Annotated in this window: 105 protein-coding genes, 1 other RNA gene and 3 pseudogenes (1 of these 109 running past the window's edge); 23 read left to right on the forward strand and 86 right to left on the reverse strand. The window is 44.1% G+C overall.

Annotation, left to right across the window (positions count from 1 at the left end; all coding sequences use genetic code 11):
- The first annotated feature begins 308 nt into the window (after positions 1-308).
- Both DSOL_RS00005 and DSOL_RS00010 read left to right on the forward strand, forming a co-directional pair.
- A complete protein-coding gene (locus DSOL_RS00005) occupies positions 309-1,094 on the forward strand; it encodes a ParA family protein (protein ID WP_075362854.1) in 786 nt (261 codons plus the stop codon).
- Complete coding sequence (locus tag DSOL_RS00010; protein ID WP_075362855.1) at positions 1,069-1,416, forward strand: hypothetical protein; 348 nt, start codon at positions 1,069-1,071, stop codon at positions 1,414-1,416. Before DSOL_RS00005 ends, DSOL_RS00010 begins: the two co-directional genes overlap by 26 nt.
- Before the next feature lie 265 nt (positions 1,417-1,681).
- Here DSOL_RS00010 and DSOL_RS00015 read toward each other — a convergent pair whose 3' ends face one another.
- The 4 genes from DSOL_RS00015 to DSOL_RS00030 all read right to left on the reverse strand — a co-directional run bounded on the left by DSOL_RS00015 (position 1,682) and on the right by DSOL_RS00030 (position 6,241).
- Positions 1,682-1,861: a hypothetical protein gene (locus tag DSOL_RS00015; RefSeq protein WP_075362856.1), complete on the reverse strand. Its 180-nt coding sequence runs from the start codon at positions 1,859-1,861 to the stop codon at positions 1,682-1,684.
- Between the two features lie 93 nt (positions 1,862-1,954).
- Entirely contained in the window at positions 1,955-4,564 is a 2,610-nt protein-coding gene (locus DSOL_RS00020; protein WP_139314346.1) for a TrbL/VirB6 family protein, read from the reverse strand.
- 149 nt (positions 4,565-4,713) lie between these two features.
- Entirely contained in the window at positions 4,714-5,613 is a 900-nt protein-coding gene (locus DSOL_RS00025) for a hypothetical protein (RefSeq protein ID WP_075362858.1), read from the reverse strand.
- A 19-nt stretch (positions 5,614-5,632) separates the two neighbouring features.
- Complete coding sequence (locus DSOL_RS00030; RefSeq protein WP_075362859.1) at positions 5,633-6,241, reverse strand: hypothetical protein; 609 nt, start codon at positions 6,239-6,241, stop codon at positions 5,633-5,635.
- Positions 6,242-6,792: 551 nt separating this feature from the next.
- Between DSOL_RS00030 and DSOL_RS00035 the strand changes: the two genes are divergently transcribed.
- The 4 genes from DSOL_RS00035 (at position 6,793) to DSOL_RS00050 (ending at position 8,285) form a co-directional block, all read left to right on the forward strand.
- Positions 6,793-7,287, forward strand: coding sequence for a hypothetical protein (locus tag DSOL_RS00035; protein WP_075362860.1), 495 nt, complete (start codon positions 6,793-6,795; stop codon positions 7,285-7,287).
- A gap of 76 nt (positions 7,288-7,363) precedes the next feature.
- On the forward strand, positions 7,364-7,744 hold the full coding sequence (locus tag DSOL_RS00040) for a DUF6075 family protein (protein WP_075362861.1): 381 nt from the start codon (positions 7,364-7,366) through the stop codon (positions 7,742-7,744).
- A complete protein-coding gene (locus DSOL_RS00045) occupies positions 7,741-7,929 on the forward strand; it encodes a hypothetical protein (protein ID WP_075362862.1) in 189 nt (62 codons plus the stop codon). The genes DSOL_RS00040 and DSOL_RS00045 overlap by 4 nt, the downstream gene beginning before the upstream one ends.
- Positions 7,930-8,057: 128 nt before the next feature.
- A complete protein-coding gene (locus tag DSOL_RS00050; RefSeq protein ID WP_075362863.1) occupies positions 8,058-8,285 on the forward strand; it encodes a hypothetical protein in 228 nt (75 codons plus the stop codon).
- 105 nt (positions 8,286-8,390) lie between these two features.
- Here DSOL_RS00050 and DSOL_RS00055 read toward each other — a convergent pair whose 3' ends face one another.
- Positions 8,391-8,975, reverse strand: coding sequence for a Uma2 family endonuclease (locus DSOL_RS00055; protein WP_075362864.1), 585 nt, complete (start codon positions 8,973-8,975; stop codon positions 8,391-8,393).
- Positions 8,976-9,266: 291 nt separating this feature from the next.
- Positions 9,267-9,512 (reverse strand): DUF2442 domain-containing protein, encoded by a 246-nt coding sequence (locus tag DSOL_RS00060; RefSeq protein ID WP_075362865.1) that lies wholly within the window; start codon positions 9,510-9,512, stop codon positions 9,267-9,269.
- 247 nt (positions 9,513-9,759) lie between these two features.
- Between DSOL_RS00060 and DSOL_RS27765 the strand changes: the two genes are divergently transcribed.
- Entirely contained in the window at positions 9,760-9,936 is a 177-nt protein-coding gene (locus tag DSOL_RS27765; RefSeq protein ID WP_170871404.1) for a hypothetical protein, read from the forward strand.
- Here the strand turns inward: DSOL_RS27765 and DSOL_RS00065 are convergent.
- The 6 genes from DSOL_RS00065 to DSOL_RS00090 all read right to left on the reverse strand — a co-directional run bounded on the left by DSOL_RS00065 (position 9,933) and on the right by DSOL_RS00090 (position 17,996).
- Positions 9,933-10,298, reverse strand: coding sequence for a type IV toxin-antitoxin system AbiEi family antitoxin domain-containing protein (locus DSOL_RS00065; protein ID WP_075362866.1), 366 nt, complete (start codon positions 10,296-10,298; stop codon positions 9,933-9,935). The two genes, DSOL_RS27765 and DSOL_RS00065, sit on opposite strands and share 4 nt — an antisense overlap.
- Before the next feature lie 218 nt (positions 10,299-10,516).
- Positions 10,517-10,858 (reverse strand): MerR family DNA-binding transcriptional regulator, encoded by a 342-nt coding sequence (locus DSOL_RS28635; RefSeq protein ID WP_075362867.1) that lies wholly within the window; start codon positions 10,856-10,858, stop codon positions 10,517-10,519.
- A 106-nt stretch (positions 10,859-10,964) separates the two neighbouring features.
- A complete protein-coding gene (locus DSOL_RS00075) occupies positions 10,965-13,823 on the reverse strand; it encodes a hypothetical protein (protein ID WP_075362868.1) in 2,859 nt (952 codons plus the stop codon).
- A gap of 123 nt (positions 13,824-13,946) precedes the next feature.
- Positions 13,947-15,452, reverse strand: a complete 1,506-nt coding sequence (locus DSOL_RS00080) for a cell wall-binding repeat-containing protein (protein WP_075362869.1) — start codon at positions 15,450-15,452, stop codon at positions 13,947-13,949.
- 38 nt (positions 15,453-15,490) lie between these two features.
- Positions 15,491-15,838: a hypothetical protein gene (locus DSOL_RS00085; protein WP_075362870.1), complete on the reverse strand. Its 348-nt coding sequence runs from the start codon at positions 15,836-15,838 to the stop codon at positions 15,491-15,493.
- Between the two features lie 397 nt (positions 15,839-16,235).
- Positions 16,236-17,996 carry a hypothetical protein gene (locus DSOL_RS00090; protein WP_075362871.1) on the reverse strand — a complete coding sequence of 587 codons (1,761 nt, stop codon included), beginning with the start codon at positions 17,994-17,996 and terminating at the stop codon, positions 16,236-16,238.
- 757 nt (positions 17,997-18,753) lie between these two features.
- Here DSOL_RS00090 and DSOL_RS00095 point away from each other — a divergent pair.
- The 5 genes and pseudogenes from DSOL_RS00095 to DSOL_RS27770 form a co-directional block, all read left to right on the forward strand.
- The gene (locus DSOL_RS00095) at positions 18,754-19,158 is read left to right on the forward strand and encodes a DUF5348 domain-containing protein (RefSeq protein WP_235838661.1); all 405 of its coding nucleotides are present in this window, start codon (positions 18,754-18,756) and stop codon (positions 19,156-19,158) included.
- A gap of 168 nt (positions 19,159-19,326) precedes the next feature.
- Entirely contained in the window at positions 19,327-19,542 is a 216-nt protein-coding gene (locus tag DSOL_RS00100; protein ID WP_075363091.1) for a helix-turn-helix domain-containing protein, read from the forward strand.
- 538 nt (positions 19,543-20,080) lie between these two features.
- Positions 20,081-20,368, forward strand: coding sequence for a hypothetical protein (locus tag DSOL_RS00105; RefSeq protein WP_075362873.1), 288 nt, complete (start codon positions 20,081-20,083; stop codon positions 20,366-20,368).
- Complete coding sequence (locus DSOL_RS00110; RefSeq protein WP_075362874.1) at positions 20,365-20,751, forward strand: recombinase family protein; 387 nt, start codon at positions 20,365-20,367, stop codon at positions 20,749-20,751. Before DSOL_RS00105 ends, DSOL_RS00110 begins: the two co-directional genes overlap by 4 nt.
- Before the next feature lie 126 nt (positions 20,752-20,877).
- Positions 20,878-21,933, forward strand: a pseudogene (locus tag DSOL_RS27770) (recombinase family protein); the annotation flags it as partial.
- Positions 21,934-22,391: 458 nt separating this feature from the next.
- Here the strand turns inward: DSOL_RS27770 and ssrA are convergent.
- The 30 genes and pseudogenes from ssrA to DSOL_RS00275 form a co-directional block, all read right to left on the reverse strand.
- Positions 22,392-22,742, reverse strand: a transfer-messenger RNA (tmRNA) gene (ssrA, locus tag DSOL_RS00130).
- Positions 22,743-22,848: 106 nt separating this feature from the next.
- The gene (gene smpB, locus DSOL_RS00135; RefSeq protein ID WP_075362875.1) at positions 22,849-23,316 is read right to left on the reverse strand and encodes an SsrA-binding protein SmpB; all 468 of its coding nucleotides are present in this window, start codon (positions 23,314-23,316) and stop codon (positions 22,849-22,851) included.
- Between the two features lie 94 nt (positions 23,317-23,410).
- Complete coding sequence (locus tag DSOL_RS00140) at positions 23,411-23,965, reverse strand: HDIG domain-containing metalloprotein (protein ID WP_083642265.1); 555 nt, start codon at positions 23,963-23,965, stop codon at positions 23,411-23,413.
- 23 nt (positions 23,966-23,988) lie between these two features.
- Positions 23,989-24,762 (reverse strand): alpha/beta hydrolase, encoded by a 774-nt coding sequence (locus DSOL_RS00145; protein WP_075362876.1) that lies wholly within the window; start codon positions 24,760-24,762, stop codon positions 23,989-23,991.
- 149 nt (positions 24,763-24,911) lie between these two features.
- Positions 24,912-25,136, reverse strand: coding sequence for a preprotein translocase subunit SecG (gene secG, locus DSOL_RS00150; protein WP_075362877.1), 225 nt, complete (start codon positions 25,134-25,136; stop codon positions 24,912-24,914).
- A 135-nt stretch (positions 25,137-25,271) separates the two neighbouring features.
- Positions 25,272-25,922, reverse strand: coding sequence for a phosphate signaling complex PhoU family protein (locus tag DSOL_RS00155; RefSeq protein WP_075362878.1), 651 nt, complete (start codon positions 25,920-25,922; stop codon positions 25,272-25,274).
- Between the two features lie 160 nt (positions 25,923-26,082).
- Positions 26,083-27,102, reverse strand: coding sequence for an ABC transporter ATP-binding protein (locus DSOL_RS00160; RefSeq protein ID WP_075362879.1), 1,020 nt, complete (start codon positions 27,100-27,102; stop codon positions 26,083-26,085).
- Between the two features lie 91 nt (positions 27,103-27,193).
- Complete coding sequence (locus DSOL_RS00165) at positions 27,194-28,018, reverse strand: ABC transporter permease (RefSeq protein ID WP_075362880.1); 825 nt, start codon at positions 28,016-28,018, stop codon at positions 27,194-27,196.
- Positions 28,015-28,893 (reverse strand): ABC transporter permease, encoded by an 879-nt coding sequence (locus tag DSOL_RS00170; RefSeq protein WP_075362881.1) that lies wholly within the window; start codon positions 28,891-28,893, stop codon positions 28,015-28,017. Before DSOL_RS00170 ends, DSOL_RS00165 begins: the two co-directional genes overlap by 4 nt.
- Positions 28,894-29,005: 112 nt before the next feature.
- Entirely contained in the window at positions 29,006-30,124 is a 1,119-nt protein-coding gene (locus DSOL_RS00175) for an extracellular solute-binding protein (protein WP_075362882.1), read from the reverse strand.
- A gap of 209 nt (positions 30,125-30,333) precedes the next feature.
- Entirely contained in the window at positions 30,334-31,029 is a 696-nt protein-coding gene (locus tag DSOL_RS00180) for a glycerophosphodiester phosphodiesterase (protein ID WP_075362883.1), read from the reverse strand.
- A gap of 150 nt (positions 31,030-31,179) precedes the next feature.
- Positions 31,180-32,814 carry a Na/Pi cotransporter family protein gene (locus DSOL_RS00185; RefSeq protein WP_075362884.1) on the reverse strand — a complete coding sequence of 545 codons (1,635 nt, stop codon included), beginning with the start codon at positions 32,812-32,814 and terminating at the stop codon, positions 31,180-31,182.
- A 383-nt stretch (positions 32,815-33,197) separates the two neighbouring features.
- Positions 33,198-34,475: a phosphopyruvate hydratase gene (gene eno / locus DSOL_RS00190; protein WP_075362885.1), complete on the reverse strand. Its 1,278-nt coding sequence runs from the start codon at positions 34,473-34,475 to the stop codon at positions 33,198-33,200.
- A gap of 42 nt (positions 34,476-34,517) precedes the next feature.
- Positions 34,518-36,065: a 2,3-bisphosphoglycerate-independent phosphoglycerate mutase gene (gene gpmI / locus DSOL_RS00195; RefSeq protein ID WP_075362886.1), complete on the reverse strand. Its 1,548-nt coding sequence runs from the start codon at positions 36,063-36,065 to the stop codon at positions 34,518-34,520.
- A 36-nt stretch (positions 36,066-36,101) separates the two neighbouring features.
- The gene (tpiA, locus tag DSOL_RS00200) at positions 36,102-36,866 is read right to left on the reverse strand and encodes a triose-phosphate isomerase (RefSeq protein ID WP_075362887.1); all 765 of its coding nucleotides are present in this window, start codon (positions 36,864-36,866) and stop codon (positions 36,102-36,104) included.
- Positions 36,867-36,956: 90 nt separating this feature from the next.
- Positions 36,957-38,144: a phosphoglycerate kinase gene (locus tag DSOL_RS00205; RefSeq protein WP_075362888.1), complete on the reverse strand. Its 1,188-nt coding sequence runs from the start codon at positions 38,142-38,144 to the stop codon at positions 36,957-36,959.
- Positions 38,145-38,361: 217 nt separating this feature from the next.
- Complete coding sequence (gene pyk, locus DSOL_RS00210) at positions 38,362-40,095, reverse strand: pyruvate kinase (RefSeq protein WP_075362889.1); 1,734 nt, start codon at positions 40,093-40,095, stop codon at positions 38,362-38,364.
- A 70-nt stretch (positions 40,096-40,165) separates the two neighbouring features.
- Positions 40,166-40,744: a glycerol-3-phosphate responsive antiterminator gene (locus DSOL_RS00215; protein WP_075362890.1), complete on the reverse strand. Its 579-nt coding sequence runs from the start codon at positions 40,742-40,744 to the stop codon at positions 40,166-40,168.
- Between the two features lie 137 nt (positions 40,745-40,881).
- Positions 40,882-41,892 (reverse strand): type I glyceraldehyde-3-phosphate dehydrogenase, encoded by a 1,011-nt coding sequence (gap, locus tag DSOL_RS00220; RefSeq protein WP_075362891.1) that lies wholly within the window; start codon positions 41,890-41,892, stop codon positions 40,882-40,884.
- A 271-nt stretch (positions 41,893-42,163) separates the two neighbouring features.
- Complete coding sequence (pgsA, locus tag DSOL_RS00225) at positions 42,164-42,721, reverse strand: CDP-diacylglycerol--glycerol-3-phosphate 3-phosphatidyltransferase (protein WP_075362892.1); 558 nt, start codon at positions 42,719-42,721, stop codon at positions 42,164-42,166.
- Positions 42,722-42,853: 132 nt separating this feature from the next.
- Positions 42,854-43,435 (reverse strand): glycerol-3-phosphate 1-O-acyltransferase PlsY, encoded by a 582-nt coding sequence (plsY, locus tag DSOL_RS00230; RefSeq protein ID WP_075362893.1) that lies wholly within the window; start codon positions 43,433-43,435, stop codon positions 42,854-42,856.
- A 231-nt stretch (positions 43,436-43,666) separates the two neighbouring features.
- Positions 43,667-44,188 carry a type 1 glutamine amidotransferase domain-containing protein gene (locus tag DSOL_RS00235; RefSeq protein WP_170871405.1) on the reverse strand — a complete coding sequence of 174 codons (522 nt, stop codon included), beginning with the start codon at positions 44,186-44,188 and terminating at the stop codon, positions 43,667-43,669.
- Between the two features lie 57 nt (positions 44,189-44,245).
- On the reverse strand, positions 44,246-45,997 hold the full coding sequence (phnD, locus tag DSOL_RS00240; RefSeq protein ID WP_083642258.1) for a phosphate/phosphite/phosphonate ABC transporter substrate-binding protein: 1,752 nt from the start codon (positions 45,995-45,997) through the stop codon (positions 44,246-44,248).
- Positions 45,998-46,030: 33 nt separating this feature from the next.
- Positions 46,031-47,278, reverse strand: coding sequence for an anaerobic glycerol-3-phosphate dehydrogenase subunit C (locus DSOL_RS00245; RefSeq protein WP_075362895.1), 1,248 nt, complete (start codon positions 47,276-47,278; stop codon positions 46,031-46,033).
- Between the two features lie 39 nt (positions 47,279-47,317).
- Positions 47,318-48,556, reverse strand: a complete 1,239-nt coding sequence (locus DSOL_RS00250; protein ID WP_075363094.1) for an FAD-binding protein — start codon at positions 48,554-48,556, stop codon at positions 47,318-47,320.
- A 5-nt stretch (positions 48,557-48,561) separates the two neighbouring features.
- Complete coding sequence (gene glpA / locus DSOL_RS00255; RefSeq protein WP_075362896.1) at positions 48,562-50,181, reverse strand: anaerobic glycerol-3-phosphate dehydrogenase subunit GlpA; 1,620 nt, start codon at positions 50,179-50,181, stop codon at positions 48,562-48,564.
- 125 nt (positions 50,182-50,306) lie between these two features.
- Complete coding sequence (locus DSOL_RS00260; RefSeq protein WP_075362897.1) at positions 50,307-50,507, reverse strand: glycerol-3-phosphate responsive antiterminator; 201 nt, start codon at positions 50,505-50,507, stop codon at positions 50,307-50,309.
- Positions 50,508-50,642: 135 nt separating this feature from the next.
- Positions 50,643-52,139 (reverse strand): annotated as a pseudogene (gene glpK / locus DSOL_RS00265) (glycerol kinase GlpK).
- 50 nt (positions 52,140-52,189) lie between these two features.
- A complete protein-coding gene (locus DSOL_RS00270; protein ID WP_075362898.1) occupies positions 52,190-52,909 on the reverse strand; it encodes an MIP/aquaporin family protein in 720 nt (239 codons plus the stop codon).
- A gap of 425 nt (positions 52,910-53,334) precedes the next feature.
- A pseudogene (locus tag DSOL_RS00275) lies at positions 53,335-53,469 on the reverse strand (RNA polymerase factor sigma-54); the annotation flags it as partial.
- A 270-nt stretch (positions 53,470-53,739) separates the two neighbouring features.
- Here DSOL_RS00275 and DSOL_RS29400 point away from each other — a divergent pair.
- From DSOL_RS29400 to DSOL_RS27775, 7 genes are all read left to right on the forward strand, one after another.
- Complete coding sequence (locus DSOL_RS29400) at positions 53,740-55,788, forward strand: sigma 54-interacting transcriptional regulator (RefSeq protein WP_075362900.1); 2,049 nt, start codon at positions 53,740-53,742, stop codon at positions 55,786-55,788.
- 366 nt (positions 55,789-56,154) lie between these two features.
- The gene (dhaK, locus tag DSOL_RS00285) at positions 56,155-57,150 is read left to right on the forward strand and encodes a dihydroxyacetone kinase subunit DhaK (protein WP_075362901.1); all 996 of its coding nucleotides are present in this window, start codon (positions 56,155-56,157) and stop codon (positions 57,148-57,150) included.
- 15 nt (positions 57,151-57,165) lie between these two features.
- A complete protein-coding gene (gene dhaL, locus DSOL_RS00290) occupies positions 57,166-57,810 on the forward strand; it encodes a dihydroxyacetone kinase subunit DhaL (protein ID WP_075362902.1) in 645 nt (214 codons plus the stop codon).
- The gene (gene dhaM / locus DSOL_RS00295) at positions 57,811-58,203 is read left to right on the forward strand and encodes a dihydroxyacetone kinase phosphoryl donor subunit DhaM (protein WP_075362903.1); all 393 of its coding nucleotides are present in this window, start codon (positions 57,811-57,813) and stop codon (positions 58,201-58,203) included.
- Between the two features lie 76 nt (positions 58,204-58,279).
- Complete coding sequence (locus DSOL_RS00300) at positions 58,280-58,546, forward strand: HPr family phosphocarrier protein (RefSeq protein ID WP_075362904.1); 267 nt, start codon at positions 58,280-58,282, stop codon at positions 58,544-58,546.
- A gap of 9 nt (positions 58,547-58,555) precedes the next feature.
- A complete protein-coding gene (gene ptsP / locus DSOL_RS00305) occupies positions 58,556-60,265 on the forward strand; it encodes a phosphoenolpyruvate--protein phosphotransferase (protein WP_075363095.1) in 1,710 nt (569 codons plus the stop codon).
- A gap of 54 nt (positions 60,266-60,319) precedes the next feature.
- On the forward strand, positions 60,320-60,664 hold the full coding sequence (locus tag DSOL_RS27775; RefSeq protein WP_170871406.1) for a hypothetical protein: 345 nt from the start codon (positions 60,320-60,322) through the stop codon (positions 60,662-60,664).
- A 117-nt stretch (positions 60,665-60,781) separates the two neighbouring features.
- Here DSOL_RS27775 and rpoN read toward each other — a convergent pair whose 3' ends face one another.
- From rpoN to DSOL_RS00345, 7 genes are all read right to left on the reverse strand, one after another.
- Positions 60,782-62,182, reverse strand: a complete 1,401-nt coding sequence (gene rpoN / locus DSOL_RS00315; protein ID WP_075362906.1) for an RNA polymerase factor sigma-54 — start codon at positions 62,180-62,182, stop codon at positions 60,782-60,784.
- Between the two features lie 41 nt (positions 62,183-62,223).
- Positions 62,224-63,174: a DNA-binding protein WhiA gene (gene whiA / locus DSOL_RS00320; RefSeq protein ID WP_075362907.1), complete on the reverse strand. Its 951-nt coding sequence runs from the start codon at positions 63,172-63,174 to the stop codon at positions 62,224-62,226.
- A gap of 114 nt (positions 63,175-63,288) precedes the next feature.
- Positions 63,289-64,659 (reverse strand): gluconeogenesis factor YvcK family protein, encoded by a 1,371-nt coding sequence (locus DSOL_RS00325; protein ID WP_075362908.1) that lies wholly within the window; start codon positions 64,657-64,659, stop codon positions 63,289-63,291.
- On the reverse strand, positions 64,656-65,549 hold the full coding sequence (gene rapZ / locus DSOL_RS00330) for an RNase adapter RapZ (protein WP_075362909.1): 894 nt from the start codon (positions 65,547-65,549) through the stop codon (positions 64,656-64,658). The genes DSOL_RS00325 and rapZ overlap by 4 nt, the downstream gene beginning before the upstream one ends.
- Before the next feature lie 26 nt (positions 65,550-65,575).
- A complete protein-coding gene (locus tag DSOL_RS00335; protein ID WP_075362910.1) occupies positions 65,576-66,778 on the reverse strand; it encodes an extracellular solute-binding protein in 1,203 nt (400 codons plus the stop codon).
- A 64-nt stretch (positions 66,779-66,842) separates the two neighbouring features.
- Complete coding sequence (locus tag DSOL_RS00340) at positions 66,843-68,585, reverse strand: B12-binding domain-containing radical SAM protein (protein ID WP_075362911.1); 1,743 nt, start codon at positions 68,583-68,585, stop codon at positions 66,843-66,845.
- 223 nt (positions 68,586-68,808) lie between these two features.
- Positions 68,809-70,074 carry an MFS transporter gene (locus tag DSOL_RS00345; RefSeq protein ID WP_075362912.1) on the reverse strand — a complete coding sequence of 422 codons (1,266 nt, stop codon included), beginning with the start codon at positions 70,072-70,074 and terminating at the stop codon, positions 68,809-68,811.
- Between the two features lie 374 nt (positions 70,075-70,448).
- Here DSOL_RS00345 and DSOL_RS00350 point away from each other — a divergent pair, with 374 nt between their 5' ends.
- Positions 70,449-70,931 carry a hypothetical protein gene (locus DSOL_RS00350; RefSeq protein WP_075362913.1) on the forward strand — a complete coding sequence of 161 codons (483 nt, stop codon included), beginning with the start codon at positions 70,449-70,451 and terminating at the stop codon, positions 70,929-70,931.
- Positions 70,932-71,059: 128 nt separating this feature from the next.
- On the opposite strand, the gene DSOL_RS00355 is transcribed toward DSOL_RS00350, so the two are convergent.
- The 6 genes from DSOL_RS00355 to DSOL_RS00380 form a co-directional block, all read right to left on the reverse strand.
- A complete protein-coding gene (locus DSOL_RS00355; protein WP_075362914.1) occupies positions 71,060-72,100 on the reverse strand; it encodes a polysaccharide deacetylase family protein in 1,041 nt (346 codons plus the stop codon).
- 207 nt (positions 72,101-72,307) lie between these two features.
- Positions 72,308-73,321, reverse strand: a complete 1,014-nt coding sequence (locus DSOL_RS00360; RefSeq protein WP_075362915.1) for an alpha-hydroxy-acid oxidizing protein — start codon at positions 73,319-73,321, stop codon at positions 72,308-72,310.
- Positions 73,322-73,393: 72 nt separating this feature from the next.
- Complete coding sequence (locus DSOL_RS00365) at positions 73,394-74,206, reverse strand: Cof-type HAD-IIB family hydrolase (RefSeq protein ID WP_075362916.1); 813 nt, start codon at positions 74,204-74,206, stop codon at positions 73,394-73,396.
- Positions 74,207-74,346: 140 nt separating this feature from the next.
- Positions 74,347-77,163, reverse strand: a complete 2,817-nt coding sequence (gene uvrA / locus DSOL_RS00370) for an excinuclease ABC subunit UvrA (RefSeq protein ID WP_075362917.1) — start codon at positions 77,161-77,163, stop codon at positions 74,347-74,349.
- Between the two features lie 104 nt (positions 77,164-77,267).
- On the reverse strand, positions 77,268-79,298 hold the full coding sequence (gene uvrB, locus DSOL_RS00375; RefSeq protein WP_075362918.1) for an excinuclease ABC subunit UvrB: 2,031 nt from the start codon (positions 79,296-79,298) through the stop codon (positions 77,268-77,270).
- Positions 79,299-79,564: 266 nt separating this feature from the next.
- Complete coding sequence (locus tag DSOL_RS00380) at positions 79,565-80,938, reverse strand: sugar ABC transporter substrate-binding protein (RefSeq protein WP_075362919.1); 1,374 nt, start codon at positions 80,936-80,938, stop codon at positions 79,565-79,567.
- Positions 80,939-81,029: 91 nt separating this feature from the next.
- Between DSOL_RS00380 and DSOL_RS00385 the strand changes: the two genes are divergently transcribed.
- Positions 81,030-81,368: a phage holin family protein gene (locus DSOL_RS00385; protein WP_075362920.1), complete on the forward strand. Its 339-nt coding sequence runs from the start codon at positions 81,030-81,032 to the stop codon at positions 81,366-81,368.
- Between the two features lie 155 nt (positions 81,369-81,523).
- Complete coding sequence (locus DSOL_RS00390; RefSeq protein WP_075362921.1) at positions 81,524-82,366, forward strand: HDOD domain-containing protein; 843 nt, start codon at positions 81,524-81,526, stop codon at positions 82,364-82,366.
- A 31-nt stretch (positions 82,367-82,397) separates the two neighbouring features.
- Here DSOL_RS00390 and DSOL_RS00395 read toward each other — a convergent pair whose 3' ends face one another.
- From DSOL_RS00395 to fabZ, 23 genes are all read right to left on the reverse strand, one after another.
- Entirely contained in the window at positions 82,398-83,432 is a 1,035-nt protein-coding gene (locus DSOL_RS00395) for a hypothetical protein (protein WP_075362922.1), read from the reverse strand.
- A 135-nt stretch (positions 83,433-83,567) separates the two neighbouring features.
- Positions 83,568-84,749, reverse strand: a complete 1,182-nt coding sequence (locus DSOL_RS00400; protein ID WP_075362923.1) for a S41 family peptidase — start codon at positions 84,747-84,749, stop codon at positions 83,568-83,570.
- A 72-nt stretch (positions 84,750-84,821) separates the two neighbouring features.
- The gene (locus DSOL_RS00405; protein WP_075362924.1) at positions 84,822-85,970 is read right to left on the reverse strand and encodes a murein hydrolase activator EnvC family protein; all 1,149 of its coding nucleotides are present in this window, start codon (positions 85,968-85,970) and stop codon (positions 84,822-84,824) included.
- 27 nt (positions 85,971-85,997) lie between these two features.
- Positions 85,998-86,906 (reverse strand): permease-like cell division protein FtsX, encoded by a 909-nt coding sequence (gene ftsX / locus DSOL_RS00410; RefSeq protein ID WP_075362925.1) that lies wholly within the window; start codon positions 86,904-86,906, stop codon positions 85,998-86,000.
- Positions 86,896-87,582, reverse strand: a complete 687-nt coding sequence (ftsE, locus tag DSOL_RS00415) for a cell division ATP-binding protein FtsE (RefSeq protein ID WP_075362926.1) — start codon at positions 87,580-87,582, stop codon at positions 86,896-86,898. The genes ftsX and ftsE overlap by 11 nt, the downstream gene beginning before the upstream one ends.
- A gap of 228 nt (positions 87,583-87,810) precedes the next feature.
- On the reverse strand, positions 87,811-88,755 hold the full coding sequence (locus tag DSOL_RS00420; RefSeq protein WP_075362927.1) for a transketolase family protein: 945 nt from the start codon (positions 88,753-88,755) through the stop codon (positions 87,811-87,813).
- A complete protein-coding gene (locus DSOL_RS00425) occupies positions 88,748-89,578 on the reverse strand; it encodes a transketolase (RefSeq protein ID WP_075362928.1) in 831 nt (276 codons plus the stop codon). Before DSOL_RS00425 ends, DSOL_RS00420 begins: the two co-directional genes overlap by 8 nt.
- Before the next feature lie 68 nt (positions 89,579-89,646).
- Positions 89,647-90,751, reverse strand: a protein-coding gene (gene prfB / locus DSOL_RS00430; RefSeq protein WP_139314348.1) for a peptide chain release factor 2 whose coding sequence is annotated in 2 segments (ribosomal slippage) — positions 89,647-90,681 and positions 90,683-90,751 — 1,104 coding nt in all. Because the reading frame shifts where the segments join, the coding sequence is not laid out codon by codon here.
- 263 nt (positions 90,752-91,014) lie between these two features.
- Positions 91,015-93,516, reverse strand: coding sequence for a preprotein translocase subunit SecA (gene secA, locus DSOL_RS00435; protein WP_075362930.1), 2,502 nt, complete (start codon positions 93,514-93,516; stop codon positions 91,015-91,017).
- 661 nt (positions 93,517-94,177) lie between these two features.
- Complete coding sequence (gene hpf, locus DSOL_RS00445) at positions 94,178-94,708, reverse strand: ribosome hibernation-promoting factor, HPF/YfiA family (protein WP_075362932.1); 531 nt, start codon at positions 94,706-94,708, stop codon at positions 94,178-94,180.
- A gap of 168 nt (positions 94,709-94,876) precedes the next feature.
- Positions 94,877-95,074, reverse strand: coding sequence for a cold-shock protein (locus DSOL_RS00450; RefSeq protein ID WP_075362933.1), 198 nt, complete (start codon positions 95,072-95,074; stop codon positions 94,877-94,879).
- A gap of 107 nt (positions 95,075-95,181) precedes the next feature.
- Positions 95,182-95,901, reverse strand: a complete 720-nt coding sequence (locus DSOL_RS00455) for an amino acid ABC transporter ATP-binding protein (protein WP_075362934.1) — start codon at positions 95,899-95,901, stop codon at positions 95,182-95,184.
- Positions 95,888-96,559, reverse strand: coding sequence for an amino acid ABC transporter permease (locus DSOL_RS00460; RefSeq protein ID WP_427854364.1), 672 nt, complete (start codon positions 96,557-96,559; stop codon positions 95,888-95,890). The genes DSOL_RS00455 and DSOL_RS00460 overlap by 14 nt, the downstream gene beginning before the upstream one ends.
- A gap of 246 nt (positions 96,560-96,805) precedes the next feature.
- Positions 96,806-97,612 carry a basic amino acid ABC transporter substrate-binding protein gene (locus tag DSOL_RS00465; protein WP_075362936.1) on the reverse strand — a complete coding sequence of 269 codons (807 nt, stop codon included), beginning with the start codon at positions 97,610-97,612 and terminating at the stop codon, positions 96,806-96,808.
- 144 nt (positions 97,613-97,756) lie between these two features.
- On the reverse strand, positions 97,757-98,647 hold the full coding sequence (locus DSOL_RS00470) for an ABC transporter permease (RefSeq protein ID WP_075362937.1): 891 nt from the start codon (positions 98,645-98,647) through the stop codon (positions 97,757-97,759).
- A 13-nt stretch (positions 98,648-98,660) separates the two neighbouring features.
- Complete coding sequence (locus DSOL_RS00475; protein WP_075362938.1) at positions 98,661-99,677, reverse strand: ABC transporter permease; 1,017 nt, start codon at positions 99,675-99,677, stop codon at positions 98,661-98,663.
- A gap of 72 nt (positions 99,678-99,749) precedes the next feature.
- A complete protein-coding gene (locus DSOL_RS00480; protein WP_075362939.1) occupies positions 99,750-101,336 on the reverse strand; it encodes an ABC transporter substrate-binding protein in 1,587 nt (528 codons plus the stop codon).
- A gap of 424 nt (positions 101,337-101,760) precedes the next feature.
- On the reverse strand, positions 101,761-102,063 hold the full coding sequence (locus DSOL_RS00485) for a zinc-ribbon domain containing protein (RefSeq protein ID WP_075362940.1): 303 nt from the start codon (positions 102,061-102,063) through the stop codon (positions 101,761-101,763).
- A gap of 64 nt (positions 102,064-102,127) precedes the next feature.
- Entirely contained in the window at positions 102,128-102,877 is a 750-nt protein-coding gene (locus DSOL_RS00490) for a ComF family protein (RefSeq protein WP_075362941.1), read from the reverse strand.
- Complete coding sequence (locus DSOL_RS00495) at positions 102,840-104,579, reverse strand: DEAD/DEAH box helicase family protein (protein WP_075362942.1); 1,740 nt, start codon at positions 104,577-104,579, stop codon at positions 102,840-102,842. Before DSOL_RS00495 ends, DSOL_RS00490 begins: the two co-directional genes overlap by 38 nt.
- A 47-nt stretch (positions 104,580-104,626) precedes the next feature.
- A complete protein-coding gene (locus tag DSOL_RS00500) occupies positions 104,627-105,016 on the reverse strand; it encodes a hypothetical protein (protein ID WP_075362943.1) in 390 nt (129 codons plus the stop codon).
- Between the two features lie 23 nt (positions 105,017-105,039).
- Positions 105,040-106,839, reverse strand: a complete 1,800-nt coding sequence (locus tag DSOL_RS00505) for an O-antigen ligase family protein (protein ID WP_075362944.1) — start codon at positions 106,837-106,839, stop codon at positions 105,040-105,042.
- The gene (gene fabZ, locus DSOL_RS00510) at positions 106,836-107,276 is read right to left on the reverse strand and encodes a 3-hydroxyacyl-ACP dehydratase FabZ (protein ID WP_075362945.1); all 441 of its coding nucleotides are present in this window, start codon (positions 107,274-107,276) and stop codon (positions 106,836-106,838) included. Before fabZ ends, DSOL_RS00505 begins: the two co-directional genes overlap by 4 nt.
- A gap of 126 nt (positions 107,277-107,402) precedes the next feature.
- Here fabZ and DSOL_RS00515 point away from each other — a divergent pair, with 126 nt between their 5' ends.
- The gene (locus DSOL_RS00515; RefSeq protein ID WP_075362946.1) at positions 107,403-108,548 is read left to right on the forward strand and encodes a glycosyltransferase; all 1,146 of its coding nucleotides are present in this window, start codon (positions 107,403-107,405) and stop codon (positions 108,546-108,548) included.
- A gap of 47 nt (positions 108,549-108,595) precedes the next feature.
- Here the strand turns inward: DSOL_RS00515 and DSOL_RS00520 are convergent, their stop codons facing one another.
- From DSOL_RS00520 to murA, 8 genes are all read right to left on the reverse strand, one after another.
- Entirely contained in the window at positions 108,596-109,783 is a 1,188-nt protein-coding gene (locus DSOL_RS00520; RefSeq protein WP_075362947.1) for an anti-sigma factor domain-containing protein, read from the reverse strand.
- The gene (locus tag DSOL_RS00525) at positions 109,776-110,498 is read right to left on the reverse strand and encodes a sigma-70 family RNA polymerase sigma factor (RefSeq protein WP_075362948.1); all 723 of its coding nucleotides are present in this window, start codon (positions 110,496-110,498) and stop codon (positions 109,776-109,778) included. Before DSOL_RS00525 ends, DSOL_RS00520 begins: the two co-directional genes overlap by 8 nt.
- Positions 110,499-110,543: 45 nt before the next feature.
- Entirely contained in the window at positions 110,544-111,269 is a 726-nt protein-coding gene (locus tag DSOL_RS00530) for a WecB/TagA/CpsF family glycosyltransferase (RefSeq protein ID WP_075362949.1), read from the reverse strand.
- Positions 111,270-111,418: 149 nt separating this feature from the next.
- Complete coding sequence (gene mreB / locus DSOL_RS00535) at positions 111,419-112,402, reverse strand: rod shape-determining protein MreB (RefSeq protein ID WP_075362950.1); 984 nt, start codon at positions 112,400-112,402, stop codon at positions 111,419-111,421.
- Between the two features lie 212 nt (positions 112,403-112,614).
- Entirely contained in the window at positions 112,615-112,863 is a 249-nt protein-coding gene (gene spoIIID / locus DSOL_RS00540) for a sporulation transcriptional regulator SpoIIID (protein ID WP_009619498.1), read from the reverse strand.
- Between the two features lie 102 nt (positions 112,864-112,965).
- Positions 112,966-113,709: a M23 family metallopeptidase gene (locus tag DSOL_RS00545; protein WP_075362951.1), complete on the reverse strand. Its 744-nt coding sequence runs from the start codon at positions 113,707-113,709 to the stop codon at positions 112,966-112,968.
- Between the two features lie 80 nt (positions 113,710-113,789).
- Entirely contained in the window at positions 113,790-114,731 is a 942-nt protein-coding gene (spoIID, locus tag DSOL_RS00550; protein WP_075362952.1) for a stage II sporulation protein D, read from the reverse strand.
- 148 nt (positions 114,732-114,879) lie between these two features.
- Positions 114,880-115,343 carry the 3' end of a UDP-N-acetylglucosamine 1-carboxyvinyltransferase gene (gene murA, locus DSOL_RS00555; RefSeq protein ID WP_075362953.1) on the reverse strand. It continues 787 nt past the right edge of the window, so the window shows 464 of its 1,251 coding nt (coding positions 788-1,251); the start codon falls outside the window, past its right edge; it ends in the stop codon at positions 114,880-114,882.

The following is a 115,343-nucleotide window of genomic DNA, read 5'->3' on the forward strand; positions in this document are numbered from 1 at the left end:
TATTTTTGTAATATTTGTGCTTCAATCACGGCTGTTCTTTTTTTGTGCTTATCCCAACGCGAAGGGGTTTGATATGTTAGTTTCGTCCCCCTTATTTAGGTCAAAATATGGCTTAAAGTTCTTACCATATCGTATTTCTAGAAATCTATAAAACTGGATTTCTAGATTTCCTATTACAAAATTCTAACTCTCTATACGAAAAAAATACAAAATTTACATTGTCCTCGATAAAGCAGGAAAACGGGAATAAATCTAGAAATACTTATGTATAAGTAAATATAGATTTATTAACGAAAGGAAGTAATTTAATGATAATCTCCATTTTCAACCAGAAAGGTGGGGTGGGCAAGAGCACGACGGTTACATCGCTCGCGGCCGCAATGACTAAGCTAGGGAAAAAAGTATTAGTAGTGGACATGGACCCCCAGGCAAACTCAACGCTAGGGTGTGGAGTTGACGATGAATCACTTGAAGAAGACAGTACCATTTTCAGGCTACTGAAAGAGCCGAGACTATATAAAGACCTCATAGAATCCCTTATCATCGAAACACAATATGGGAATTTACACTTACTTGCGTCAGACATTTCTCTTTCTGATGCAGAAATTGTGCTTGCAAATGCTATGAGCAGAGAACATCTTCTATCGAAGGTTTTACGGTTCGTAGAAGACGACTATGACTATATTCTAATCGATTGTCCTCCTGCACTCAGCTTGCTCTCTCTAAATGCCCTTGTAGCTTCTGATAAACTCATAATTCCTCTAAAGCCTGGTTATTTTTCTTCGAAAGCAATAAAACATCTACTTGAAACTGTAAATCGAATTCAGGAGAACCTAAAACCTGATTTACGCATCTTAGGAATTCTTATCACTCAATATGACGCACGAAAAAAAGACCTAAACGAAAGTCTTCCAAAAAGAATTCTTGACTATAAAGTATTTGAAACGCATATTCGCGTAGATGCCCAAGTTGAATACGCCCAGGAGAATATGATGCCTATTCCATTTTTTAACGGGAAGTCTAAGGCAAGCGAAGACTATATGAATTTTGCAGAGGAGGTAATAGTCGATGGCAAAAAAGAACGCCAATGGTAATGCTGGCTCAAAAGGAGTTTGGGCTAGTCTCTCAAATAAAAACCAAACAACGATAGAACTAGAGCCAAAACCAGAACTCAAACCAATGCAACAGCTAGAACATAATAAATCTAGAAATCTAGATTTAAATAAAGAGTGCAAAAAACCAAAACGCTACTCCCATAAGAACGGGGAAGAATTTACCGTGGGAAAGGGAATTGTGCTTACGAAAGAAATCAATAAGAAACTTAATGTATACAAAGGTACAAGCGACAACATGACTTTTAACGAAATTATTGATGAGGCACTGCATGAATACTTTGAAAAACGATTGAAGAATTAAACAAAAAAAATCCTGGCCGGCCAGGATTTTTTAGTTACATACGATGCAGAAAAGGAAAAATCACAATTGGCAAGAGTATTCAATTAATAAAGACACCAGTACAGGAAGAGTGTTCTCCCGCACTGGTGTCAAAAGTCAATGTATAATTAGCGTGATAGAAACATTGCTTAAAGTCCGTCCGTCCATCAGTCGGTCTTCTTTCCTTCCCGTACTTTGGGTCCATCGGTAACATTTATAGCAAATGCATCAAAGAAGGGACATGAAGCTACATATCCCTCGAAGCCAGGTATGTCATGACACTCAACGAGTCTTTCTGAATCCCTTTAATGGATTTATTTATTGATTTCAGTTCATTTTCGATACTTTCAAGCTTATTAAGCCTCTTTTCAATATCTACAAGCTTGTTGAGTTTTAAACTAATCTCTTTCAATAATTCATTTTCCATGTGTCCCACGCCCTTCTACGGCTGAAATAATCATAACTAATATAACATGGAAGTAAGATTTTATCTATTTATATTCTCAGATACATATGAAACTCAAACTGCTACTTTGTTATTTACATAAGGAGATACTTTTATCGAGTTCTTTGTTTCCATAGGGCTGTGATTATTTTTAAGCTCAACAACACGTCCATCGCCCATTGTTTGGACTGATTTAATGCCTCCGAGTTTTTCCTTGCCCGTTTTATTGTAGGCAACCATAAGTTGACTTTGCTCATTTCGAGATACACGCTCGATTCCTTGGCTTCGCAGATGCTCTTTTTGTTCGGCTGTCCCATTTTTAAAGGTATGAGCGTAGCCTTGGAGATTTTGAATGTCATCTCCTGACAATCGGCTATTAGACGAATCGAAACTCAATCCACCTTTGCCATTAACTGAAACACCCATATCATAGGTAAACACGGTATTGCCACTGGGGTCATCGTTTTCACCCAGAACGCCTTGATTTCTTAAAATGTTACTATCGCGATGATATTGAATATCTCCATTAGGAAGCGTCGTAACGTCCAAAATAGGACTAAGATTTCCACCGTTTTGCCTAACTTGTTGTTGAACTTTCATGTCTTGACGGTTTTGTTTCCATTTATCAAGAGGATGGTCGAGGGCAGTACCTACGCTTTTGCCAATGCTGGATAATCCGCTAGTTCCTGCACTTTTCACATCACTCATTCCCGCTCCCATCATTTTTCCACCCATTTTTGCCATTTCGGGACTACTGCCACCTAAAGCTAGTGTCATACCCGCTCCAAGTCCAACTTTTGCGAGACCTTTACCTGATTGCCATGCACCTTTAGCAAGTGTCATACCAGTCGCTTTAAACTGGTCATTTCGGGCTTCATCTTTAGAAACTTCAGGACTCAAGGAACCCTCTTTTCCTACATTGTTCAGAGGCGTTTCTTTTGTCATTTGGGTCTCTCTTGTATTAAAGGAACCAAGCTCAGAAGTGTTTGAGCTAGAACCTCCTCCATTATTGGCTTTAATTTTTTGGCTATTTCCAGCTTCACTGCTCATAGCATTGGCATTAGAACCGCCGTTACTACTACCTCCACCCGCTTTTGCTTTTGCATTGCCAATGAGTCCTCCTGCCACATTCCCAACCATTCCTGCTCCTTGAGAAACAGATTTCATTCCAACAGCATGAGCAATTCCCCCTCCAGAACCCATTGTTAGAGTTCTAAAGAATTCCGTTAAGGGTATCATTGCGTAAGCTACGACCATGCTCTCAATGCCACGGGAGCTTAAGGTTACAGAAACGAAGAAACTAAGAATGAATGCGTGGAAACTTTGCAAGAAGATGTTTGAAAGCAATTCTCTCCACCAAGTATTAAATAGTTGTTTCCACTTGGCTCCAAAAGCAAGTGTTACTACGAATAAAGGTCCCATAGCAACAAGGATTGCAAGAGTTATACCTCTCATAATGTAAACAAAATTCAAGTAAAGACTTACGATGAGATAGAAAAATTGTATAATTACCCCCGCTAAAACCCCCGAATAATTATTGACGTTTGCAATATCGCTGAAATCAGGAGCAGTTGCTCCAAAAATAGCAACGAGCTTTGTGTTTAGAAACATAAACATATTGATGACTGGGAACATATTAGCAAGGACAAACCCCGTTATGAGCAAGTCTTGAATCCCTTCAATAAGAGAAACTCTCATAGCTGGATTTACGGTGGAAAGATTTCTTTGAATAAGCATTTTAATAAGTGCCAAGGTTATCAACGACCACGCAAGTCCCTGGAAAATCCAATGATATACTAAAATATTGTCAGCCCAGTCCCTCGACATCGTACCATACCACCAAGCTGAGGAACCCCGAAAACCTTGGTTGTAAACTAACTCATCCGTACTATAAAGACCCAGAAGATTTCGAATCCCATTAAACAAATGCCCAAATAGTTCAGCGACAACCTTTTCTAAAGAACTTGGCTTTTCGAAGGATGCCTCATCTGCTAGAGATTGATGTCTGTCGAGATACGTATAGTTCGCTTGATACATTAGCATTTGCCATGAAATATATGTTGTGTCCCCTTTAACAACAAAGTTTGCATTATAGGCTAAGTCATCTGGAGACGCATACCCTTTACGAATTTTATAAACAAACTCGTATTGTGTTTTTCCGTCAGGAGCAGTAATGGTCACGTAATCGGTTCGAGCAACTTTAGTTCGAGGGTCAACATCAGGCTCTTTAGCACTATAACTTGCTCTTTGACCGTATGTGACAGTATAACCGTTAACGTTCCCCCCGCTTGCCAATAAACTTGCCATTTTTGTCAACTCTTCAACGTTGGCAAATTTTTTACCGTTATTAACAAGTTTTAAGGCATCATTTAACCCAGGAACAAGCGAATCTTTAACAAGGTAAGCTTGGTTGATATCTACGTTAGTGGCGTTGTTTTTGTTAAACCATCCACTTTCAACTTCAACCGCTGGAAAAGTAAATGGCATTGGCGATGTTCCAGGGTTTGACTTATCATCACTTTTATAATCAGTAGGGATTGTAGGTACAGGAATATTGGGGTGATTTATAAGATTAGTAAAGTTGCCCAGCTCGGCTTCGATATGCTTTGACTCCATACTAAAAAAACTTGCTTTATCATCAATTACGCTTCCCTGATACTGCATAGTGTTTAAATCAATTAACATCTGTAAGAATTCTGAGTCATGAGCAAAGGAAACCATTGGTATAAGGGTACAAAGTAAGACGATGAGTATGGCAGTGACTTTTCTAAGGTGAGGTCGTTTCAACTAAATTCCTCCTTTCGTTATTATTTGGACTTATCCTTGTGGGATATTTAGGGCACAACTCTCGTGAGTGCGAAAACCCTTTGAGTTAAATCATACGAAACAATTTTGATTGAAAATTTTTTGTCCAAAAGATGCAAGAGCTTCTTTACTTTAAGAGTGGTTTCAAAGCTTCGACGTGCATGTTTTCCGTTGAGATATTTTTCTCGACGTTCATCAACAACGCAAATATTAAACATTATTGACAGTTTTTCAGTAATTCCATTTTCGTCTAGAAAATGATATATTTCGGCAACACGCTCTATCATGCGTCTAGATTCTGCGTTGTATATGTCAAATACATATACATATAGATAAGGATTAGTTATTGACAGTTGACAGAAGGTATCTCGTTTCCGCAATTTGTCAAGCTTCTTCCACAAGCTATTTTCAGCTTTCTCAGTTCTAAAGAAATTTGTTTGTTCAGACATTCTTTGGAAAAAAATTTCATGGCTTATATTAATGTCTTTCGACACAGCTTGTTCTAATTTTTTCTTTAATATTTCACCGAGGAAGCTGTGTTTAATCACATTTGCATTCGTCAACGCAACCATTCTTGTTTTCTTCTGAAACTGATTCACAGAAAACTGAGTGAGCTGAATAATATTCTGATGATAAAATTTTACAATATTTATAAGTCCCGTTTTCTCAAGAAGTCGAAGCTCTCTATACATTTCTGTTTTTTGGATACCACTTATTTTCGAAAAGTGTTTCGCGAAAATAAGACCTCGACCAATGACCCAAATTTTCTCCAACATCTCTCTGTGAACCCCAAAAACATCTTTCTGGATTTTTCTTCCTACATTAGAAAGTGAAATCTTGGGGGCTTTTTCTTTAGCCCTTTTTTCGACATTTGACTTTCTCATCTTTGAAACCATTTCATTTTTTTGTTCTTGTGTTATGAGTTCCATGATTAAAATCCTCCTTTCATTAATTTTGGTGAATATTCATAATGTGGCAGAAAGTAATCTTTGCTTCGATTTCTGCCCGACCATATGAGTCAGTAACGACTTCGGCTGACATCTCCAAGCCAGTCTCATCTGAGATGTATGAGCCATCAATTGCAGAAACATCATTCTCTTGCAAGTATTCCTGAAGACGGTCATATTCTTCGAAGCGATTTTCTGCAAGCAGAGCATCCGATATCTCATCGAATTGTTCACGAAGTTTTGATTCAGTTTTCCATGACTCCCTTTCGGTCTCTGAACAGTTCATATATTTTTGTGCGACTTCTATGTCGTGTGAAATTGAAGTGCTTCTATAGCAGTTGCTTAATCCCAGTTGCTTCTCCAAAAAATCTTTTCCAGCATTAGTAAGACGATAAGTTTCAATCACTTGGTTTTGTGTTTTATCTGCATAAGCGATTTTTTCGATATACTTATCACGTTTGAAATTCTCTATGCGATGGTCAGACATTGCCAACTTTTCCTTCAGCATATCTTTTGTGAGATAGCCACAGCACCTAAAAGCTTTCAGCATCTTTTCATCCTTGGATGTGATTTTCTGTATATATTGCTTTTTTTGACCACGCTGGCCCATTAGGAAAACCTCCTTTGATTAATTTTTTAGAAAAACTCACTTCGCCCCCGTCGTTCTTGTCCCCGTCGGCATCAGAGGCGACCGAACAAGGGAAACAAAAAAAGCAACTTGTTGCGGTCGGCAGAATGCCGATTTTTTGTGACCGCCAAATGGGGGAGAAAAGTCAATGAGACGACAGTCGAATTGAGCTTTTCGAGCACATTTGTGTTTGGGAGCGTCTGATGCGTCCCTCGTCCTCCATTGTTGTTTAAATTCAGTAATAATACTGTGTTGGAATGATGGGGTTGCGTTTTTTTGATTCGAATTAGCGTTGTTGCTATATCATAGATTTTGAGGAGAAAAATATAACTGAACTGCGTCAATATGTCGGTTATAAAGCCGAAAAGGGGCAAAAAAATACGCCTCGTCCCCGAAGGGGCGATGACGTGTCGAGACTATAGTCGATGTCGAAGCATCGACTATAGTCTATCTCTTTGAAAAATTCTTATATTGTCAATTACTTCCATACCCCTTCTAGATGGTATAATAGACCATAAGGAGGAATTTTCTGTATGAAAAAACATATTCCTATTCATTCGATAAATAAACGGAGTAATAAACAAAGACCTCGTACGCCACACTACTCGTTATTGGATATGATTTGCAATCGAAGAATAAGAGCTGAGACATTCGATTATTTTGATTCGCAATATCATGAAACAGAAGATGAAGCAGAAATCTTTAGGGTGATGAGCAGTAGAAGAAAACGAGGGGTAACGAATATGAATCCCAACCCAGAAGTAAATGAAATGGAAGAAAACAAGATATTGGAAATACTCGTTCAATTGCTTCACGGACTAACAGAATTAATGCATGAATTTAAGCAAGATATGCTAGAATTAAAGCAAGATATCCAGGAAGTAAAAGACATCCAACTAAGAATGGAAACAGAGTTAACAGAAAAGTTTGATAGTCTTTGTGAGATTATGTCAGTACAAAAGGATTTCAACAAAGATATACTTGAAAGACTTGATAGAATTGAAGCAAAAATTGAAGTGTGCAGTTGAATATTCGAAGGGCAAAAAGAAACAACATCACTACTACTAAAAAGACCACTATTGAAGAAATTGAGGAGTTAAATTGATGTATTTTATGAATGCTCAACACAGGAAATCGTTTAATAAAATTATAGAGAAATTTGGGAAACAAAAAGACAAAGAACATTTTTCTATGTACTACATTCTCACCTGCGACGAAGAAATTAGAAAAAAGGCGATTCCATACATAACGGAAGCTGGGATAGATATGCATACGATGCTTAAAGAACAGAACCTTTCAACTGAATATCAGTTTCTTGTTACAGTTGCGATGTCATTATTCGAGGGCGATAAGGTAAATATTTCTAACTTCTGTATTCTTTCTGAAAAACTATATTTCGTTGTGCGTGAGGCAATGAATGTTCGGCGGTATGGAGCGATTGAGTACGAGCTTAACGATTACGATGATGATGAGCAAACATCATGAGAACGCTGGAACAAATTCGGGAACAAAACAAAAGAAAAGATATGCTCCTCACGGGCATGGAAGAAGAGCCCTTTCCACTTTCTCCCGAAGCATATCGCGAAGGTAGAGAGCTTTTCGAAAATTATATACGCCCGACCGCGAGACGAGTCTGGGCAAGACAATTAGAGAACGGGAATTTAGATTAGACTTTAGATTAGACTTTAGTCAAAGCTACTCCAAAATTCTTATATTGGCAATTATAACCAATACCTCTAAAGGTGATTTCCCCTCCAATGTGGAATACCCTATAATTTACTCAAAGGGGGATTTCTTTATGTTGAATGCGGAAATGGACAAAGTGATAGGTGGGTACATGAACCGAATCGCAAATTTAAGCCCGTGTTCAGAGGACTACGAATATCGAAAACAAATTATTGAGGACGAAATACAAGATTTCGTTCGCCATGAGTCAGTAATGGCCGAACATCAGCAATTGGGTCGCAATAAAGTTGCTTTTGAAAGAGCATTGGCGAGGGCTGAGAATGATGAAAAGAAAAAGTAACAACACTACTAAAAAAACCACTATCCCGTTTAAGGATAGACAACTAACTCTAATGAAAAGGTTAATAAAATATATTGAATCACTAAAATAACCCTCAGTTTTTGTCTAGGTTAATATAGAAGGAAAAACCGCACTCAAATCCACAGTTAAATCTGGAAATATTGAAACAGTTATTTTTTCTTCTTCTGTGTATATTTCTGGTCTACCATACCTACCGTTGCTTTGCAATAAGAATACACTTACAAGCTTACCTTCTGGCTCTACAATCCAGTATTCTATAACTCCAGCTTTTTCATACTGGTTAAACTTAGTAACCCTGTCATGTTTAATCGAAGACGGAGAAATAATTTCAATTATCAAGTCGGGTGTACCTTTACAGCCTTGTTTATCAATTTTAGATTTGTCACATACGACGGTAATGTCAGGCTCAAAAACTTTCTTAATGTCTTCGTCTTTCTTTTCGTCACCCTTAATTAACCTAACAGAGAATGGTGATGCATAAACTTTGCAAGGTTTTCCCTTTAAGTAGACTGCAATCTGAGTGGATAAATTCATTGATATCTCCTGATGCTCTGGTGAAGGGGTTGCTTGCATATAAGGAACACCGTCAATGATTTCTACTCTTTCATCTTCGGGCCATGCTAGGTAGTCTGCATAAGTGTATTGTCTTTCTTCTTGAGGTACGGGCATAATAACACTCTCCTTTATTCAAGATAACTTTATTCTCCATATCTAAAGACTCATGAATAAATTGTCTATTCCATCACACACACAATATCTGAGCGATATCACTATATCATAAAAAGGTAATATTTACATAAGCGAGAAGACCAAAACGACACCTGAAAATGAATATAAGAAAAAACATCACTACTAAAAAGACTACCATCCCGTTTCAGGATAGGCAATTAACGGCACTAAAACGATTACTAAAATATATTGAATCACTCAAATGACCCTCGGTTTTTGCCTCCTTTTCTCCTAAACCTCGTAATTTTCCCCTTCATCGTATAGCCATTTTGGGCAGATGTCTTGACCATCAATCCACCGCACTGTACCTTCCCAAACTTTAACTGTATTGAATAATTCGATATTCTTTAATTCTTGCCAACGCGGTCTACTATTTATTAATGTACTGACATCGAAAATTTTCTTTTCACTATTTTCGAATGTTATCAGAATTTTATAATTATTCAGCGGTTCTACTTCAATTACATCGAATAACATTAGATATCACCCACCCTCATTTTTAAGTATATGCCCCGTGAAGGGGCGAGCGACCAAACTCTAGTACCAAGTTTTTTCTATAGTCATTAAGACCGTTTATCTCATAGAGCATTTCAATCTGAAATTTATTCGTACACATACATATCCTTTCGAACTGATTCAAAAATACCGTTCTCGGAACGAAAACCAAAGAACTGCAACGAATGCACTATTTAATTTTTATATCTAATTATACGGGGGTGTTCCGATGGATAAGAACAAAAATAAAAAGGGTAAAAATATTGTGGACACTTCAATTGAAAGACATTGCACTCCCGCACAATCATTGAAACAATCGCTTCGGGAAATGAAATTAATGAGAAACGGGAAAATGAAAAAGCGTTCTTGGAAAGAATTTAGGGAAGAACTTAATAAAGAAAACTAGAGCCACACTCCCAGCCACGTTTGAATCTTTTTAGAAACTCGCAATCTTTTTCCATATTCAAGCAATGCTGTGATGTTTCTTCGAGGGTCTTTAACATAAGACTGAATTGCTTTATTGAAGATTTCTCGGTCTAGTTTGTTAGAATATCTGAGGACATCGCAAATTGTCCTCTCCTTATTGTAAATGCGAACTTTAATTCCATTAATATTACCATCAATTAAACCTGTTTCTAGATTATCAGTCTCAAAGTAGTAGGCTTTTATTGGAGAATAAAGAATTTTAAATTTACTTTTATTGACGCAAATACTCCAAAAATCAGGAGTACGGTCTGTATAGTCATGGTAGTATAACGCACTTTCCATACATAAAATCGCTTCGGGTATGAGTTTGAATAAGATTTCAAGTTCATCTTTCTCAGTACCGTCTAACCATTGATAAACCTCTTTTCAGACGTATAATAGTGCCGTCTTTTAGGAGCTTATTTATGTGCCTATAATGAACATCGGAAATATCCGCTCTTTCTACAAAACCGCCTTTGTCTTCAAATATTTTTTTAATCACATCAAAATCTTCTCGCATATTATTTTCTGGCTCTCTGAGCAAGATAAGGTTCGACAAGTTGTAGCGTTTTCCAGATTTTTTCTACTGCCTGACCGTCGCCAATATTCTCAGCTAGTATGCTACGAACAGTATGGAGAATCATCGTGCTGATAGCTTCATATTTCGAATCACTCATTGACGATTCGTCTTTGAAGTTTTTCTCGATGAATTCCAAGTATTGGGAATGTGTGTAATAACGCCTATCCGTGGGCGTTCTAAGAGCTTTGAGGATGCCCTCTCGGTCCCATCTTTGTAGAGTCTTTATAGAAACGTTTACCATTTTGGCAAACTCTGATGCTTTATACATAGTCGTCGAATTCATTATATATCATCCTTTCTCATTAAGTATATATTAACACATTTTCATATATCTAAACACATTATTAGAAGGAAAATGAGCCTCAATCTGAGAGGCTCATTTTTGAAGTCTACTGGATTAGTTGAGTTTTTAGGTCGTCATACATCCCGCCCGTTACTTTAATATAGAAATTTTGACAATCTTGAAGATTAGAGTAAGGTCCTGGATGTTTGTCGGGAGAACCGTAGAAACTCGGAGTGTTGACTTGAACCAAATAATCCCCGTCCCTCGTTGTTTCACTGACAAAGATTTCTGGAACTGTCGCGAGTCCAAAGGCATTTCTGTAGGGCAACTGATAAGTGTTCGTCATATTGTCCCAAGACCCCGATGCTGACATAGTGCTTAGATTATAAGCAACTGGGTTCCCATATGTGTCATTATACGGCATAATGACCTGTAGCCAGTTAGGACTGCTGATATAACTTGCTACGGATGGGTAAACACTGTCAAAACTACATCCCCAATACTGCGAATGCGGGGCTGAAGAGTAGTTATTAGTGTTGTAGTTCGTTTGAATTTTTAACTCAAACCCATATCCAGCCTTAATTTTCCCTTCCCGTCCAGGAGCGGTAAGAACATCAACCCAGCCATCTCCTCCTCCTGAAAGGTCTGTCGTTAATTTGCTTCGGAAGAAGATATGGGTGATATTCCAGTTTTCATAAAACGAAACCGTAGGGTACGTATACCAGCTATTATCATAAGCACAGAAGCAGAACGTTCCAAACTTCGTACTATAACACATTAAGTGAGCACGATAATGGTAAATTTGAAACTGAGTTGTCCATGAATTGTTCGTATGCTTTCCTAAAGGACACTGTAGAGTAGTTCCTGAGTTTCGCACAACGTTAATGGTAGTAGTATCCACGTTATCCTTAAATGGATTGTTGTCAGCCGTAAATTCGTACCACTCTCTTGGTGGTGGATTCACTTCAATTGAAAATTTCGTTGACCCAACACTTAAGTTAACGTTCTCAGGCCAAGAGACGGAAATGTTAGCATTGGGCGGGATATAGACTTGTTGCTTATCAACAATCGTTCCACCTTGAGCGACAGTTCCTCCTTGGGTTAGATAAACCCAAACATTCTTCCCAACATTCGTTGAATCAGTGTTCGTTAAATCAAAGGTGAAATCAACCGTTTGACTTCCAGATGAGTACGTACTAGGTACGTTGATGGATTGAGGGCTTGCTACCAAATTATTGACAGCTAAGTTGACTTCTGAAGCGAAATCGGCACATTTCCAACCATCATTCGTTAAATCGTCGTCTTGTCCAGCTTGGGCGTTCACGCTGTCAATGAGACCGCAAGCATGGATGAGAGCGGTTTGAGGCATTACATAAGGGACATCAATCGCGACTTGACCGTTCGGCATTAACGTAGTTTTTGCAGAAGCAGTCCCTTGCATCGTCATATAACCTTTATCGGTTATCTGGTAATCTACCGTGGCATAAGGATTATTGGGGTTTCCCGCTTCGCCTACAGGGGTATTCCCTTTAGGCTTATTAACAAAGTATCGTATTGTATAACTTTGACCAGGGGCTACTTTATTTGTAGTAGTTCCAGTATGGTCTAAAAGTTGAATGGTATCGCTTAGGGCAATGTCTTCTTGAGCAATGTCAAACGTAGCATAGCCCGTGTCGTCACCAACATAATCGTTGTCGAGTGCTTTATAGAACTTTCCAGGTATTTGAGCTTGCAATTTGATATGTTGGGAGACTGTAGGAGGTACGGTATAATCCCACTTAAAGTGAGCAGTTCCACCCGCAGGAATCTGAGTTGGTTGGTCATCGCTGACAACCCCACTGGTGTCTTTATAAGAGTCATCCCATGTATCAGCTAATTGGGCGTTTGCTCCGAAAGCATACATATGGTCAATGGTTACTGGCGTAGCTGTCGTAGGATGATTGGGAGGCGTTTCATTTTTAATCGTTGCTTCAATATGCAACGTTTGCCCTTTCGAGACTGTCGTATCGTTATACGTCCATTTAGGGGTTCCTTCTTGGTCGTCGCCACGAGTCTCTTCTGCAAGTACTTTTCCGCTATCATCTTTGACCTTATAGTCCGTAACGCGAAGGTTTGGAATATTTGTCCGAGGAACATCCCAGGTGATATAGCTTCCATTTGGAAACCAACCTTTTAATGTTACATAACCGACGCTTGCGTTAGACGTGAAATATAGTCTATCTGACCAAAACTTAACGGCATCATCTACCGAAGAACTACCCACGATACTTGGGTCAGTCCAATGTGGGTCAGATGGAAAAACATATGTTTTAAACCATATAGCAATTTGAGATTCTTTAAAAAGTGGAGGCGGGTCATTTTTGGTAAAAGCAGTATGAGTTGGGTCAACCATTAGCGTGTAAGGTTCTTGGTATGCTACCCAATCCCAAGGAGCACCTTTACTGTAGCTCCCACTGTCGCAAGGATAGTAAGGATTATTGAGAGCCGTTCCGTCGTAGTTATATCCTAAATATCTCCATTCCCATAAGTTTGTTTTATTATTTTCCCAGACTTTCATATGTCCTGAATTATTACCCTCGTAGTAACAGCTATTGATGTCAGCCATGCCTTGTGACAAATTTCCATCATGTCCAGGTACGGTATAGACTCCTCCAGCGTGAGTAATTAGATTATTTGCTAGTTTTCCGAAATTAAAATATTGCACTGCTGATGGGTCTGTTGCTGGGTCAACAGGAAGATAAACATAGAATCCTTGATTCAAATAGTTTATGCGATAAAATGTGGTATTTCCCCAAGTGTTATATTCGTCTGTGCCTGGTCTAAACGTAAAACTTAGACCGTCAGGACTAGGAATTGTTTTAGTTCCTTGGGTCAACCCGTTAGCTTTATTTTGAGTATATAAAAATGATGAACCGACAATAGTAAAAAGTATCATAAAAAAAATGACTATCGTTTTTTTCTTCAAAATATCCCTCCTTTATGTGTTTATATGTGTATTTTACGCCAACTATAATATATCTTCACTAGCATACTTGTCGAATACGGTTTAATAAAAGAGCTTAGGCAATTGCCTAAGCTCTTTTATTGATTAATGAAGATAATTAGGTAATTTTTGTCCTGGTTTACTGAAGTAAACAACTAATATATTTTGTGAGTCATTAATTTCAATGTGTATTTCTCTATCGCCATACGTATAGGTTTTCCCGCCGTAAGCATAGCTTCCATTCCAAGATGCGTCTACCATATCATAGATTTGAGAATATCCTGTGGGACAATAGAACCTAAACAGTTCTTTGACGATAGATTTAAGTTTATCCGTTTCCGATTGTGTGTCTAACTTCCAAGCGTGAATATTGATATATGAATCATAATCTTGAGAACGCGAAACAACTTCAATAATGTGGAAATCAGGATTTCCTGCGATGGGGTTATAACTTGCTCCACCTCCATCATTTTCTAACCCCAACTCATCACTTATCGCCTTTATATTAGTTGCTGTATCAGATGTCCAAGTAGAGGTCATTTTTAATTCAGTTACTTGAGCAACCCCATTGAGGATATTCTCCACGTTTTGAACAACGGCATCGGGAACAACGACTGTGCCTCCAAAGGAAACAATGTTCGGATGAATGTTAGCGTCGTGTAGCTTTTTCAGGTAGGCTTCAATGGCTGGCGGGACGGCTTTCGTCGTTGGGTCAATCAGGATGATGGGGTCTCCAGTTATCGAAGCCAACGCACTTCCTGCCAAAGCATCGGGGAAGTTCATGCCAGAGGCAAGATATAAGGTTTTAGGATTAAGGGAAAAGGTTGAAGCGATTTGCCCCGCTGTGTCGAAGCGGTCATTCCCCGCTAATCTAGTGATAAGGGTACTAGGTGCAAGGGATTGCACTTGAGCCTTGACACTATCCGATACTACGCTCGTTCCCCCGACGATATAAACCTGACTCGGTTGGTCATTCGCAATGAAGTCCGTAACCCCTTGACTCATACTTGAACCCACCAATAAAATCGGGTATCCTTTACTGCTTGCCACACTCGAAATGCTGAGTGCGTCGGGGAAGTTTTCTCCCGAAGCAATAACAACGGGCGTATTCTTAGCCACATTGAGCTTTTGAGCAATCAGGACATCCGTATCATAGCGGTCATAGCCACCAATGCGGTCAATTTTGTAATTTGGACTTAATAAAGTTTCAAAATCACTACCGATAATGCCTGTTCCCCCAATGATATGAACCGTCCCCGTCTTACTTAAATGCTGACTAATATAGTTTAAGGCATCACTTGAGCCTTGAACCTTACCGTCTACCAAAATAATCGGAGCATTGAGCTTCTTCGCAAGAACACTTGCTGAAAGAGCATCGGGAAAGTTATTGCCTGACGTTAAGATTACATCTTGAACCGTTCCGCTATTCACTTGCTCAGAAATTGCTTTAGCCGTCTGAAAACGGTCAACTCCAGAAAGCCTTAAGTGGCTGACTTGTGAATTAGGCAATGTATTGGCAATACACACACCTGATAAAACTACTAACAAAACGAATGCAATAAGTATTGCCAAAATAGACATACGGGATTTTCTTACAATTTGATTCTTCATTTCTTTTCTCCTTTTATGTTTAATTTTTATTGGCTCCTCTAGACATATTTTGTCAAAATCCTTTGCATTTGACCTTGAGGGATGTTCCATTTTAAATCCATATTTTCACATATTGTGTCTAATTCTAAGTTCAGTGATTGAACCTCTTCAATATAAACTCCGTATTCTTCCAAAAACTTTACCTGAGCTTGGATATCCATTGTTTCATCTAAAATAAATTCTTCGAAGTTTTCTCTTTCTTTCTCTGTTTGGAAAAACAGTGGACTTATTCCCCTTACTGTTGTTCCCATCAGCAATCCTTGTGAGTTGAAAACCTCGAACTCAGTATCATGACGACGAAAATCCACGGGTTTTACGAAATAATATTTGTTCATATGCTTAATCATTCAACATGCCCCCTTTTCTATATCATATACACATTTTAACACTTGTATTCACATAAATCAACATAAAATGTGTTTAATAGTGTCGTACAACGGTTCTGTATAGAAAACCTCAAAAACGTTTCTTTCGGTGCTGTCTTCGTGTTCAATTAGATGAGTAAGCTACGCTTACTTTTTAAATAGACATTCTCTCAACTATTAATTAAGTTTTTTAATGGCTAGATATATAAGCCCCCCTCCTCGCTTCTCTCTTCCCGTTACTATTATTAGTGTGTGTAGCTGTCGGTTAATCTTCGAGAACCCTGATGTAGTATGGGTTTGAGCTGTATTAGGGTATGTGTGTAGCTGTCGGTTAATCATTTAGAACACACAAAAGGGAGTCGAGAGACTCCCTTTTGCTTTAGTAATTTAGGTTATAGACTGAGTGCATTATTTCATCTCGCTTGAAAGTTTTCTTCGTTATGAAACCCTTTTGACTTAGAAGGTCGGTCATTTTCGAGATAACGCTGTGACCACTTTTGCCAATTTTTTCAGAAAGGTATTTTTGACTTGCCCAACAGTTTTTAGATTCTTTCCCGACCATGAAACATAAATAGCTGTATAACTTCATTTCGCCATCCGTGAGGTCATTAAGCATTGCTTTGACAACAGCATTTTCTAACATTGTAAAGCCTTGTACGGAACTAAAATATGGGCTTATGTGGAAGATATATTCTTCCTTTTGTCTGCGATTTGTTCGTCGCTTGCAGATATACCCCATTGCAACTAGGTCTTTCATATTCCGTTCAATAGTACGCTCAGATATGTCAGCGATACGTTGAATGTCCTTCTTCGTATATTCCTTAATCCCGCTAATTTTTTCTTCCAGCTTCATGGCTAGATAGATTCTAACTGAGCCGTCTGCAATCACGTCGAAATCCTTTAAAAGGCTATTCGGGATTACAATCTTATTATCACGCTTAAATTCGCTGAATTCAAGGTAGCCATACGCTTGTGCAAGTTCGGCAGTATATTTCCCGTACTTTCCCTTAAAGGCAAGTGCGTAAATTCTATCGACCTCTGATAAAATGAATTGAACATCTTTTCCTGAAAGCTCTGCCCATTTTGACATGACTTGTTTGATTGTTTGAATGTTTAGCCCTAGCGTGTTTCTAAGGAATGGAATAAGGAATAATATAACTTGATTCCTTATTCCATGCTGAGTGCCAGCCAGCATTTTCTGTATAGCTTCTGGAAGCCTTTCATAGTCAATCATGGTATAAACGTCTTTCAGGCTTTGTAGCTTGATGCGACCCACTTCTTTAATTTCGAGTTCTTTCTTTTTCTTCTCTGCAACAACTAAAGGTGCAGTAGGAATAGACTTTATTTCTATCTCAGTCATTGTATGTGTTTGCGGGATAACATCAGGCAAGCTCTGAAGCTTCTGAAATATTTCAAGCACATGATAGCGTTTTTCCGTCCAGCCGACATCAGTCGTTGGCAAAATTTCAGGAATTTTAGCATCATAGTACTTAGAATTCTTATCCAGTGCCTTACAATTGAAAGTGTAAGGCATACGAAGTATCCTGGCAGAATCAACTATTGCGGGGTCAACCTTGAAACCTTTACTGGTTAGAAGCTCCGTAAATTTCTTGAAAATATCCTTATCCAAGACTTGATGATTCAATAGAATATGGCTTTGAAATCCGTGACCCGTAAAAACATCGATAGTTTCAATTCCAATGTCGAGCAGTCTTTGCTTTGATTCCTTAAATTCTTCAGCAGATATACCGTCAAAGTCGGCTGAAAGAATACAAGTAAATAGCGAGTTTTCGTTATTAATCTTCCCCTTTTGATACTTCTTCCCGTCAGGTTTCAGTACTTCCTTTTGATAATCAAATGCAAAGCCCGAAAAATATAGGCAATAGCCTTTTCCATTTACCATCCCTAAGAATTTTTTCAGGGCATCAATGTCTTTTTCTTGTATATGCCATGCGTTATAGCTTTTGAGGTACTTCGCATCTTTTGAACGTTGTAACGGACGAAGCTCGATGGCTCCCTCATTCCAATTTTCTTCATCCTCCAAAAACGGGTAGACGGCTTTTAGGAATTTAATTTGTTTTTCGGCTTGTTTTGAGATTTGAGCTTCATTGAATTTTGGGATTTCGAATAGTTTTTTCATTTGTTCTCCTCCTTTTCGAGGACAAACAAAGTCTTGACTCAACCACCTATTTGAACAAAAAACATATATAATTCCCCCTTTTTATACACATTGTTCTTTGCGAACTGTTTTCTGGTGATGCAAGGGACTTTTTTTGCCCATTTTACTTTTAGGTAAAACAAAAACAGAGCTTGTCACACGAGGTCGGACTCAGCTCTGGTAATTTTTCTTTCATTATTTGTATATCATTAGATATAAAATGAAAGAGATTTTCCAGGTTTTCACGAGTCTCGCACACTCGATGGGGATTGTTTCTAGAAATGAGGGAACATTTCAGTAAACAGGGAAATCTCTATTTTTTTGTTTTTTTCTTATATACATCTGTGCGAGCAAATATAAGAAAAAAGATTTTAATGCGGTTTAACTACTACTGACTGGTTTTAACACAGACCTTCAAAAGGTGTTAGGAATACAATGGTATAAACAAAAAAGCACCCCCATTGAGGTGCTTTTATGAAAAATCCTTTAGTAACCTCTTAGACATTAAAATCTTCGCTCTAACCATGCGGAGATTTTAATTTTATGAGACCTAAAGCCTTTGTTCTATAAAAAATGTTGGACATATGGTGAAGGGAGGAACTTTCCCCATACCTGTTCTGCATCTGAGTAATAGATTAGTCGTTTCACGTATAAGATTAATCGAATACATCGAAAAAGGAGCATAAATGTTGCAAAAGAAACAGGAAAAAGAAAGAAAAGAGGTGTTTTGTTTTTGGAAATGCATTTAGTCGAAGCATGGAGAGAACTAACAGATTTAAATCCCAAATTGAAAAGGTTTGTTGAAGGTGAATTGATATTCAGCTCAAAAGATAGATTTATGGGTAAGCAATTGAGGTCTTTGCAAGATAAGCTTGACGAAGCTGTTTGGAAAATCGACTATCTCTCAAAAAAGGTTACTGATGAGGGGTATCTGATTAAGCGTATCGATGGAAGGTACGCACTTAGTACAAGTCATGATGAATATTGGACATGTGGACGAACTATTGAAGTTTTCATTATTGATGAGGAAGATGATTATTACAGCGATTGGGTTCTTAGTAGGGTCGAGTACAATGAAGATTATTATATTGTGGCGTGTCCAGACATGCCCGTGGAAGGACTTAGAGTTCGAGTTCGTCGATAATAACAATTCCCTAGCCTCCGGCTAGGGGATTTTTATTGTACCTATGTAAAATATATTATTTTTCTGTAATAACTCCTTTTTAAGTCATAGATTAGGAACTTTTATGTCCTGAGTAACTTATAATTGATATCCTTAAAAAAGTCAATTATAATGGTCTTGGTGATAATATTGATTAAAATTCACTTAGTAGATTTACTAAAGGAAAAAGGTAGAACCAAATATTGGCTAGCAAAGCAAACTAAAGTATCGGCAAATAGCATCGGAAAAATTGTTGATGGTAAAACTTCATCCATCAATTATATGATTCTAGACAAAATCTGTACCGCATTAGAATGTAGTGTTGGTGATGTCTTAGAACATGTCGTCGATGAACTTCCTGAATAATACCATTAAGAAATTAACCCCCACCTTTTTATTATTTAGGATTAAGTGGTATGTTACCGCTATTAAAAAAGTTCTAGAACATACGAAATAAGTATCCGCAAAAGTTATTAAATGCGGATACTTATTTCCATAATTGAACGCGAAAGGGAAGACGCTTTTTGTCTTCCCTTAATTCGTTTTGGTGCATCACTTACCCCATATAGCTTTACATGGAGGCAAACTTCTTACTATAACGATATTTAAACTTTTATATTACATCTACAATTATAATATATCTTAAGTTATAATATAACTGTGCTTGTAGAAACCTATTAAACCACTATTCGGTTTAATTAATGCTTGACATATCATACAATCTAACCATGACATTTGATGAACTGATTAAATTATAAGGGGAGGGTGCTGTTATCAATATTCAATGGTTCTGAGAATGTAAAATTCATGTCATGGTAAATACACTTTAAAAAGGCGAACCAAGTAAACTTGGTTTATAAAAAAGAAAAACCCAGAATTATTCTGGTATCAGGAGCTATTTAGTATGACTGTCAAAACGGAGGTATTTATATTGGCAGTCACAAATACAGAACAGGATACTCAAAATATTTCGGCATCAGAATCAAGTGGGGACATCCTTTATGTTGTAGAAAGCGTTATATCAAGAGACGATTTAATTCATGGTAGATTTACAAACAAACAAGAAAAGATTGTTTACGAAAGACCTGAAAGTAAAACTGCATCTGTAAATCGAAACATCGCAATTGTTGAATTTCTAAATAGCATCTACGAATCAATATTACAAGAAGAAGCAGGAGGATTAAAACAATGAAAAAGACCGACAGGAGAGAAAACACGATGATAAACGTTGTCGCCTATGTTCGTTCCAATTCAGATAATCAATGGGACAAATCAATTGATACACAGGTTCGTGCAATTAAGGAATATGCAGAAAAGGAAAACCTAAACATCATAGAAATATACATTGATAGAGCCATAAGTGCTATGGATGATAATCGAACAGATTTCCAAAGAATGATTGAGAATTCAAAACTAAAAACTTTTGAGCAAGTAATTGTCCATAAGTTAGATAGGTTTTCACGTAACAGATATGATTTTGACCAATACGAGCAAACGCTTAAAAAGAACGGTGTTGATGTTAGAAGCGTTTTAGAGAGTCTTGATGATTCACCCGAATCTATAATCATAACCTAACACAATTAGAGTATGTCATCTAAAGAGTAGCTGACTAATTTGATAAACCTTGACTTTACAGGAGAAGAGAACGGGCAAATTTCAAATGACCGTCAGACAATCAACGGAAACAGGAGGAATAAGAAAATGAGAAAAATAATAAATGTTGTTGCATATGTTCGCTACTCCTCAGACGGTCAAAGAGAAGAATCAATTGAAGCACAAATTCGTGCAATAAAGGAATATGCAAAAAGAAACAACTTGAATATTGTGGCAATATACATTGACAGAGCCAAAACTGCTACGAATGATAACCGAAACGATTTTCAGAAAATGATTGCAGACTCAAAATTACAAACGTTTGAACAAGTGATTGTTCACAAGTTAGACAGGTTTGCCCGAAACAGATATGACTCAGCCCAATACAAACACAAACTAAAAAAGAACGGCGTTGTTGTTAGAAGCGTTTTAGAGACTCTCGATGGTTCACCAGAATCAATAATGATGGAGTCTGTCCTTGAAGGAATGGCTGAATACTATAGTGCAAACCTATCAAGAGAGGTAATGAAGGGCATGCACGAAAATGCCCTAGCTTCCAGACATACTGGTGGTAAACCGCCACTCGGATTTGATTATGATAAAGAAGCTGAGAAATATATAATTAACAATCGAGAAGCCAACGCTGTCAAGATGATATTTAGGATGTATTTAGATGGTTATGGTTATACCGACATTATAAAAGCATTGGATGAAAATGGTTATAAAACTAAGGTAGGGAATTCCTTCTCTAAAAATAGTCTCTCTAGCATCTTAGTCAATGAAAAATATACTGGGGTTTATGTTTTTAATAAAAGTTCAAGTAAAGATGCGGATGGTAGACGTAATGGCCATCAGTACAAAGATGAAAAAGATATTATCAGAAATGAAGGTGGTATGCCCGAAATTATCAGCAAAGATGACTTCGCGAAAGCACGAGCGAAGATGGAAAAAAACAAAAGAATAAAAGCAACCTATCGAGCCAAAGAGACGTATCTCTTAAGTGGTTTGATTGTCTGTGGAGAATGCAACCACGCATACGTGGGTAATGTTAAGTATTCAGGTAAACCGAAGACAAAACATGTAACATACAGGGACGGAAATAGATATTCGACAGGTAAATGTGATAATAAAGAGGTCCGTAGAGAATATATCGAGGAATTTGTTTTACAACAGATAGAGGAAAAGATACTATCTGATAATGCTATAAAATTTTTTGCGAATGAGCTTACCTTATATAGAAAAACACTCGATACGAAGCATCAATCGCTTACTAAAGATACCACTTCCGAAATACGGAAAGTATCAACCCAAATAACTAATATCGTCGAATTGATTAAGGGTGGTTCAAAGAGTCTAACTCTTATTGAGGAATTAGATAGACTAGAACTTCTCAAACAAAACTTGGAAATCAAGTTAAATGGAATAATGAATACACAAGAGAACATCAAAGTAATTGATGAGGAGACAATAAAAAAAATCCTGTCAGAATATAAAAAGCATATTCATGACAGGAACACCTATGAAGTAAAGAAGTTCATTAGCCAGTTCGTTCAAAAAGTGGAAATATATAAGGACTACATTAAAGTAGTCCTTTCTTTATCACATATAATTGTGGTTACATTTGGCGGAGGCGAGGGGACTTGCACCCCTGTATCGAAGAGCTGCCACAAAAGCGTCTACGCGTGTATCCTTTAATTTAAGTTTCGCCAGTCTTGACTCCTAAAGGAGCGGATTCAGTTCAGGCTAGCTCGATCATCTTAGCTAACAACTCCGAGCATTGTTGTTAGAGCATCCTACTATTATGACACCCTGATCCTTCACCGTAGGTCCAGAAGGCAGGATGCTAGCGGCACTTAAGCAGCTAGAGCGTATTCGTTGTTTGCAATTATAAAGCCCACCGTTTAACGAGACCAGGTGGAATCTCGACGCGCAACCTTTGCCACCGCTTCCCCGAGCGAGTCTAAAACGCCCCCATGTAAAAGATGTAAAACATCTACACGCATAGTATATCACATTTGGATTCAAAACAAAGCTGAATATCAATGGAATACTTACATCTTTTTGGAAAACAGTAGTTGACTAGGCTTTATTACGATCTTTTAGAGCTCGCTCAATGTCACGTTTGCCTTCTCGTTCAGCAAGAGCCTGACGCTTATCGTAGTTTTTCTTTCCTTGACCAACCGCCAATTCCACTTTGGCCATTCCTCTTTTTAAATAAATTTTAATAGGGATGAGGGTTAAACCTTGCAACTGAATTTTCCCCACTAATTTATTAATCTCCGTACGATGCAGTAATAATTTACGCGGCCGAAGTGGATCGTGATTAAATCGATTACCCTGTTCATAAGGGCTGATATGCATCTGATAGACCCAGACTTCGCCATCGTTCAGACGTGCATAACTGTCTTTTAAATTAACTCGCCCATTACGGATGGATTTAATTTCTGTCCCCGTAAGGACAATTCCAGCCTCTACTCTATCTTCAATGAAGTAATCGTGAAACGCTTTGCGATTTTCGGCAACAACTTTAATTCCTTCAGAAGGCATGCTATCCCTCCTCTCACTAGTATTTCAGTATACCACATATTTCCTGTTTTGGCCAAATCCCAATTCTTATTTTTGTGAAAAACCTATGGTAAAATCAAAGCTCCAAAGCCTCAGAAATTCCTTGCATTGCTTCCAACCCATAGCCCAGGAATTCCTCCAACGAAAGTCCTAGTTCACTGCACATGAGAATTTGTTGCCGATCTGCTCCCTTGGCGAATGACTTTGAATCGAACTTTTTCCGGAGGAACGGAACATCAACCCCCGACAGCTTCTTATCTGGCCGAATCAATGCACCTGCGACAATGAGACCCGTCATTGGGTCTGTCGCATAGAGCGCTTTATCCAATAGAGAGATGCGCGGTAAACCATGCCGTTCGTTGTGAACTTTGACCGCATAGACCAGCTCTTCCGGGAAACCCATACTTGCTAACATTTCTGCCCCCTTAAGGGAATGGACAAAGGGCTGTTCTTTCGTTTCCTCATAATCGATATCATGCAACAGGCCCGCCAGCCCCCACAAATCCGGATCTTGATCAAAATGCTTGGCTAGGCGGATAAGTACTGCTTCCGTTGAAAACATATGTTTTAACAAGTTTTTATTCTCAACATTTTTTGTCAATTCAATATAAGCCTCTTCCCGTGTCATCATCTCTATCAATCTTCCTTTCTCCTCTACATGCGGTTGTGATTCAACTCCCGCAAAAATTCATCGACTTTCAGAGCAACTTCTTCCCTCTCAGGCCCAAGCGTTAGGATATGCCCTGATTTTTCCCAGTGGAGCACGACGGGTTTTACCTGCTGGATTTTCTTCATAATAATTTGAACGCTGACGGGGTTTACTGTCAGATCTTTAGTACTTTGCATCAACAATACAGGACACTTAATCTCATAAAGCTTTCGGCGCACTTTACGAATCGCCCTGTTTAGGGAAATCAAACCATCCACTGGAATCCGTTCATAGCCAAAACGCTCAACCTTCGCGGTTGTCCCTTCTGATTTATTGGCAGAACTACTCAGATCCGGCTTATTTACAAACGTCGCGAAAGGCCTGATGAGTTGGACATAACGGGTCCTTCGATCTGCAAGCACCATGGGCGCATTCATAGTAATGATACCATCAATTAAGCCAAGACTTGCCAAATGAAGCGCTAACAATCCCCCCATGGAAAGTCCAATTCCGACCACAGTGTGGCAAGACTTTCTCAGTTCCTTTACTCCAGCTTCCGCGTCTTTTGCCCAGTCTTCCCAACGACTTTTCGCCATCTGTTCTGGAGTCGTTCCATGCCCTGATAGCCTTATTCCAAGAACCGTCCACCCAAACTTGGATAACCGTTCACCTAACAAACGCATTTCTGAAGGAGATCCTGAAAACCCATGAATTAACAAACAACCAACACGATTTCCCGGGAAATTAAAGGGCTCTACTAAGCGCCTTTGTGGCTCCATCCAACACCATCTCCCTTTCATCTCCAACTTTGTCAGCGAATTATAGGACGTTCTCTGTAAAATGAAAGGGACACCTCGTATGAAGTGCCCCTAGATTCGACTTTATATGCAAAGAATGGAGCATATCTAAAAGCCCTAGACTTTCTTGATTACTTAAGCATAGCTAGGCCCAAGGAACTCAGCAAAAAGACCCCCGCCAAGACGGCCGTGGCTTTGGCGAACAACTCATCCATCCCTTTCTTTTTACCGAAGAACGCCTCGCCTGCTCCTGTAATGGCTCCCGATAATCCGGCACTCCTTCCAGACTGGAGTAATACAGCTGCGATGAGTCCTAGTGAGCTAAGGCTCAAAAGAATTACTAAAGCAATTTTCAAATTAATTCGCCCTCCAATGTTAACCTTTACCGCCTATTCTAGCACAAGCAACATCAAAACTCAATAAACCCTGCCTCTCGGTCTGATCAAATTTCCCGTGGAAGGCCCAACTACCGGGGAAATAGCCTGATAGTATTAGCTTCCTGCTCTAGCTACTCGTCGACTACCCGTTTGGACGTATAGGAGCGTCTCCGCAACATTCACGATATGATCACCCATGCGCTCGATCGTCCTAGCCACTACTAAGCTTAACCCCAATTGGCCGTCGTTACATTTTTCTTGACTCCCTTTGACTAAGGCGGCCTTAAAGCTAGCGTACGCCTTATCCAAAACATCATCCTGATCCGCTAAATCCAGAGTGATTTCTTGTTCTCCTTTTAAAATGGCCACAGTGTAATCCGTCATGTTGGTCAATTGCTTTGCCATCTGCAGGATATCCACCGACCAGTTTCCTTCCGGCTTAAGCTCGCTAAGTTCAGCAAGGTCGCAGGCATAGTCTGCGACCCGTTCGAGCTCCTGCGCCATGCGCTGAAACCCTAAAATCCAACGCAAATCTTGGCTGCGAAGTTGCTGTAGGCTCATGATGTCAAAGCTACGTTTCACAATGCAATCCCGCATCTGATCGATAATATCATCCCGTTCTTCCCAATCCTGAACTGTCTCGCCCTTTTCCAGCGCTTCGATGGCTGCACTCAGATGATTTTGTAACGCTTCCGCCAACTCCACCGCCATCGCACGCAAATTCAACAAGACTTTGTCATACCCTGATGTACGAAACGTGCCCATGCAGCACACCTCCTTAACCGTCTTACCTTCCCTTGTTAAACACACTCTTCGTCTACCTAATTTATGGGTCCAACTCCAAACCATAGGCTTGAATCAGGCTTTAACGTTAGTGTCTCTGACATTTCAAGAACTGGGTATAGAGTTGGCAAAATTATTCCCTTTAATGCTCGAGGATAGTACATACCTTTCTTTCGATCACGAGTCCTACTTCTTCTTTTAACGCAAATCTAGACCCTTCGAATCTGTTAAGATGGTCCACGATAATTGTTCTGCCCTGTGCGACCACCTCAGCCCTAGCTGTGTTGCCCAAAATATAGAAATTCTCTAAAGTTCCCTGCAGTTTGATAACATCGGTTTCTCCTATCTGAGCCAATTGATCTTTACTAACTAACAAAATATGTTCGGGGCGGATACATACCTCGGCATCTTTATCCGTGAAACCGACCAATCCGCCGGGAACAAAGTTATAGGTACCAATAAATTGAGCTACAAACTTATTCGTAGGATTGTGATAAATTTCTTCCGGAGTCCCGTACTGCATAACTTCCCCACCGTTAATGACCACGATGCGATCGGACATGACCAGGGCTTCCAGTTGATCATGAGTCACAAAAATTGTGGTAATCCCCATCTTCTTTTGAACGTCACGAATCAAGATTCTTGCGCTCTCCCTTACCTTTGCATCAACCGCGCTTAGGGGTTCATCTAAAAGGAGAAGGTCTGGTTTGACGACTAAGGCCCGCGCTAAAGCAACCCTTTGCTGTTGTCCTCCCGACATCTGGTGCGGATAGTTGTTTTCTTTGCCCGAAATACTAAGAATATCCATAACCTCTTCGACCTGTTTTCGGATCTCCTGAGATGGTACCTTCTTTATTTTAAGCCCAAACGCAATATTTTCAAAAGCCGTCATGTTGGGAAAAAGGGCATAAGATTGAAAGACCATGCCGATGTTTTGTTCTTTCTTACTTTGTCCTTCTATCATTTCCCTTCCGTTAACAATAATCTTCCCATCGTCCCCACGTTCTAAGCCCGCGATAATTCTTAGGAGCGTGGTTTTTCCGCACCCGCTAGGACCTAATAAGGTAACAAATTCTCCTTTTTTAATCTCCAGCTCGATTCCTTTTAAAACTTGACGGCCCTGAAAGCTCTTATCAATGTTGACGACCTGAACATAGCTCACGTATCATACCCCCACATTACCCTATACTCATTTCCTCCTGATAATAACACCAAAAGTCCTCTGAACTTCCCAGTTCTTCCGATCCCCAGCTTCAATAACACCTTCTGCTGTCTGACTTCCGACTTCTGGTAAGCTTCGTCTCCCTTCGAAAAGCAATCCAGATCAAGATTAACGACATCAACAATATGACTAGAAAATACGAAGCCACTAAAGCATTGGCCAAGTGACCGTCAACTTTCTGCAATTTATATAAGTAAATCTGAATGGTCTCATAGTTATCTCCAACCAATAAATTAGCTAGGACAAATTCTCCAAACAGCACAGAAACTGAAATCAAGGCTGCTGAAATAACTCCCCTCAACACATTGGGGAAAATAATTTTAACAAACGTCTCCAACTTACCGCACCCCAACATCAGCGCAGCCTCTGTCAGAGACTTGACATTGATGGTCCGAAAACTATTTTTCGTTGCCTGATACATAAAAGGTAAGATTAACACGAAATAGGAGCCGATTAAAATCCAAGGAGTACCAGTAATGCGCACTGGTCCTTTGGAATACATCTGAATCATACCTATGGCCAAGATAACTCCAGGCATAGCAAACGGCAAAATTGACAGAATCTCAAAGAGTTTCTCCAAACGCGGGTAATAAACAATAGCTAAGTACATTGATGGAATAATGATCAGAATCGACAGTATAATGGTCGCGAAGCTCACATAGACGGTCCTCAATAACGCTTGCATGAACTCTGGACTACTAAAAAGTTGCTGGTAATAGGACAAAGTATACCCCTCAGGCAAGATGGTCGTACTCCACCTTGTCGCTACAGAGAATAGAAGGGTAGCCACGATTGGGAAAAATAGATACGCGAAGATAAGCACCAAAACTAGTTTTGAAACAATCCCTCGTTTCATTGCCCCACCCCTCCGCCGTTTTTCTTGAGCCTCTCATTAATGACAATGGACGCTACTAAAAAACCAGCCATAATGACTGCTAAAGCACTGGCCAGAGAAGGATCTGGGAAAATATCCCCTGTGACTAGATTCGCAATCGTAATGGAAACTAAGCTGTTGTTCGAGTTTGTCAAGGCGTAAGCAGTGGCATAAGCACCTAGGGAATTGGCAAAAAGTAATGTGAAACTGCCCAACATGGAAGGCAACAAGATTGGCAAACCGATCTTGCGCCAGAAGTGAATCCGGCTGGCCCCTAAGATTTGAGCCGCTTCCTGAATATCCTGCCTAAGGGCATAGACTGCAGGATACATCAGCATAAAGGCCAAAGGAACACTAAAATAAATATAAACTAAGACGATCCCTGTCCAGCTAAAGAGGCTAAAACCCGTGCCGTACAAGTCCAATCCCATCTTTTCCTTTACCAAGACCGTTACAAGTCCATTGACTCCCAAAAGAACGATATACGCAAATGCCAAAGGCACACCGGAAAAATTTGAGGTCATATTGACCAACGTCAATAGTTTTTCCCGCCAGGCTTCTCCTAGCGAGCGCAAGGCTAAAGCGCCAGATGTACCAATAATCAAACCAATAATACCCACAGCCACGGATACCAATAAACTGTTTCTCAAGGAAACTACGTAATATTTGCTTTGGAAAATTCGGGAATAGCTTTGCAGACTTATTCCAGTCGCGGTATGTACACTGCTGTAAATAATATATCCCATGGGTAAGATTTCGAAGGCTAAGGCGAAGATGATCAAAGGAATAAATGGAACCCAAAGGATTCCACCTCGCCGCAACTCTTGGCCGAGCCGAGTCACTCTGTTATTTTTCATTTATCAGGCCTCCTCGTCGCCGACGACTTTGGAACAGTATTAGACTAGGGGAAGGCCTGACTTAAAAGAACCTTTAACGACCCAAGTCCCGTCAGGCTTTTCCCACAATCGACTATTGCGAGACTATGACATTATTTCTCCACAGATCGGGGATCGTTTTCATATTCTTTTCCCAAGAGGCGAAATCCTTAATTGGTTTAGCTGAAGCATATTGTTCTTTAGGTACCATCGCTTTAGCGATATCCGCGGGAATTTGAACTTTGTCTCGAATTGGGCGAGCAAACCCTTTGGCTAAAAGAACTTGACCTTCGTCACTTAAGAGGTAGTCTTGGAAGGCTTTAGCCGCATTAGGGTGGGGAGCGTATTTATTAATGATTGAGACATAGGCACTTGCCACAGTCCCATCACTGGGAATAACGACCTCGTAATTTTCTTTATCCGTTAAGCGGGACCGATAACCAAGCGCGTTGAAATCCCACAAAATTCCCACAGGAACTTCACCCTTTTGGAAGACGCTGAAAATATTATCACTGGGTTTGAGATTGCCGGCCTTGGCCAGCTTCTTGAAGTATTCAATCCCAGGAGTTAAGTTGTTTTCGTCCCCACCGTTGGCAAACGATGCGGCCAAAATCGCGGCTTGTGATTGGGCAGCTTTTAAAACATCCCCGGTTACTACTGCGCCTTTGTATTCTGGTTTAAGTAGATCTGCCCAGCTGTGGGGAACCTCTTTAACCAGTTTAGTGTTTACTAAAAAGGCGATTGTACCGACATATTCTCCTGTCCAACGACCATCTTTATCTTTGGCCCAATCCGGAACCTCACTCCAAGTCGGCCCCTTGTGTGCTTGAACAACATCACGCGCTATCGCAACATTACCAAAGGTAATGCCTACATCCCCAATATCGGCGACAGGGCTGCTTTTCTCGGCGTCAAACTTAGCAATTTCCTCAGCACTCGTCATATCTGTGTCTGAGTGAGTAATCTGATTGTTTTTCGTGAAATTGCCCCAAATCTCGCCTAAGTTTGCCCAAGCATCAGGCATGCCGTAGGAAACAACCTTTCCTTCCTTTTTCACTGCGTCTTTTAGAGCTTGTCCGGTTAATTCACTGGTTTGCTTAGCCTCTTTACTTGGGTCTGTCGCCGGTGTCGTTCCGCATCCTGTCAAAAGACTACTCATTAAGAATGCACCAATCATAGCGAACGCAAGGGGTTTCCTTGTCCTCTTTAACATGATCGTTCCTCCTCTTAAAATAATCTACCATAGTGAATTCCTAGGCACGAGACTTGTTCAATCTTTCACAGAGCTAACTGAGAATGCCACCCCACCCCCTCTACTACTTTCGGTTTACGGTGTAATTCAGGTATATCCATTCACTGTCTACGAAGTAAAAGCCTTGTCATCGCCTACCAGAACAATTGCTACTAAACAAGGCTCTATATCTAGATAAAGCGTTCTGGATAATTTGTGATCACAATATCTGCACCAGAAATCGCAACACGTTCCATCTCCCAGGGCTCATCCACGGTCCAAGTATGTACTCCGATTCCCCGCAAATGACTTTCTCGTACTAATTCTGGGGTTACAAAGGCAAAGTGCGGATGCAGATGGCTTGCCCCTAAATTCTGAGCATAAAGCCAAGGTGAGATCAGCCCACAGTCATAAAGCAAGCCTGTTTTTAGATGAGGGTAGTTCTCGATTACTTCTACAATCGTTTTATGTTCAAAGGAGGAAATTATACTCTGGGGGGTCACTTGATATTTTTCCAGTAACTGAGCCACTTTGCCGACGATACCCGGGTATTCGATCAGGCCTGTTTTAATCTCTACATTGAGGATTAAAGACCTTCCCGTCAACATTTCCAGCAACTCCACTAACGTCGGAATGGGAGCGTACTTATTGAACTGGACTCCGAAATTTAGTTTTTTAAGTTCCGTAAGCGTAAAGTTTTTAACCCAACCGTTGCCGTCACTCGTCCGGTCGACACGTTCGTCGTGGCAGATGACAACTTCTCCATCTCGTGACAGTTGTACATCGAACTCAAATCCATCCACCCCTAATTCAAGGCCCCTTGCAAAGGAGAGTATCGTATTTTCCGGGGATGTACCCGCTGCTCCCCGATGACCCAAGATCTTCATAAAATCTCTCCTTAACCGTCCTACATCTATTCTTTGTAACTTGCCGAAGTTCCCTAAACAATTCAGTATTTTCATCATAACACTAAATTGTTATTTTGACGTTAGGCTATTGTAATGTTTATGTAAAATGGAAAAATGTCTACAATATTCTTAAACAATTCCCATGACCACTTTGGCGATATTAACCGTGTGTTCATCCACTTGATATAAGAGATTGATTAAGTCTAACGTAATATAGCGAAACTTTTCTTCAATCCTTAATTTGCTTTCTAGACCGCTTTGCTGAGGGCTTTGAGCGAGAAAATCAAACTGTAAATTTCTCTGTATGCGAGTTGTCTCAGGATGTTCACGAATGATTTCCGCTGCAGTTTGTGAATCCCACTGAGTTAAGGCCTTCAGTATAGTCACAAAATGATCCGTTACTTGTCGATATAAATCGTCTAGGTGTTCCCAGTTCTCTGCAGGAACATTCAAATCCTCACGATGCAATTTCTTGCTCAATTGAACCATAGCCATAATTGCATCCCCAATATGTTCTAACTCTTTGACGATAAACTGGACGTTCATACTTTCTTCTGCCTGCTCATCTGTTAATCCTTTTTGTGATAAGACTGCCAAGAAACGCATTGTATGTCGATAATACCAATCCACCTCCTCTTCCGCCTTAACCACTTCTTCAGCCAAATCATCACTACTTGATAATAAAGCTTCTGGAATCAGCTGCAGCATCTTGTTAGAAATAAACTCCCCCAAAGCGCGGATCTCCTCATGAACTTGTTTAAGCGCTACAGCTGGAACCTCCAAGGAAGCTTCATCGATCACTCTGAATTTCAAGGGAGTATCTTTGCTAGGGCGATCTGGAATCAAACGGTTTAGACCCCTAGCAATAACGTTATTAAATGGGAAGAATAAAATAACCATGAATACTGCAAACAGCAAATGGGCATTGGCAACCTGTCGCTGCAAATCACTTGTTGTCCACTGAATAAGACGGGCCAATTGGGCTAGAAAGGGAAACACCAAAGCTGCCGCGACGACTTTATACCCTGTGTTCGCTATCGCCGCACGCTTAGCATCCATCTTTTGGGCCGTGAGACTTGTTAGCAGGGTCGTCACTGTCCCTCCAATATGAGCGCCAAGGACGAGCGGGACAATAGCAACAAGTCCTAAGAGGTTTTGCCCAGCAAGTGACATCATTATGGCGAACACTGCTGTACTACTTTGGAGCACAGCAGTAAAAATCAGTCCTACAATGATCGCCAAAAAGGGTTGTGTTCCCAAGTGAGACAGAAAGGTGTAGACTTCAGGAATGTTACGAAGCGGAGCCGAAGCATTGGACATATTAGACATCCCAATAAAGATTAAGCCAAAACCAATCAAAGAATGTCCAAAATGCTTCCACTGCTTTTTTCCTGAAAAATATAGCACAAAGCCAATAAATACTGCTCCCAGAGCGACATCAAGGATTTGAAAAGCAATGAGTTGGATGGAGATGGAAGTTCCTACGGCCGAGCCTAAAACAATACCCAACGCTTGCCCAAGGCTCATCATCCCTACATTGACGAACTCCACCACCAAAACAGTTGTCGCTGCACTACTTTGAAAGGCAACGGTCATGACCATCCCTAACAAAATTGTTAAAAACTTCTTTTGGGTGATTGATTGAAGAATTTCCTTCAGCCGACGAGCCGCAAATTTCTGCAACCCATCCGACGTTGTTTGAACCCCATACATGAAAAGGCCCAGTCCACCTAGAAACGTAACCACAGTTCCGATAATACCCATCTTCCCCCTACTCCCTTAGACCAGAAGGACGCTATTTCTTCTATCATAAACTCGTACTTATCCCCTAAACCACAATATCCTCTTCAATTCCACTCCACAACTGTCTGGACTAAGATAGCCACCCCAAAACTTATACCTACTAATATGCAAAAAGGCCTAAAATAAACCTGTTTATTCGACAGATAAATTTACGGCTTCTCTATTTGAAAAGAATAGAACAGGAGCTGCTAATCCTGTTCTATAGACATAGACTTATGACTTATCTAATTAAATTTTCACCTTGTTCCATTTTTTGTTCTTGAATGGTCCCTGTGGGATGTCCGGAGAATGCAGAATTTCTTAGAGTTGCGCTTAAATTCGTTGATACTGACGTCAGGGGGGGGTTATCGAGCTAATGCTTTTCTGCCGCGATAAGTTGCGCTTTCTCCAAGCTCCTCTTCAATTCGGAGTAGCTCATTATACTTGGCTACCCGTTCTGTCCGCGCCGGTGCCCCCGTTTTGATCATGCCGGCATTAACGGCAACTGCCAAATGAGCTAAGGTGACATCTTCTGTCTCTCCGGAACGATGAGACACAACTGCTGTAAATCCAGCCCGTTTTGCCATTTCGATGGCATCTAAAGTTTCGGTTAAGGTTCCGATTTGATTCAGCTTGATAAGAATTGAGTTGGCATTTTTCCCCTCAATTCCCCGTGCCAAGCGTTCTGGGTTCGTCACAAATAAATCGTCTCCGATGAGCTGAACGCGATTTCCCAAGCGCTCCGTCAATTTACGCCAGCCTTCCCAATCTTCTTCATCCAGTCCATCCTCGATGGAAACAATTGGATATCGCTCAATCAGTCCTTCATAGTAATCAATCATCTCGTCCGAGGTCTTGGTGAGCCCTTCCCCTGCTAAGTGATAGAGTCCTTTTTCATAAAGTTCTGTGGCTGCCACATCAATGGCCAAGGCCACTTGTTCGCCCGGAATATAGCCCGCTCTTTGAATAGCGTCAACAATGCAAAGTAACGCATCTTGGTTGGATTCTAAACTGGGAGCGAAACCACCTTCATCCCCAATTGAGGTCGCCAAAGATTTTTCTTTAAGAACGGCTTTTAGACTATGGTACACTTCTGTTCCCATGCGCAGGGCCTCGGCAAAGTTTGAGGCTCCAACCGGCATAATCATAAATTCTTGAATATCCACATTGTTATCGGCATGTTTGCCGCCGTTTAAAATATTCATCATGGGCACCGGAAGTTCTTTGGCATTCACCCCTCCTAAATACTGATAGAGTGGCAAGCCCAGCGCTTCTGCAGCCGCTTTTGCTGCCGCCAAGGACACCCCAAGGATGGCGTTTGCTCCCAGTTTTCCCTTGTTTTCCGTAGCATCGAGTTCAATCAACAAGCGATCCAAGCCCGGTTGATCGAAGGGATTGAGTCCCTCTACTTCAGGGGCAATCAGCAAGTTGACATTCTCAACAGCTTTCAATACCCCTTTACCCATATAACGAGTCTTGTCTTCGTCCCGCAGTTCAACTGCTTCAAAAGCCCCTGTGGAAGCACCCGAAGGGACAGCCGCACGGCCTATGCTCCCATCTTCAAGAACGACATCCACTTCTACCGTTGGGTTTCCTCGGGAATCCAAAATCTCGCGTGCATAAACATCCGTAATCAAGCTCATTAAAATTTCCCCCTTTTTTTGAATACTCCTGTTCTGGAGTCTTTACGTATCCAGTAATGATTTTCCTGTCATTTCCTTGGGTATTGGGATCTGGAGTAATTTCAGCAGAGTAGGCGCGACATCGCACAGTACGCCCCCCTCACGTAGAGTTTGCCCAATAAACCGATCATCGACCAATAGGAACGGCACGGAATTTGTGGAGTGAGCAGTCAGCGGCAGCTCGGTCTTCGGGTCCAATTTCATTTCGGCGTTCCCATGATCCGCGGTCACGATGAGGGTCCCATTCAACCTTTGTAATTCCTCATAAATCTCTCCCAAGCATCGATCCACCGCTTCCACCGCTTGGACGGTTGCTTCAAAAACACCAGTATGTCCAACCATATCCGGGTTGGCAAAGTTGAGAATAATCACATCATGGGTCTTTTTCCGCAACTGTTCCAGGAGGGTTTGGGTTAATGCTGGAGCGCTCATCTCAGGCTGGAGGTTATACGTCGCGACTTTTGGTGAAGGGATTAGAATTCGTTCCTCGTTAAGAAATGGTTCTTCGAGTCCACCGTTAAAAAAGAACGTCACATGCGCATATTTTTCGGTTTCTGCGATTCTCAACTGCCTTAACCCGTGATCTGCAAGCACTTCCCCTAATGTATTCTCCAGATTTTGCTGGGGAAAGGCAACAGGTGCTGGGATTGTGTCCTCATATTCAGTCATACACACAAAGTGGACATGCGGACGATTGGGTCGTTCAAATCCCGGAAATTCCTCGTCAACAAAGGCATGGGTGATTTCCCGCGCCCGGTCGGAACGAAAGTTATAGAAGAGCACGCTATCCCCCTCTTGTATACCCCCCACTGGCTTCCCTTCGTCATCAATAATCACGGTTGGAGGCACAAATTCATCCGTCACCCGAACGTCATAGGAACTCTCCACTGCTGCCAAGGCACTTGGTGCGAACTTCAATTCGCCTTTCGCTATTAAGGCTTGATAGCCCTTTTCAAGACGTTCCCAGCGTTTATCTCTGTCCATGACGTAATAACGGCCACTCACTGAGGCTATTTGTCCAATCCCCAGTTCCTTGATCTTTGCTTCCAGCTGGGCTATATATTCTTTGGCACTCTGCGGCAAGACGTCGCGACCATCGAGTAGGACGTGGATATACACTTTCTCTAAGCCCTGTTTCTTGGCCATTTCCAACAGCGCAAACAAGTGGTCGATGTGTGAATGAACTCCCCCGTCGGAAAGTAAACCCACCAGGTGGAATGCTTTGTTATGATAATGGGCCTGATTCATGGCTTCGAGGAGAACGGAATTCTCAAATAAAGTCCCATCCTTTATCGCTTTAAAGATACGGGTTAGCTCTTGGTAGACCACTCGTCCGGCCCCAATGTTCAAATGCCCTACTTCAGAATTCCCCATTTGTCCGTGCGGTAATCCCACGGCCTCTCCGGAGGCCTGAAGGGTGGTGTGAGGGTATCTGTTTTCTAGGCTTTGAAAAATAGGTATTTTCGCCCGAGCAATGGCGTTTCCTTCTGCTTCAACACGGTGACCCCACCCATCCAGAATCATGAGGAGAAGTGGTTTTGTTTCTGTCATTATCATTCACCTCATAGTATTTCCTAGTCGTATGCCTTAAACGGAAGTCGCATTATGGACAAGCCTGGCAAAGCTCAGGGGATCGAGACTTGCCCCTCCAACCAAGGCACCGTCAATATCAGGCTCAGCCAATAGTTCGGCAATGTTTTCCGCTTTGACGCTTCCGCCATAGAGAATGGGCACTTGCTCGGCGGCCGATCCCATGAGACCCGACAAAGTGGCCCGGATAGAGGCACACATTTCTTGAGCGTCTTTGCTAGACGCCGTTTTCCCAGTTCCAATGGCCCAAATTGGTTCATAAGCAACGATGACCCGCCTCAAATCCTCAATCGATAAACCTGTGAGAGCACGAGAAACCTGGGTACTAACCCTCTCTGCAGCTTTTCCTTCTGCGCGGACGTTAAGATTTTCTCCCACACATAACATGGGCTTTAAGCCTGAGGACAGCGCTTTCTGTACCTTTTTCGCGATCTCTTCATCCGTTTCTCCGAACAGTTCTCGCCGTTCAGAATGGCCGAGTATAACATATGTACAGGCCACATCGAGCAACATTTGGGCGGATATTTCTCCGGTATAGGCACCTTGGTCTGCCCAAGCCATGTTTTGAGCGCCCAAATGGACGATACTTTCTTCCAATTCATTCTTTAAGGAAGACAGGGCGGTAAAGGGAGCACAGAGAACGATGTCCAGTTCTGTGACATTCCGAACTTCTTCTAAAAATTTCCCAGCATAGTCCACTGCTTCGCTGACCGTTTTATACATTTTCCAGTTACCGGCAATGACCGTCCGTCGCTTCGCCAATTTATTATTCCTCCACTTCGCCAGATTGAAAATTGTTGGTACTCCATCTGGAGTTAGTATAGTTTTGAAATATTCGAACCTCGAATTGACTTACGCTTTGTCCTGAAGCGCAGCAACCCCTGGTAAAACTTTTCCTTCTAGAAACTCAAGCGAAGCGCCGCCCCCGGTGGAAATATGAGTCATGCGATCCGCAACGTTCATTTTCTCCACGGCTGCCACAGAATCCCCGCCTCCGACAATCGTTATTCCTCCACAGGCGGCAACCGCCTGAGCAACCCGCTCAGTTCCTTTGGCAAAGGCATCCATTTCAAATACACCCATTGGACCGTTCCAAATAACAGTCCGAGCTGTCGCAAGGCGGGCAGCGAACCTCTCGGCACTTGCTGACCCAATATCTAAGGCCATTTCATCCTCCTGAATTTCAGACACACTTACCGTACGGTGAGGAGCATTTGCTTCAAAGGCATGAGCTACCACCACATCGATTGGAAGTTCTAGGGTAACCCCTTTTCTCTTGGCCTTTTCGATGAGTTGCTTGGCCAATTCCACCTTTTCCTCTTCTAGAAGAGACTTCCCCACCTTAAACCCTTGGGCTTTCAAGAAGGTATTTGCCATCCCACCCCCGATGATCAAAACGTCGACCTTTTCTAGGAGGTTTTCAATTACGCCAATCTTATCGCTCACTTTGGCTCCGCCAATAATGGCCACAAAGGGACGTTCTGGCCGTTCCAAAGCATTGCCCATGAATTCCACTTCTTTTTGCATTAGTAAACCAGCCACGGCGGGAATATAGTGGGTAACCCCTTCTGTTGACGCATGGGCACGGTGTGCGGTTCCGAAGGCGTCATTAACAAACAACTCTGCCAGCGAGGCTAGTTCTCTAGCAAACGCCAGATCATTTTTCTCTTCTTCTGCATGAAAACGGACATTTTCCAATAATAGAACTTGCCCATCCTGTAACGTGCTGACCGCTTCCATCGCTGGGTCCCCTACACAATCCCCTGCTAGACTCACGTTTTGTCCCAATAGCTCACTCAAGCGCTTGGCCACAGGTTCTAAGGAATAACTTGGATTCGCTTGCCCTTTGGGACGACCGAGGTGCGAAGCTAAAATCACGCGGGCTCCCTCTTGCACGAGATATTGGATTGTGGGGAGAGAAGCCCGTATTCGAGTATCATCGGTAATGTGCCGTTGTTCATCCAATGGTACATTAAAATCCACCCGTACCAGCACTCGTTTTCCTCGTACCTCCACATTTTTAACGCTCTTTTTGTTCATGCATTAATCCCCTTTCACTTTGACCAAGGGTTCGGTTTTCCTCAGATAGGTTCCATTATTTCTATAATATACCTTAGTATACCTAGAAAAGAAACTTCCTACTCTCCCGAACTACCAAAAAACTGCTCACAAACGTTTCTCTGCTAAATAAGGCTTTGTTCACTAATTCTTCATTAAGCGGCAGTTTCCTGCCTAATATAAAACGTTCCGGCCCATATTACAAAATACTAACCGTCCCTTCATAAATAACTCCAGCAAGGGCATCTACCGTAATCCTCTGCCCCTCAGGAATTTTAACCATTGCGTCTGGTAAGCCTATAATGGCCGGTATACCATATTCTAAAGCCGCAATGGCGGCATGAGACGTTAAGCCAGCTTCTTCAATGACTAACGCCCCTGCCTGAGCAATCAGTGGAACAAATCGGGCATCAGTAGATCTAGCAACAAGTATGTCACCCTTCTTAAACGAATCTTGCCCAGGTAAGTGAACAATCCGGGCCGTACCCATATACGATTTTCTCCCAATGCCCGTTCCTTTTGCCACGATCCCCCCTACTACTTGAACTTTAATCATATTAGTTGTGCCAACCTTGCCAACGGGAACCCCTGCCGTAATCACGACAATGTCCCCAGTTTGAATGTAATTTTTATCAAGTGCAGCCGTTACTGCTACTGACAATAATTGATCAGTCCCTGGGCTTTCCGGAACCACTAGGGGTTCAATCCCCCACTGTAAAGCGAGTTTTCGTGCAACCTCAGGAAAGGGAGTAGCCGCTACTATAAGCGCCTTGGGACGATATTTAGAAATCATCCGTGCAGTTAGGCCAGATTGTGTGGGAGTTAAAATGGCCGTCGCGTTAAGGTCACCAGCGATGCTATAACTAGCGTAGCTGATGGACTCCGCCACATTAAAATGGGGATGGCGAGTTGTCTTAGTTTCTAAGAGCGTTATTTCCGTGCGCTTGGCGATTTTATCCATCATGCGCACGGCCTCAACAGGAAATTGTCCGGCAGCCGTTTCGCCTGAAAGCATAATGGCATCCGCTCCGTCCAAGATGGCATTCGCCACATCACTGGCTTCCGCCCGCGTTGGCCGAGGTTGTCGAATCATGGAATCAAGCATTTGGGTGGCTACAATGACTGGCTTACCTTGCAAATTGCATTTTTGAATCATTTCCTTCTGATAAACAGGGACTTCTTCAACCGGAACCTCAACTCCTAAGTCTCCGCGCGCAACCATCAACCCGTCGACAACTTCCAAAATAGAATCCAAATTATTAACGCCCTCTTGGCTTTCTATTTTAGCAATGATTTGTACCGTTGCGCCCATTTCCTCAACAATTTTCCGCACCGCTAATATATCAGAAGCTTTACGAGTAAAGGAAGCCGCGATAAAATCTATCCCCTGGGTAACACCGAAACGAATGTCTTCAATATCCTTTTCAGTCACACCGGGCAATTTAATCGAAACTCCAGGAACATTAACGCCCTTTTGTGATTTTAAAATACCACCATTTCGCACCCTCGTCTTAATCTCTTCTTGCCGTACCGACACAACTTCCAAATCCAGCTGTCCGTCGTCAATTAAAATATGCGTCCCTGGAACGACATCTAGCCATAATTCTTTATAAGTTATTCCTACTCTTTCTGAAGAACCAAGAGCAGATTTCGTATCCAAAATAAACTCTGCATCATTGGTGAGCGTGATTCCTAACTCCGGAACCATACCTGTACGGATTTCTGGCCCTTTAGTATCAAGTAAGATTCCTAAATGTTTCCCCACTCTCGCAGCTTCCTCTTTTAAAACAGACATTCGCAACCCATGTTCTTCATGGGTTCCATGAGAAAAATTCAATCGAGCGACATTCATCCCTGCCGTCAAAAGCTGTTGGATTTTTTCTCTGGATTCGCTGGCTGGACCAATCGTACATATAATTTTTGCCCTTCTCATAAACAGTTACCATCCTTATTCCATCCATAATAACCTGAGTTCTGGTTTCCACTTTACTCTACCAGAACAATTATTTTTCAAAGTTCATTTCCCACAAATGCCGCAAACTTGTAGAGACAGCATCTATTCCCTTCGACAAGGCAAGCCTTACGTCCTCTTCCGTTCTCAAGAGACCTCCTCCGAGAACCGGTATGCCCAGAGCATCCTTCATATCCTGAATTACAAAGCGAGGAACGGTCGCTGGTAAGATTTCAACTGCATTCGGTTTTACAGCGGATGCCATCTTAATTCCTGTTTTAACCGATTCTGAATCCAAGACAAACAAGCGCTGAATAACCGCCATCCCTTCTTCACTGGCAAATTTGACTAAGTTAGGTTTGGTTGTAACCAGACCACGCAGACCCATTCTCGCCAGCAAGTGTATCCCTGCCCTATCCTTACCCGCTCCTTCCAACATATCAAGGTGCACCAATAAAACCTTATTATCAGAGTGAACTTTTTTTATTATGGAAGGTAATATATTAATGTCTGCGCCTAAAAGAAAGATAGTACCAATATTAGGATGGTGGATTGCTTCATTGAGATCCTCGACCCTACGAATCGTTGCGCCAATTTTCTTCTCTAACATAACGGTTTTCAAAAAATCCATTTTGCCATCCCCCTAGCGCCCGTATAACCCGTTCAGAACCTATAATCCGAAAGAATATAACCCCTAATAAAGCACTTCCTACTGAAACGACTTCTCAGGGGTTAACTTCTTGCCCCTATTGCGTAGGCCCGGTTAGCCTACAAGCCTTTCATAACAATCAGCTTGACTAAATCCAAAATGCGGTTGGAATAACCCCATTCATTATCATACCATGCCAGTACTTTTACCATGCGCTCTCCCATCATCATCGTCGATAATCCATCGACGATGGAGCTGGCCGGGTTACCATTAAAGTCGTGGGAAACGAGAGGTAATTCTGTATACTCGAGATATCCCTTTAATTTGCCCTCTGCCGCTTGACGTAAGGTAGCATTTACTTCTTCTTTGCTTGTTGATTTGGTTAGATTAGCAACAAAATCAACCAAAGAAACATTGGGTGTAGGGACCCTGACGGCTAGTCCATTCATTTTACCTACTAATTCTGGTATGACCAAAGTAACTGCTTTGGCTGCACCCGTGGTCGTCGGAATCATGGATTGATAGGCCGCTCGAGATCTGCGCCAATCCGAATGTTCCAGGTCCAAAATACGTTGATCATTAGTGACTGAATGAGTCGTGGTCATCATCCCTTGCTCAATCCCAAAGGCATCCAATAATACTTTGGCTACGGGAGCAAGACAGTTTGTTGTACAAGAAGCGTTAGAAATAATATGGTGCTTCAGCGGATCATAGTTATCATCGTTAACTCCCATGACAATCGTAATATCTTCGTTTTTAGCCGGAGCGGAAATGACGACTTTTTTGGCCCCAGCCGTTAAATGTTGAGCGGCGGCATCACGCTTCGTGAAGCGTCCGGTTGACTCGATTACAAGATCTACTCCCAGTTTACTCCAAGGCAAATCCAAAGGATTTCTCTCAGCTAAAATTTCAATACGTTTTCCATCGACAATCATCGTATTCCCGTCAATTTCCACTGCATTAGGGAGAATTCCGTGAACCGAATCATACTTAAATAAATGCGCTAATAAATCTGGACTTCCTAAATCATTGATGGCCACCACTTCAAACGGAAGGGATTGCTTTAGGACGGCACGTAATGTAAGCCGACCAATTCTACCAAATCCATTAATTGCTACACGAATACTCATTTAAATAACCTCCTTAATTATCCCACTTTACTCACACGAGCACTCCCTTGAATAATCAAATTCTACGTCGAGTAACTTCATCAGTATTCCCCCTGATTTTTAAAGAAATTCATCCTTTACTACCACCCCCTAAGCGACGAATAATAAAAAAACACAACCTCTAATAAAGCACTTCCTATTGGAACCACCCATCAGAGGTTATCTCCCTTACTCCTAACCCATTATCAAATTAACAATCCTAGTATGATTACTTGCCTAAATTACTCAATATTCAATGTTTGAAAGATCGCCGTGCTTTAACAAAATAATCGAGTCCGGAGATTATCGTCAATAACAAGGCAATATATAGAAATATCTGACCAACAGGAATATTCAAGCTCCCAACCGGCCAATCTCGTAATAAAATCTCAGAAACTGCAATAATTTGGGTAACCGTCTTTGCTTTTCCCCATTTACTCGCACTAATAACAATGCCATCGGCAGCTAAAATGGCTCTCAACCCAGTCACTGCAAATTCTCGGCCCAAAATCACCCAGGCAATCCAAGCAGATACATCGCCCAATTCGACGAGTGAAATCAAAGCAGCCGCTATCAAGAGTTTATCAGCCAAAGGGTCCATGAATTTACCAAATACGGTAATTTGATGACGTTTTCTAGCTATATATCCATCAAGACTATCCGTTATCGACGCTGCAATAAAAATAAAAGCAGCGATAATGTTCTGATGAGGGAAAATAGGATGCCCGTTTGGAAATTGCAAGAGTAAGAACGCCATGAAAAAGGGCGTTAACAGGATGCGCGCTATGGTCAATCGATTGGGTAAATTCATTCTACAACCTCTCCTATTCGAATAATTCAAATTTCTGATCTATAAAGCCTGACAAACAAATGCCTTATAAACTAAAAAATTCTAATAAAAAAAACAGGATCAGTTGGAACAAATACGATTGACTGATCTGCCTTAATAATTAAGTTTGGGCTCTATCCCCTTCAATAAACGCTGATAATTCGCACGATGACGCACAAAGATCATCATGGCAGCCACAAAAACAAACACTTTGTATGCGAGAGGAACAGGAGAAAAAATCGTCACTAAAACAGCCGTTGCAGCCCCTAAGGTAGACGCAAGTGACACATAACGAGTTATTAGCGTGACTAAAATAAAAACAACAATAGCCATCAGGGATATCCACGGGACCAGAACCACAATAATACCAAATCCCGTTGCGACGCCCTTGCCTGTCGGCTTAAATTTAAAAAAGGGATTCCAACTGTGTCCGATAATTGCCAGTATCCCCCCACCTAAGCCACCCCAAGGACCCCAAAAATTTAAACAAAGTGCCGTTGCTAAGACACCTTTCAAGGCATCCCCCGCAAACACAGCCAAGCCATACTTAGCACCTAACAAACGAAAAGCATTCGTCGAACCAATGTTGCCACTTCCCTGTGAACGAACATCCACATGTCTGATACGTCCGGCTAAATAAGCAAACGGTATGGCTCCTAGGAAATAAGCAAAAAGTAATGCCAAATACTTTAACATGCCCTTTAACCCTCCTCTTGTAAGCGCCGAGCTTCTATATATCCTACCTCGTCTTGCGCGCAACTCTGGGATGAGAAGGAAACTTCCTCTATATACCATGGTTTTGCTTCTTAGTCTATCAGATTTCAACGGAAAATCAATTCACCAACCTCTCATTTGCTGATATTTTCTGAAAATGCCTCAGAGAAACCACAATCTGCTCAATTTACTTACTATATATCAACAGAAAAACTAGTCTTTTATCAAAGTTCTGATGAATTCTTTCATGTAAAAGGGTAAATCTAAAGGCTTTCTACTGGATATAATGTTTCCATCCACAACCACTGGTTCATCCATCCATATTCCGCCTGCATTGATCATATCGTCTTTTATTCCTCGTGTACTTGTTACCTGTTTGCCTTTTAAGATGCCTGCAGAAGCCAGCACCCAACCTGCATGACAGATATGACCGATCGGTCTACCCTGCTCATTCATGTATCTTACAATCTCAATGACTTCAGGATATCTTCTTAACTTATCTGGTGCCCACCCCCCTGGAATAAGTAAAGCATCATAGTCCTTGTAATTTATATCCATAAAGGAATACTCCGATGTAGCCGGAATGCCATATTTACCTATATACTTTTCATTTGCTTTTTCTCCGGCTAAGTGCGTAGCGATACCTTCCTCCATCAACCGCAGGATAGGATACCAAAGTTCAAGATCTTCAAAATAATGGTCAATAAGACATAATACCTTAATTTCTCTTTTCAAACGTCTTACTTCCTTCCTGATTAGGGGTGTAAGACACCCACTAACTAGCTCAGTGTTTTACCCTGCCGATTTCGACACTTCTCTCACAATATCATACACTTCTGTTGTTACTGGAATAAACCCTTTAATGGGTGAATGCGTTAAACTATCACGTCCACGTGGAGTCTTGGCAAGTTCGGCGAATCCCTGCTGAAAGCGAGAAATTGTTGCCTCATCAAAATGGGAATTAGCCGCTAAACAATCTTTTGGAATAGGCTCCGTCTCAGCCAAATAGATCAATTGCTCAATTGGCAGGTGCTGTTTCTGCGCATCTTCAATCGCCTCAGAATAAGTTGCCCCTACTGCCACTTCAGATGCTAACACGGACTCTATTACCCGATTGTGACTTCCTAAAAAAACGGTCTCCTTCAGATCTCGATCAGGATTAATTCCCTCTCTCCACATCATCATTCGCGGATAAGCATATCCCGACGCTGATTTCTTATCCACGAAAGCCATTCGCTTGCCTCTGATATCGGTGAGTGAGTTTACTCCAGAGCCCTTTTTGGTAACGATATAACCCTTATAAGTAGCACTCCCATTGACGATCGGACTGACAAGTGGAATAATTACGCCCCGGTTCGCAGCATCGACATAGGCCAACGGAGAAAACCAAGCAATATCCACAATCCCCTCCAAAAGATTATCTGCAAGCGATGTGTAATCTGGCGTAATGATCACGCGCGGAATATACCCCAAGTTTTCGCAGAAACTTTCTATAACAGGCAGATACATTTTCTTCATAGCTTCTGGACTTAACGCAGGATTAATTCCAAAAATAAGTTCCTTAGGTTGCTTAAATTGTGCAGCCTGCCGTTGTAGATCGTAGACACCTAGGTTAAGATTATCTGCTAATCCAGCAAGATGTTCATGGTTTTTATCCTGTGTTCCCAAAACCTCAGAAATCTCTTCCAACCCTTCGGACAAGGAATTAAACACTCCCGCTAAAACCTCAGTAGTTTGTGCCTGCTGGGAGAGGGAATTAAACAATTCATTATTCAGCTCTGAAATTTCTTTAAAAGCATCCGTAATATGAAGCATACTTTGTTGTTCATGGCGAATACTTTCCTTAACTTCATTAATTTTCTTTGAGCTTTCTGTTGCTCTTCCAGCAATTTGATGAATTCCTTCGGTAATACTGGTTGCTGTTCCTTGAATGTGGCGAGCAGATACCGTGCTATGGTCCGCTAGCTTTCGAATCTCGTCAGCCACAATCGAAAAACTCCTCCCAGCTACGCCCGCTCTAGCCGCTTCGATCGCCGCATTTAAGGCTAATAAATTCGTCTGCTTCGCAATATTAGTCATCTCTGTAACAAACTCCGAAATGCTTTCTGACAACTTTTTCAACACCATGACGGACTCTGCATAGTTTAAAACATCATCACCAATTTGCTCCAACTGGAGATTGAGTTTATCCATCACCTTTTGCCCTTCATCCGCTTCGGCTCTTCGCGAGTATGCCAAATCAACCACTATTTTCGAATTATCTTCTAACTGACGCGCCAATCCTGCCAGTTCCTCAACCCCTGCAGATCCATTGAGTAACTCATCATGATTTTGCTTAATGCTCTTAGCCAGATCTCTGGCCGCTGCCACATTCTCCTTGACTGTCCAGTTTACTTGATGGGCATTAAAACCAAGTGTTTCTGCTATCGAAAGAATATCTATATTATTCAAATTACTTCCTTGAACTTTATGGGTTTCATCGTTAGCGTTACTTTCTTTAGGCGTGATTTTACTAATATTGTTTTTCTTGCCCAAGTTGAACATCCTTAGCACTCCTCCACTCTCATAAAGTCTTGTTCAACTATTTATAATACGATACGCTTTGGCCAAGATACGCACAGGATGCTCCGTAGGAATGCCCGTACCATGCTGAATTTGCACTTTACACACGCCACATTCTGTCGTCATACCTTGAAAATCCCCTCGTCCAGCTCCCACATTGACCGCCTCAAAGAGGGCACTTCCGATTTTCATCGCTTTATCGTATTTTTCAGCCTTAAAACCGTAACTTCCCGATAAGCCACAACAACCCGCATCGAGATTGCGGATTTTTACACCAGGAATTAATCCTAATATGCGCAACGCTGGTGTTCCGATTCCTTGTGCCTTTAAGTGACAAGGTGGATGGTAACCGTATGAGGCCTGGACTTCCTGAAAATCCAGAGGTAATTCCCCCTTTTCGTGGAGTTGCCACAGGAATTCGAATAAATCATACGACTGAGCTCCAACAAGCTGGGCCGACGTCGTCTGCAACTTTGGATAATCTTCTTTCAGCGTCAAACCGCAGCTCGTACAGGATGTAAGAATCGGCATACCCGCTTCCAGATAAGGTCGCATTAACTCCAAATTATAAAGGCCGTTCTTATGCGCCTTCTCAAACTGACCGTTCGCCTCTAAAGGTAAGCCACAGCAGTGAAAATCAGGTACTAGGGTTTTATACCCAACATGCTCTAACACCTTGATCAGGATACGTCCTGTATCCGCTTCGTTATAGCGCGTATAACAACCTGGAAAATACACAACCTGCTTACTAGCACTTGCTCTAATTCTTCCGCCTTTGCCAACCGTCACCTCTAACGGTTTTCCATAGGCTGGTAAGGGGCCACTCTTGCTAATGTCTAGTGCTTTATCGAGGGCCAAACGCACTAGCCTAATCTTCAAGACCTGGTTTGCCATACTGGGCCATATGACCCCAAGCTTCCCAAGATATTCCGCCCGTCCCAAAACATACCCTCTCAGGCGCAATTTAACTCCCAATGTAGTTTTGTGGGGCGCTTTAAGAGCAGCTCTCCGGGCGCCAAGAATCATATCCGTTATTTTGACACCGGATGGGCAAGTCACTTCACATGTCTTGCAATTAGAACAATCATCCAACGTTGTTTCCCCTTGAATGAACTGACCCATACGGAAACGTTCCATATCCGGCCCTAACCCTTTCGGGCCAATAAAATTCGGGTTAACTTTGGCCACCGGACACTGAGCAGTACATACATTACATTTTTGACAAGCATCCAATCGAGCTGCCAATTCATCTCTTGAATCCACAATCAAGGATCCCCCTTCCCTTCTAAAATGCTCCGTCCACTATACTAATTCAGCGGCAGCGTAACCGGATGTGACCGATACCCCTCCACCACATCGTTGGGTCCAAGGATCCCAATGGGCAAGCATTCTCCCCACGACATGGACATTATCCCAAACCACTTGTCCCCGTGTAGGATCGAGGGGACGCATAAATTCATCCGTTTCTACGCCGATCTGGGCAAACGGCTGAGGAGCAAAGAACTGGGACTCACTCCACTCTTTCGGCACAAATAGGGGAAGATCAAAAACGCCTTCATGAATCGATTTTCTTGCCATACCTACTTTTATTCCCCCACCTAAAAGCCCACCAGTTGCTAAAATAAACTTCTTACCTTTCAAACGCAACGTTTTACCCATACTGTGCACCTTAAGTTCTTGACACGCCTTAGCCTGACTTTCGGACGTTGACTCTCCGTTCAACGATAGCGCACGAGCCCCGATCATCAATTCACCGCCTAAATCAGTAAACCTATGCTTTAGATATTCAGCGAAATAACGCCCATGTGGGCTGGGCACAAAGGAACTCATTTCCAGCACCGGCAGGGAAAATTCACTCTTATAGGGTTTTGTGCGTGAAGAATCAAAGTACTCTCTTACCAGACTGGGCAGAACCACGACAATCTTACCTTGCGACCTGCCAGCACCCTGGGACTGTCTTTTGATCTCTTCAATTTCATTTGTGAGAGCTCTTTGACCCTCTTCCGACCTCCAGATATTTGCATAATCAATGCTCGACACACTCTTACCCAGTCGGGTCCATTCCGCAAGAGCATCCACTTGCATCCGCTTCACGTTCACCTGCCAACCTGGAAATTCTCGAGCCATGTTAGCCACCACGGTCTCTGGAAAGAAATCTTTCAATCCTTCGGGCACTAAAAGCACAAACTCTCCCTGCTCCTGTCGATCCGGAAGAACCATGCTGCGCGGCATAAGGTCTCCTTGTCGCACAGTACCTAATACAGTGAAGGCAGACTGTGGTCTGTCATTCACAACATACTCCGGACAGATCTCTTGGACGAAGTGTTTGCCCTGAACTATCGCCTGTGAATTAAATAAGGTATAGGGGTGTTTCGGCAAATGACGCAAACGCTCAACATCTCCATAATCAAAAATCCCCGAGAAATAAAAGAGCGTTCCGACCCCTTCCGTGACTAAAAGCACCTTTTTGCCCCGTTGGGCGGCTCTAATTCCTGCTATCCAACCCGCTAAACCGCCCCCCACCACTACGGCGTCCCACATCTCGTTCATCCCTCACTTTCTTCGGCCTTGAAATCCAGAACGTTTAAAAACAAAGCTCGTGCTAATTCACTCTCACGAAGTTGCTCGCCCCAAAGGACTGGAGTAATCCCTCGCCAGCGTTCGCCCAATAAAATTTGATATTCTTTTACGGTTCTCTCCCAACCGCCGAACGCCTCCTGAATCATGGGAGTCGCTCGATAGGTACAATAGGTGCCTTGACACGTCCCCATTCCCAGCCTGGTCTGACGACGAAGATCGTCAAGCGAGTGGACCGCGGGATCTTGCAGGGCATGAAGTACTTCTGCTTGAGTGACCATTTCACATTCACAGACAAATTGTCCCAGCAGGGGTTGCCGAGCTATCGCTTCAACGACGGATCCGGCTTGTTCGTTTAGACGTTCCATCATCTTGTCCGCAGCGGCCGCTCCTAATAATTGGCGTGCCTTATTCCAGACTTCTGTTGCGAGTTCATTTTGCAAAGGTTCTTCCGCAGTCCGGCATGTGGTATGCACCTCTAATTTGGCGGCAACCCAATCGGTAACTTTCTCAGCCATCAAACGATACGTCGTTAATTTACCACCCACAATACTAACGAGCCCGCGAACCCCGTCCCTTTTTTCATGATCTATGAGAGCAAAATTGCGACTAACCCCTCGTCCTTCATGATCTGAGGCTTCTTCACTTTCATACAACGGACGAATACCGGCGAACGCCCGAACAATACGGTGTTGTTCAATCTCTTCCACCAAGTCTTTGCCCATTTCGATCAAATACGTTACATCTTGTTCATCAACCTGATGATCATCCGGCAAGTCTACCGTATGTGACGTCGTCCCCAAAATAGTCACGGTTTCATGCGGCACAAAGATATCCCCATCACCCGGTGTCCGCAAGCGGTTAATCACTCTATTGAACATCCGCTGATTAAACACAAGTAGAGAACCCCTGTTTTTCAGCATGTGCACGTCAAAGCCAGACATTGCAGCAATCTCAGCTGACCAAGGTCCCGCGGCATTTACCACAATTTTACTTCTCACTTGTAGTGTTTCACCCGTGATGAGATCTTCCGCGTACACACCTTTAATTTGCCCATTTTCTAACCAAAGCGACTGAACTTTACAGTACGTTCGATACGTTCCTCCATATTTTTCTGCGGATTTCACGTTCGCCCATAACAATTTAAACCCATCCACTGTAGCATCGGGCACTTCGAAAACCCGCGTTGCCTGTCGTGACAACAAGGGTTCGAGCCGAAATGCCTCTTCAAGCGGAACCTCCGTAACCGGTATTCCCGCTTGTGCACACCCTTGAAGCCACAACTGCAGATAGTTTGGATCATCCCCTTTTAAATATACAAACCAGCCAGAAGTATCTTCAATGCAATGTGCTGCAATGTGTTTCAAAATCTTATTTTCCTCGATACACTCTTGCGCTGCTTTATCATCTTTGACCGCGTAACGCCCACCACTGTGCAAAAGGCCGTGAAAGCGTGAACTTGTCCCATGTGCCAAATCTCCTTGTTCTAACAAAAGCGCCGGTATACCACGCAGACTAAGGTCTCTCAATATGCCAACCCCTGTCGCTCCTCCTCCAATTACCACCACTTGGGTATCGATCTCACGCATCCGTATTACCTCCTTGCCCAAAATAGAGAACCACCAAAAAAACCGTTGTTTCGCAATGGCCTCTTTGGTGGCTTCACTTATTCTCCGAGCCGCCTTATATGATTTTTTACCCCATCAATAGCCCGCTAAGTCAGGTTCCAAAGAGATTGACGACTCACGGACACCCCATCAAATCCGTTCGCCAGAGCCGACTTGACATCCTTTTCTGTCCGCATTAGTCCTCCCCCAAGAAGTGGACGATCCGTAGCTCTTTTGAACTCACTTATCACAAATTCTGGGACAACCGCCGGAAGGATTTCAATTGCATCCGGTAAATTCTTTTTCATTTGCAAGACCTTGCCTAATATTCATCTTGCCATCCCTTCATTCCTTGGTGTAACCAAAGACCTACCTTTGATTACACCGATCAGTAAAATGATCACTTAAGCATTTCACGGATAGCACAACAGCGTCCCTAAGGCCTAGTCTTCTTCCCAGTCTTTGGTCCGTTCGACCGCTTTCAACCAACCCTTGTATAGTTTTGCTCTCTTCTCTTCTTCCATCTCAGGCTCAAAACGTCGATCAAGCAACCAACGACTTGCCAATTCTTCTTTACTCGTCCAGAAGCCAACCGCTAAACCCGCGAGGTAGGCAGCTCCCAGTGCTGTCGTCTCGATGATTTCAGGCCTGTCAACCCGAGTTCCTAAAATATCTGCCTGGAACTGCATAAGTAAATTATTGGCTACAGCACCTCCGTCAACTCTCAATGATTTTAAGGAAATTCCAGAATCGGCCTCCATGGAACCCAAAACATCTTTGGTTTGATAAGCCAAGGAATCCAGAGCCGCACGAATAATATGGGATTTTGTTGTTCCCCGAGTCAGGCCAAAAATGCCTCCCCTAGCGCGCATATCCCAATAAGGTGCACCCAAGCCAACAAAAGCTGGAACAAAATAAACTCCATCCGTATCTTTGACCTTTTTAGCAAAATACTCGGAATCTGGTGCAACATCAATCATTTTCAAACCGTCGCGCAACCACTGAATCGCTGCACCCGCAATAAAGATACTGCCTTCTAAGGCGTATTCGACCTTGCCATCAATCCCCCAGGCAATCGTGGTCAACAAACCATGTTTCGAGGTGTGAATTTTACTTCCTGTATTCATGAGCATAAAGCAACCTGTGCCATAGGTATTTTTGGCATCCCCTGGCTCATAGCATGCTTGGCCGAACAAAGCTGCTTGCTGGTCACCAGCCACACCAGCGATAGGAATCTCAAATCCCAAGAATACCCCTGCATCTGTGTTGCCATAGACTTCACTAGAATTATGGACCTCGGGCAACATTCCTTGTGGTACGTCAAGCATTGTCAACAATTCTTTATCCCAATGCAATTCACGAATATTAAACATCATGGTTCGGGAAGCATTCGAATAATCCGTGACATGTACCTTTCCGCCGGTGAGTTTCCAGATTAGCCAGGTATCCGTGGTTCCAAATAGCAGCTCACCCTTCTCAGCTTTGGCACGGGCTCCTTCAACATTATCTAAAATCCATTTTACCTTCGTTCCAGAAAAATAGGCGTCAACCACGAGACCTGTTTTTTCTCGAACCATATCTTCATAGCCCCTAGCCTTTAAATCGTCGCAAATAGCTGTTGTTCTGCGACACTGCCACACAATGGCGTTATAGACAGGTTTCCCCGTAGTTTTATCCCAGACCACCGTCGTCTCACGCTGATTAGTAATCCCGATGGAGGCAATTTCATCGACTTTAATGCCAGTTTTCGCAATGAGCTCTGCAATGACTCCATATTGTGTGCTCTAAATTTCCTCAGCATCATGCTCAACCCAACCTGCCTTAGGATAAATTTGAGTAAACTCTTTTTGAGTCACGCCAACAATCTTACTTTCTTTGTCGAAAAGGATGGCTCGGCAACTGGTAGTACCTTGGTCAAGGGCCATAACGTACTTTTTCATGGTAAATCCTCCCTTTTTTAGCTAAATCTTTGGTTTTGACAATAAGATTACTATCCCATGTACACCATTTTGTACACAATAGCACCCAAAATTCCACCTATGATTGGACCAACAACCGGTACCCACGAGTAACCCCAATCAGAGGACCCTTTTCCCGGAATAGGCAAGAGAAAGTGTGCAATTCTAGGTCCTAGGTCACGAGCTGGATTGATTGCATAACCCGTAGGTCCCCCGAAAGATACACCAAGTCCCCATACCAAGAAGCCCCATAAAAGCGGATTAAGACCACTAGTCACAGCAGTTTTCGAAATTCCAATAGCAAGTCCTACGAAAACCAAGATAAAGGTACCTATAATTTCAGTTAGCATGTTAAGTGGATAATTTCGAATAGCTGGGCCCGTGCTAAAGACTGCTAATTTCAATTCTGGATCCGAAGTTTCTGCCCAATGTGGCAAATAAGCCAAGTAAACTAGCACTGCTCCAATAAATGCTCCTAAGAACTGAGCCGCAATATACAACGGTACTTCTGACCAAGGAAATTGTCCTGTAACTGCCAATCCAATCGTTACTGCTGGGTTTAAGTGCGCTCCACTGATTGGGCCGGTGGCATAAATCGCCAAGAGAACTCCCACTGCCCATCCTAAGGTAATCATAAACGTGCCGCCGTTATTTCCCTTGGTCTTACTTAATAAGACATTTGCCACTCCCCCTGAACCAAATAAAAGGATGATCATAGTACCTATCATTTCAGCTAAGAATTTTGCTGTCATCTAAAGACTCCTCCTTAATTTTTAATAAGTACACTACTGTTCATATAAACTTATAAGTCCCTAACCTTTCATGATATATATTAGCTTCCTCACCTCCTTTCGCATTGTTGACAAACATTCCAATTCGATTGATCTCACCCCCTTTCAGGTTCAACCTTCACGACAATCACCTTTCCTTAGTAAAACGAAAAAACATAATATTCAAAATCTTTTCGACTTAAAAAGAGAAGCCCATAGTATACGCACATTTAATCCTTCGGATTGTACGTAAACCACGGCTTCTCTAATACTCTAGCCTTATTATAAAATTTTCTTACACCCATTACTGAACTGTTATCAGTATATTCTACTTTTTCTACTATTTCAATACCTTTCAATAGTTTTCTTTTGCACAAGCTCGCCTTGCCCCCGAGACTCCATTCAACCTAATACCGTTTCCTCACCGTCGTCGCCGCAATCCCCAATTCATCGCGGTACTTGGCCACCGTACGTCTGGAAATCTCCATATCTTTAGCCTTCAGAAGGTCAGCTAGCTTCTGATCAGAATATGGGTTTCTGGGATTTTCGGAAAAACGCACATCTCCTAGGCCCGAAAAACTGAGAGAGAGAGAGACAGACAGATAAGCTGACCAAAATAGGTTATTTAGAAAGACGGAACGAGGCAATAGACTAAACCGTCCTAGTCGCTAAAACGCCGGTGAATTTCAAATATTGGTTGTGTGAATGATGATTTTAGCCAAAGAGTGACTAAAGCCGCATCCTCTCGACATCTTCCCTGAAATGAGACATAATGTGCTGATAGACTGAACATGCGAGAGGATGTTTGAACTATGGTTAATAGCAAAGCTGTAATAAAGCATAATAAAGGACTCCACACTAGGGTCGCGGCGATGGTTGTTCAGAAATCTCAAGAGCTTCAAGAAAAATATAAAGTTTCATTATATTTCCAATGCCATAACCGGGAGAAGGTGTTGGCTAATAGTCTTATACCCCTTGTTTCATTAAGAATAAAAGCGGGCGACGAGTTGTGGGTATCAAGTTGCGGTGAAATGGCCGAAACAGCTATAGCGGAAATGGTAGAATTCCTAGAAAGCGACTTTTTAATTAGTGATGTTGATACCATCAACAAAGTGGATAATGTGCTGCAAAACAACTCTTTTACGGCTGAACAAGTATTTAACAGCATGGCTAACGGATTACTAGTGATTGATGAAAATGATATAATCACTGTTTTTAATCCGGCTGCGGAAAAAATAATAGGTATTTCGGCTGCCGATGTTGTCGGAAAGAATGTTTATGAGAGTATTCCTGACACCAGGCTTCCATTAGTGAATAAAACCATGGTACCCGAATTGGGTTACCGTCAAGTAATTGGTAACTCAGTTATCATAACGAATCGCACACCTATCATTGTCGAGGGACAATCCAAAGGCGCGGTTGCGATTTTTGAGGATATATCCTCTTTGGAAAACATTACGCATGAATTGCGCGAAGTGAAAGAGTTAAAGGAAAGGTTACATCTGGTATTAGAGTCTGTACAAGATGGAATTTGCGTTGTTGATAAACTGGGATATATTACGTATGTTAATCCGGCTTATCTCAGAATTACACAAACACCTATCGAAAAACTGGTAGGGCAAAATATAGCCCGGCTTTCGCCGAGAGGGGCAAGATCCAAAGCCTTAGTCACGGGTAAATCTGTATTGGGCAATATCTGCTGTAAACCAAACGGACAAACTGTCGTTTCTAACGTAAATCCTATTATCGTTTACGGTGAATTAGCTGGAGTTGTTTCGGTAATAAAAAAAATTTCCGAAGTTCAGGCAGTGATGGATAAACTCAATGAAGTTACAGCACGAGCAGAATACCTAGAACACGAGCTGAGGAGGACTAGAAAACCTGTCAAAGCTTTCGATAAATTTATTGGTAGAAGCGGGAAGGTTTTGGACGCTCTGGCTGTAGCCGCCAAGGCTGCAGAAGGTCAGGCTACTGTTTTAATTCGTGGCGAAAGTGGGACAGGCAAAGAATTGGTTGCTGAAGGAATCCACTTTGCGAGCAGGCGCGTGAATGGACCTTTCATCCGTGTAAACTGCGCTGCTATACCTGTATCTTTGCTGGAAAGTGAACTCTTTGGGCATGAGAAAGGAGCTTTCACCGGCGCTCACAGAAGAAAACTGGGGAATTTTGAACTGGCAGACAAAGGAACGATTTTCCTTGATGAAATTGGGGATATGGAAGAAAATATGCAAGCTAAAATTCTAAGAGTTCTTCAGAAAAAGGAGTTTCAGCGGGTTGGTGGTGAGGAGCTGATTTCGGTTGACGTGAAAATCATTGCTGCAACTCACCGAGATCTGGAGAAAATGGTCTTAGACGGTGGATTCCGCGAAGATTTGTACTACCGGTTAAATATCATTCCTATTTTTTTACCCCCTTTGCGTGAACGTAAGGAAGATATCCCTTTATTGGTTGAGTACTTCTTCAACAAGATATGCAGCGAGTTGGGCAAGAAAGTAAAAGGCCTAAGACAGGATGCTTTGGAAGTGCTTATGAGGTATCGGTGGCCAGGTAATGTCCGGGAACTGGAAAACATTATGGAGCGTGTAATTACATTAACTGAGGAACCATATATCGGAGTAGAGAATCTGCCCACCTATCTTCGTGAAGAATTAATTGGCGGAACGGATTTTTCCGCGCAGTTTACCGCTGATGAAACGATTTTGCCCTGGGTCACGTATGAGAAAACAATTATAAATATGGCGCTGAAAAAATATGGTAGTTTTAACAGGGCAGCCAAAGTTCTTGGACTTACACATAAAACTGTTGCTGCGAAAGCACGAAAGTATAATCTCGAAAAATTGGTTACTTGGGAAAGAAGATAATTATTGGTAAGAAGTATCAGATTCAATAGTAGTTTTGATCCTTTTTACCAAACAACTAAGTGCTATTACCTCTCTTAACCCGGTATAACATGCTTTTTTCTGTTTTGGCATGATTCTTGCTATTAAGTATTGTCAAGTCGAAAGGAGAGAATAAGCTGGTATACCGGCGATAAAAATTGTGGGTGAGAGGTGGACGAAAGAAAGAAGATATTGTATAGGCGAACATACTCGAAGGGTCATAGAGTGATAATGGCAAAAACTAAAAAATACGTAGACTACATGGCAGAAATTAGGAACAGCAATTGTGATCTGCAGGCGTGATTGAAACAGATTCAGAATCGATTAATGAAATGGGGGAAGAATGCAATGAAAAAAGTGATTAACAATCCTGATCAAGTTGTAGAGGAAATGCTTGAAGGTGTCGTTCTGGCTCATCCGCAATATGTAAAACGGGTAAAAGGCTTCAGTGTTTTGACACGGGCTAACAGCCCTTCTCCTAAAGTCGCTCTGGTAAGCGGTGGCGGCAGTGGCCATGAACCTTCGCACGGCGGTTTTGTCGGCCGCGGTATGCTCGACGGAGCAGTAGCCGGTGCGGTGTTTACTTCTCCTACTCCCGATCAGATACTTGAGGCTGTAAAAGCAGTAGACGGCGGCAAAGGTGTTCTATTGGTAATCAAGAATTACACAGGCGATATCCTGAACTTCGAAATGGCTAGCGAAATGGCAGCCAGCGAAGGAATCCAAGTTGAAAATGTTATAGTCAATGATGACGTGGCTGTAGAAAACAGCACCTGGACAACTGGTCGTCGCGGCATCGCCGGTACCGTCTTTGTGCATAAAATTGCTGGCGCTAAAGCTGAAGCCGGTGGTACTCTGACCGAAGTGAAGCTGGTTGCTGAAAAAGTCATTGCTAATATCCGTTCCATGGGTATGGCGCTTGCTCCCTGTACTGTTCCGGCCGCTGGCAAACCTAGCTTTGTTTTAGCCGAAGATGAGATCGAAATCGGTATGGGTATTCACGGAGAACCAGGCACCCATCGCGAAGCTATCCGTCCGGCAGACGAAATCGTCACTCACCTTATGGACAAGATTTTGGCTGATCTGCCCGTTGCTTCTGGACAGGAAGTTTCGGTGATAGTTAATGGTCTTGGCGGCACTCCAATCATGGAACTTTACATTGTTAACCGCAAGGTTGCCGAGATTCTCAATGGCAAAGGCGTAAAGATTGTAAAAACGTACGTCGGCAACTACATGACGTCTTTGGAAATGGCTGGTTTTTCTGTCTCGGTGTTGAAACTAGACAGCGAATTGAAAGATCTTCTGCTCGCTCCGGCTGAGACACCTGCCTTTGTTCAATTCTAATAGGAGGTAATTAATGTGAGTCACACTGCAATAGCAGCAATTGAAGCTATCAGCATAGCAATAAGCAAAAACAAAGAATTCTTAACCGACCTTGATGCAGCTATCGGCGACTCCGACCATGGTATTAACATGACGCGAGGATTTGATGCGGTTCTAATTAAAGTTAAGGGTCTTCCTACGCACACTGACATTGGTACAGTGCTGAAAACCGTAGGTATGACTCTAATATCTACGGTTGGCGGCGCTTCCGGCCCGCTTTACGGTACGGCTTTTTTGCGAGCGGCAGCACTTGCGCAAGGCATTTCCTGCATAGGTAGTCACACCGCCGTTCAGATGCTTGAAGCGGCTACTAACGGGATTAAAGAACGAGGAAAAGCTACCAGTGGCGAAAAGACCATGCTTGATGCCTTAGAACCAGCGTGCGAGGCTTTTGCCAATGGAATCAAGGCGCAAAAATCTCTTGTGGAGTGTCTGGCCTTGGCTTGTGATGCAGCATATAAGGGAGTCGAGTATACCAAAACTATTATTGCCACAAAAGGACGAGCCAGTTATCTTGGCGAGCGCAGCTTAGGGCATCAAGATCCTGGTGCCACTTCATCCTATATTATGCTTAAAGCCTTGGCAGATTTTTGCCGCCATAACAATTTGGAGGTAAATTAAATGGTGGGTATAGTGATTGTGTCCCACAGCGCAAAAATTGCTGAAGGAATTCGTGATATGGCGGCTCAAATGGCTAGGAAAGGTCAAAAAATTATTGCTGCGGGAGGTACGACTGATGGAGATATCGGTACTGATGCCGTTAAAATTTATGAAGCGATTAAAACTGCTGACGACGGTAGCGGTGTTGTGATTATGGTCGACCTCGGTAGCGCCATATTAAGCACTGAAACTGCGCTGGAGTTGCTTGAAGAAGATTTACGAAATAGGGTTAAGATTGCCGATGCTCCGGTTTTGGAAGGCTCAATCGGTGCGGTTGTTCAAGCTTCGCTGGGGGGTCCTTTGTCCGAGGTGCTTGCTACTGCGGAAGATGCACGTGAACTCCGAAAGAGATGAACATCTAAGAACTAAAGACAAGCGGCCAAACTAATCACTGATAAAATAATGGAATATCGGAAGGAATGGGGATAGGGTGATTGATGTAATATTAAAAGTTATGAACCCAAACGGTTTACATGCCCGTCCAGCAGCTCAGTTTGTCCAAAAAGCAGCTAGCTTTAACAGTAAGGTCAAAATTTCAGATAACAACAAAGTGGCAGATGCTAAGAGTATATTATCGGTGATGAGTATGGGTTTGGTTTATGGCACAGCTATTACCATTACCGCCGACGGCGTGGATGAAAAAGAGTGCATAGAGGCGCTTACAGCCTTGGTCGAAAGCAATTTTGGCGAGAGGTAGGTATTGACAGTGTCTGAAGTTCTCAAGGGAATAGGAATTGTAGCGGGTACTGCTATTGGCAAAATTAAAGTGTTGTCAGAAGATTTGTCAAGGCATTTACATCATTATTCGGTCGAAGCTCCTGTGCGCGAGGTTGAAAAATTTCTCGTGGCTTTAAACCAGGCGACCGAGCAAGTTGAGAAGATCATTGAGAACGCCAATAAACACGGGGAAGACAAGCAGGCAGGTATTATGGAAGCCCATCTTGCCATGTTGGGCGATCCTATGTTGAAAGAGGCGGTGCTGCAAAAAATTAAGGACTCGATGTCGGCACCGCAGGCAGTATTGGAGGTTACTCAGGAGTATGCAGCCGAATTCGCTGCGATAGATGACCAATATTTGCTGGAACGGTCTGCGGATGTTCTTGATATTGGCCGCCGGATAGCAAAGATTCTGCTTGATGTTCGTGGTGTTGAACTGGGAAGCGAACCGATAATTTTGTTTGCTCGGGATATTGAACCATCCGTTTTGACGGATATCTCGTCCGAAGTTGTCACAGGTTTAATTCTGGAACATGGAAGTACTACTTCGCATGCAGTTATTATCGCAAAGGCCAAAGGCATAATTACCGTTGTCGGCGTTCCCGGGTCACTAAAACTGCTAGATGGCATACAAGTAGCTTTGGACGGAACTAGCGGCGAAGTAGTGCTTTCACCTGATAAAGCTGAACTCGGCTTATACTTGGCACGAATCCGGGAAGAACGGGAACGATATGTGCGTGATTTGGCTAATGCATCATTGCCGGCCGTTACTGTTGATGGAAAGCGGGTGCAATTGGCAGTAAATATTAGTACGCCTCAGGATATGGAGCAGGCTTTAATGTTCGGTTGCGATGGGGTAGGTCTCTACCGCACAGAGTTTTTGTTCATGGGCCGAAATAACTTCCCCACCGAGGAGGAACAATTTCAGGCTTACCGGGAGGTAGCGGAGAAATGCGGCGAAAATTTATGCGTTATCCGTACGCTGGACATTGGAGGGGATAAACCACTTTCTTATCTGGATATCGATCAGGAATCTAATCCGTTTTTAGGCTGGCGGGCAATTCGTATTAGCCTTGAGCGTACCGATTTGTTCGTTACTCAACTTAAAGCCATCTTGAGGGCCGGAGTATACGGTAATGTAGCGCTAATGCTTCCGATGGTGATCAGTTCCGGAGAGATCCGACGTGCCAAAGAATGTCTAGGCCAGGCGATGAGCGAACTGGAACATGAGGACAAGGATTTTGCTCGGAGCGTACCACTTGGGATTATGGTCGAGACCCCGGCCGCGGCGGTGATAGCCCCGCATTTGGCTAAAGAATGTGATTTCTTCAGTATTGGCACGAATGATCTTGTTCAATATACTTTAGCGGTTGACCGCGGTAATCAGAAAGTAAGAAAGCTCTATAATTATTTCCATCCTGCAGTACTTCGATTAATCGACGGTGTAATTTCTGCTGCCCATGATCAGGGTATCTGGGCGGGAATGTGCGGTGAAATGGCCGGTGATCCGCTGGCTGCGATATTACTTGTTGGAATGGGGATAGATGAATTAAGTATGAACGCAACCGCTATGCCGAAAGTTAGAGAGCTGATTCGAGGTATTGATGTTCTGCTAGCTAAAGATCTACTGCAGCAGGTTCTTTCTCTCGATGATGGCGTGGAGATTCGTGAGTATTTGGTAAAGGCTTTAAAAAACTAAGGTGGAGTCTCTAGATGATGACAGCAAAAGTCTTAGCTGAAATGATATGGCACCATGATTATACTTTTATTTGGTTCTGGGATAGTAGCAAACGTCTTATTGGGCTGTAGTGGCCTCTTTTATGGGGCTTGCTGGTGTGGGAACTTAGTGTATCTTTCGGCAGCCCTACGGGTTATACAATTAATTCGGCCTAATCAAACGGATAAAACCAAAGAAGCCACTGGAGAAACCGCAAACAACGCTTTCTCCAGTGCTTTCTCATCTTCCAAACCCAACGACTCCCCAGAGAAAGTCGCGAAACACGGAGCGAAGCCTTTACTGAGTGGCCCGCCAAACTTGGCTCAAGCGCTTCCCCCCAAAGCGGGGCTGAGCACAAGGATGTTCGAAGCCGCCAACTGAGGCAAGGATGCCGAATTTGGTGGGCACCCCGCCTGCTCTCATCAAAGCGTTTCAGCCTTAGTTTGGCCCACGTCCGTAGCGGCTGACCGAGTGTTTCGCGACTTCTCGGTCGCCCCCCTAATACCGTTTCCTCACCGTCGTCGCCGCAATCCCCAACTCATCGCGGTACTTGGCCACCGTACGTCTGGAAATCTCCATATCTTTAGCCTTCAGAAGATCTGCTAGCTTTTGATCAGAATATGGGTTTCTGGGATTTTCAGAATTAATAATATCGCGCAGGGCTAGTTTAATTCCTTCAGTCGTGATAGTAGAGTCGTTATTATGCCCTCGTCCTTTACTGTTGGCAAAGAAGAACTTAAATTCGAAAATACCCCGAGGGGTTTGTACGTATTTATGGGATGTCGCTCGACTCACAGTGGATTCATGAACTCCAATTTCCTCGGCAATATCCTTTAAGGTCAGTGGTCTCAAATGACGAATCCCATAGCGGAGAAATTCCGTTTGCCATTTCACAATAGCATTCGCTACTTTATAAAGCGTTAGGCGCCGCTGATCAATACTGCGAATCAGCCAGGCCGCCGCGTTCAATTTCTGTTCTACAAATTTGCGGGTGTCAGTCCCTTCCTCCTGGCTGAGGGCCTCACGGTAGGCCTTGTTGATTCCTAAGCGAGGTACGGTAATATCATTGACTAAGATAATATACTCTCCTCCAACTTCTTCAATCACGACATCCGGGACGACATAGCGTACCTCTCCCGGACCGGAAAATTGGAGTCCGGGTTTTGGATCCAGTTGACGTACCAAATCTGCAAGTTCTTGGACCCTAATCAAGGAAATTTTCAAGGCATGAGCTATTCGTTGAAGACGTCCTGCTGCCAAGTCTTCTAGATGCTTTAAGAACTCCGGTAATTCCGGAGGACAGTCCGTGAGGAGCGGTAATTGCAAAGCTAAGCATTCCTCGAGATTTCGAGCTCCAATCCCCAGAGGATCAAGCGTCTGCACGACGGCCAATGCTTCCTCGACCGTTTCGAGGGAGGCATCAGTTTCCTTTGCAACCTCTTCCAATGATAACATAAGGTAGCCCTTGTCATTCAAGTTGCCCACAATGTATTCTGCTACGTCTAATGAAGCCGAGACTTTTTGAACATGCAATTGTTCCAGCAAGTGTTCTAAAAGTGTAGGTGCTGCCGTAATAAAGGGATCGAACCGTTGTTTTTCTTCTACAACTACCCGTTCCTGACGTATGCGATTTTCATCCTGATCTTGGAAATAGTCCTGCCAATCCACTTCCCATTTGTCATCGGGTAAGCTTTCCACTGCTGGAGTAGGCTCTTCTTCCCCTTTAAGCTCAGTGCTTTCCTCTTGGGTTTCCAACAAAGGATTCTCCATAAGCTGCTCCTCGACATACGTGGAAAGTTCGAGTGCGGACAACTGCAAAATGGTAATTGCTTGGCGCAATTCTGGCGTCATAATTAGTTTCTGAGTTTGCTCTAGACTCAAACCATACCCTAACCGCACCTTATTCCCCCCACATCTCCGACTTTTACGTTACATATTCTTTACTCTAGGTTTCCCACCTTTTGGTTCCTGATTCGCTCAGCCAATTCATCGATCTTTCTCATCCGGTGATTGACGCCAGATTTCCCGACCTTTGGCCGTAACATTTCCCCAAGTTCTTTTAAACTAGCCTCCGAATATTCGATTCGAAGTTCCGCTAAGTCCCGAAGGGTGGGCGGCAAAGACTGAAGTCCTATCGTTTCCGCAATAAGTTGAATGTTCTCCAACTGACGCACAGCGGCATCGACGATTTTATCGAGATTTGCAGTTTCACAATTGACGAGGCGATTCACTTGATTCCGGACATCTTTGAGCACGCGGACATTTTCAAACTCTAAAAGTGCGTGATGCGCTCCTATAAGACCAATAAATTCTACTATGTGTTCACTTTCTTTAATATAGACCACATATAAATGCTTGCGCATGCTCACCTTAGCCCCTAATTTAAAACGGTTAATCAACTGACATAAGGCTTTGGCATGTTGCTCATCATTGCTGACGATTTCCAGGTGATAGGTCCCTTCCGGGTTATTAATCGAGCCCCCAGCCAAAAACGCTCCTCGTAAATAAGCTTTTTGATCACAGCGTTTTTTAATGAGATTAGGGAGGATCCCGTTATAAATTTGTCCTTCTTCGTCAACGAGACCTAAGTTTTGTAAGTCTTCCAGCCCACGAGGGTAGATTTTAACTAAATAGGAGTTATTTTTGCGAAGCCTAAGTTTGCGTCGAACGACAATATCCACCGGTCGCTTTAACACATCCTTAGCCAAGCGAAAGATCTTACGCGCCACCGGAGCACTTTCCGTGATCACATTCAAAGCATACTGTTGATTACCACTGATTTGGAGCGTGCCGTCCATGCGGACTAAAGCAGCTAATTCTGCTAACTCACAACAGGGTTTCTGACCACTTAAGCGTGCAAGTTCTTCTTTGGTAACAGCACTAAAGGACAACTTCTCAACCCCCTCATCGATGCACGAGGCGCGAGGTTCGAATGGAAACGTTTAATACGTTCGATATCGAACGTCTCCATTCGCGCATCGAGCATCGCACATCGCACCTCGAGTTTAATCTTTGCGGAGCTTTTGAGCGAGTAAGTACGAATCGACTAAAGCAATGCGCTCTCCCATGGGTTTTAAACGGAAAAGCAAACGAATGAGTTCCTTAGCCAGCCGATCTGAATCGTGGCGAACAACATTCTCCTCTTGCACTAAATTGGCTTCAAAATACTTGGCACCCATTTTCTCCACCACTTTGGGATCAGTAATCACTGGAACCGCTTCTTCTTCAACATACCGTTTTAGAATTGGCGCTGTGATGGCCCCTTTATTGGCAAGTACCGCATCTACAAAGCCCGCACCGCAGTGATCCAGAATCGCTTTAAGGTGATCCGACACTCGGTAATTGTCCGTCTCTCCTTTTTCCGTCATAACATTGCAAACATAGACACAAGGGGCTTTCACTGCTCGGATTTTAGCTTGGAGACCTTCTACCAATAGATTGGGCAGCACGCTCGTATAGAGACTTCCCGGGCCCAGTACAATAAGATCCGCCTCTTCTAAGGCCTGCATAGCATCAGGCAAAGGGGTGCAATCATAAGGTTCTAGATAAACTCGACGAATTTTCCCCTCGGTATCTCGAACCGATGTTTCCCCCCTTACACGGGTCCCATCCTCTAAGTCTGCTATGAGTACAACTTGTTCCAAGGTGGAGGGAAACACATGACCACGAATAGCAAACACCTTACTGATCTGTTCAATCCCCTTTTGGAAATCCCCAAAGGTATCAGTTAGCCCTGCCAGAAGAAGGTTCCCTAAACTATGCCCCTCCAGTGCTCCGCTTTCAAAACGGTAAGAGAAAAGCGTATCCATTATCTCTTCTGTATCCGCCAAGGCCACTAGACAGTTTCGCACATCTCCTGGGGGCTGAATACCCATTTCGTCGCGTAATTTCCCCGAACTACCCCCATCATCCGAAACTGTAACGATGGCCGTAAGATTGCAAGTGTATTGCTTTAGGCCACGTAGAAGAGCTGAAAGCCCTGTCCCCCCGCCTACCACGACAATCTTCGGCCCTCTGCGCAAATGGTGGCGGGCATAAATTACATCCACAATTCTTCCCTCGTTATCTGGGAGTACGGACGAAATGATGGAGTATAGCATGCGTTTAAAGCCTATTATAATGGCAATGATTCCCAGAGAACTGATGATTGCACCCGTCGGCACGGCAATATATTGCGTGCTGCCCGTCATCTTATAAATAATCTCCCGGAACTGTAATTCTGCGTAGCCGAGAGCCACTCCGTCATTCATGACAGAAAACCCGGTAGCGAAAAGGAAAATTCCGAAAACTGCAAGGATAAACCAGCGCTTGACTTTCAGATTGGGGTAGAGCCATTTCAAATAGCGTGAGACGCCCTCACTCATTTTCGAGTTCATCTTGCCGTTCCACCCTTTTGATTTTTTGCTGCGTCCCGATGTTTAACACTGATGGCATACTGACGTTCGGTTAAGAATTGCCCTACCCGTTCGGCGATGGCCACGGAGCGATGTTGTCCACCTGTACACCCAATCCCTATAACCAAATGGGTTTTTCCCTCTTTAACATAATTCGGAAGAATAAATTCCAATAAAGCCAAGTACTTCTCCATAAATTCTTGGGCCATCGTATTTCCAAAGACATAATCCTGAACCAAGGTGTGCTCGCCGGTCAGAGGGCGTAATGTTTGGATATAAAACGGATTCGGTAGAAAGCGCACATCCATGACAAGGTCCGCATCCAGCGGAATTCCATATTTAAAACCAAAGGAGATGACTGAAACAGCCATTTGGCCCAGCCCCTGCGTTTTACCAAAAAGCTCAGCCACTTGGCTGCGGAGTTGTTGGGAGCTTAAGTCCGACGTGTCAATAATTGTGTCTGCCCTAATTCTCAAGTCCTCCAGTTGCTGGCGTTCGGCCTGAATCCCATCTAAGACTCGTCCTTGAGGAGAAAGAGGATGCCGACGCCGCGATTCTTTATAACGTCGAATCAAGGTTTCATCCGAAGCGTCCAAAAAGAGGACTTGAAGATGAAAACCTTCCTTCTCTAAATTACTTAAGGCCTCACTGAGTGAGGAAAAGAATTCTCCCCCGCGCAAATCACAGACAATCGCTGCTTTGGAGACCTTTCCACGTGACTGGGCACAAAGGTCCGCAAATTTCACGAGAAAGGTCGGTGGTAAATTGTCGACACAGAAAAACCCTTGGTCTTCTAGGCTTTGCATGGCCTGAGTCCTTCCAGCTCCAGATAAACCCGTGATGACAATGAGTTCTAATTCACTATTATCCATTTTCTTCACCCCCTCCTCTATTTAGATTACGGCTGTCCCTTAGCTGATATGATTTTAACGGCTTGCCCTTGCCCACTAGCCAGGGCGTCTTGTGGAGTAGCATTACCTGCTAAAGCGTTGTTCCACGCCGTATCTTGTAGGGGAATTAACTTCCACTCTGGGGCATTCCCTTCTAAAACCAACGCCTTAGAAAGTGCCAGATTGGCCTGAGGAAAAACGCCTTTCTGGGCCTCTGCACTTTGATAATACCCCATATTGGCTGGAAGAAGCCGTCCAGCTTTCAGCAACGCCCCTTCCACTTCCGGGGTGAGCAGTGCTTTTTCAACGATTTGAATCGCGGGCATCATCGCTTCCTTCGTTTTAATCTCAGAGTTTGCGATTCCCAGTGTCATGCCTAAAAGCGGTTTTCCTTGTCCACTCACCAAGTCAGCTAGTTGCATGCTCCCCCAAGGAACATTTTGCTGAGTTAAGAGACTCGCTTGACTTGCCCCCGCAATCACATAGGGGGTTTGCCCACTCGCAAAGGCAGTAAGTGCCGTTGGTTCGATTCGAAGGGCTTTGGCATTCCTCCAAGTCAAGAGTTGTTGAAGGAAAGCAACATTGCTGGGATCATCCATAGCTGGGTTTCCCCCATTCATGAGCCGTCCACCTTGCCCATTCCACCAGGCCGAAAGTGTGGCAGTGTCCGCGGAAGCAACTGAGACCCCCCCTTTAGTTGAGAACAGATCTGCCAAGCTAGCAGGAACACCCGCTGTATCTGTTCTAAAGTAAAGCAAAGGAACATCAGTCAACCAAGGAAGTGCATACTCCACCCCCCCAAATCGAAAGCTCGCCAAAGCAGCAGGAAACCCCTCTTGATCTGTGTATACTGCCTTAGCCAAGGACCCCTGCTCATAGAGCTGGCGGATAATCTCCCTTCTGGCAAGAAAAATCTCCGGTCCTTCCCCTCCTGCTTCCGCTTGATAGGAAAAGGCTACAAAATTTTGCTCTGGGACATATTTAAGTTTGATGATCACTTCAGGATGTGACTTCATGATGGCTTGAACCTGCACTTGCAGAGCGTCTGCCTCAGCTCCCTGCAAGGAATGCCAGACATCCACGACCGCGGGGGCGGGGCCACCAGGCTGTCCAGTCTGAGGTAGTTTCGCACACCCCGTGGCAACAATAACTAGTATTATGATGCAGAACCATAGCGCTATGGTTCTGCGCAGATAACTCTGAGAAGTCATTTTGCTGCACTCCATAATCCGGCATTTGACCTGCCTTCAAATTTAGTGAGGTTTATTAGGTGAATCATCCTTCATACCGATAGGGCCTCACCTTCCCTTGTCGATAATGGAACAGATACCAGCACGGAGTTTTCTGTTCATCCTCCTGTAAGATATCCGAGCTGAAATAGGCCACTGCTGTGTTGCGACCCCACTGACGTCGATCCATTTCTATGAACTCCGGTACCACCTCTTGCCAATAACCATCTCGGCGAATATCTTCCTGCTTAGATTTCCACTGATTCGCTTCTTCAGTGTTCAAGCCGATTTCAGGCCTAAGATAGTCAGGTACGACATTCGGGCGCTCCCACAGGTAATAATCAAAACGCAGAGCGTCGCGGATTCCGTCCCACACGAGGACATCTTGATTGTCGACGAATTCCCATAACTTATCAAATAAGGCTTTCCCCTGCCACTGCCTCTGAAACCAACCCCGTTGCTGCCATAGCTCTGCAAACGCATCGTAAAAGTCAAACGGGGATGGAAACAATTTGAGAACTTCTCGCAAGGCATGAACAAACTTCCCTGAATTATAATATTTATCGAGCACATCTTCCATGCGTTGTAATTGAAGTATTTCACTATGTGTTAAAACTGGAGTTTCTAAGATCGTGTAGGGCGGATCTGGAGTGAACACGAGACCATAACGCTTGCTTTGTAGTCTAAGTCCCGATCCTTTAAGTACTTTTAAAAATCCAAGTTGCAGCATATCCGGTTCGACTTGGTAAACGTCGTTAAACGATGTCCGGAAATCTGTCCAGTTTTCCTCCGGTAACCCAACAATCAGGTCAAGGTGTAAAGGTATCCCTAAGCCCTTCATTTCTGGTACATATTTTTTCCAAGCGTTAAAGTTTTGGCGACGGGAAACAATCTCCAGAGTCGGTTGGTGCGTGGATTGCACCCCAATTTCTAATTGGATTAAACCCAGCGGATAATTTCTGAAGTATTCCATCCACTCGTCATCCAATAGGTCCCCTGCCATTTCGCAATGTACCCGAACACGCTGAGCATCCGGGAGGCATTCGCTTTCTGCCCGTACGATATCCAAAATCCCCAAGGCATGACGCTTATGAGCATTGAAGGTTCGATCTACAAACTTTATGGTACGGGCACCGCTTTCCAGTAAAAGCCGAAACATATGGCGAAACCGCTCAGCCTCTAAAAACCGCACCCCCTGAAAGGTTGAGGATAGACAATATTGACAGTTAAATGGGCATCCCCTAGTTGTTTCCACATAGACAATTCGGCCTGTAAAGTCTTCATTTTCTGTGTAGGGAAGCGGCAGATCATTTAAATCAGGCGCCGCCTGGCGCGGCGGATTGACAAAGATTTTGCCGTTCTCGTTCCAAGCAATGCCTGGAACCTGAGCTAGATCACCGCCGTTTTGCCACGTCCGGAGGAGCTCCAAGAATGTCTTTTCTCCTTCTCCGACAACAAGGGCATCCACCTCAAGATGTTCAAGGAGAAATTTCTCCGCCTCAAAGGAAACTTCTGGGCCCCCGATCACAAAACGCACATTCGGGCATACCGGGTGAAGATGTCTGATTACCGCCACTATTTCTTTGATGTTCCAGATATAACTTGAAAAGCCAATGACGTCGGCCTTGGCTTCATAAATTTCCCCTGCAATTTGATCAAGATGATCGTTTATGCTAAATTCCCGCAAGGAAACGTCCGAATTGACTGAGCGCACACCTTCGAGTAAATAGCGAAGGGCTAGGTTGGTATGAACATATTTAGCATTAAAGGCCACTAATAGAACCTTCAAGATCGACACCTCCCTTCGCCCTAAGTATAGCGGTTTGGCCTCTGTAATGCAATTCCTGTGCCAGATAATCCGAGATCCTTTCTTAATCAGGCGAAAGGCCGGAACAACAAAAGAACAGGACGAAAATTACCCTGCTCTTTTTAGAACATTCTTAATCTAATTTCTAGGAGGCGAAATCAACGGTCTTTCACAGTAAGCTTAGGGTGAAGAAGTTCCCCTTCTGTTAGACAGTCTTGGAAATAGTCTCAGAAACCTTCTTCGCTTGCACATAAGTATACCCCAACAAGATCATAGTCCCCAGGAGTAAGCTTAACCCTGAAAACACGAAAACCTTTTCCACCCCAATTTTAGTGGCACCAAACGTCAGAATACTCACGGAACCCATAAAGGCCACGCGAGTCAAAGCAAAGCGAGCACTGAAAACTCTTCCTCGCATTGGAGCCACTGTCTCCTCCTGAAAGATACTCTGTATGGGAATCAAGAACATGGCGTTCGAAACCCCCGTCATAAAAAACCCGATAAGTGCCAGGGGATACCAAGGGAAAATTCCCAAAATTGCTATCGTAATACCGGAGATGAAATAACCCCAGAGCACCAACTGTTCCTTGCTCATACGATTTCCCCAAACACTAAGCGCTAGACTTCCTATCGTGATACCCACCGCCGCGCTCGCCTCAAGGACCCCTAGTCCGGCGGTTGATGTCTTAAGCGTATCTAAGGCATAGACAAAAATCAACGGACTAAAGCCACTGAAAATCAGTAAGACAAAACAGTACGAAAGTAATGTGAAGACTAGTTTCTTTGTTTTCCATATGTAGCTTAACCCCTCGATAATATCCTGAAAAATATGCGGCTCATTTTCCTTATCTAACGTTCTGTCTGCTTGATCCCTCGTTTCAAATTTAAAACTCATCGCGAAAATTGCCAGTGCCGAGCACAAAAACGTCAAAGAATCAAAATAAAATACCTTTTGAATAGGGAAAAACATGATTAAAACACCAGCCAAGGCATACCCTAAGATTTCCGTAATGTTTTCGACAGTCTCAGCCATAGACGTCGCCGTGAGAATCTTCTCCTTGGTGAAAATTGCCGGAATGACAGCCATTTTTGCTGGGCTAAAGAACAAGTTCGCCGTAGTACTAAGAAACGTTAAAAGATAAACTAAGTTTATTGAGTAACCAATCAAGAAAGGAATTAAGCCAACAATCACTGCCCTAAATAAATCGGCAGATATCATTGTGCGTTTTTTGTCCCAACGATCGACATAGGCGCCTGCGATGAGTCCAAACAATAAATAGGGTAGGAACGTGGCAAAAGTCATCTTGCCTAATTCCAACGCGCTCCCTGTCAATCTAAAAATCAAGACACCTAACGCAACATAGTGGAGCTTATCTCCTAAAGCGGATACGAATTGCCCGATTAGTAAGAGAGTAAAGTCTTTCTCTTTTAATAAGGTTAGAGGTTTAACAGCTCTTTCTTCAAGTACCAAAATACCATCCCCCAAAATAATCCTCTGAAATTAATTTAATACTTAAATGTAATATTCTATAATATACAGGGGAAATCCTTGTTAGTTCATTAAAAGATATTCTACACATTTATACAATAATCGACATAAGAGAGGGCCTCTCACACACAAACGTGGCGAAAGACTCTCATCCTTGTGCTCACCTGCGGGCACATTGCTTTGGACATGGTCCGGTTCGCTCGGATGTCTAGGCATTCGAAACAAGCAACTGAATACCCACTAACTTACTTACTCATACAAGTGGGCATCTTTGATGCGTAAAATAGGTATGGATCCTTTAAATCGAATATGCTAAACTTAACAATAGAGAATCTCATTGAAAGGATGTTTTATACATGACCAATGAGGAATTTCAAGTTCTAATTTTAGCGGAGATTAAATCCCTTCGCCAAGACATGACTGAACGCTTCGATCAGGTTGACCAACGCTTCATCCAAGTGGATCAACGCTTTGATCAGGTCGATCAACGCTTCATCCAAGTGGATCAACGCTTTGATCAGGTCGATCAACGCTTCATCCAAGTGGATCAACGCTTTGATCAGGTCGATCAACGCTTCATCCAAGTGGATCAACGCTTTGATCAGGTCGATCAACGCTTCATCCAAGTGGATCAACGCTTTGATCAGGTCGATCAACGGCTTGACAGTATTGATAATCGCCTGAGTTGGTTAGAAAAGCATGAAGAAAGTGATATCATAGCGACGCTCATGGTTATCAATAATAAGGTCAACGACCTTCACGAGATGTTCCGTTCTGTTTCCGAAGTCCTGGGAGATCACGAGTTGCGTATTCGCGCCTTGATTCGTCGTCCTGTTTAAACATTGGGATACAAAAGCCCCAGCAGAGAGAATTCTGTAGGGGCTTTTGTTAATTATTTTTACTTTTGTGATGTGAATGGAGGTTTAGTCCCCCAATTGATAATCATTGGATCGAAGAAATTGAAACTTTAGCCATGAAATCCGCCTGGGAAAAGAACTGGTGCAACTTTTGGTGTAAGCACCCCGAAAGCGTATCCCTGTTGCTTGAGATACTGTATAATCCGGGGAAGCGCATCAACGGTTGTGACCTTAGCACCGGCGTCATGCATCAGGATAACAATTCTCGTCCGACCAGGTACTTGACTTTCAATATTACGGACGAGTTGATTAGCCGGGACGTGAGAGGCTGCAGCATCTCCGCTGCTTACATTCCAATCATAAATCAAGTAATCCGCAGCATCCAGTGCATTGTAATAATTGACATGAAAATGGCCCTGGGTTCCTCCGGGCGCCCGCACAATCCTGGGGCGGATTCCAATCGTCTTAAAAATGAGTTCTTCCGTTTGTTTAATTTCAGCAATAAAGGCCTCAGGGCTACGATAAAGTAAATGGTAATTATGAGAATAGCTGTGATTACCGATTCCTTCCCCTTGATCGTATTCGGCCTTCAAAAGATTTGGATAGCTCTCAACTTGCTTGCCTAAGACGAAAAATGTTGCTTTTACACCCTCATCCTGAAGGATTTTAAGGATACGAGGAGTCGTTTCGGGATAAGGTCCGTCATCAAACGTCAAATAGGCAATCTTTGGTGGCTCTTCGTTAAAGATTCTTACGCGCATAGCCAACCCAGGTGCACTCGGTGGGGTCCCACTCAAGTCATAGTATGGATGAATTGGTGTTTGAGGAAGAGCCGGCGGGGGCGTGGGCGCGGGATTATTGTCACTTTCGTCGACCAGAACCGTAGGGGTCTGGTCAGTTATTGGCGGAACTGTCTCAGGGGGTGTTCCATTTTTTTGTTCTGGAATGGGTCCTTGTGGGATGTCCGGAGAATGCGGAATTTCTTTCCCCTCACTTGCTAACTCCGAAGTTTGAGATGGTACAGTCGTCCCTGCCAAAGAAACCATCGCCTTCGTCGACGTGTCCTGTTGGCATCCACTCAGATATACACTTGACAGAAGTGTCAACATCACAAGAGTTGCGCGCCATGTTTGCCCATTATTTTTCCACATTATGTCTGTCCCTACCTTGCCCATAGTTGAGATTCGAGGTTCGAAATCCGTAGTCCAAGATCAGAATGCCGAGTATCACATATTTAGTTCCTAGATGAGTGAAGAGTTCAACTTATCCTTAAGATCTCTGAGTCCTTTACGCTGATTTTCATAAATATATTCCGTTTGAGACAGAAAGTGCCTGTACCGTCTTTTTCTTATTATAATTTAATACAAAACATCCATCGTTATATCGTTTAGAGTTGGGCAACCCGTCAAAATCATAGCTTGTTTGAGTTCATTGGTCATTGTGTTAATCGCTAAGGCAACTCCTTCGGCACCTCCGCCATAAGCCGCAATTACGAGTGGCCTGCCAATCAGGACTGCATCCGCACCAAGTGCCAACATTTTTAAAACATCCGTACCGGTTCGAACTCCGCCGTCAACAATCACAGGAATTCGTCCATCAACCACAGCAGCAATTTCCGAGACAATTTCAGCCGTCCCTGGCGTGTGATCAAGCACTCGTCCTCCGTGATTCGATACGACAAGTGCAGCAGCACCCACCTCCAGGGCCATTTCAGCTTCGTCCACCGTCATAATTCCTTTTATAATAAAGGGCAAAGACGTGCTAGAAATGATCTCTTTCATTTCATCTTTAGTTTTTGGCCCAACAGGCTGACCCTTTAAAGCCATCGTGACCAGGCCAGCTCCATCTGTATCCATGCCCACCGCAAGGACCTTTGCTTCCTCCGCACGTCGCAGATATTTGAGAACTTCTTCCTGCTCCCGTGGTTTAATGAACGGAATCCCACGGCCTTGGGCTTTAATAATCTCATCCACTCCGGAATTATACATAGCAGGGTCTGCTCCGTCCCCAGTACACCCTATGGTTCCTGTCGCAAGACATCCCTGAATGATGGCCTCTGCCCATTCCTCTTCATTCAAAGCACCACCCATGTTATACACATTCCCGGTAATAGGTGCACCAAGAATCGGAGTTGAAAGCTCTTGACCAAACAGTTTGTACCTTGTATCTGGGTTTTTAGCAGCGTGAAGTGTTCTCATATTTAGGCGAAACGCTGCCAGTGCTTCCACGTTATTTTTAAACGATGCCGCAGTACCCAACCCTCCCATGCCCGGAACTTCCCCTGCACAGACCTTTCCATTACATTCGGGGCAAACCCGACAAAACCCCTTGAGCTTTTCCCGCGCAGTTTGGCGAACTGTTTTCATATCCATTTCAAAATCCTCCACTCATTAATTCTTATCTTTTTCCCTTTTTGTCACGTTCAGGCACAATGCATCGTGCCCCTACAAAATTCTATCCAAAACATATCGTTCAATGGCCTCCGCGACTCCGTCTTCCTCATTGGTGGTCGTTACGATATCCGCCTGTTCCTTAATTTCCTGGCGAGCATTTCCCATGGCCACTCCTACACCCGCGTATTTAATCATTTCCAAATCATTGAAACTATCCCCGATGGCCATAACCTCTTCTTGGGCAATTCCAAATTGTTTTGCCAAAGCGGCTAAAGCGACACCCTTATTGACGGTACAATCCGTCATCTCCAAGAAACAGGGCTTTGATTTTGTAATGTGCACCTTTTCCCCATAGCGTTGTCCCAACAAGGGGGCCAATTGATCGAGCTCCGTTTCCTCAGCCATAAGGAGGATCTTCTCTACCCCTTCTAGTTCCTGGGAAAGCAGGATGGACAGGTCTGCTTCCTCAATATGAACACTTGCGATCCGAGCATACTCCCGTGACCATTCATTCACTTGGGGAGTAATAACTCGATCTTTGAGATAAACTTGAGCATAAAGCCCTCGATCCGCAACATCTTGGACAATCTCTGCAGCCAACGAGCTGGGGATAACGCGCCGAAATAGAATCTCTCCACTTAAAACTTGTTGGATCATCGCCCCATGGTACGTGATCACGGGGACATCCAGCCCCAGTTGTTCTGCATAGGGACGCGTAGAAATGGGCATCCGCCCGGTTGCAATAGTCATTTTAACACCCTGTGCCTGTGCTTTTTGAATCGCTTTTACGACACGGGGAGAGATCGTCCAATTATCCCTAAGCAATGTGTCATCAAGATCCATAGCTACTAATCGAATCGCCAATACCTTTGCCACTCCTTGCTAACTCTTCATTCGACAATTGAAGGGACTTTCCTTTCCCTTTTGACAAATTATTTCGAGACAAATCCCTTATGTCGTCATCCTTTTGATCTATCAAGAATTAAGCTAGCTCACAAGCTAAACTAGCCTAAATAACGCTTTAAATACTGCCCTGTATAGGATGGTGGGAAAGCAGCGATCTCCTCCGGTGTCCCTGCGATTACGACTTCTCCGCCTCGGTTTCCCCCTTCCGGTCCAAGGTCAATAAGCCAGTCTGCCGTTTTGATAACATCAAGATTATGCTCAATGACGAGTACCGTATCCCCAGCATCCACCAAACGATGAAGGACATGAAGGAGCTTGTCTATGTCTGCAGTGTGCAAGCCTGTCGTCGGTTCATCAAGAATATATATCGTCTTCCCCGTGCTGCGTCGGCTCAACTCTGTGGCAAGTTTAATACGCTGTGCTTCTCCCCCAGATAATGTGGTTGCGGGTTGCCCCAGACGAATGTAGCCAAGCCCCACATCCTGCATCGTCTGGAATTTGCGGGCAATTTTTTGGACTACTTTGAAAAACTCCACTGCTTCATCCACGGTCATCTCTAGGACTTCTGCAATACTTTTTCCTTTATAACGCACTTCTAAGGTCTCACGGTTATACCGCTTTCCTTCACACACTTCACATGGAACGTAGACATCCGGCAAGAAATGCATCTCAATCTTGATAATTCCATCTCCACGGCAGGCCTCACAGCGTCCGCCTTTGACATTAAAGCTAAACCGTCCTGGTTTGTAACCCCGCACCTTGGCCTCTGGGGTTATGGAAAAGAGTTCTCGGATAAAATCGAAAACACCGGTATAGGTTGCGGGGTTTGAGCGAGGAGTCCGCCCGATCGGAGATTGATCAATTTCAATGACCTTTTCCAGATGCTCCAACCCCTCCAACCGATCATGAGCCCCAGCACGAAGCCTTGCTCCATTAAGTTTGGACGCAAGTCCTTTATAGATGATCTCGTTGACCAAGGTACTTTTACCTGAGCCGGAAACTCCGGTCACACAGGTGAAGACCCCTAAAGGGATGCGCACATGGATATTTTTCAGGTTGTTTTCTCGTACGCCAGAAACTTCAAGCCACTTTCCGTTCGGCTGTCGACGATGCTTGGGCACTGCAATCTGTTTTGTACCACTCAAATACTGCCCTGTGATGGAGTCTTTATTGGCCCTGATTTCCTCAATCGTGCCCTCGGCCACAACCCGCCCGCCGTGAGCCCCAGCTCCAGGACCGATATCAATAATATGGTCTGCGGCAACCATCGTATCCTCATCATGCTCTACCACAATCAGGGTATTTCCGAGGTCCCTTAAATGTTTAAGGGTTGTAAGCAAACGAGCATTATCTCGCTGGTGAAGCCCAATACTCGGTTCATCTAGGACATAAAGGACCCCCATTAGGCTTGACCCGATCTGTGTCGCAAGACGAATGCGCTGTGCTTCTCCACCTGAGAGTGAACCAGCTGCCCGTCCGAGGGTCAGATAGTCCAAACCAACGTTCATCAGGAATCCAAGTCTCTCTCTGATTTCCTTCAAAATCTGGTGGGCAATGGTTTCTTCTTTCGGCGTGAGGCTCAGTTTATTGAGGAAACTTAGTGTTTCTATAATCGGAAGACGAGTCAAATCATCAATAGAGATTCCGCCCACCTTCACGGCTAACGCTTCTGGTTTCAGGCGTTTCCCTTGACACTCTGGGCAAGGGTTTTCACTCATATATCCTTCGATTTCGGCACGCACCATTTCTGAAGTTGACTCCCGGTACCTGCGTTCGAAAAGGGGGACAAGTCCTTCGAAGTTGGTATTATACGTCTTTAATTGATCGAAGATATTCTGATACTGGAACGAAATAGGGCTCTCTGTTCCGTAGAGCAATCCTTTCCACTGGTGATCCGTGAGTTCTTTTAAGGGGGTTTCCATCCCAAATCCCAAGTTCTGAGCTACGGCCCCCATCATTTTGGGGTAATAGGTTGAGGTAGATTTTGCCCAAGGTGCTATCGCCCCGGTTGCCATAGACAGGGAACGGTCCGGAATGAGCAGGTCGATGTCGACTACAAGATTTGCCCCTAGTCCAGTACACGCAGGGCAAGCACCATAGGGACTGTTAAAGGAAAAAAGTCGAGGGGAAATCTCTTCGAGAGCGATCCCACAATCTGGACAGGCGAAGTTCTCGCTGAAGAGCATCTCCTCTCCGTCGATAATGTCCGCGATGAGATTCCCTTCGCCGAGTTTGAGCGCTGTTTCCAAAGAATCCGCTAAACGTTCGGCGCTTTCAGGCTTCAGGGAAATACGATCAATCACGACTTCAATGGAGTGTTTTTTGTTCTTGGTCAGTTTGATCTCTTCACTAAGGTCCCTTGTTTCCCCGTCCACACGCACGCGGACATACCCAGCCTTGCGAACGTCCTCCAAGGCCTTTTGATGTTCTCCTTTTTTCCCCTTCACGAGCGGAGCCAAGATCTGCAATTTGGTGCGCTCAGGTAAACACATGAGCTGGTCTACCATTTGCTGAATCGTTTGCTGAGAAATCCCTCGCCCACACTTGGGACAGTGGGGATGCCCGATCCGAGCATACAGCAGACGAAGATAATCTGAAACCTCTGTCGCCGTGCCCACTGTCGACCTAGGATTGCGGTTGGTCGTCTTCTGGTCAATGGAAATGGCTGGAGAAAGACCCTCGATGGAATCCACATCTGGCTTGTCCATTTGGCCCAAGAACTGGCGGGCATAAGCTGAAAGAGATTCCACATAACGTCGCTGTCCTTCGGCATAAATTGTATCAAAGGCTAGGGATGATTTCCCTGAGCCGGACAATCCAGTGATTACGACTAGTTTGTCACGTGGGATATCGATGTTGATGTTTTTTAAGTTATGAGCGCGTGCACCCCGCACGCGTAGGTAGTCTTGGGTCATGATTGGCCTCCTAATCTAGGATGCAAGTTGGGGACGGTTCTTGACTTGCATTTTATCCACTTCCAAGACTCCCACTTCTATAAGTGGGAGTTCCATGCTCTGCTTCACTTCTTGCTTTCTCGCTTTGATCGCTTATACCTAGCATTCCCTCGTTGTTGACTGGTCATTTTGTATTTATTTTCTTCCCCTTTTAGCTCAATCATAGCATCTCGGATTTCAGCGGCTCGTTCAAAATCCAAGTCTCGGGCTGCTAGGCGCATTTCGTCTTCTAGGCTCTTAATAAGGTTGGCTAGCTCTTCGGGAGGGAGTTTTGAGCCGTAGGCCTTTTTCATTTCGGCAACTTTGGTTGCCTCTGGTGCGTCATGAACCTTCTTATAGATGGTTTGGGGAGTAATTCCCATTTTATCGTTCCAGGCCTTTTGGATCGTTCGACGTCGATTCGTCTCATCCAGGGCAAGCTGCATTGAGCGGGTGATCTTGTCGCCATACATGATGACTTTACCCTGGGCGTGGCGGGCTGCTCGACCAATGGTCTGAATGAGCGAGCGGTCTGATCTAAGGAATCCTTCTTTGTCGGCGTCGAGAATTGCCACCAGAGACACCTCTGGCAAGTCAAGTCCTTCCCGCAGAAGGTTAATCCCAACCACCACGTCAATGTCCCCAAGGCGAAGCTCCCGAAGGATTTCCACTCGTTCAAGTGTCTTAATGTCCGAGTGGAGGTACTTAACCTTAATCTCTAAGTTTTTAAGGTAATCCGTCAAATCCTCGGCCATCTTCTTAGTTAGAGTCGTCACGAGAACTCGCTCATTTTTAGCGATCCGCGCTCTGATTTCCCCAAGCAAATCATCGATCTGACCCTTAGTTTGGCGGACATGAATCTCCGGATCCAACAACCCCGTGGGACGAATAATCTGTTCTACCACCGTCGGACAGTGCTCCAATTCATAAGGCCCTGGGGTCGCGCTTACATAGATGCTTTGCTTAATCTTCCGTTCAAATTCGGCAAACCTCAGCGGTCGATTATCCAACGCTGACGGGAGGCGAAAACCATAGTTCACTAATGTGGTTTTACGTGATCGGTCTCCTTCATACATGCCTCTGACCTGGGGAAGTGAAACGTGGGATTCATCCACAAAAAGGAGGAAATCCTCTGGGAAATAATGAAGTAAGGTATAGGGGGTCTCCCCTGGCTCACGGAAGGTCAAGTGACGGGAATAATTTTCGATCCCATTGCAAAAACCCATTTCTCGGAGCATTTCTAAGTCATAGCGTGTTCGCTGTTCCAAGCGTTGTCCTTCGAGAAGTTTGTTCTCCGATTCGAAGACCTTAAGTCGTTCCTCCAGCTCTTGCTCGATATTCTCAGCAGCCTCCATGACCTTTTCGTGGGCAGTGACATAGTGCGAATTTGGGAAAATCGAGACATGGTTCCGTTCCGCTAGTATCTCCCCGGTTAGCACATTGATCTCGTAAATATGTTCGATTTCATCGCCGAACATTTCCACCCGAATCACCCGTTCACTGGAACTCGAGGGATAGATCTCCACGACATCCCCTCTTACTCGAAATGTTCCCCGGGTAAAAGCCACATCATTACGATCATATTGAATGGCAATGAGCTTACGCAAAATCTCGTTACGATCCACGACTTGTCCCTGCCGTAGCGAAAGTACAAGATCGCGATACTCCTCCGGTGAACCTAAACCGTAAATACAGGAAACGCTGGCCACCACAATCACATCACGCCGCTCCAAAAGCGCAGCAGTCGCCGAGTGACGCAGTTTTTCGATCTCGTCGTTGATCGAAGCGTCCTTCTCGATAAACGTATCGCTGGAGGGAACATACGCCTCTGGTTGGTAATAATCATAGTAACTCACAAAGTATTCCACGGCATTTTCAGGGAAATACTCTTTAAATTCGCTATACAATTGCGCAGCCAATGTTTTGTTATGGGCCAGAATCAGTGTTGGCCGCTGCACCTTCGTTATTATATTAGCCATCGTAAACGTCTTGCCCGAGCCTGTAACTCCGAGCAATGTTTGATATCTCCGACCTTCATTTACTCCAGCGATAAGCTCGTCTATAGCCTGAGGCTGATCTCCTGAAGGTTGGTAAGGGGCATGCAAACGAAATTCCATGCTCCGATCTCCCTTTCCATAAATATAATCTAGAAATGACGAAAATAATCATTAAATCCTTCAATTGAAGAACTTAATGATTATAATTCTTCTTAGTTTATTTTACATCTAAGGCTTTGCTTATTCAAATTTATATTTACTTCGCAAGAGTTCCAACACTTCCCATCAACCCCAACCATTACCAAGTGAAGACCTCCAAAAATGCATTCCTTCTGCCCCTAATATAGACTTAAAGTCGAAGGCACCTTCGACTTTAAGTATTTTCCTTATTTCCCTTTATCCTTCGACTGATCCCCCTGACCTTGAGATTTCGACGTATCACTTGTTTGCTCGGTCTGTTGCTTTAACATTTCCGGGGGAACGGTCTTGACCTGCTCGTTGGCAGTTTTCTCGGTACCAATAACTTTTCCTTGAGCATCTAGATACTCGCGCGTTGTTTCCGTCTTTATCCGTTCCGTAACTTTTTGGACCCCTGCAGGGATAGAACTCGACTTCCCTTGAGCCTGATCTCCTCCACCACTTGTCCCTTGCTTCTCACCGGCCTTTTCTTTGGCGGTTCCTTGATCTTTACTCTGTGAAGATTGACTTCCCTGTTGTGTCTTTTGCGCCTGCTGATCCTTTTGTTTCTTATCTTGTTCTGCACTTTGAAGAGTCTTAGTGTAACTCTTTTGAACCACCGCGAGATTATCGGGTGTAACAGCTTTAACCTGAATAATCTTTGCTGGAATTTCCCCTTGCTCACTTGTAATAGAATCGTTGACATCTAATGGCTGTTTCTTAATAATTTTTTGAGCCCATTGATAGGCATTGACACCCTGAAGATACGGGGATGTATCAACGTCACCAACTTGATCACCGCTGGTCATCCGTTCTAAGGATGGAACACTGGCCTCTCCTCCGACTAAAATAATCTTCTTATCTAACTGCGCTTGTTTCAGGACTGTGTTTGCTATCGCTGCCAATTTTTCGTTTTGAGCCAACACACCCTGAACCTTGCCAGGATTTTTCTGGAGAAAATCCACTAACCCTTGCTTGGTGACGGATTCAGAACCTAGGGGGTTGGCAATCGTTTGTACAGTTATTTTAGGATATTTACTAAGCACTGCTCTATTTCCAGCTACTTGTTTCTGGGATCCGCCTTCATTTGGGTCATCCTGTAAAATTACGACCTGACCCTCCGTCACTTTACTCACTAATGATTGGGCCATAAGTTCGCCAACCTTCTCCTGATCTGGAGTCACTATTCCTTCGGGCTTCACCCCTGTTGGAAGTTTAGTTAAGGCCAAAATTGGAATTTTATCTGTTTGGGATTTCTGTAAAAGACTTGCATCTCCTCCCTGATAAATTAGAATCTTAGCCCCTTTCAAAGGGGATTCTGTGCTTGTGCTCGCTCCACTTTGGTCCATATACTTCACTTTGGCATTTTCTTTCTTCGCCAGATCGTCGATTCCTTTGGAAATTAATAGTTTGTTTGGATCGTCTGGGTTTAAAGAAACGGCAATAACGGGCTCTGTCCCCCCCTTTGTAGTTGAAGAAGTTTTGTTTTTGATTCCTAAAAGGGCTTGTAGACCACAGCCTGTTATTGTTAAACTAAGACATAAGGAAATAACAATTAAAAGGGATCGCACTCTTTTTGACATGGGACACGCTCCTTTCGAAGCTCCACCTTAATTCTTTAGACTAGTTTTCCCTTGCTATCCTAAAAAAATGCAGTTAAAGGAGGACTCTTTAATGTTTGGACTAATTGGGCGTTTATTAATCAATGCTCTGGCACTCATTCTGATGACTATGATTGTTCCAGGCCTTCAACTAGCTGGTCTATCGACCGCCATCATGGCTGCTCTCGTTTGGGGGCTTGTTAATACTCTCGTACGACCCGTTTTTTCATTTTTTACTTTTCCGTTGCAACTTTTAACCTTAGGGTTATTTACCCTCGTCCTTAATGGGACCATGCTAGCCTTGACAGCCAAGCTTGTCCCTGGATTTACCATTAGTAGTTTTTCTAGTGCCTTCATCGGCGCCTTAGTCCTTAGTATCATTAGTTTAATTCTAACTCATCTCTTTAAATAGCCATAAAGAAAACTTGGCTAGCGCCCGAAGACACTGTCTTCGCACGTATTAGTCATTCTGTCAGCCTTGGCGAAGGCGGTCGCCTTAGTTGCACTTATGCCACCCGAAACTTATACTTTCTGACTGGTACAAAAATAGATAAAGGAGGGCTTTTCTTGCCTATCAAGTTGGAACATGTATTAAACCGCATCCAGGCTCTGCCCCCTCTGCCTACGTCCGCTCTTCGAGTGATTGCCTTAACCAAAAATCCTGCTACATCTGTGAGAGAGCTTGAAACCGTGATAGCCCAGGACCCTGCACTGGCTGCTGGCATGCTCCGACAAGCCAATTCCTCCTACTATGGTTACGCGAGGCGAATCTCGTCTCTTCAGGAAGCCATCGTCGTGCTTGGTTTTCAGGCAACTCAAGGATTAGCAATGGTTTCCGCTGTCGCCCCCTTACTGAAGACCCAACTTAATGGGTACGAGATTGAACAAGAGGGACTCTGGAAACATTCCATGCTTACCGCCATGACAGCAAAACGTTTGTGTCAAAAATTAAAGCTCCCTTTCGGAGATGTTGCCTTTACCGCTGGCTTACTGCATGATATTGGAAAACTAATTATCTCTATTTATGTTCAGGAGGTGGGTCCTTATCTTTTAAAAAAGGTGAGTGAAGCTAAACTTTCCTATGTAGAGCTTGAAGAAAAAGTAATTGGGTATAATCACGCCACAGTCGGCGGATTGCTAGCCAAACGTTGGAATTTACCTGAGGATCTTGTGGCCGCCATTTCCTATCATCATTTCCCCTCCGGCGCTGGAAATTACGCAGAACTGGCCAGTGTCATTCACGTAGCCAATGGACTTGCCAGCTCACTAGGAATTGGAGGCGGCGTGGACAGCTTTTTAAACCCACTACAACAAGAATCTCTCGAAAACTTAACCCTCAAAGAGTCCGACCTTGAACTTATTATGGAAGGCCTCGGGGATTTACTCGTAGATCCTACTTTATTTAGTTAGTGGCATGATGCATCGTGCAACTAACTAAAAATCACCCCTTCGATTGCAATTCACACAAAATCTGGTTAAGCAGGGTTTCCCGATAGGCATCTAATTGATCAAAATTTACAGCATCCATATATATTCCTTTTAGTTGAGATCTATTTGTTTGCCAAGACACTAAGGTCTCTTTTAATTTCTCACTAAACGGTCGTTCTAATCCTTGATCTCCTAAGTTTTCGGGATTTCCCTGCCAAATTGCCAAATGCCTTTCGGGAAAAACAATCCCAATGACTTCATCCGGATTAAGCGGATGCAAGACAATCTCAATTAACTGTCCCAATTGTTGTGCTTCGCGCAAAACCCAATCTAAGGCATCCAGTGTTTCGTCTCCTTCGAGTCGAATTTGATCGAAGTCTGCCAGAAAATGAGGTGCAAGATTGAGCCATCCTTCCGTAGTTAAACCATGTAAAAAATAAGGATTAACGACGCTTTTCTGCAAAAGTTTGAGAGCATTTTCTGCAAGGGGCCAAGGCCCAGTGTGCTCCCTCTTAACCTTTAGGCGAGCTGCATTATCTAATATCCATGAGAGATCTTCTTTTTCAATATGGGGTTTGTGTGCTCTATTCCTAATCAGCGACCCAAGTTCTGCAGTCAACTCTTCCTCTAGGGACAGCTGAAGTCCTTGCATTCGATCTTCAATTTTCGTGATGACTGGCCGTTGATTCTCCAATTTGCGTTCGTCACAGAACATACTAAAATCAACGAATTTCTCCACAACACCAGGCGCACGCCAGCGTAGCGGCGAAACCTCCATGGCATCCAGCATCGTCAACCCCTTATGCGGCATGATGAAGCCGGCCATAGAATCTGGATCTCTTGCCGAGCGCAAGAAATCAATGTCATATCCCCTATCCAGTAATTCTAAGCCAATAACCTTGATCAACGTTGATTTACCTGTCCCCGGGCCTCCCAATAAGACATACGCCCGCTGCCAACTCGGCATCATGTTTGGCAACAGAGATATGTATCCTCTCGTGGTCATTCCTTCGGCAAAGTAATGTCGCACCCCTGTTTTATTTCCCATGCTTGTTACCCCCGTCGTTATTTATACTCGGCGTAGTCTATGCAACAACGCCTACGTGCGTCACTAATCATGGGGGTTTGCTTTGCTTATCGGAAAAAAACGACACGCTCTATCTTCCAGCGTGTCGTTCGAACTCTATTTCAGTTTTCCCTGTAATGTTTGAAGGGCTTTTTGGAGTTGGGAATCAAAATTAGTGTCAATTGGCGAAATAGTAGCTTGCTGTCCTTTGTTTAGTTCCACCTTGATATCCGGCTCGATCCCTTTTTTGTGGATATCCACCTTATTCGGAGTCAAATATTTGGCTGTTGTTAGTTTGACGCTCGTTCCGGCATCTAAGGGGAAAATCGTTTGCACGATCCCTTTGCCAAATGTTTTAACTCCCACAAGACTTGCCGTTCCTTTGTCCTTAATCGCTCCTGCCACAATCTCCGCCGCAGAAGCACTTTCTTCATTGACAAGAACAACCATTGGCATTCCCAAATAGGTACCCGTGGCCATTTTTGTATCAACATTTCCTTGTTTATCTACAATGTAAACGACCGGTCCCTCTGGAATAAAATAACTGGCAACCTGAACAGCAGCATTCAGCTCTCCACCATGATTATACCTCATGTCCAAGATCAGACCCTTGAATTTCTTGATGTCCATTGTTTTTAGGGTATCTTTAAGTTCAGTTCCTGTATCTGAGGCAAACTGAGAAATACTGATATACGCAATATCCGAGTGTCCCGGCAGTGCTTCTCCTTCAACCGTTGGAACGGTAATGTTCTCTCTCGTCAGACTCACGGTAAAGGTCTTATGCGTACTCTCTCGATACAGGGCTAAGCTGACCTTCGTGCCCGGATCCCCGCGCATCATGCCTACCGCTTTGTCTTGCTCCATCCCAGCCGTCTCTGAATCATTAATTTTGCTGACAACGTCGCCCGATTGGATACCTGCCTTACTGGCTGGGGAATTCTTGATAGGGCGCAATACCACAAGTTTTTTAGGATCCTTCAAACTAAGTACAATCCCTACCCCACCGAACTTCCCCTCCAGAACTTGGAAAAGTTCTTGATTCTCCTTGGCATTCATATACGTTGAATAGGGATCTCCGAGCTGCTCAACAATCCCTTTTGTGGCTCCTTCTACAAGCTGATCGGTCGTTACCTTTTCTAAGTAATCACTGCGAATTAGTTGTACAACGTGAACTAACCGCCCTACGTTATCAACGTTGGTAAGAATAATCCCTCCCACTATTGTCGTGACCAAGACAGAAAATATCAGAAGGACTATTCCGACATGTTTAGCTATTCTTTTCCAGTTCCACTCCTGCAATAAAGTCAAACCCCTTCCCTCAAGTCTCGCTCTATTATATGCTTATCCCTGTGTAGAAATACTGCTTATCCCTCAATTAGGGAAAAAACGCAAAGGGTCAGTAGGGTTTCCACCTTCCCGGACCTCGAAATGCAGATGTGATCCTGTACTCCACCCTGTCGAGCCAACATATCCTATGACTTGATTCGCTTGAACCGTTTGGCCTTCTGTGACATTCAAGCGCGATTGATGTCCATAAAGTGAAGATACCCCACCACCATGGTCGATAATTACCATATTTCCATAAGCCTCATTCCAGCCGGCCATAATAACAATCCCTGCGCCAGTGGCATGAATCTGAGTTCCAAGCGGCGCCACAATATCTGTTCCGGTATGCAAACTTCGTTTATGTGTAATGGGGTGAGTTCGCCAACCAAAAGGGTCACTTATTTCATAGTAGCCTGGAACTGGCCAAACTGAGATGGTGCCACTGACTCCCCCGGTGCGTGCCGACTGAGCAGCCTGCATTTTCCGAATCTTATCGCTCCAGGCATTCGCCTCGGCTTCCAAACGGTCTACATCATCAAAAGACGCTTGGATTGCCTTCTGATTCTGGTCCAAGGCAACGCGTTGTTGGGTTTTTGTCTTATCTAAATTCACATTAACAGATTCCGCTTGTGCCTGAAGCTGTGCGGCTTGGTCTCTTCTGCTCTGCAATTCGCGCGTTTTTTGGGCAATTTGTTCCTTTTGGGATTTAATATCCGTCAATAACTGGCGATCATTGTCCACCAATTTGGTGAAATACTCCATTCTCGTGATAAACTCACTGAGATCCGAGGACTGAAAGAGCAGTTCCAAATAGCTGATTTGCCCACTCTCGTAGATTCCCCTAGCTCGTTTTCCTAAAGCACTCTGGCGGTCTTCTAGCTCTTTCTGCTTTTGATCCAATTCCTTTTGAGCAGAAATCACCAGTGTTTGGGCTTGAGCATAAGCTGTACGCTTCTGATCCAAAAGTTTCTGAGCAGCAGCGATTTGAGTTTCTAGTTGAGCCAATTGAGCCTTCATCTTATCTGCCGTATACGTTAATTGGTTGAGCTTCCCCTGCGCTTGATTCTTTTGGGTTGCAATATCTTGCTGCTGCTGAACAGCATCTCGCAGTACATCTGCTCGAGAAGGGAATGCCGATGTCCCAAGCAAAAAAAGGCTTAGTACCGCAATCGGTATTATCTTTTTATGAAACATACGACCCCTCCGTCCTCAATTACCTCTCTAGGCACGCAAAAACTTTTGCAACGATAGTCCACTTCCAATAGCACCCATTCCCATCCCGGCCAGCAAAAGCCCGACTGAAATCTGGTGAAAAAGGACTGTATTTTGGACAACTGGTAGAAACGTTAACGTCGATTGAACATACATACTGATCCAATTGTAGCCCATGCCAACAATGACCGCAGCAACTGCTCCCCCAATCAGTCCTAGTGCCAACCCTTCAATCAGAAATGGCCATCGAACAAAACCGTTGCTAGCGCCTACTAATTTCATAATCTGAATTTCGCGACGCCGGGAAAAGACGTTCATTTTGACATTAATGGAAATGAGCACAATCGATGCGGTGGAAAAAGCGGCAACGACACCAAGGCCAATCCACCTTAACCATTGTGTAAATTTTAGAAGCTTGTCCACATATCCTTGTCCGTACCGGACTTTCTCTACTCCCTGAAGCACGGATAACTGATCGGCTATGGTTTGAACACTCTTCGGATCAGATACTTTGACTGTCAATTTATCTGGAAAGGGATTGGTTCCCCCGAGATCAGCTACAAGACTACTTTGTGATCCACCACTACTTTGGGTTCCATCCATGGTTTTACCGAAATCAGCGAGGGCTTGATCCTTGGTGACAACGGTCACAGAAGCCACTCCAGGCATGGCTTCTATCTTGCTTTTTAAAGCCTGTACTTCTGGCTGGGTTGCGCTATTTTGCACAAAAGTAGCAATTTCCAGTTGGGATTCAAACGATTTCGCCATATTGGAGGCGTTGGCCAGAAAAAATACAGAAAAGCCTAGGATCACAAGAGAAACCATCACGGTTAATACTGATGCAATACTAAGCCAGGGATTACGCTTCATAGAGTGAAGCGTCTCACGTAGAATATAACGGGTGGAATTAAGCGTCATAGCCATATCCTCCCTGTTCTTCGTCCCGCGCTACCCGTCCGTCCTCGATGGCAATGACTCGCTTTTGCATTTTGTTCACAATCGCTCGAGCATGAGTGGCCATGACCACAGTTGTCCCTCGTTTATTGATGTTGTACAACAAGTCCATGATTTCCCATGCAGTATCCGGGTCCAAGTTACCAGTAGGTTCGTCAGCCACCAGTAGTGCCGGATTGTTAATAATAGCTCGTGCCACACAGACCCGTTGCTGCTCCCCCCCTGACAATTCATGCGGAAAGGAATTTTCTTTGGCCGCAAGTCCGACCAGTTCCAGCGACGCACGTGTACGGACCTGAACCTCGCTTTTGGCGACCCCGATCACTTCGAGGGCAAAAGCCACATTTTCAAAAACAGTTTTATTCGGTAACAACTTAAAGTCCTGAAAGATGACCCCAATACTACGTCGTAAATAGGGCACTTCCCTTTCTTTCATTCGCACCAGATTTTTACTATTAATCTGAACCTGTCCCCGCGTCGGGGTTTCATCACGATAAAGTAATTTTATCAGCGTCGATTTACCAGCTCCGCTGGGACCCACCAAAAAAACGAAGTCCCCTTTGCCAATTTTAAGATTGACATTAACAAGAGCTTTGGCACCGTTCTGATAAATCTTGGACACATTTGTCAATTGTATCATACTGTCCTCCTTGATTTTCGCACGCCTCACTCTTTTTCCCATAACTCTTATACCATTCGACACGCGTCGTAAATTTCCTCTTGCCTCTTTAATACAAGTCCTGCAAACAGCAAACTATATTCTTACTGTTAAAAGATACTCATTTTACTGACCAAAACAGAGGGACTAGCCTTCCCAAAAAGCTAGTCCCAATATCAAAATGCTAAACAAAACTAGTTTTTCGCTAAATTACCTCAGTTTTTTAGTCAAAACCTCATGGACTGCTTTAACCAAATTCTCCTTGGTTAACCCGAACTTCTCCAGCAGTTCCTGAGGACGCCCAGACTCTCCAAACGTGTCTCTAAGTCCGACGCGAACCATTGGTGTAGGCTGCTTCTCGCCTAGTACCTCTGAGATTGCACTTCCCAATCCGCCGATGATGTTGTGTTCTTCCGCCGTCACGACAGCCTTCGTTTGCTTGGCAACGCGCACAATAGTTTCTTCATCCAAAGGTTTTACAGAGGCGACATTGACGACGCTCACGCTAATCCCCTCGGCAGCAAGTTCTGCAGCCGCTTCTAAAGCCATGGAAACCATCACGCCATTAGCCATGATGGCAACGTCTGTCCCTTCTTGTAAGACATTCGCCTTCCCGATTTCAAAGCGATACTCTTCTCCGAAGAGGACTGGAAGCGCCAAGCGCCCCATCCGAATATAAACCGGGCCTTTATATTCGGCAGCCGCTAAAACCACCTGGCGAGTTTCTTCCCCATCGGCAGGGACTAACACCACCATGTTCGGGACGGCACGCATGATCGCCACGTCTTCAATGGCCTGATGTGAACCTCCGTCTTCCCCTACCGTAATTCCAGCGTGGGTAGCGGCAATTTTAACATTAAGTTTTGGATAAGCAATTGAGTTGCGAATTTGCTCAAATGCTCGTCCCACTGCAAAAATCGCAAAGGTACTCGCAAACGGAATTTTGCCCGCAGTTGCTAGTCCAGCAGCCGTTCCTAAGAGGTTCGACTCGGCAATGCCCATGTTAAAGAAGCGTTCAGGATACTTTTTGCCAAAGTCCGCAGTTTTCGTCGACTTCGAGAGATCTGCATCCAAGACAACAACCTTCGGATTTTCAGCTCCAAGAGTCAGAAGGGCTTTGCCATACGCGTCACGTGTCGCTATTTTATCAGCCAAGGTTCGCAGCCTCCTCTCGTAATTCTTTCAGGGCTTGCTCGCCTTGTTCCACACTAGGTGCATTGCCATGCCAACCAGCTTGGTTTTCCATAAAGGAAACCCCTTTGCCCTTCACTGTTTTGGCAATGATGATGCTCGGTTTTCCTTTGACCTGTTTTGCCTCAGCATACGCTGCCAGCAAAGCATCGACATCATGCCCATCCACTTCAATCACGTGCCAGCAAAATGCCCGCCACTTTTCAGCAAGTGGAGCAGAACACATGACACTATCTGTGGCCCCATCAATTTGCAGTCCATTAAAGTCTAGGATTGCTGTGACATTATCCAGTTTGTAGTGGGCAGCCGCCATCGCCGCTTCCCAAACTTGGCCCTCTGCAACCTCACCGTCACCTAAGAGGACAAACACTCGATAATCTTTAGCATCTAACTTTGCCGCCAAAGCCATTCCATTGGCCGCTGAAAGCCCTTGCCCTAAGGAACCCGTGGACATATCAACACCAGGGGTTCTCTTCATATCAGGATGCCCCTGGAGCATTCGACCAGTTTGACGAAGTCCTTGCAACTCTTCCTTAGGGAAATACCCCTTCTCTGCAAGAGCGGAATACAATACGGGAGCTGCATGCCCTTTAGATAGAACGAAACGGTCACGATCTGCCCAAAGCGGATCCTCCGAATTTATGCGCATTTCTTGGAAAAATAACGTCGCTACAATATCAGCGGCAGATAAACTTCCACCGGGATGCCCAGATTTTGCTGGTACAAGCATGGAAATAATGTCTTGACGAATAACGTTAGCTACTCGCTTCAGTTCAATAGCGGTCAAGCGATCCCCTCCTTTAGCTCATATTATCAATGGATACTGTCCAAAACATCAATGTCAATACTCTGTTGTTACTGTACTTTTTTTGTTTTTTGGAGAAAGGCCGCAATGAATGCATTGATTTCTCCATCCATTACTGCTGAAACATTCCCAGTTTCCACATTGGTACGGTGGTCTTTGACTAAGCTGTAGGGATGGAAAACATAAGAGCGTATTTGGCTACCCCAAGCAATCTCTTGTTGTTCACCGCGGATTTCGGAAATCTCAGCTTCTTGCTCCTTGCGCTTAAGTTCCAGCAACTTGGCCTGCAAAACTCGCATGGCCGCAGCCTTGTTTTGAGTTTGGGAGCGCTCGCTCTGACACTGGACTACGGTCCCGGACGGCAAGTGCGTAATCCGAATAGCCGAATCTGTCTTGTTAACATGCTGTCCGCCTGCCCCACCCGAACGGTAGGTATCCACCCTCAGCTCTTCAGGATCAATTGTTATTTCGTTATCCTCTGTCACTTCCGGAATAACATCCACAGAAGCGAACGAAGTATGACGACGTCCTGACGCATCAAACGGCGAAATTCGCACTAACCGATGGACCCCCTTTTCGGACTTGGCATATCCATACGCATTTTCCCCACTGAAGGACAACGTTGCACTCTTTATGCCCGCTTCCTCCCCGGGTAAAATGTCCAAGGTCTCCACGTTATATCCGTGTCGTTCTCCCCAACGTATATAGAGGCGATAAAGCATTTGCACCCAATCTTGGGCTTCCGTTCCTCCAGCTCCGGCATGTAACGTCAAGATAGCATTATTCCGGTCATACTGCCCACTGAGCAATATTTCCAGTTCCAACTCCTCAAATCGACTCCTTAGTCCCTTTATCCCTTGCTCGATCTCAGGTTCTAGGCTCACATCGTCTTCTTCCATTGCCAGCTGCCAGAGGGTTTCGGTTTCTTCAAGTCCCTGCTTTAACTCATCGTATATCCTAACCTTTGCCTGATGAAGAGACAACTCCTGCGTAATCTTTTGGGCTAAGACCGGATTATCCCACAAATTAGGGCGTTGGAATTCTCCCTCCAGAACACTAATCTTTTCTAACCGCTGAGCGACGTCAAAGAGAAACCCTCAAATCTGCCAAGCACATTGTTAACATTTCCAATTCCTTTTTCCATTCAGAAAGCACTCTTTTTCACCCTTCCAAACATTTATAACTACCTAGCCTATGGCTCCCCAAAGAAGTCTCGAGAACACGTAGCGGGCCTTTACGTGAACAGTTAGCCAATCTTGGTTCAAGTGCGCTTTCATTAACAGGGCGAGGCACATGGACGTTCCTCGCCGCCAACTGAGGCACGGATGCCGAATTTGGCGGGTACCCTGTCCGCAATCATCCGCACTTGAGCCTTAGATTGGCTCTGAGAACGTATGGTTTAGCGAGTGTTACCGAGACTACTTCTTGCCCGATCCACAACACTTCTTGTATTTTTTCCCACTTCCACACGAACAAAGATCGTTTCGTCCAATCTGGTCCCCTGTATGAACCGGTTCACTAGGTTCCCCTTCATAGAGGTTCTCCGTAACGTTCCGTGGCTGTTCAGAAACTTCTTCACGTACTTGTGGGGTCACCCGCATGACATAACGGATGATATCATCCTGAATCGAATCAATCATGGCTTGGAACATTTCAAATCCTTCACGCCTGTATTCAACTAATGGATCTTTCTGCCCATAAGCACGAAGACCAATACCCTCACGCAGCATATCCATGGCATCAAGATGATCCATCCATTTGCTGTCTACCACTTGGAGCATTACCGCACGTTCGATTTCCCGCATCAGTTCAGGACTAAACTGCTCTTCGCGACTTTGGTAAAGTTCTTTAGCTTTATCGAGGAGGGTTTGCTCAATCTCTTCGCGCGAAAGATCTGCAAGTTGTTCCGGGTCTAAATGAATTCCTGGCAAAAAGAAATTTTCAACATAATCCGCTAGTCCTGTTAAATCCCACTCTTCAGGGAAGGGACTTTCTCCACTAAACATTGTGACGCTATCGGTGACCGCTTTTTCCAGCATGTCCGAAATGTGGTCCTGGAGGTTTTCTCCCATGAGCACCGCCCTGCGCTGGGCATAGATCACCTCACGTTGTTGATTCATGACATCATCATAATCAAGAACGTGTTTCCGGATGTCAAAGTTGCGATTTTCAACTCGTCGTTGAGCAGTTTCAATGGAACGAGAAATCATCTTTGAAGCAATTGGCATGGAGTCATCCATCCCCAATTTATCCATAATGCCCATGATATTTTCAGCACCAAACAAGCGCATCAAGTCGTCTTCTAAGGAAATAAAGAATTGAGTTGATCCTGGATCCCCTTGTCGTGCAGCACGTCCGCGTAATTGGTTGTCAATGCGCCGGGATTCATGCCGCTCTGTCCCAATGATATGCAAGCCCCCTAGTTCAGACACGCCCTCACCCAGAATGATATCTGTTCCACGACCTGCCATGTTAGTGGCAATCGTAACCATTCCGGGCTGTCCTGCTTGAGAAACAATTTGAGCCTCTTTTTCATGATACTTGGCATTAAGAACTTGATGAGGAACACCACGCCGTCCCAAGAGGTCACTTAGATACTCCGATTTCTCAACTGAAACTGTTCCGACAAGAAGCGGTTGTCCTTTGGCATGACGCTCAATTACACTATCGACAACAGCCAAGAACTTGCCTTTTTCCGAACGATAAATCACGTCTGGATCATCGTTGCGAATCATGGGTTTGTTTGTTGGTATTTCCACGACATCGAGCTTATAAATCTTTCTAAACTCCGGTTCTTCCGTCATGGCCGTCCCGGTCATCCCTGAGAGTTTTTTGTACATCCGGAAGTAGTTCTGAAAGGTAATGGTGGCTAGTGTCTGGGATTCTTTTTCGATCTTCACGCCTTCTTTAGCTTCAATGGCTTGGTGTAACCCTTCACTGTAACGGCGACCAAACATCAGACGTCCGGTAAATTCATCGACAATAATCACTTCGCCGTCCTTGACCACATAGTCGCGGTCCCGTTTGAAGAGGGTCTGTGCTTTCAAAGCCTGATTGACATGATGGGCCAACTCGGTATGAATATCCTCATAAAGATTATCCACACCCAGCATGCTCTCCACCCGACTAACTCCTTGTTCTGTAAGGGTAACAACACGCTCTTTTTCTATAACTTTATAATCCTCTTCAGGTTTTAAACGGGGAATAATCATCGCAACCCGGAAATATAACTCCGTAGGCTTATCTGCCTCGCCTGATATGATCAGGGGAGTACGTGCTTCGTCAACAAGGATAGAGTCCACTTCGTCCACAATAGCATAGTTCAGTTCACGCTGCACCAGGCCATCCGGCCGAGTTACCATATTATCCCTCAGATAATCAAAACCAAATTCATTATTTGTGCCATACGTTATGTCTGCTGCATAGCTGCTACGGCGTTCCTCATAGTTTAAACCATGAACAATTAAACCCACGGATAGCCCGAGAAACTGGTGAATTTGCCCCATCCATTCACTGTCACGACGAGCTAAATAATCATTAACGGTAATTACATGAACTCCTTGCCCGGTTAAGGCATTCAGATAGGACGGCAAAGTGGCCACGAGGGTTTTTCCTTCCCCAGTACGCATTTCTGCAATTCGACCGTCGTGAAGCACCATACCCCCAATTAACTGCACATCATAATGTCTTTGGGTAATCACCCTCCTGCCAGCCTCGCGTACAACAGCAAAAGCCTCTGGTAACAGAGCATCTAGACTTTCTCCCCGTTCCAAACGTCCTTTGAATTCAGCGGTTTTGCCACGTAATTCGTCATCGCCCAGGGCTTGGATCGCCGGTTCAAAGCTATTAATCACTTCAACGCGCTTTTGATATTTCCGTATTTCTCGCGCATTATCATCGAACAAACTTAAAAAACCCATTATGTCCACCTTTCTCAATCCTTATGTGTTCATTAATTTTAACATCCTTGAGAAGCGACTGCAACCAAGCTAGGTGATTTAGGAATATTTTCCCTATGTATATGAAAAGACCCGCATTTGCGGGCCTTTTCGCTTGATTCATAAAAGCGACTGTTTCTGCACCAAGCTCGAAAGTATAAGTTTCGGGTGGGTCCCTTCTCGCCATCACGGCGCTTTGCCATCCTTGGCAGCGCTCTAATCTCGAACATCCTGTTTGAGTCTTGGCTACAGGGACACTTGGCCATCCATGGCCAGCGCATAAGTGCAACTAAGGCGACCGCCTTCGCTAAGGCTTGGCGCTAGCCAAGTTTTCTTTATACCAATCAGAAAGCATAAATTTCAGGTGGCATAAGTGCAACTAAGGCGACCGCCTTCGCCAAGGCTTGGCGCTAGCCAAGTTTTCTTTATACCAATCAGAAAGCATAAATTTCAGGTGGCATAAGTGCAACTAAGGCGACCGCCTTCGCCAAGGCTTGGCGCTAGCCAAGTTTTCTTTATACCAATCAGAAAGTATAATTTCAGGTGGCATAAGTGCAACTAAGGCGACCGCCTTCGCCAAGGCTTGGCGCTAGCCAAGTTTTCTTTATCCGAGTACGCCGCGACTTACCCGGCTTTAAAGCTGCTAAGTCTGGGGTTGGAGTAAGCCATAGTCTCCATTGTTGCGGTGGTAAACTACGTTCATTTCTTGACTCTCCGCATTCGTAAACACAAAGAAGGTGTGTCCAACCAGATTCATCTGCATAATCGCTTCTTCAACTGACATGGGTTTCGCAGGGAATTTCTTACTCCGAACGACTTCCTCGCGTGGTTCATCGTTTGCAACGACAGGTTGCTTAGGTTCATGATCCTTCAAGACCTTAGAGCGCATCCGTTTATTAATGCGTGTTCGATATTTATCGATTTGGCGTTCCAATTTCTCAACAACCATATCAATCGAAGAATACATATCTTCAGTTTCTTCTTCTCCACGTAAGATCATACCATGAATTGGGGCTGTTACCTCTACCCGATGTCGATCGCGCTCAACCAGCAAGGTCACTTGAACATCCATGAACTCATCTGAGTATTTGGCTAACTTACCCACCCGCTTCATGACATACTCTTTAAGTGCGTCTGTCAGTTCAATGTGTTTACCACGAATAATAATATTCATTAACCTCAACCCCCTTCAATGATGGTATGAAAGTAATATTCCCGATTTACACAAAAAATCCTGCAAATTTTAAAGTTTAGCTTGTCAAAATTTTTTTAACTAAACACAAAGAGAGAACCGTACACTTTTTTAGCGATTCTCTCCTTGGCAGGTTCATCAATAACTGCGTTAAAGGACCATCACGTTAGAAGCTTGCTCACCGCGTGGACCTTGAATAACATCGAACTCAACGGACTGTCCTTCTTCAAGCGTACGAAATCCCTCTCCAATTACAGCTTGAAAATGAACAAATACATCTTGCCCGCTTTCCTGCTCGATGAAACCGTAGCCTTTTTGTTTACTGAACCATTTAACTTTACCTAACACCAAAATACCTCCTTGAATTGTCCAAGACCTGAAGCGAAGTTCCAGCTTCACTAAAGACTTGACTCATACCTTAGGAGGATAACCAGCATTGAAGGAATCTAAACTTCTTATAATATCTTACTCAAAAACGCCTGTGTCCGCGGATTCTTCGGATTAGCAAAAACCTCGCTGGGCACTCCTTCTTCCATAATAATCCCTTCATCCATGAAAATTACCCGATCGCCGACTTCACGGGCAAATCCCATCTCATGAGTCACGGCAACCATGGTCATCCCTTCACGGGCTAAGTCTTTCATTACGGCGAGTACTTCTCCGACCATTTCCGGGTCCAGCGCAGAAGTGGTCTCGTCAAAAAGCATAATCTTCGGTTTCATAGCTAAAGCTCGGGCAATAGCAACCCGTTGTTGTTGCCCGCCCGAAAGGCGATCTGGATATTCACCCGCTTTATCAGATAGACCCACTTTATCTAATAGTTCTAATCCGATCTTTTCCGCTTCCGCTTTATTCGTTTTACGAACGATTTCTGGAGCAAGTACTACATTTTGGAGTGCGGTCATATGCGGAAAGAGGTTAAACCGTTGAAACACCATGCCCACTTCCCGACGAATCGCATTCACATTTATCTCGGAGTTAAGCGGAATCCCATCGACAATAATTTCCCCGCTCGTAGGCTCTTCCAATTTGTTTAGGCAACGCAAAAAAGTGCTCTTCCCTGAACCACTTGGGCCTATGACTACAACCACTTCTTTTTCCTTAATGTGGCAATTAATCCCTTTCAAGACTTCGAGTTTCCCATAGGATTTATGCAAATTCTTAACGTAAATCATTTTTGCCCAGCCTCCTCTCCATATATGCAACCCATTGAGATATTAACTGGGTCATCAAAAGGTAGTACAGGGCCACAGAAATATACATGGGAATAGGCTGAAACGTCCGTCCAGCGATAATTTTCCCGCTATAGAACAGTTCTTGAATCGCGATAATCGATAACAGAGACGAATCTTTAAGTAGGGCAATAAATTCGTTGCCTAAGGGCGGAATCACCCGTTTAAACGCCTGGGGAAGAATAACATACCGCATGGCCTGATTCTGAGTCATTCCCAACGATCGAGCTGCTTCCGTTTGCCCCCGATCAATAGATTGAATTCCGGCTCTAAAGATCTCTGCAATATAAGCACCCGAGTTTAAACCCATCGCTAAAACTCCCGCAAAATACTGATAGTTATCTGGCAAGGTTTCCCAATGGAAAAGTCTAGGGACTAAAAAATACACTAGAAAGATTTGGACCAGTAGTGGGGTTCCTCGGAAAAAATCAATATAGCCAATAGCGATCGCACGGGTAATTTTGGTTTTGGATAACCGAGCCAAAGCCATGAAGAGCCCAATAACAACCCCGATAGCGACTGCACCAGCTGTAAGCTCCAAAGTAAGTAAGGCTGCCTTATTAAGAATTGGGATGCTATCGATAGCCGCCTTCCAGTTCATTTCCACAGGAAATCCTCCTTATTTTTTCTTAACATAAACGATAAAAGATGAGTCCAAACATGGAATTTATATATTCTCTTGCCATCGGATAAAATTATACATTTTACTTCAAATTTATACAAGTAAAATACATTCATGATTCCGCGGCAAAAAGTAAAAAGAAATGGAAGGTACTTAGTAAGTACCTTCCATTTCTTTTATTACAGTATGTTGTAGATCAACAGCGAGTTTAAAACTGCAGATTCCTTAGAACTTTGGTGCATCCTTTTTAAACCACTTTTTGTAGATTTCATTATATTTGCCGTTACCAATGAACTTTTTCAAGGAAGCATTCATTTTATCAGCCAACTCTTTATTTCCTAGCTTCATGGCTATTCCATAATACTCTTGGTCTGTGTCTGCTTCAACCGAGTTTATTTGGGCACTCGCATTTTGAGCTTGGAACCACAACACAACTGGAGCATCAGCCACAACAGCATCCAGACCGCCGTTCAATAGATCATTAAGCGCATCTGGTGTTGTGTCGTATTTTTTGGGGGTCATTCCCAATTTTTCAACAGCAAATTGCCCTGTAGTATTGAGTTGAACTCCAACCTTTTTCCCTTTTAAGTCTGCTAGTTTTTTGAAGTCCGTACCTTTTTTCATAGCAATATATTGAACGGTCTTAAAATACTTATCACTAAATTGTACATTCTTGGAACGATCATCAGTAATCGTCATAGCTGAAATAACAGCATCATATTTACCCGCTTGCAAGGCAGGAATTAAGCCGTCAAAAGCAGTTGTTTCAATATTGACCTTGGTAAAGCCCATATCTGCTCCAAGTGCTTGAATGAGTTCAATATCAAACCCCGTCGGTTGTTGCTTTTCATCCATAAATTCAAACGGTGCATAGGCGATATCAGACCCAACCTTCAGAACCTTATCAGCCGCAGCAGGAGCAGGAGTGGTGGGTGTCGGGGCAGGTGTGCTGGCACTTCCGCATCCAGCCAGTGTCAAGAGGCTTAAGCTTAGTAATCCGGTCAAAACAAGACGAAATTTCGATTTGAACATTTTTATTCCCCTCTCTTTTGATGAGTTCAGAAAGCTTCACCTATAGATTATCCTTATTAGCTTTAGCTCATCCTTGTTGTTCCTAATTATACATAACCATGAATATTTATTCAACACCTATTTTTTCTATCTTCATCAATTATGTTATTTTTTTAGACGAGGGTCCAAAATATCCCGTAACCCGTCTCCAAAGAGATTTAAACCCAAGACTGTTAAGGAAATTGCAATACCGGGAAAGTAAATCATGTAGGCCGCATTATTAATAAACCTGCGCCCGTGGGCAATCATATCCCCCCATTCTGCCTGCGGAGGTTGGACGCCCAAGCCTAGAAACCCTAGAGAAGCCGCTTCCAAGATAGCGGTCGACATTCCCAAGGAGATTTGTACGATCAAGGGTGCCACAACATTGGGAAGGATATGGCGTAGAATTTGCCGCACAGACCCTGCCCCGATCGATTTTGCTGCTTCCACATATTCTTGAGAGCGCACAGCGAGTACCTGGCCACGAACAATACGAGCATAAACCGGTATTCCTACGATCCCTATGGCAATCATGGCGTTTCCGACCCCACGCCCGAGTCCTGTCATAATCGCAATGGCTAAAAGAATTGACGGAAAGGCTAAGAGAATATCCGTAAAGCGCATGATGACATCATCCCAGACTCCTCCAATATAACCAGCAATCAGGCCCAAGGTAGTCCCCAGTGAGAAGGATATCCCTACGGCGATGACTCCAACCATAAGTGAAACCCGTGCCCCAAAAAGAATTCTGGAAAGAATATCTCGTCCGAATTCATCCGTTCCAAACCAATGAGCAGACGACGGTGTTTGTAAGCTTACACTCAAATCCGTCTGAAGATGATCATACGGCGCGAGTAAGGGGGCGAAAATGGCTATGAGAATCATAAACAGGAAAACAAAAAGCCCTAGGACTGCCATCTTGTTACGAAAAAATCGCCGTAAAAGATATTGTGACTCATCCGGCTTGTCCTCCAATGATTCAGGTTGAGTGGTTTGTAATTCTACTGAAGACATAGGTATCTCCTCCTTAAGCGTAGTGAATCCGCGGATCAATGAACGCATAAAGGAGATCCACGACCAAATTTACCAGTACGTAAACGGCGGCACTGAGGAGCACGGTTCCCTGAACTAAGGGAAAATCAGAATGATCAATTGCCATAAACGTCAATGAACCCACACCAGGCCAGGAGAAAATCGTCTCTGTAAGGACCGCGCCGCCCAACAGACTGCCAAATTGTAACCCAATCACTGTTATGATTGGAATCATAGCGTTTTTGAGCGTGTGTTTGAGGATGACCGAGCGGTTGCCCAACCCTTTGGCCCTAGCAGTACGGACATAGTCTTGCCGTATGACTTCAAGCATGCTGGAGCGAGTCATCCGAGCAATAACAGCGGTTGAAGAGGCCCCCAAGACGACCGCAGGCATAATAATGTGCCGCGCAGTATCTCCCAAGGCGCCCCAATCTCCTGTTTGAAAGCCATGAATGATACTGTCGATAATAAAGAATTTCGTATACACCACCATGTCCGTCGTTGGGCCAAGCCGATTACTCGTGGGAAGCCAACCCAGTCGGACTGCAAAAAGATCAATAAAAATAAGACCCAGCCAAAAGATGGGCATGGATACTCCCAGAAGGGCCCCTAACATACTCAAATAATCCAAGGAAGAGTATTGTTTTACTGCCGATATAATCCCAACCCAGATCCCAACGATAGAGGCCAAGAACAAAGCGACTACGGTCAGCTCAATGGTTGCTGGAAATCGTGATATGATCTCCTTGGTAACAGGCTCCTTGGTAAACAATGACCTACCCAAATCCCCTGTAACTGCCCCGCCGATGAAATGTCCAAACTGAACGTAAAGCGGGTCGTTTAACCCGAGCTCCTGCCGAAGTGCTTCCTGTTTTTCCACTGTAGCATGTTGTCCCAAAATGACAGAGGTAGGATCGACGGTAAACACATGCAAAACGAGGAACACCAGTAGTGATACCCCAAATAGGACCGGGAATAATAATAAGATGCGACGTATAATGTACCTCAGCACGGTTTTTTCCCTCCAAATGCATTTACCAAGGGCAAGCCCTTGGTAAATGCAGTATGCCTAAATAGAAGCAAACTATTTAGTTGTTTTATCTAACGTTCTTAAGAAGTATACTCCTGTTGGGTGGATCTTGAACCCTGTAATACTTTTGCTTGCAGCAGCCATGTCCATGGAACTGCTAATAAATACCCAAGGCGCATCCTTGACAAGAATTTGTTGAGCCTCAGCGTAATCCTTAATCCGCTCGGTTTTATCTGAGCTTTGTTGAGCCTTCATCAGCAGTTCATCATATTTGGGATTATTGTATTTTGCATCATTCAAGCGGCCATTGCCAATTTGACTGGAGTGAAGTAGAGCATACAAGAAGTTATCCGGGTCCCCATTATCACCCACCCAGCCGTACAGATAAGCTTCCGCTTTTCCGTTTTTCACATTCTCTTTATGCTCTTTCCAAGCTGCAGAGGTGATTTTCATAGTTACTCCAACCTGTTTCAAGTATCCCTGAATCGCCGTGGCTAAACTGTCTCCACCGACCGCATTGTATGGACGTGGGTTTGGATAACTAATGAGTTCGAAGCTTAAGTTATTATCGTAACCGGCTTCTTTCAAAAGTTGTCTAGCTTTTGCCTGATCAAAGGGATATGGTTGTAAGTCTTTATCATAGCCGAAAAGAATGGAAGGCAAGGGACCGTTGGCTAATGCGGCATTTCCCTTGTAAAGGCTTTTGACCATTTCGTCGCGATTAATGGCCATGGAGATTGCTTGGCGAACTTTAGGATCATTGAAAGGTTTACGGTCTGCACGCATTCCCATGTAGTTGATATTCATACCGGGAGAAGTACTAAAGTTAAGCTTGGCATCCCCTTTTAAACGTTCGACGTCATTCGGGTCAATACCATCAATGATATCCGCTTCCCCTGCCATAAGTTTATTCGCTCGAACTGAATTCTCTTTGACTACTTCGAAAACAAGCTTATCAATTTTAGGCTTGCCATCCCAATAATCTTTGTTGGCAGTGAGGGTAATCTTGGAGTCCTTTTCCCAACCTGCAAAGACAAATGGGCCTGTTCCTACAGGATTTGAACCAAAGTCTTTACCGTATTTTTTTATGGCTGTCGGAGAGCCAATGGGAGCACTCAACGACATGGCTAGGTTTAACAGAAATGGAGCATATGGTGTCTTTAACATAAATTTAACGGTGTTCTCATCCACAGCAATAACTTTATCCACCATGCCAAGCGTAAAGTCAGCGTAGGGCATGTCTGCCGTTGGATTCGGCGGGAGTTGACGTTCCACATTGAACTTCACTGCTTCGGCATTAAACGGTGTACCGTCGTGGAATTTAACCCCTTTGCGAAGTTTAAACGTCCACTCTTTTCCATCGGGTGAAGTGGTCCATTCAGTGGCAAGTGACGGCTCTACTTCAGTGGAACCCTCTTTGTAGCGCACCAAAGTGTCAAAAATATTTGCTACAACTTTGGCTGATTCTCCATCCTCAATCATGACCGGATCAAGGCTGATGGAGTCCGCACCCCGTGCAAATACTACAGTTTTCTCTCCAGCGCTCTGACCAGCGCCAGTGGTGGTGGTTCCGCCGCACCCAGTAAGCAATGTGCTCACTAGAAATAGGGAGGCAAGAACCCCTGCCAATTTTCTTCTCATTTTTTCTCCTCCTCTTTTTGAATGAACCATTAAGATTCTGTTAAGATTTAATGTATTTATTCTATATATTTAGGTTAATTCCTGCCTTTAGAAACTTAGAACGCCCATAAAAGTTTTAGTTGATATTTAATGAGGCTTATTCGATTACACAAACTTATTATGACTGAGCAATAATCTCGAATTATCCCCCAAAGTTACACACAGGAGGGTGTGGATAATGTGGATAAGTGTTTGAAACACACAGTTTTTCGTAAAGATACTGTGCGTAACCTTGTTGAAAAACCCTTTTTAGCAGGTAATTCTATTCATGATTGAAGCTTAAATCCACCTAAACACTACATTTAACAATAAATAAAAAGCACTGATCGACTAATGTCAACCAATGCTTGTCAATATCAAAGTAATTCAATTAAAAGTGCTGAGATTAATATTGCTCGCGAGCCGGACGATGGTGCTGATAGCACTCACGGCAGTATACTGGACGATCAGATGTCGGTTGGAAAGGAACTTGTGTTTCTACACCGCAGTCCGCACAGACAACAGTAAACATTTCACGAGATCTTCCTTCTTGGGAGTTACGGCTTGCTTTGCGTGCATTGCGGCACTCACGGCAACGTTGTGGTTCGTTTTCGAAACCCTTTTCAGCATAGAATTCTTGCTCTCCGATTGTAAAAATAAACGTTGCTCCGCAGTCTTTACATACTAGATCTTTGTCTTCAAAGGCCATGAAAGATATTCCCCTTACGTAAAAAAATGTAATAGGCTGTGCCCATCCACTAATTATTATAACGCTAAATTTGTGAAGGCACAAGTTTTTTTTCAAGTCCAGCTGCTAAACATAAACCGAAAATGGATCGAACTCCGCTTGAACGCAAGACCTCCGCCACCGCTTCAAGTGTTGCTCCCGTTGTCGTCACATCATCTACAAGCCACACGCTTCGCCCTTCCAGATACTCCGGTTGTCGTACCACAAAAGCACCTTGCAGGTTATGGAGGCGTTCCTGACGGGAAAGCGGAACTTGAGACGCGGTTGGCTCGATCCGTTCAACCCCCGGGAGAATCGACAATCCCAATTCCCAATGTAACGCCGAGGAGATGACCTCTGCCTGATTATACCCCCGTTCTGCTAGACGGGTAGCGTGCATTGGCACAGCCACAATGCCGTCAGCAGCAGGAAGTTGGCGAATCGCCCAATCTGAAAATGGACGAGCGATTTTCATGACCTCCCGAGGGTGTGCATTGAATTTTACGTTTTGGACAAATTCTCTTACCCCCCCTGAATAGTGTCCCCAGGCTGTAACCTGATCAAGCTGTTTCGGACCCTTTCCAGCTTCACAGTCAAGGCAGCGCAGTTTAGTTATAGCAATCAACTTTCCACACCCCTTACAGCGCCCCAACTCCGGATGAAGGTAGTCCGTTGTACAAGCCGGGCAGATTGGACCATTCTCTCTGCCACAAAATACGCAAGCTTCTTCGTCCGTATACCATAACGCCCGGGTGATCTTAGCTACTTCCTTCCTGAAGGCTTTTACGGTTTCCACGCTCTTTCAGCCCCCCCTCAATAAGTCCTAATTCCAAAGCCCGCTTATTTTGCTCCTCGATCCACTGCACTGCCGTCTTCATGGCCGGTGTCCTTTGCTTAGACATAAATATGACCCTTCCCTCTGGACTTTCTTGGGTTCGCCCCACTCTTCCAGCCATTTGCACCAAAGCCCGCTCATCAAAAACAGGATGATCTGCTGCCAAAACCACGACTTGTATTCCAGATAGAGTGATACCCCTTTCCAAGATGGTCGTACTCACAAAAAGGTCAAACTTACCCTGAAGCAACCGCTTAAGTTTCCCAGAACGCCCTGGGTCTGCACTATAGCTACCGTCAATGTGCCAATCCGGAAATCTTCGTTGAAACCATTTGACCCATGGATCAAGCCAGGAGATCTTAGGGACGAATACCAGTACAGGTCCTTGCACCCTTAGTGTTTCGATCAGAGAGGAGCATCGTCCTGTACCCCCGTTTGGCTCTAAAGAATGACGGAGTCTTTGCCAAATTGGGACGGGCAAAGGGGTGCGGTGATGCCGTGCCGGAAGACGGATGAGCCGCATCTTACCTTGTTGAACCGCCTTTAATCCTTCCGGGGAAGGGGTTGCCGTCAAGTAGAGTATTTTACCTCCTTGACGCAGAGCATGGTTTAATCCCCATTCTAAAGCCCGGCTCCCATGATAGGGGAAAGCATCCATCTCATCCATAAAAATCACATCAAACGCTTGCCAAAATCTTAGTACTTGGTGGGTGGTCGCCAGTACCATTCCTCCACTTTGGAATTTAACGGACGTTGTTCCTGTCAGAACTTGAAACGGATAATCTTTAAAGTCCCTTTGCAGCCTTGGAACAATGTCATGAATGACATCTTGACGGGGAGCGGCAAAAAGTACAGATTTCCCCTCTTTCAGAGCCCTAGCGGCAGATGGGAAACACACCTCTGTTTTTCCTGCACCACAAGCTGCCCAGAGAAGTGCTTTTTCTGCGGAGGGGTCTTGCAAGAATTCTAACACTTGTTCGCTGGCGAGACGTTGAGCTTCTGTTAGGACCCAATGTGGCTGAAATTGAACCTCAACAGGACCATCTAAAAGTGAACGATGGTCTCGATAAAGAACCTCCAAAGAAGTGCTTGACCCGATACTCTCACAACTTCGACACGTTGCTGCTATCCCGTGAAGACTTGGCCATTCCTCCACATCTGTTTCCCCGCAACGCTGACACTGCCACCCACTGCCCTGTAACTTCACAGCGGGGGTCCACTGAGCCGATCCGTGCTCTACATTTAGATGCGCAAATTTTATGATTTCCTGAGCGTCAACCTTAAGCTCTCGGGCAAGTCTACGGAGATCACTCAGCGAAAGTTGCCTTCCTAATACGATCCGATTGAAGGCCTTCCTGGCCTCATCATTTTGTTCTTCATCCTCTTGTTCAGGCCTAACTTCCTCCCAGGTAAGGGCTGGCACGTCCCACCCCAGAGCTTTAAGTATTTTTTGGATTTCCGCCTTGAGGTCCACCCTTTTGGACCTTTTATACCAAAAATCAGCAGGACTCCGCCGATGCAGACGTTGGAAAACGATTTGAATAGTCGACAAGTCGAGGGGTAAGTTCAAATAGCTGATGTCTTTCGAATCTAGCTTGTCCATCTCCCGAAAAGGAGAAAAACTGACGTTATCATTTTTATTTAACGTCAAGAAGAATTGCATTACATACCCCTCTCCTCATGTTTATTCCTGCCATTTCTAAGGCAGGTTTATGTATCACCCCATGTATCACGACCCTCTCCATAAAGAGGGCCCATAGTTATTTCGATTTCTGGGAACCGCCGTTGAAGGCAAGATAGGTATTTTTGGTTCTGTCTCGTGTCCCTGCCTTGAAAGACATAAACTTCAATCCATAACGGGACGTTAACTCTCTTCCTTAACTGGGGCAATTCCTTTTGAAGACGCCAAAAATGCTTCTCCAACTCCCCTTCCCCCGGATAGGAGTCCCAGACATAGTTTAAACTATGTGTTTTACTGCTGAGTCTTTCCCTCCAAGCCTCAATTAAAGACTGGCATTTTAGTGGAATACTCCATTCCAAGCCTGAAACGACTCTCCACAAAAGAATTCCTAAGATCAAGATAACGCCGAGCAAGACCATCTAAACCACCTCCTACCCACAACTTATGTTCTGGGCGGGGGTTGCGTAAGTTGTCTTCGCCGAGCATAATCCGCTAAGAGTTTAATATGTTCGGTTGGCAAAAAACTTCGGTAATTCTTCCAAAGCAATCGCTCTGCAACCGTGAGGTTATTGACTTTCTTCTCTATTTTCTGCGGTACGTCCTCGACCCAGTGATAGAAAACTGTGGCCGTTTCCCTTTGTGTGTGCCGCTGCACCTCAGCAGCATCCCAAACAGCCGACTGGGCCCATTCATACGCTTCTAAGTCCAGTGGCTGCCAGTGAAGTACTTCTTCCACAGCCTTCAAGCCGGAATTGATGTCCCCTTGCCTTAAGAGGAGCTCTGCCTGCTCTCGCCGCGTGCCGATTTGCGTTTGATCCCAGTTCAAGCTCCTATTCCAAAGCACTATACTCTGATCAGGGTCCTGTTCCGACCAGTGACGCGCCTGTGTATTCCAGCTTTTCTCCTTCTCTAGGAGAGAAGGATTTACGAGTGCATTTCCACAAGCCAGACATAGAATTAGACTTAACCCCAGCGCTCCCTTGCTGCTCAGATTGATCGCAAGTTTGTCCCTCTTTAATAAAAGAGGATTGGGGTATTCGTTTCTTTGACGGAAACTCCCGAAAAGCAGCCAAAATAAAAAGCCCAAGGCGCCAAAGGAGAAATCCGCATCCACCAAACTATGTAATGCCAAAAAGAGTAAAGCCCCTCCCACTTGAAGCTGCGCTTTCGGGAGTTTCTTTTTCCAGGTTTTCCAAACGTGTACTAACAGGTAACAACCCCAAATCCCTAGACTCAAGATTCCAAGAACCCCTTGGTTTAACAAGATATGGATTAAACTTGAATGAGGGTCAGCAGTCCAATACGGAACGTGCTGAACGGTAGGGAAGGCCATCCACCCTCCGGCTCGGGGATAACCCCCTGCTTGCCAAGCCAAGTTTATCCCATCCTGAAAATAGGCCAGCCGTTCCTGCCAACTCGAAGAGGAAAAACCCCAAGCCGTTAAATTCTCCCAGGCCGGTTTATAATAGAGTAGCATGAAGACGGTCCCTGTAACCCCTAGCGAGATCACCCACAGGTTTCTTAATCGTTGACCCGTTCCTTTTCCTCTCGTCTGTAATCGTTGACGGATTGCTAAAATCGGAGACCTTCTGTGGGATCTTAGCCAGAACAGGAGCTGCTGACCCCCAAACGCGGCTAGAAATAACCCCACACCGGCACGTGAACCTGTACTTAATAAAGAAATTCCCAAGAAAATTTTTACAGAAAGTCTACGCGGATAGAGTAAGAGTGCGGCTCCCAAAAAGGCTGCTGTGGCATTGGGATAACCAAAAACAGAACTTAATCTTCCCGCCACTTTGCTTACCCAAGGCAACCAGCCAACGATAGCCACAACAAATGCTAGCCATTCAATTGATTGCACTAAGTATTCTTTTGCTGTTTCATCCGAAGATATCCGATTCCCCAGCCGATAGGCAAGCCAAAAGATTCCCCACCTCAAGGCCTCAATCAATCCGTCTTTAACTTTGACAGGATGAAGCACCCCAAAGATCGACAAGAAGAACATTCCCAAAAGCAAAGCATCTGTCAGTCCAAAGGCGGTAGACGTCCCTGTGTCCAGCTTAAATCTTCGATACGAGTAAGCTAAAAAAAAATAACCTGATAAAGCGAATCCGAAAATAATCCATTCTTGTGGAAAATAAAGGCCGTGAGCGACAACACAAAAAGTTAGAAAAAGAGCTAGGGGTCGTGCTGTATTACTCCTAGCTCTGCTGACTTGTTTTTGTAAAGTTGAACCGATCACTGAGCAGGGTTCATCCGCTCTAGAAAGAATTTAAGGGTGCCTTCTGCCGCCAGAGCATCTCCTACATACGCTTTACCACTGGCCACGCCGAATGTTTTGCGCAACTTTAAAAGTTCCACTTCTAAGCGAAGCTGATCTCCGGGAATCACTTGCCTCTTAAATTTTACGCCATCTAACCCAGCAAACAACCCTAAGTAACCGTTATATTCCGGCATTTTAAGAATGGCCACGGTTCCGACTTGGGCCAGTGCTTCTATGATCAGAACCCCTGGCATAATGGGGTGCCCTGGAAAGTGGCCCTGAAAAAAAGACTCATTGATTGATAGGTTCTTAATCCCTACCGCCCTTTTTCCTACTTCAAGTTCTATGATACGATCGACCAGAAGAAAGGGATAACGATGGGGAATAATCTCCTGGATCTCTTGACTTTCTAACAACGAAATTCCTCCTTAAAATACACATGCAACTTGCAGATATGGATCACTTTGCATATGATGAGAATTAGATCTTTTCCCACCCATAAATAGTATAACCAAGTTTGAGCCTGAAGGGAAGATATAGCAATGAGAACCTACAAAATTTTACATATTATTGGGGGAGGAGAAATCGGAGGAGCTGAACAGCATGTACTTTCTCTGCTTAAGGGTATAAATCGCGAGCGTTTCGCCCCCCATCTGGCCTGTCTAATCAACGGGCCGTTTGCAGACCTTGCTCTGGAAAATAAGATCTCCACACAAACCTTCTCGATGCGCCATCCCCTTGACCTTTCTCCCCTTCCTAGCCTCATTCGCTGGGCCCGCCGAAAAGAGATAGACCTTGTTCACACCCACGGTTCCCGGGCCAATCTTCTAGGACGGTTAGGGGCAAAATGGTTAGGTATTCCCACCCTAACCACCGTCCATAGCTCCCTTGCCCATGACTATCGTTCCCCCCTGTCAGCCAGTATTGCTTTAGCACTTGACCGCCTGACTCTTCCCTTGACATCTGGGATTATCACCGTATCTGAGTATTTGGCCGAGGAAGTCGCTTCAAGGGGAGGCAAGAATCTTATCACCATTTATAATGGCCAAGCTCCCATATCCTTTGCCGCTAGGAATTCTTCTCGCCAGCAATTCCGCACCCAGTGGAGAATTCCTGCAGATGCTCTCGTCCTTGGCACGATTGGCCGCCTCCATCCCACTAAAGGACAGTCACATTTAATCAAGGCAGCAACCTTACTGCACTCAACTTTTCCGAACCTTCATCTTTTACTCATTGGAGAGGGTCCCCTTCGTCAAGAACTAGAATTAGAGCTCCAACATCTTGCTCTTCCCTATACCCTAACTGGATACCTCCCCAAGGCCCATGAAACTCTCCCTGCGATGGACCTATTCGTCCTGCCCTCGGTTAGTGAAGGTATGGGGTTAGTCCTTCTTGAAGCAATGCAAGCTGGAGTTCCCATTGTTGCCACTGCTGTCGGAGGAATTCCTGAAGTCATTCGAGCCGGAAAGGATGGGCTACTTGTTCCCTCTGGGGATGTGAATGGGCTTGCCCAAGCCTGTGCTTCGATCATCGAGAACCCGAATTTGGCGAAGTCCCTTGTTCTCTCCGGTCAAGACCGCTGGCAGATATTTTCTCTAGAAACTATGTTCAGGGAAACCGAGCAAGTATACACTTGCATACTTGATAAAGCCACTCGTTCTGTCGGAAGCTCACGGAATACTAAATAACTGCAGAAGAAAGGTTGAGCGAAATTCGCTCAACCTTTCTTCTACAGTTAACGGTTCTGGTGTTCATCCCGTCCACTCTCGCCATTTTTACCTTCATCGTCTTGATTCTTAGAAATTTCGCTGTTCCGGGATGCGTCATGTCCTTTATTCTCTAAAATCGATGTCTCCGTCTCCTTATACACACTACTTTTAGTTTGATCTAGCTCCTTGGACTGCGTTTGACCGTGTTCCTTCACCTGATTGTTCTCTTGATTGTTCTCTTGATTATTTTTCTGATTGTTTTTCTGATTAATCTCGTGATTTTTCTCCTGATTCTTCTGAACGTTCTTCACTTCGTCTTGCCCCTGCCTCATACCCTTTTCAATCCTTGGATTAGGGTCCTTGACTGGAGAGGGTTTTGGATTGTCTACCGTTCCCAAATCTTGCTTAGAAGTTCCATGCATAGAGGACAAACCAGATTCATTCTCTTTCTGCTCTTCTTTAATCTTCGCTTGAACCTGTGGGTTATCAAGTAACCGGACGCGCTCTGATGTTTCTTTTAACATCTCCGGTCGCGTCACGACCCCTGCTTTTTGAGCTGCCTGCCAAAGTGCATACTCCCCTAAGGTCAATTCCCCCTTTTGCGCAAGTTCCCGTTCCTGTGGAGTAAGGGTAAAAACCGCCACTTGAGGAGTAAATCCTTGCTTCTCAACTTTTTCTGTGACCCAGGCGATAATTTGATTCTTGTTAAGTTCTTTAGGCATCTGCTCTTCGGTTTTATTGGTCATCGGAGAATATCCCACTACAACCCATTGCTGCTCAGAGTCAAGAAATTTTTGTTTCACGGCTTGATTCACCACTTGTTCTAAAACCTGATCTAACGATTTCCCCGTTAGGTCAATCTGACTCAGCATACGCTTCGCATCCTCATTTTGAGTTTGAAGTTTTAAAAGATGCCCCTGTGCATCTATGGTAAATTGTAAACTCGGATTAATATCAACCGAGAGTAAAGCGACGGCAGTCGGCGCTTGATACAGATTCCACCCCAAAAGGGCCGTTAAGACCAAAAGGAAAACAGCAGCAGCTCCTGCCCAGACACGCAACCCACTAAAAATCTCTATCCCTGTTCGGATCTCAATTTCTTCGCCTACCTCAGCGTCCTGTCGTCTATAAACTTGGCGAAAGGTGCCGTTCTCTCCCAAGACCGTGTATTGTGAGCCGTTTTTTTCCAAGACCACGGCTTTCATTCTACTCATCCTTTCGCCCCCTTTCTTGTGGGAGTACATATTCTCGAAGATAAACATAGTCATATTGGTTCGCTATAAGTAAAGCGACTGCCAGGATATACTTCCGTCCCCGTTCCAATACCTTTGGGTTCACTTGAGTTTTCAAAGCTAAGGCCTGCATGGGAACCTTTCCTTTTTGTTCAACCTGGGACCACAGTTCCTTATCAAAGGCTAATTCCCGAGCCACTCGGAGTAGTGTTTCACGTGAATCACGGTGTTTTGGAGAAACCGCAACTAAGTCCTGAATGGTAAGCTGAAACACTTCTAAAGCCTTGGAAAACTGTTGGATTTCCGCTGCCCGCTCTACATTCTGCTCTCGCTCCCTAAATTCTTCTAAACCAAGATGAACATCCACACTGCGTCCGATTTCCTCTTGGTCAAACGATATAGCTTGCTGCAAATTCTTCTTCTGCCTTCGATGATAATCGATCAACCGACGTTTCATCAAAACCCGAGCATAGGCTAAAAATGGCACCCCTTTAGCCACTACAAATAAATCGATAGCTTCATTAAAGGCGATCAACGCCTCAGACAATTCTTCATCTCGTCCCCATTCCAAAGAATGGAAACATGCCTGGCTAGCCACATGACGAATAAACGTCTGAGATTCGGCTAAGAAATCCTCTCGGACTACCGCTTCCTCTTTCAAACGCTGCCATGTCGATTGTTCTTCCCAGTCTGGCATGCCTTCGTTCCTCCTACTCTCTATTACGAAAGGGAATAATCTCTTTTAGGGGGTCTTCCGTCGGAATCCCTGCCAAAGTACCTCCGCAACAAACCGTGGTAAAACGGCTTGGCGTTTCCAACGCCTAGGCTCTTTCCACAAGCGATAGAGCCATTCTACATGTAGTTCCTGAATTCGTTTGGGCGCTCGAATCACAGTACCTGCCAACGCATCAAAGCTTCCGCCAACACCTATACTCACGGTTGCCAATCCGCGATGTTCAGCAACCCAAAATTCCTGATAAGGTGCACCCATCCCGACAAGTAGGACATCAGGTCGAAAATGCACGATCCTTTCCAAGACACCAGACTCTTCTTCAGCTTTAAAGTAACCATGCATCACAGCCAAATCAATTTCTGGGTATTCCTGGAGAACCTTATTTGCCGCCTGCTCAGCCACACCTGGTTTCCCTCCGAGAAAAAATACCCGCCATTTCCCCGCATTAGCAGCAGGAAATAACGCCTGAACTAAATCAATCCCTGTCACCCGTTCTTGAACTGGAGTCCCCAACCTCCGAGCAGCCCAAACGACCCCAATTCCATCCGCCGTCACAACATCTGCGGTATTAATAAGCTGCTTCAACCTCTGATCATGTTCAGATGCATAGATCATTTCGGGATTAGCGGTGACCACGCGCATCCGAACCCTTCCTTCCACGGCTTGACGGATCTTCTCCACCGTTTCTAACATGGAATATGCATCTACGTTAACCCCTAGAATAGTTACTCTCATGAAAATCTTTCCTTTCAGACACTTCCTCCACCTAATGAGAAAGTCCAAGGAAACGCCTTATCCGAACAGGTTCTCATTTCGGATAAGGCCACTATCCCCGGACAATTTCAAAGGTTAAACTTATTGGATTAGAAAGCATTCTTCGAACCCTAAAAACATCCATTTAATACTTTGCCCGTACCCAAAGCCACGCAGGAAATCGGATCCTCCGCTAAGCTTACTGGCAAGCCTGTCTCACGGGACAGTCGCGTATCAAAGCCGAACATTAAGGATCCCCCTCCCGTCATAATAATCCCTTTGTCAAGAATATCAGAGGATAATTCAGGAGGAGTCCGTTCCAAAACTTCCTTAACTCCAGCGACAATCGTTTCGACGGATTCCTCAAGGGCCACAAAACACTCTTGGGAATTGACTCTAATGGTTTTAGGCAAACCCGTAATTAAATCCCGTCCTCGCACGTCAATATCCGCTGCTGGACGGCCCTCTGGTATGGCTGAACCGACCGCCATTTTAATTTCTTCTGCAGTACGTTCGCCAATCATGAGATTATGCTCACGGCGAATATACCGGCTAATAGCTTCATCAAATTTATCTCCGCCAACCCGAAGGCTTCGTTTTACCACGATGCCATTAAGCGAAAGCACGGCAATATCTGTTGTCCCTCCACCTATGTCCACAACCATACTTCCGGTTGGACCAGAAATGTCGAGTCCAGCTCCCAAGGCCGCTGCATACGGTTCTTCAACCACTTTAACATCCTTAGCCCCGGCTTGGTAAGCCGCCTGTTTAACTGCCCGTTGTTCGACTTCCGTAACCCCGGAAGGAATGCAAACAACCACTCTCGTCCTGAAAAAAGGCCAGCGCCTAGCGCCTGCTTTCTCAATGAAATATTTCAACATGAGTTCCGTGGTCTGATAATCTGCGATCACCCCATCCCGCATTGGGCGTACAGCCACAATATTCCCAGGTGTTCTGCCTATCATCAAACGGGCTTCTTCTCCGACGGCTATACGTTTACTAGAATTGCGATCAATCGCAATCACGGAGGGCTCATGTAATACAATACCTTTCCCTTTGGCGTAAACCAAAACACTTGCTGTACCTAAATCTATTCCCAGATCAATTCCAAACATTAGCTGAGATACCCCTTTCATCATCAATAGCTTGTCCATCAAGAGATTAATATATAAACAAATAGCATAATCTCCCTCACGGGAGATTCGCTATTATAGTTTAGTACTCACAGTCATTCGTGATTAAATCGCTAATCCCTTTTTTAAGTTTTTAACTTTTTGTACTTTCCCTAAAGTAATTGATTATTGCCTCTTCCAAAAAACTACACTTTTCAATTTTCCTGATATTTTTTTCGAGTTGCCTCTCCTCCGCGAATGTGTCGCTCCGCCTTGTTGGTCTCTAGGATATGCTTTACTTCCATGGATAGCTTCTCATTCACCAAGGGTAATCGTTCTGTCACATCTTTATGTACAGTTGACTTACTAACTCCGAAGACATCAGCCGTTTGCCGAACTGTAGCACTCGATTCCAAGATGTAGGTCCCAATATCGAGCACCCGTTTGCGTATATATTCTTGCATGCAAAGCCCTCCTTCGTCCACAAGTTTAGTACATTTATATGCATACTCAACAAAAAAAGACATCCGTAAAAGGATGTCCTCACTTGGTAAATACTGTGTTATTTAATTCTTGGGGTCTGACCTTTGCACTTCATCTCCATGCCATACTTCGTAGTGAAGTTGGGGTTGATCCCTTGACCCCTCTGCCCCAGGAAATAACCCTACTTGTCCGATCCTTTTCAAAGTCTCTATAGTATCACCACTATTGACACTAAGGTTATCCAGACCTCCGAACGTGACCAGCCAGCCCCCTCCACAGTCTAGGGTCACCTTCTTTCCGAGAATGGGATCCTGTCCTGCAAAAACGACTCTACCTCCATGCGTAGCTCGGATTATTGCTCCCTCCGGTTCGGCATAATCTATGCCCCCATGGAAGAGATAGTCATCAAGGACTTCCGAATAGTAATTGCCTACGTTCCGGAGTACCTTCCCCAGTACTGGGCTGGGAAAGTCTTTAATAGTTAATTCTGTTGTGGCAAAGTTCGCCTGCTTGAGTGATGATTTTTTCTCTTCACTGATTTCTTGACCCTCAATGGAGCTTTTAGAGAGATTTATCTTAGCATCGTTAACTGTTATCCGTTCTTCTGTCTGTGTTGATATCTCAGCAACTTTCCCGTCCCTGGGTTCCGCTGACACACTCACTGGCATTTTTGCAGAAACCTTTTGGACTGTCTTCGTTGTTTGAGCCTTCTCTTGGGAGGATTCGTATAAGGCACTTTGATACCCAATGTAAAGGATTAGTCCCCCTAGTAAAAGAGAACTCCCCCAAACCAAAATCCAGCTTTTATCCCATTTCCATCGGTTCATTCGACTCACCTCTACTGTCTAGCCTTGCCGAATGACGATGCTTTTAGACACTTCGACATCCCTAAAATTCAATTCCACTCCTACTGCTTATGCCCTAACATCATGAGCTTTGTGCCCGGATAATAATGCACCAAAATTTCTTCCACTTTCTTATTCCCTTTTGCCAAATCGTTGGCTCCCCATTGTGACATACCTACAGCATGCCCATTACCATACGTCGTTATAGTAAGGCGCTCCGGTTGCACTACCCATTCGATATCCGTTGAAGAAAGTCCTAGCAATTTTCGCAGTTGGGTTGCTGGATACACTTTGCCCAGCACTCGAACAGTCTTGGCTCTCCCCACCGCAGTTTTTTCTAAAATCTGAAAGTCACCTAATGTAAATGAAGCCGCTGATTTCATGATCCCCAACTTTTTATAAAGCTCTTGAGGGGTATAGGAAAAGCTCTTAATATAGCGTTGTAAGTTCTCTTCGCCAGAACTAACGTTTTGCAAATATGGACGAGGAGAACTCCACACTTCCTCCGACCGCTCGGTAGGTTTTCTTCCGCTACTACTATGGTAATAAGCCTCAATATACTCCCCGTTGGCCACAAGGACCATCCCGCGCGTTTCTGTCACGGCCTTTTGTATCTTACCTCGATAGCGCCAATAATTTAACCATCCCCATTTGCCCCTCATCTGAGCATCAGACAACCAAGCTTGGGTTTGCACAGTAGTATCTACATCATAACCACAATCCTGTTGATTACTAGAACTAAGCCGTCTCGCTGCATAAGTCCGCGCTGCAACGGCCTGGGCCTTTAATGCTTCAGCCTCAAATTCTGCTGGCATTTCGGCGGCCACAACCCCTACCAGATATTCCTCAAGAGGAGATTTTGTAACCCCTCCGTTGGGCATTAAAACTCGAATCTGCACGTCTTCTGAAATCACCTTCTCTTTTTGCCAACGCAAAACACTCCAGGGAATTATTAATACAATACAAAAGGATAACGCAACGAGCCATACCCATTCCTTTTTCATGAACCCTCCTGCGGTACGAGCTTTTTTCTAAATCTATGCAGAAGAGATTTGGAATATGAAATACAAAAAGAACAAGAAGTAGATTAATCTACCCCTTGTTCTTTTTCTACCTCATGGAAAGCCTCATGAACACTGTAACTGACTCCCCCTAATCCTCGCGTACTATATCCGCACCAATGCGAGACAGTTTTTCTTCCACCTTTTCGTAACCACGATCAATGTGATGAATTCCTCGAATAGCAGTTGTCCCTTCCGCTGTCAAGGCTGCCAGTATTAAAGCGGCCCCAGCCCGCAAATCTGTCGCAGTTACTGGTGCAGCATTCAGACGTTGAATCCCTTGTACGATAGCACTCCGTCCCTCGATCTTGATATCCGCACCCATGCGTTTTAGTTCATCCACATGCATAAAACGGTTTTCAAAGACGGTTTCCGTAAATAAACCTGTACCATTGGCTCGAGTTAAAAACGCCATAAATGGGGCCTGCAGATCCGTCGGAAATCCGGGATGTACTTGGGTTTTAATATCGACAGCATTATAAACGCCATCGCCGCTAATCCGAATTCCATCCCCTTCTTCTATCATGCGAACCCCGGCCTCCTCCATTTTGGCAA

It is taken from the genome of Desulfosporosinus metallidurans (genome assembly GCF_001936615.1).
Classification (GTDB): Bacteria; Bacillota; Desulfitobacteriia; order Desulfitobacteriales; family Desulfitobacteriaceae; genus Desulfosporosinus; species Desulfosporosinus metallidurans.

What these genes read in the sequence shown, in the direction of transcription:
- DSOL_RS00005 (WP_075362854.1), top strand. Translation starts at nt 309, where the DNA reads ATGATAATCTCCATTTTCAACCAGAAAGGTGGGGTGGGCAAGAGCACG.
- DSOL_RS00010 (WP_075362855.1), top strand. Translation starts at nt 1,069, where the DNA reads ATGGCAAAAAAGAACGCCAATGGTAATGCTGGCTCAAAAGGAGTTTGG.
- DSOL_RS00015 (WP_075362856.1), bottom strand. Translation starts at nt 1,861, where the DNA reads ATGGAAAATGAATTATTGAAAGAGATTAGTTTAAAACTCAACAAGCTT.
- DSOL_RS00020 (WP_139314346.1), bottom strand. Translation starts at nt 4,564, where the DNA reads ATGTTAATTGATTTAAACACTATGCAGTATCAGGGAAGCGTAATTGAT.
- DSOL_RS00025 (WP_075362858.1), bottom strand. Translation starts at nt 5,613, where the DNA reads ATGGAACTCATAACACAAGAACAAAAAAATGAAATGGTTTCAAAGATG.
- DSOL_RS00030 (WP_075362859.1), bottom strand. Translation starts at nt 6,241, where the DNA reads ATGGGCCAGCGTGGTCAAAAAAAGCAATATATACAGAAAATCACATCC.
- DSOL_RS00035 (WP_075362860.1), top strand. Translation starts at nt 6,793, where the DNA reads ATGAAAAAACATATTCCTATTCATTCGATAAATAAACGGAGTAATAAA.
- DSOL_RS00040 (WP_075362861.1), top strand. Translation starts at nt 7,364, where the DNA reads ATGTATTTTATGAATGCTCAACACAGGAAATCGTTTAATAAAATTATA.
- DSOL_RS00045 (WP_075362862.1), top strand. Translation starts at nt 7,741, where the DNA reads ATGAGAACGCTGGAACAAATTCGGGAACAAAACAAAAGAAAAGATATG.
- DSOL_RS00050 (WP_075362863.1), top strand. Translation starts at nt 8,058, where the DNA reads ATGTTGAATGCGGAAATGGACAAAGTGATAGGTGGGTACATGAACCGA.
- DSOL_RS00055 (WP_075362864.1), bottom strand. Translation starts at nt 8,975, where the DNA reads ATGCCCGTACCTCAAGAAGAAAGACAATACACTTATGCAGACTACCTA.
- DSOL_RS00060 (WP_075362865.1), bottom strand. Translation starts at nt 9,512, where the DNA reads ATGTTATTCGATGTAATTGAAGTAGAACCGCTGAATAATTATAAAATT.
- DSOL_RS27765 (WP_170871404.1), top strand. Translation starts at nt 9,760, where the DNA reads ATGGATAAGAACAAAAATAAAAAGGGTAAAAATATTGTGGACACTTCA.
- DSOL_RS00065 (WP_075362866.1), bottom strand. Translation starts at nt 10,298, where the DNA reads ATGGAAAGTGCGTTATACTACCATGACTATACAGACCGTACTCCTGAT.
- DSOL_RS28635 (WP_075362867.1), bottom strand. Translation starts at nt 10,858, where the DNA reads ATGAATTCGACGACTATGTATAAAGCATCAGAGTTTGCCAAAATGGTA.
- DSOL_RS00080 (WP_075362869.1), bottom strand. Translation starts at nt 15,452, where the DNA reads ATGAAGAATCAAATTGTAAGAAAATCCCGTATGTCTATTTTGGCAATA.
- DSOL_RS00085 (WP_075362870.1), bottom strand. Translation starts at nt 15,838, where the DNA reads ATGATTAAGCATATGAACAAATATTATTTCGTAAAACCCGTGGATTTT.
- DSOL_RS00090 (WP_075362871.1), bottom strand. Translation starts at nt 17,996, where the DNA reads ATGAAAAAACTATTCGAAATCCCAAAATTCAATGAAGCTCAAATCTCA.
- DSOL_RS00095 (WP_235838661.1), top strand. Translation starts at nt 18,754, where the DNA reads ATGCATTTAGTCGAAGCATGGAGAGAACTAACAGATTTAAATCCCAAA.
- DSOL_RS00105 (WP_075362873.1), top strand. Translation starts at nt 20,081, where the DNA reads ATGACTGTCAAAACGGAGGTATTTATATTGGCAGTCACAAATACAGAA.
- DSOL_RS00110 (WP_075362874.1), top strand. Translation starts at nt 20,365, where the DNA reads ATGAAAAAGACCGACAGGAGAGAAAACACGATGATAAACGTTGTCGCC.
- smpB (WP_075362875.1), bottom strand. Translation starts at nt 23,316, where the DNA reads ATGCCTTCTGAAGGAATTAAAGTTGTTGCCGAAAATCGCAAAGCGTTT.
- DSOL_RS00140 (WP_083642265.1), bottom strand. Translation starts at nt 23,965, where the DNA reads ATGATGACACGGGAAGAGGCTTATATTGAATTGACAAAAAATGTTGAG.
- DSOL_RS00145 (WP_075362876.1), bottom strand. Translation starts at nt 24,762, where the DNA reads ATGGAGCCACAAAGGCGCTTAGTAGAGCCCTTTAATTTCCCGGGAAAT.
- DSOL_RS00155 (WP_075362878.1), bottom strand. Translation starts at nt 25,922, where the DNA reads ATGGGCACGTTTCGTACATCAGGGTATGACAAAGTCTTGTTGAATTTG.
- DSOL_RS00165 (WP_075362880.1), bottom strand. Translation starts at nt 28,018, where the DNA reads ATGAAACGAGGGATTGTTTCAAAACTAGTTTTGGTGCTTATCTTCGCG.
- DSOL_RS00170 (WP_075362881.1), bottom strand. Translation starts at nt 28,893, where the DNA reads ATGAAAAATAACAGAGTGACTCGGCTCGGCCAAGAGTTGCGGCGAGGT.
- DSOL_RS00175 (WP_075362882.1), bottom strand. Translation starts at nt 30,124, where the DNA reads ATGTTAAAGAGGACAAGGAAACCCCTTGCGTTCGCTATGATTGGTGCA.
- DSOL_RS00180 (WP_075362883.1), bottom strand. Translation starts at nt 31,029, where the DNA reads ATGAAGATCTTGGGTCATCGGGGAGCAGCGGGTACATCCCCGGAAAAT.
- DSOL_RS00185 (WP_075362884.1), bottom strand. Translation starts at nt 32,814, where the DNA reads ATGGGTATTATCGGAACTGTGGTTACGTTTCTAGGTGGACTGGGCCTT.
- eno (WP_075362885.1), bottom strand. Translation starts at nt 34,475, where the DNA reads ATGAGCTTGATTACGGATGTTTATGCACGCGAGATTTTGGATTCCCGA.
- gpmI (WP_075362886.1), bottom strand. Translation starts at nt 36,065, where the DNA reads ATGACAGAAACAAAACCACTTCTCCTCATGATTCTGGATGGGTGGGGT.
- DSOL_RS00205 (WP_075362888.1), bottom strand. Translation starts at nt 38,144, where the DNA reads ATGAACAAAAAGAGCGTTAAAAATGTGGAGGTACGAGGAAAACGAGTG.
- pyk (WP_075362889.1), bottom strand. Translation starts at nt 40,095, where the DNA reads ATGAGAAGGGCAAAAATTATATGTACGATTGGTCCAGCCAGCGAATCC.
- DSOL_RS00215 (WP_075362890.1), bottom strand. Translation starts at nt 40,744, where the DNA reads ATGGATTTTTTGAAAACCGTTATGTTAGAGAAGAAAATTGGCGCAACG.
- gap (WP_075362891.1), bottom strand. Translation starts at nt 41,892, where the DNA reads ATGAGTATTCGTGTAGCAATTAATGGATTTGGTAGAATTGGTCGGCTT.
- pgsA (WP_075362892.1), bottom strand. Translation starts at nt 42,721, where the DNA reads ATGAATTTACCCAATCGATTGACCATAGCGCGCATCCTGTTAACGCCC.
- plsY (WP_075362893.1), bottom strand. Translation starts at nt 43,435, where the DNA reads ATGTTAAAGTATTTGGCATTACTTTTTGCTTATTTCCTAGGAGCCATA.
- phnD (WP_083642258.1), bottom strand. Translation starts at nt 45,997, where the DNA reads ATGTTCAACTTGGGCAAGAAAAACAATATTAGTAAAATCACGCCTAAA.
- DSOL_RS00250 (WP_075363094.1), bottom strand. Translation starts at nt 48,556, where the DNA reads ATGTGGGACGCCGTAGTGGTGGGGGGCGGTTTAGCGGGTTGGATAGCA.
- glpA (WP_075362896.1), bottom strand. Translation starts at nt 50,181, where the DNA reads ATGCGTGAGATCGATACCCAAGTGGTGGTAATTGGAGGAGGAGCGACA.
- DSOL_RS00260 (WP_075362897.1), bottom strand. Translation starts at nt 50,507, where the DNA reads ATGAAAAAGAATTTACCGGATGCAATTGAAATCCTTCCGGCGGTTGTC.
- DSOL_RS00270 (WP_075362898.1), bottom strand. Translation starts at nt 52,909, where the DNA reads ATGACAGCAAAATTCTTAGCTGAAATGATAGGTACTATGATCATCCTT.
- DSOL_RS29400 (WP_075362900.1), top strand. Translation starts at nt 53,740, where the DNA reads ATGGTTAATAGCAAAGCTGTAATAAAGCATAATAAAGGACTCCACACT.
- dhaK (WP_075362901.1), top strand. Translation starts at nt 56,155, where the DNA reads ATGAAAAAAGTGATTAACAATCCTGATCAAGTTGTAGAGGAAATGCTT.
- dhaM (WP_075362903.1), top strand. Translation starts at nt 57,811, where the DNA reads ATGGTGGGTATAGTGATTGTGTCCCACAGCGCAAAAATTGCTGAAGGA.
- DSOL_RS27775 (WP_170871406.1), top strand. Translation starts at nt 60,320, where the DNA reads ATGATTATACTTTTATTTGGTTCTGGGATAGTAGCAAACGTCTTATTG.
- DSOL_RS00325 (WP_075362908.1), bottom strand. Translation starts at nt 64,659, where the DNA reads ATGAACTCGAAAATGAGTGAGGGCGTCTCACGCTATTTGAAATGGCTC.
- rapZ (WP_075362909.1), bottom strand. Translation starts at nt 65,549, where the DNA reads ATGGATAATAGTGAATTAGAACTCATTGTCATCACGGGTTTATCTGGA.
- DSOL_RS00335 (WP_075362910.1), bottom strand. Translation starts at nt 66,778, where the DNA reads ATGACTTCTCAGAGTTATCTGCGCAGAACCATAGCGCTATGGTTCTGC.
- DSOL_RS00350 (WP_075362913.1), top strand. Translation starts at nt 70,449, where the DNA reads ATGACCAATGAGGAATTTCAAGTTCTAATTTTAGCGGAGATTAAATCC.
- DSOL_RS00355 (WP_075362914.1), bottom strand. Translation starts at nt 72,100, where the DNA reads ATGTGGAAAAATAATGGGCAAACATGGCGCGCAACTCTTGTGATGTTG.
- DSOL_RS00360 (WP_075362915.1), bottom strand. Translation starts at nt 73,321, where the DNA reads ATGGATATGAAAACAGTTCGCCAAACTGCGCGGGAAAAGCTCAAGGGG.
- uvrA (WP_075362917.1), bottom strand. Translation starts at nt 77,163, where the DNA reads ATGACCCAAGACTACCTACGCGTGCGGGGTGCACGCGCTCATAACTTA.
- uvrB (WP_075362918.1), bottom strand. Translation starts at nt 79,298, where the DNA reads ATGGAATTTCGTTTGCATGCCCCTTACCAACCTTCAGGAGATCAGCCT.
- DSOL_RS00380 (WP_075362919.1), bottom strand. Translation starts at nt 80,938, where the DNA reads ATGTCAAAAAGAGTGCGATCCCTTTTAATTGTTATTTCCTTATGTCTT.
- DSOL_RS00385 (WP_075362920.1), top strand. Translation starts at nt 81,030, where the DNA reads ATGTTTGGACTAATTGGGCGTTTATTAATCAATGCTCTGGCACTCATT.
- DSOL_RS00395 (WP_075362922.1), bottom strand. Translation starts at nt 83,432, where the DNA reads ATGGGAAATAAAACAGGGGTGCGACATTACTTTGCCGAAGGAATGACC.
- DSOL_RS00405 (WP_075362924.1), bottom strand. Translation starts at nt 85,970, where the DNA reads ATGTTTCATAAAAAGATAATACCGATTGCGGTACTAAGCCTTTTTTTG.
- ftsX (WP_075362925.1), bottom strand. Translation starts at nt 86,906, where the DNA reads ATGACGCTTAATTCCACCCGTTATATTCTACGTGAGACGCTTCACTCT.
- ftsE (WP_075362926.1), bottom strand. Translation starts at nt 87,582, where the DNA reads ATGATACAATTGACAAATGTGTCCAAGATTTATCAGAACGGTGCCAAA.
- secA (WP_075362930.1), bottom strand. Translation starts at nt 93,516, where the DNA reads ATGGGTTTTTTAAGTTTGTTCGATGATAATGCGCGAGAAATACGGAAA.
- hpf (WP_075362932.1), bottom strand. Translation starts at nt 94,708, where the DNA reads ATGAATATTATTATTCGTGGTAAACACATTGAACTGACAGACGCACTT.
- DSOL_RS00455 (WP_075362934.1), bottom strand. Translation starts at nt 95,901, where the DNA reads ATGATTTACGTTAAGAATTTGCATAAATCCTATGGGAAACTCGAAGTC.
- DSOL_RS00460 (WP_427854364.1), bottom strand. Translation starts at nt 96,559, where the DNA reads ATGAACTGGAAGGCGGCTATCGATAGCATCCCAATTCTTAATAAGGCA.
- DSOL_RS00465 (WP_075362936.1), bottom strand. Translation starts at nt 97,612, where the DNA reads ATGTTCAAATCGAAATTTCGTCTTGTTTTGACCGGATTACTAAGCTTA.
- DSOL_RS00470 (WP_075362937.1), bottom strand. Translation starts at nt 98,647, where the DNA reads ATGTCTTCAGTAGAATTACAAACCACTCAACCTGAATCATTGGAGGAC.
- DSOL_RS00480 (WP_075362939.1), bottom strand. Translation starts at nt 101,336, where the DNA reads ATGAGAAGAAAATTGGCAGGGGTTCTTGCCTCCCTATTTCTAGTGAGC.
- DSOL_RS00485 (WP_075362940.1), bottom strand. Translation starts at nt 102,063, where the DNA reads ATGGCCTTTGAAGACAAAGATCTAGTATGTAAAGACTGCGGAGCAACG.
- DSOL_RS00495 (WP_075362942.1), bottom strand. Translation starts at nt 104,579, where the DNA reads ATGCAATTCTTCTTGACGTTAAATAAAAATGATAACGTCAGTTTTTCT.
- DSOL_RS00500 (WP_075362943.1), bottom strand. Translation starts at nt 105,016, where the DNA reads ATGGTCTTGCTCGGCGTTATCTTGATCTTAGGAATTCTTTTGTGGAGA.
- DSOL_RS00515 (WP_075362946.1), top strand. Translation starts at nt 107,403, where the DNA reads ATGAGAACCTACAAAATTTTACATATTATTGGGGGAGGAGAAATCGGA.
- DSOL_RS00520 (WP_075362947.1), bottom strand. Translation starts at nt 109,783, where the DNA reads ATGAGTAGAATGAAAGCCGTGGTCTTGGAAAAAAACGGCTCACAATAC.
- DSOL_RS00525 (WP_075362948.1), bottom strand. Translation starts at nt 110,498, where the DNA reads ATGCCAGACTGGGAAGAACAATCGACATGGCAGCGTTTGAAAGAGGAA.
- DSOL_RS00530 (WP_075362949.1), bottom strand. Translation starts at nt 111,269, where the DNA reads ATGAGAGTAACTATTCTAGGGGTTAACGTAGATGCATATTCCATGTTA.
- mreB (WP_075362950.1), bottom strand. Translation starts at nt 112,402, where the DNA reads ATGTTTGGAATTGATCTGGGAATAGATTTAGGTACAGCAAGTGTTTTG.
- spoIIID (WP_009619498.1), bottom strand. Translation starts at nt 112,863, where the DNA reads ATGCAAGAATATATACGCAAACGGGTGCTCGATATTGGGACCTACATC.
- DSOL_RS00545 (WP_075362951.1), bottom strand. Translation starts at nt 113,709, where the DNA reads ATGAACCGATGGAAATGGGATAAAAGCTGGATTTTGGTTTGGGGGAGT.
- spoIID (WP_075362952.1), bottom strand. Translation starts at nt 114,731, where the DNA reads ATGAAAAAGGAATGGGTATGGCTCGTTGCGTTATCCTTTTGTATTGTA.